Source organism: Pseudorhodoferax sp. Leaf265 (assembly GCF_001422365.1).
Classification (GTDB): domain Bacteria; phylum Pseudomonadota; class Gammaproteobacteria; order Burkholderiales; family Burkholderiaceae_C; genus Pseudorhodoferax.
Map to the genome: position 1 here is coordinate 1 of NZ_LMMT01000009.1, position 113,772 is coordinate 113,772.

At 71.3% G+C, this 113,772-nt stretch carries 94 protein-coding genes and 1 pseudogene (1 of these 95 only partly in view); 47 read left to right on the forward strand and 48 right to left on the reverse strand.

Annotated elements, in window-relative coordinates:
- Positions 1–619 precede the first annotated feature (619 nt).
- Positions 620–934 (forward strand): annotated as a pseudogene (locus ASF45_RS37075) (TraB/GumN family protein); the annotation flags it as partial.
- Here ASF45_RS37075 and ASF45_RS09825 read toward each other — a convergent pair.
- From ASF45_RS09825 to ASF45_RS09835, 3 genes are all read right to left on the reverse strand, one after another.
- Positions 919–1,455 (reverse strand): PIN domain-containing protein, encoded by a 537-nt coding sequence (locus tag ASF45_RS09825; RefSeq protein ID WP_056660766.1) that lies wholly within the window; start codon positions 1,453–1,455, stop codon positions 919–921. The pseudogene ASF45_RS37075 and the gene ASF45_RS09825 sit on opposite strands and share 16 nt — an antisense overlap.
- On the reverse strand, positions 1,445–2,266 hold the full coding sequence (locus tag ASF45_RS09830) for a hypothetical protein (protein ID WP_056660769.1): 822 nt from the start codon (positions 2,264–2,266) through the stop codon (positions 1,445–1,447). The genes ASF45_RS09825 and ASF45_RS09830 overlap by 11 nt, the downstream gene beginning before the upstream one ends.
- A gap of 390 nt (positions 2,267–2,656) precedes the next feature.
- Positions 2,657–4,357: a long-chain fatty acid--CoA ligase gene (locus tag ASF45_RS09835; RefSeq protein ID WP_056660772.1), complete on the reverse strand. Its 1,701-nt coding sequence runs from the start codon at positions 4,355–4,357 to the stop codon at positions 2,657–2,659.
- 124 nt (positions 4,358–4,481) lie between these two features.
- Between ASF45_RS09835 and ASF45_RS09840 the strand changes: the two genes are divergently transcribed.
- Complete coding sequence (locus ASF45_RS09840; RefSeq protein WP_056660774.1) at positions 4,482–5,675, forward strand: patatin-like phospholipase family protein; 1,194 nt, start codon at positions 4,482–4,484, stop codon at positions 5,673–5,675.
- 1 nt (position 5,676) lies between these two features.
- Here ASF45_RS09840 and ggt read toward each other — a convergent pair whose 3' ends face one another.
- From ggt to ASF45_RS09855, 3 genes are all read right to left on the reverse strand, one after another.
- Positions 5,677–7,404 carry a gamma-glutamyltransferase gene (ggt, locus tag ASF45_RS09845; protein ID WP_056660777.1) on the reverse strand — a complete coding sequence of 576 codons (1,728 nt, stop codon included), beginning with the start codon at positions 7,402–7,404 and terminating at the stop codon, positions 5,677–5,679.
- Between the two features lie 103 nt (positions 7,405–7,507).
- On the reverse strand, positions 7,508–8,170 hold the full coding sequence (locus ASF45_RS09850) for a YceH family protein (protein WP_056660780.1): 663 nt from the start codon (positions 8,168–8,170) through the stop codon (positions 7,508–7,510).
- Positions 8,167–9,201: an isocitrate/isopropylmalate dehydrogenase family protein gene (locus ASF45_RS09855; RefSeq protein ID WP_056661085.1), complete on the reverse strand. Its 1,035-nt coding sequence runs from the start codon at positions 9,199–9,201 to the stop codon at positions 8,167–8,169. The genes ASF45_RS09850 and ASF45_RS09855 overlap by 4 nt, the downstream gene beginning before the upstream one ends.
- A 152-nt stretch (positions 9,202–9,353) precedes the next feature.
- Between ASF45_RS09855 and ASF45_RS09860 the strand changes: the two genes are divergently transcribed.
- The 4 genes from ASF45_RS09860 to ASF45_RS09875 all read left to right on the forward strand — a co-directional run bounded on the left by ASF45_RS09860 (position 9,354) and on the right by ASF45_RS09875 (position 13,385).
- Positions 9,354–10,616: a DEAD/DEAH box helicase gene (locus ASF45_RS09860; protein ID WP_056661088.1), complete on the forward strand. Its 1,263-nt coding sequence runs from the start codon at positions 9,354–9,356 to the stop codon at positions 10,614–10,616.
- Between the two features lie 75 nt (positions 10,617–10,691).
- On the forward strand, positions 10,692–11,006 hold the full coding sequence (locus tag ASF45_RS09865; RefSeq protein WP_056660783.1) for a hypothetical protein: 315 nt from the start codon (positions 10,692–10,694) through the stop codon (positions 11,004–11,006).
- Positions 11,007–11,013: 7 nt separating this feature from the next.
- Positions 11,014–13,125: a bifunctional diguanylate cyclase/phosphodiesterase gene (locus ASF45_RS09870; protein WP_056660786.1), complete on the forward strand. Its 2,112-nt coding sequence runs from the start codon at positions 11,014–11,016 to the stop codon at positions 13,123–13,125.
- A gap of 5 nt (positions 13,126–13,130) precedes the next feature.
- Positions 13,131–13,385, forward strand: a complete 255-nt coding sequence (locus ASF45_RS09875) for a hypothetical protein (RefSeq protein ID WP_056660789.1) — start codon at positions 13,131–13,133, stop codon at positions 13,383–13,385.
- A gap of 50 nt (positions 13,386–13,435) precedes the next feature.
- On the opposite strand, the gene ASF45_RS09880 is transcribed toward ASF45_RS09875, so the two are convergent.
- Positions 13,436–13,732 (reverse strand): SDR family NAD(P)-dependent oxidoreductase, encoded by a 297-nt coding sequence (locus ASF45_RS09880; protein WP_056660792.1) that lies wholly within the window; start codon positions 13,730–13,732, stop codon positions 13,436–13,438.
- Positions 13,729–14,982 (reverse strand): MFS transporter, encoded by a 1,254-nt coding sequence (locus ASF45_RS09885; protein WP_056660795.1) that lies wholly within the window; start codon positions 14,980–14,982, stop codon positions 13,729–13,731. Before ASF45_RS09885 ends, ASF45_RS09880 begins: the two co-directional genes overlap by 4 nt.
- Before the next feature lie 139 nt (positions 14,983–15,121).
- On the opposite strand from ASF45_RS09885, the gene ASF45_RS09890 reads away from it, so the two are divergent.
- A complete protein-coding gene (locus ASF45_RS09890) occupies positions 15,122–15,415 on the forward strand; it encodes a DUF2917 domain-containing protein (protein ID WP_063887634.1) in 294 nt (97 codons plus the stop codon).
- Here the strand turns inward: ASF45_RS09890 and ASF45_RS09895 are convergent.
- Positions 15,402–16,322: a LysR substrate-binding domain-containing protein gene (locus tag ASF45_RS09895; RefSeq protein ID WP_056660802.1), complete on the reverse strand. Its 921-nt coding sequence runs from the start codon at positions 16,320–16,322 to the stop codon at positions 15,402–15,404. The genes ASF45_RS09890 and ASF45_RS09895 overlap by 14 nt on opposite strands.
- A gap of 106 nt (positions 16,323–16,428) precedes the next feature.
- On the opposite strand from ASF45_RS09895, the gene ASF45_RS09900 reads away from it, so the two are divergent.
- The 5 genes from ASF45_RS09900 to ASF45_RS09920 are packed head-to-tail and all read left to right on the forward strand — an operon-like array spanning position 16,429 to position 20,536.
- On the forward strand, positions 16,429–17,511 hold the full coding sequence (locus ASF45_RS09900) for an MFS transporter (RefSeq protein ID WP_082550924.1): 1,083 nt from the start codon (positions 16,429–16,431) through the stop codon (positions 17,509–17,511).
- Complete coding sequence (locus ASF45_RS09905; protein ID WP_056660805.1) at positions 17,421–17,663, forward strand: enoyl-CoA hydratase-related protein; 243 nt, start codon at positions 17,421–17,423, stop codon at positions 17,661–17,663. Before ASF45_RS09900 ends, ASF45_RS09905 begins: the two co-directional genes overlap by 91 nt.
- Before the next feature lie 2 nt (positions 17,664–17,665).
- Positions 17,666–18,802, forward strand: a complete 1,137-nt coding sequence (locus tag ASF45_RS09910) for a CaiB/BaiF CoA-transferase family protein (RefSeq protein WP_056660807.1) — start codon at positions 17,666–17,668, stop codon at positions 18,800–18,802.
- Positions 18,803–18,827: 25 nt separating this feature from the next.
- A complete protein-coding gene (locus ASF45_RS09915) occupies positions 18,828–19,787 on the forward strand; it encodes a tripartite tricarboxylate transporter substrate binding protein (RefSeq protein WP_056660810.1) in 960 nt (319 codons plus the stop codon).
- Entirely contained in the window at positions 19,784–20,536 is a 753-nt protein-coding gene (locus tag ASF45_RS09920; protein WP_056660813.1) for an enoyl-CoA hydratase/isomerase family protein, read from the forward strand. The genes ASF45_RS09915 and ASF45_RS09920 overlap by 4 nt, the downstream gene beginning before the upstream one ends.
- 4 nt (positions 20,537–20,540) lie before the next feature.
- Here ASF45_RS09920 and ASF45_RS09925 read toward each other — a convergent pair whose 3' ends face one another.
- The 15 genes from ASF45_RS09925 to ASF45_RS09995 form a co-directional block, all read right to left on the reverse strand.
- A complete protein-coding gene (locus tag ASF45_RS09925) occupies positions 20,541–23,723 on the reverse strand; it encodes an EAL domain-containing protein (RefSeq protein WP_056660816.1) in 3,183 nt (1,060 codons plus the stop codon).
- A gap of 125 nt (positions 23,724–23,848) precedes the next feature.
- Complete coding sequence (locus ASF45_RS09930; RefSeq protein ID WP_056660819.1) at positions 23,849–24,847, reverse strand: tripartite tricarboxylate transporter substrate binding protein; 999 nt, start codon at positions 24,845–24,847, stop codon at positions 23,849–23,851.
- A 30-nt stretch (positions 24,848–24,877) separates the two neighbouring features.
- Positions 24,878–26,182 (reverse strand): aromatic ring-hydroxylating dioxygenase subunit alpha, encoded by a 1,305-nt coding sequence (locus ASF45_RS09935; RefSeq protein ID WP_056660822.1) that lies wholly within the window; start codon positions 26,180–26,182, stop codon positions 24,878–24,880.
- Positions 26,183–26,201: 19 nt separating this feature from the next.
- Positions 26,202–27,197, reverse strand: coding sequence for a hypothetical protein (locus tag ASF45_RS09940; RefSeq protein ID WP_056660825.1), 996 nt, complete (start codon positions 27,195–27,197; stop codon positions 26,202–26,204).
- 3 nt (positions 27,198–27,200) lie between these two features.
- A complete protein-coding gene (locus ASF45_RS09945) occupies positions 27,201–28,190 on the reverse strand; it encodes an amidohydrolase family protein (protein ID WP_056660828.1) in 990 nt (329 codons plus the stop codon).
- A 28-nt stretch (positions 28,191–28,218) separates the two neighbouring features.
- Positions 28,219–29,211, reverse strand: coding sequence for a PDR/VanB family oxidoreductase (locus tag ASF45_RS09950; RefSeq protein ID WP_056660831.1), 993 nt, complete (start codon positions 29,209–29,211; stop codon positions 28,219–28,221).
- Positions 29,211–29,879, reverse strand: coding sequence for a 4-carboxy-4-hydroxy-2-oxoadipate aldolase/oxaloacetate decarboxylase (locus ASF45_RS09955; protein ID WP_369802113.1), 669 nt, complete (start codon positions 29,877–29,879; stop codon positions 29,211–29,213). The genes ASF45_RS09950 and ASF45_RS09955 overlap by 1 nt, the downstream gene beginning before the upstream one ends.
- Positions 29,876–30,532, reverse strand: a complete 657-nt coding sequence (locus ASF45_RS09960; protein WP_056660834.1) for an RraA family protein — start codon at positions 30,530–30,532, stop codon at positions 29,876–29,878. Before ASF45_RS09960 ends, ASF45_RS09955 begins: the two co-directional genes overlap by 4 nt.
- 23 nt (positions 30,533–30,555) lie before the next feature.
- On the reverse strand, positions 30,556–31,218 hold the full coding sequence (locus ASF45_RS09965) for an RraA family protein (RefSeq protein WP_056660836.1): 663 nt from the start codon (positions 31,216–31,218) through the stop codon (positions 30,556–30,558).
- 1 nt (position 31,219) lies between these two features.
- Positions 31,220–31,627 carry a RidA family protein gene (locus tag ASF45_RS09970; RefSeq protein ID WP_056660839.1) on the reverse strand — a complete coding sequence of 136 codons (408 nt, stop codon included), beginning with the start codon at positions 31,625–31,627 and terminating at the stop codon, positions 31,220–31,222.
- 16 nt (positions 31,628–31,643) lie between these two features.
- Positions 31,644–32,342, reverse strand: a complete 699-nt coding sequence (locus ASF45_RS09975) for an ABC transporter ATP-binding protein (protein WP_056660841.1) — start codon at positions 32,340–32,342, stop codon at positions 31,644–31,646.
- 5 nt (positions 32,343–32,347) lie between these two features.
- Positions 32,348–33,091, reverse strand: a complete 744-nt coding sequence (locus ASF45_RS09980; RefSeq protein ID WP_056660844.1) for an ABC transporter ATP-binding protein — start codon at positions 33,089–33,091, stop codon at positions 32,348–32,350.
- Positions 33,088–34,092: a branched-chain amino acid ABC transporter permease gene (locus tag ASF45_RS09985; protein WP_056660847.1), complete on the reverse strand. Its 1,005-nt coding sequence runs from the start codon at positions 34,090–34,092 to the stop codon at positions 33,088–33,090. The genes ASF45_RS09980 and ASF45_RS09985 overlap by 4 nt, the downstream gene beginning before the upstream one ends.
- The gene (locus ASF45_RS09990; protein WP_056660850.1) at positions 34,085–34,954 is read right to left on the reverse strand and encodes a branched-chain amino acid ABC transporter permease; all 870 of its coding nucleotides are present in this window, start codon (positions 34,952–34,954) and stop codon (positions 34,085–34,087) included. Before ASF45_RS09990 ends, ASF45_RS09985 begins: the two co-directional genes overlap by 8 nt.
- Positions 34,955–35,005: 51 nt before the next feature.
- Positions 35,006–36,175: an ABC transporter substrate-binding protein gene (locus ASF45_RS09995; protein WP_063887632.1), complete on the reverse strand. Its 1,170-nt coding sequence runs from the start codon at positions 36,173–36,175 to the stop codon at positions 35,006–35,008.
- A gap of 199 nt (positions 36,176–36,374) precedes the next feature.
- Here ASF45_RS09995 and ASF45_RS10000 point away from each other — a divergent pair, with 199 nt between their 5' ends.
- Positions 36,375–37,094 (forward strand): GntR family transcriptional regulator, encoded by a 720-nt coding sequence (locus tag ASF45_RS10000; protein ID WP_056660856.1) that lies wholly within the window; start codon positions 36,375–36,377, stop codon positions 37,092–37,094.
- Here ASF45_RS10000 and ASF45_RS10005 read toward each other — a convergent pair.
- Positions 37,079–38,638, reverse strand: a complete 1,560-nt coding sequence (locus ASF45_RS10005; protein WP_235580869.1) for an acyl-CoA synthetase — start codon at positions 38,636–38,638, stop codon at positions 37,079–37,081. The genes ASF45_RS10000 and ASF45_RS10005 overlap by 16 nt on opposite strands.
- A 112-nt stretch (positions 38,639–38,750) precedes the next feature.
- Between ASF45_RS10005 and ASF45_RS10010 the strand changes: the two genes are divergently transcribed.
- Entirely contained in the window at positions 38,751–39,683 is a 933-nt protein-coding gene (locus ASF45_RS10010; RefSeq protein ID WP_056660858.1) for a succinylglutamate desuccinylase/aspartoacylase family protein, read from the forward strand.
- 4 nt (positions 39,684–39,687) lie between these two features.
- On the opposite strand, the gene ASF45_RS10015 is transcribed toward ASF45_RS10010, so the two are convergent.
- Positions 39,688–40,401 carry a YebC/PmpR family DNA-binding transcriptional regulator gene (locus ASF45_RS10015; protein WP_056660861.1) on the reverse strand — a complete coding sequence of 238 codons (714 nt, stop codon included), beginning with the start codon at positions 40,399–40,401 and terminating at the stop codon, positions 39,688–39,690.
- 120 nt (positions 40,402–40,521) lie between these two features.
- Between ASF45_RS10015 and ASF45_RS10020 the strand changes: the two genes are divergently transcribed.
- The 3 genes from ASF45_RS10020 to ASF45_RS10030 are packed head-to-tail and all read left to right on the forward strand — an operon-like array spanning position 40,522 to position 43,696.
- Positions 40,522–41,181: a response regulator transcription factor gene (locus ASF45_RS10020; RefSeq protein ID WP_056660864.1), complete on the forward strand. Its 660-nt coding sequence runs from the start codon at positions 40,522–40,524 to the stop codon at positions 41,179–41,181.
- Positions 41,178–42,500 carry an ATP-binding protein gene (locus ASF45_RS10025; protein WP_056660867.1) on the forward strand — a complete coding sequence of 441 codons (1,323 nt, stop codon included), beginning with the start codon at positions 41,178–41,180 and terminating at the stop codon, positions 42,498–42,500. Before ASF45_RS10020 ends, ASF45_RS10025 begins: the two co-directional genes overlap by 4 nt.
- Complete coding sequence (locus ASF45_RS10030) at positions 42,497–43,696, forward strand: CaiB/BaiF CoA-transferase family protein (protein ID WP_056660870.1); 1,200 nt, start codon at positions 42,497–42,499, stop codon at positions 43,694–43,696. The genes ASF45_RS10025 and ASF45_RS10030 overlap by 4 nt, the downstream gene beginning before the upstream one ends.
- On the opposite strand, the gene ASF45_RS10035 is transcribed toward ASF45_RS10030, so the two are convergent.
- The 9 genes from ASF45_RS10035 to ASF45_RS10075 all read right to left on the reverse strand — a co-directional run bounded on the left by ASF45_RS10035 (position 43,683) and on the right by ASF45_RS10075 (position 59,890).
- Complete coding sequence (locus ASF45_RS10035; RefSeq protein ID WP_056660873.1) at positions 43,683–44,792, reverse strand: ABC transporter substrate-binding protein; 1,110 nt, start codon at positions 44,790–44,792, stop codon at positions 43,683–43,685. The genes ASF45_RS10030 and ASF45_RS10035 overlap by 14 nt on opposite strands.
- 119 nt (positions 44,793–44,911) lie before the next feature.
- The gene (locus ASF45_RS10040) at positions 44,912–47,284 is read right to left on the reverse strand and encodes an ATP-binding protein (protein WP_082550926.1); all 2,373 of its coding nucleotides are present in this window, start codon (positions 47,282–47,284) and stop codon (positions 44,912–44,914) included.
- Positions 47,281–48,420, reverse strand: coding sequence for an ABC transporter substrate-binding protein (locus ASF45_RS10045; RefSeq protein ID WP_056660879.1), 1,140 nt, complete (start codon positions 48,418–48,420; stop codon positions 47,281–47,283). The genes ASF45_RS10040 and ASF45_RS10045 overlap by 4 nt, the downstream gene beginning before the upstream one ends.
- Positions 48,417–50,711: an ATP-binding protein gene (locus ASF45_RS10050; RefSeq protein WP_156472937.1), complete on the reverse strand. Its 2,295-nt coding sequence runs from the start codon at positions 50,709–50,711 to the stop codon at positions 48,417–48,419. Before ASF45_RS10050 ends, ASF45_RS10045 begins: the two co-directional genes overlap by 4 nt.
- A 32-nt stretch (positions 50,712–50,743) precedes the next feature.
- A complete protein-coding gene (locus ASF45_RS10055; RefSeq protein ID WP_056660885.1) occupies positions 50,744–51,847 on the reverse strand; it encodes an ABC transporter substrate-binding protein in 1,104 nt (367 codons plus the stop codon).
- Between the two features lie 69 nt (positions 51,848–51,916).
- Complete coding sequence (locus ASF45_RS10060; RefSeq protein ID WP_056660888.1) at positions 51,917–54,241, reverse strand: ATP-binding protein; 2,325 nt, start codon at positions 54,239–54,241, stop codon at positions 51,917–51,919.
- Complete coding sequence (locus ASF45_RS10065; protein WP_056660891.1) at positions 54,238–56,559, reverse strand: ATP-binding protein; 2,322 nt, start codon at positions 56,557–56,559, stop codon at positions 54,238–54,240. Before ASF45_RS10065 ends, ASF45_RS10060 begins: the two co-directional genes overlap by 4 nt.
- Positions 56,559–57,665 carry an ABC transporter substrate-binding protein gene (locus ASF45_RS10070; RefSeq protein WP_156472938.1) on the reverse strand — a complete coding sequence of 369 codons (1,107 nt, stop codon included), beginning with the start codon at positions 57,663–57,665 and terminating at the stop codon, positions 56,559–56,561. The genes ASF45_RS10065 and ASF45_RS10070 overlap by 1 nt, the downstream gene beginning before the upstream one ends.
- Positions 57,662–59,890, reverse strand: a complete 2,229-nt coding sequence (locus ASF45_RS10075) for an EAL domain-containing protein (protein WP_056660897.1) — start codon at positions 59,888–59,890, stop codon at positions 57,662–57,664. The genes ASF45_RS10070 and ASF45_RS10075 overlap by 4 nt, the downstream gene beginning before the upstream one ends.
- A gap of 194 nt (positions 59,891–60,084) precedes the next feature.
- On the opposite strand from ASF45_RS10075, the gene ASF45_RS10080 reads away from it, so the two are divergent.
- From ASF45_RS10080 to ASF45_RS10095, 4 genes are all read left to right on the forward strand, one after another.
- Entirely contained in the window at positions 60,085–61,587 is a 1,503-nt protein-coding gene (locus tag ASF45_RS10080; protein WP_056661098.1) for a DegQ family serine endoprotease, read from the forward strand.
- A 132-nt stretch (positions 61,588–61,719) separates the two neighbouring features.
- On the forward strand, positions 61,720–61,992 hold the full coding sequence (locus ASF45_RS10085; protein ID WP_056660900.1) for a hypothetical protein: 273 nt from the start codon (positions 61,720–61,722) through the stop codon (positions 61,990–61,992).
- 24 nt (positions 61,993–62,016) lie between these two features.
- Complete coding sequence (locus tag ASF45_RS10090; RefSeq protein WP_056660903.1) at positions 62,017–62,346, forward strand: thioredoxin family protein; 330 nt, start codon at positions 62,017–62,019, stop codon at positions 62,344–62,346.
- 51 nt (positions 62,347–62,397) lie between these two features.
- Complete coding sequence (locus ASF45_RS10095; RefSeq protein ID WP_056660906.1) at positions 62,398–63,336, forward strand: YcjF family protein; 939 nt, start codon at positions 62,398–62,400, stop codon at positions 63,334–63,336.
- Between the two features lie 6 nt (positions 63,337–63,342).
- Here the strand turns inward: ASF45_RS10095 and ASF45_RS36925 are convergent, their stop codons facing one another.
- Positions 63,343–64,947, reverse strand: a complete 1,605-nt coding sequence (locus ASF45_RS36925; RefSeq protein WP_056660909.1) for a methyl-accepting chemotaxis protein — start codon at positions 64,945–64,947, stop codon at positions 63,343–63,345.
- 109 nt (positions 64,948–65,056) lie between these two features.
- Between ASF45_RS36925 and ASF45_RS10105 the strand changes: the two genes are divergently transcribed.
- The 4 genes from ASF45_RS10105 (at position 65,057) to ASF45_RS10120 (ending at position 68,962) form a co-directional block, all read left to right on the forward strand.
- Positions 65,057–65,803 carry an AraC family transcriptional regulator gene (locus ASF45_RS10105; protein WP_056660913.1) on the forward strand — a complete coding sequence of 249 codons (747 nt, stop codon included), beginning with the start codon at positions 65,057–65,059 and terminating at the stop codon, positions 65,801–65,803.
- 53 nt (positions 65,804–65,856) lie between these two features.
- Positions 65,857–66,816 (forward strand): DMT family transporter, encoded by a 960-nt coding sequence (locus ASF45_RS10110; protein WP_056660916.1) that lies wholly within the window; start codon positions 65,857–65,859, stop codon positions 66,814–66,816.
- Complete coding sequence (locus tag ASF45_RS10115; protein ID WP_056660920.1) at positions 66,813–68,042, forward strand: tetratricopeptide repeat protein; 1,230 nt, start codon at positions 66,813–66,815, stop codon at positions 68,040–68,042. Before ASF45_RS10110 ends, ASF45_RS10115 begins: the two co-directional genes overlap by 4 nt.
- Before the next feature lie 113 nt (positions 68,043–68,155).
- The gene (locus ASF45_RS10120) at positions 68,156–68,962 is read left to right on the forward strand and encodes a cyclopropane-fatty-acyl-phospholipid synthase family protein (protein ID WP_056660923.1); all 807 of its coding nucleotides are present in this window, start codon (positions 68,156–68,158) and stop codon (positions 68,960–68,962) included.
- A gap of 4 nt (positions 68,963–68,966) precedes the next feature.
- Here ASF45_RS10120 and ASF45_RS10125 read toward each other — a convergent pair whose 3' ends face one another.
- Positions 68,967–70,121 carry a fatty acid desaturase gene (locus ASF45_RS10125; RefSeq protein ID WP_082550929.1) on the reverse strand — a complete coding sequence of 385 codons (1,155 nt, stop codon included), beginning with the start codon at positions 70,119–70,121 and terminating at the stop codon, positions 68,967–68,969.
- Positions 70,122–70,275: 154 nt separating this feature from the next.
- Here ASF45_RS10125 and ASF45_RS10130 point away from each other — a divergent pair, with 154 nt between their 5' ends.
- From ASF45_RS10130 to pbpC, 3 genes are all read left to right on the forward strand, one after another.
- Positions 70,276–71,286 (forward strand): DnaJ C-terminal domain-containing protein, encoded by a 1,011-nt coding sequence (locus ASF45_RS10130; RefSeq protein WP_235580870.1) that lies wholly within the window; start codon positions 70,276–70,278, stop codon positions 71,284–71,286.
- A gap of 35 nt (positions 71,287–71,321) precedes the next feature.
- Positions 71,322–77,159 (forward strand): alpha-2-macroglobulin, encoded by a 5,838-nt coding sequence (locus tag ASF45_RS10135; RefSeq protein WP_200932138.1) that lies wholly within the window; start codon positions 71,322–71,324, stop codon positions 77,157–77,159.
- A 109-nt stretch (positions 77,160–77,268) separates the two neighbouring features.
- Positions 77,269–79,422, forward strand: coding sequence for a penicillin-binding protein 1C (gene pbpC / locus ASF45_RS10140; RefSeq protein ID WP_056660932.1), 2,154 nt, complete (start codon positions 77,269–77,271; stop codon positions 79,420–79,422).
- On the opposite strand, the gene ASF45_RS10145 is transcribed toward pbpC, so the two are convergent.
- The 3 genes from ASF45_RS10145 to ASF45_RS10155 form a co-directional block, all read right to left on the reverse strand.
- Positions 79,376–79,648 (reverse strand): DUF4143 domain-containing protein, encoded by a 273-nt coding sequence (locus tag ASF45_RS10145; RefSeq protein WP_056660935.1) that lies wholly within the window; start codon positions 79,646–79,648, stop codon positions 79,376–79,378. The genes pbpC and ASF45_RS10145 overlap by 47 nt on opposite strands.
- A 76-nt stretch (positions 79,649–79,724) precedes the next feature.
- Positions 79,725–80,528 (reverse strand): IclR family transcriptional regulator, encoded by an 804-nt coding sequence (locus ASF45_RS10150; protein ID WP_056660938.1) that lies wholly within the window; start codon positions 80,526–80,528, stop codon positions 79,725–79,727.
- Entirely contained in the window at positions 80,525–81,145 is a 621-nt protein-coding gene (locus tag ASF45_RS10155) for a flavin reductase family protein (RefSeq protein WP_056660941.1), read from the reverse strand. Before ASF45_RS10155 ends, ASF45_RS10150 begins: the two co-directional genes overlap by 4 nt.
- Positions 81,146–81,350: 205 nt before the next feature.
- Between ASF45_RS10155 and ASF45_RS10160 the strand changes: the two genes are divergently transcribed.
- From ASF45_RS10160 to ASF45_RS10190, 7 genes are all read left to right on the forward strand, one after another.
- On the forward strand, positions 81,351–82,322 hold the full coding sequence (locus ASF45_RS10160; RefSeq protein WP_056660944.1) for a tripartite tricarboxylate transporter substrate binding protein: 972 nt from the start codon (positions 81,351–81,353) through the stop codon (positions 82,320–82,322).
- A gap of 2 nt (positions 82,323–82,324) precedes the next feature.
- Complete coding sequence (locus ASF45_RS10165) at positions 82,325–82,738, forward strand: RidA family protein (protein WP_156472940.1); 414 nt, start codon at positions 82,325–82,327, stop codon at positions 82,736–82,738.
- Positions 82,739–82,927: 189 nt separating this feature from the next.
- Positions 82,928–83,815, forward strand: a complete 888-nt coding sequence (locus tag ASF45_RS10170) for an amidohydrolase (protein WP_056660950.1) — start codon at positions 82,928–82,930, stop codon at positions 83,813–83,815.
- The gene (locus tag ASF45_RS10175; RefSeq protein WP_056660953.1) at positions 83,812–84,690 is read left to right on the forward strand and encodes a fumarylacetoacetate hydrolase family protein; all 879 of its coding nucleotides are present in this window, start codon (positions 83,812–83,814) and stop codon (positions 84,688–84,690) included. Before ASF45_RS10170 ends, ASF45_RS10175 begins: the two co-directional genes overlap by 4 nt.
- On the forward strand, positions 84,687–85,499 hold the full coding sequence (hpaH, locus tag ASF45_RS10180; protein WP_056660956.1) for a 2-oxo-hept-4-ene-1,7-dioate hydratase: 813 nt from the start codon (positions 84,687–84,689) through the stop codon (positions 85,497–85,499). The genes ASF45_RS10175 and hpaH overlap by 4 nt, the downstream gene beginning before the upstream one ends.
- A gap of 8 nt (positions 85,500–85,507) precedes the next feature.
- Positions 85,508–86,302, forward strand: coding sequence for a 4-hydroxy-2-oxoheptanedioate aldolase (gene hpaI, locus ASF45_RS10185; RefSeq protein ID WP_056660959.1), 795 nt, complete (start codon positions 85,508–85,510; stop codon positions 86,300–86,302).
- Between the two features lie 205 nt (positions 86,303–86,507).
- Positions 86,508–88,175, forward strand: a complete 1,668-nt coding sequence (locus ASF45_RS10190; RefSeq protein WP_082550930.1) for a PAS domain-containing hybrid sensor histidine kinase/response regulator — start codon at positions 86,508–86,510, stop codon at positions 88,173–88,175.
- Here ASF45_RS10190 and ASF45_RS10195 read toward each other — a convergent pair.
- Positions 88,172–90,073, reverse strand: coding sequence for an FAD-binding monooxygenase (locus tag ASF45_RS10195; RefSeq protein ID WP_056660964.1), 1,902 nt, complete (start codon positions 90,071–90,073; stop codon positions 88,172–88,174). The genes ASF45_RS10190 and ASF45_RS10195 overlap by 4 nt on opposite strands.
- An 83-nt stretch (positions 90,074–90,156) precedes the next feature.
- Between ASF45_RS10195 and ASF45_RS10200 the strand changes: the two genes are divergently transcribed.
- Positions 90,157–90,642: a MarR family winged helix-turn-helix transcriptional regulator gene (locus tag ASF45_RS10200; RefSeq protein ID WP_056660967.1), complete on the forward strand. Its 486-nt coding sequence runs from the start codon at positions 90,157–90,159 to the stop codon at positions 90,640–90,642.
- A 112-nt stretch (positions 90,643–90,754) separates the two neighbouring features.
- Positions 90,755–91,687 (forward strand): hypothetical protein, encoded by a 933-nt coding sequence (locus ASF45_RS10205; protein ID WP_056660970.1) that lies wholly within the window; start codon positions 90,755–90,757, stop codon positions 91,685–91,687.
- 18 nt (positions 91,688–91,705) lie between these two features.
- Here the strand turns inward: ASF45_RS10205 and ASF45_RS10210 are convergent, their stop codons facing one another.
- The 3 genes from ASF45_RS10210 to ASF45_RS10220 all read right to left on the reverse strand — a co-directional run bounded on the left by ASF45_RS10210 (position 91,706) and on the right by ASF45_RS10220 (position 96,656).
- Positions 91,706–92,644, reverse strand: a complete 939-nt coding sequence (locus ASF45_RS10210; RefSeq protein WP_056660973.1) for an MYG1 family protein — start codon at positions 92,642–92,644, stop codon at positions 91,706–91,708.
- A 72-nt stretch (positions 92,645–92,716) separates the two neighbouring features.
- On the reverse strand, positions 92,717–94,954 hold the full coding sequence (locus ASF45_RS10215; protein ID WP_056660976.1) for an NADP-dependent isocitrate dehydrogenase: 2,238 nt from the start codon (positions 94,952–94,954) through the stop codon (positions 92,717–92,719).
- Positions 94,955–95,000: 46 nt separating this feature from the next.
- Positions 95,001–96,656: an acyl-CoA dehydrogenase family protein gene (locus tag ASF45_RS10220; RefSeq protein ID WP_056660979.1), complete on the reverse strand. Its 1,656-nt coding sequence runs from the start codon at positions 96,654–96,656 to the stop codon at positions 95,001–95,003.
- 100 nt (positions 96,657–96,756) lie between these two features.
- On the opposite strand from ASF45_RS10220, the gene dinB reads away from it, so the two are divergent.
- Both dinB and ASF45_RS10230 read left to right on the forward strand, forming a co-directional pair.
- Positions 96,757–97,977, forward strand: a complete 1,221-nt coding sequence (dinB, locus tag ASF45_RS10225; RefSeq protein WP_056660982.1) for a DNA polymerase IV — start codon at positions 96,757–96,759, stop codon at positions 97,975–97,977.
- Between the two features lie 180 nt (positions 97,978–98,157).
- Positions 98,158–99,594, forward strand: a complete 1,437-nt coding sequence (locus ASF45_RS10230; protein ID WP_063887633.1) for a YncE family protein — start codon at positions 98,158–98,160, stop codon at positions 99,592–99,594.
- A 50-nt stretch (positions 99,595–99,644) separates the two neighbouring features.
- On the opposite strand, the gene ASF45_RS10235 is transcribed toward ASF45_RS10230, so the two are convergent.
- Genes ASF45_RS10235 through ASF45_RS10250 form a run of 4 tightly spaced genes read right to left on the reverse strand, consistent with a single transcriptional unit; the run spans position 99,645 to position 103,499 of the window.
- The gene (locus tag ASF45_RS10235) at positions 99,645–100,544 is read right to left on the reverse strand and encodes an alpha/beta hydrolase (RefSeq protein WP_162243986.1); all 900 of its coding nucleotides are present in this window, start codon (positions 100,542–100,544) and stop codon (positions 99,645–99,647) included.
- On the reverse strand, positions 100,541–101,335 hold the full coding sequence (locus ASF45_RS10240; protein ID WP_056660988.1) for an ABC transporter ATP-binding protein: 795 nt from the start codon (positions 101,333–101,335) through the stop codon (positions 100,541–100,543). Before ASF45_RS10240 ends, ASF45_RS10235 begins: the two co-directional genes overlap by 4 nt.
- Positions 101,332–102,381, reverse strand: a complete 1,050-nt coding sequence (locus ASF45_RS10245; RefSeq protein ID WP_200932144.1) for an iron ABC transporter permease — start codon at positions 102,379–102,381, stop codon at positions 101,332–101,334. Before ASF45_RS10245 ends, ASF45_RS10240 begins: the two co-directional genes overlap by 4 nt.
- 8 nt (positions 102,382–102,389) lie before the next feature.
- Entirely contained in the window at positions 102,390–103,499 is a 1,110-nt protein-coding gene (locus tag ASF45_RS10250; protein ID WP_200932141.1) for an ABC transporter substrate-binding protein, read from the reverse strand.
- Positions 103,500–103,728: 229 nt separating this feature from the next.
- Between ASF45_RS10250 and ASF45_RS10255 the strand changes: the two genes are divergently transcribed.
- The 8 genes in view from ASF45_RS10255 to ASF45_RS10290 are tightly spaced (at most 3 nt apart) and all read left to right on the forward strand, a layout consistent with a single transcriptional unit that may run on beyond the window.
- Positions 103,729–104,643 carry an alpha/beta hydrolase gene (locus ASF45_RS10255; RefSeq protein WP_056660994.1) on the forward strand — a complete coding sequence of 305 codons (915 nt, stop codon included), beginning with the start codon at positions 103,729–103,731 and terminating at the stop codon, positions 104,641–104,643.
- Positions 104,644–104,645: 2 nt separating this feature from the next.
- Entirely contained in the window at positions 104,646–105,860 is a 1,215-nt protein-coding gene (locus ASF45_RS10260) for an MFS transporter (protein ID WP_200932142.1), read from the forward strand.
- Complete coding sequence (locus ASF45_RS10265; RefSeq protein ID WP_082550934.1) at positions 105,857–107,494, forward strand: (2,3-dihydroxybenzoyl)adenylate synthase; 1,638 nt, start codon at positions 105,857–105,859, stop codon at positions 107,492–107,494. Before ASF45_RS10260 ends, ASF45_RS10265 begins: the two co-directional genes overlap by 4 nt.
- A 3-nt stretch (positions 107,495–107,497) precedes the next feature.
- On the forward strand, positions 107,498–107,734 hold the full coding sequence (locus tag ASF45_RS10270; RefSeq protein ID WP_056660997.1) for a phosphopantetheine-binding protein: 237 nt from the start codon (positions 107,498–107,500) through the stop codon (positions 107,732–107,734).
- Complete coding sequence (locus ASF45_RS10275; protein WP_056661000.1) at positions 107,731–111,654, forward strand: non-ribosomal peptide synthetase; 3,924 nt, start codon at positions 107,731–107,733, stop codon at positions 111,652–111,654. The genes ASF45_RS10270 and ASF45_RS10275 overlap by 4 nt, the downstream gene beginning before the upstream one ends.
- Entirely contained in the window at positions 111,651–112,847 is a 1,197-nt protein-coding gene (locus tag ASF45_RS10280) for an isochorismate synthase MenF (protein ID WP_056661003.1), read from the forward strand. Before ASF45_RS10275 ends, ASF45_RS10280 begins: the two co-directional genes overlap by 4 nt.
- Entirely contained in the window at positions 112,844–113,491 is a 648-nt protein-coding gene (locus ASF45_RS10285) for an isochorismatase family protein (RefSeq protein ID WP_056661006.1), read from the forward strand. Before ASF45_RS10280 ends, ASF45_RS10285 begins: the two co-directional genes overlap by 4 nt.
- A protein-coding gene (locus ASF45_RS10290; protein ID WP_156472941.1) for a hypothetical protein crosses the window boundary here: on the forward strand, positions 113,488–113,772 show its 5' portion. 252 nt of this gene lie beyond the right edge of the window; only the first 285 of its 537 coding nucleotides appear in the window; the start codon lies at positions 113,488–113,490; the stop codon falls past the right edge of the window. Before ASF45_RS10285 ends, ASF45_RS10290 begins: the two co-directional genes overlap by 4 nt.

The window sequence follows — 113,772 nt, forward strand, 5'->3', positions numbered from 1 at the left end:
ACGACTACCTCTACTGACTCCGTATGCCTAGTCATATGCACTGTCCTGTTCCTATCTCCAAAGATAAGCGACAGGACGGGGCCGGGGAATCAGGGGGCTATCTCAAGTGATGCTCGCAGCTTGTGCGATCACGAGGCTGGTTGCCAAAAGAAGCTTCTTTATTGCATGGCCTTCAAGGATGATCCGCTGCACCGAGTGGTGCTGCCAGGAACACCTACAGACTAAGAAGCCGAACTCGGCGAAGTTAGGACAGCAAGCAGTTGGCAAGCAAGCCATGGGCAGCGCTTCATGGCAGGGTGTCCACTGCATTCGCTCGCGCTTTGAAAAACTTGAGGTGGACGCCATGTTTACGGCTGGCGCATCAGGTTGGAAGGTGGGATGGCTGGACGCTCACCGCGCACAAGCCCTGGGCTGCATTCATCATCGCTGCGGCATCGTCTTCAAACGGCGTGCCTGGCGTGGAGCCGACATTGATTGCCAAGGCCGTGGCAGACCAAAAGCCTGTCCATTGCCTGGAGACAGCGGCAGGTTTTAGCTTGGGCATGGACTCAATACCGATGGCCACGTTGTCCGCAGCGATTGACCACTATGCGCCTCAACAGCGGCGGCAAAGGACAACTTCATCCTCATGCACCACGCCTGGGCGCGCAACGACTCCGCAGCGCTCTGGGATCTGCTCCTGCAGGGGCCCTTCACGTCCGACCCAATCCTGCACGCCACCATGTTTGCCTCGCGGAACCGCCTGCGGGTGCCGCAGATCATGGCCGCCGGGGCGAGTGCTCGCGAGAACATCCTTGTTGTCGTTGGTGCGGGGCATCTCGACGGCCCGGGGAATCTTGTGGAATTCTTTCGGGCCCACGGTCTGGAGCTTCGACCACTGCAGAACGCCTGGCCAAGCCCTCGTAGCAGCTCGTCTCGCTACGGAGAATCTTGAATGCTCGCTTGGGTATATGTGCTCGGCAGCAACGCTGTAAATGGCGCCGCAATTAGACGCAGTCCGAGCAACCCCATCACAGGACTTGCAGCAATGAACTTTGGCTTCTTCAGGCGCTCGTCCATCGTGACGAACTCCATACATCCCATTTCAAGTGCCGCTGCAAGGTGCATGGCATCAACGGACTTCAGCGAGATGTTGTGCGTCCACCGAAAGTCTTGCATGAGGCGCGCTGTCTTCGGAGTCGGATTGAGGAGCCGAACGTACTGACCAGACGTGAGCAGGGAGCGGAACGCGTCTTTCACATCGTCCGATGCTGCCCCGCCTTCTTGAACCGACAAGCACTCCCCTACGGCAACCATAGACGTGTGCGCCACTAGGTGCCCTGCCCTATGCGCTTCCAAGATCTTCTTAATGAACCACACGTCCTTGGTTCGCCCATCGGGCAGAACACCTACGCGCTCCTTCACCACGTCGATGAAGCAGCAGGAGTCAAGGTAGATCCGCGGCTTACTCACCATCCTCAAGCCCACGCAGCTGATCGATGTACTGGCCACTGCTCAGGTCGCCGGTTGCATTCGGCATGCTCCCAAACAACTGGTCGAACTGCTCGAGCGCGAGCGGGTGCGTCGCCTCAATGTCCATGACTTCTACCTGTTGAATTGTTTGGGTTCCTCGATCCCAGGCTACGTCGCCGTAGACCATCAGAACGGTGTTGGCGACTTTGGTTGCCTCGTGCACCTTCTGGTACTGCTGAGCCGTGCAGATGCATCTGATCAAGTCGCCACCATCGAGCGGCCGCAATTGCATGAATGGTGGGCTTGCTCCGGGAAACCAAGCGTGCAGCAGCCCCTGCACGGCACCGTAGATTACGTGCGGCGTCTCAAGGAACTTCCGTATTTCTGCAACTTTGCGGTACGACACCTCGCGCCATAGCGGTTGCTCTGCGCTGTCGTCCTCGTACATGCCGATGTAGTAGACCTCGTCGGGGTCCATGCCCTTACCGATCTTGGAAAACTCCAGCAGCGTCGTGTAGCTAAACGTCCCCGCACCGCAGGCGCCGTACGGGTCGGGGCCAGTCAGCGCATCCAGCGCTTTGACACCTGCCCGTGTAATCTCGTCCTCAACAGGATGAACGTACAAAGTGTCCCAAGATGTCGACTCATTGCGGAACTCCTTCGCAAGCCATTCACCTTTGCGGACTGAAACGCCAAGGTCCGCAGCAAATGCGCGCAGGAACTTCTCCGCCTGAGTGGCGAAGTCGCCCAGTTTGTCGAGAGGAGTCCCCTCACGACCTGGATTGAAGCGGAGGCGCACCTTGAGATGCGACATGGCTAACGGGGTGTTCGAAGCGTGAAAAGCAATCTTGCGCAGTATGGCATCTGACCGATGCCATCGACGCAGCGAAGTTACACGGAAGCTCGCGGCCTAGGCCATCTGGTGGAAGTTCACCATCGCCTTACCGGCGCGACGGGGGGCGATGTCGGAGAGCCAGCTACCACGCACGGCGCTGGACGTGAAGGGCTGGCCGCGGTGCAGGTGCTGACCGGCATTCCAACGGGCGTTCTGATGCGTCCACTGGGCTACCTAGCCGACGAGAACCGCGAGGACTTGACGGTGCGCGGGTTGATCGCCGGGAGGTAGTCAATTCCGTACGATTTCCGTACGGCGTCCCCCCGGCCAGAAGCGCCGCAACAATGCAGGCGTTTCTTTCTTTACAACTCAACGCCCTTCCGCCTCCTGCAGCAGCCGCCACATCACCTTGCCGCTGCCGCTCTTGGGCAGGGCATCGGCGAACGCCACCTGGCGCGGCACCTTGTAGGCCGCCATGTTGGCGCGGCACCAGGTGATGATGTCCTCGGCCGTGGTGTCCTTGTGGGTGGGTCGCAGCACCACCACGGCCTTGACCGATTCGCCGCGGTAGGCATCCTGCGTGGCGATGATGCAGGCCTCCTGCACCGCCGGATGCCGGTACATCAGCAGTTCGACCTCGGCCGGCCAGACCTTGAAGCCGCTGGCGTTGATCATGCGCTTCAGACGGTCGGTCATGAAGAAGTAGCCGTCCTCGTCCATGCGGCCCATGTCGCCGGTGCGGAAGAAGCGCTTGCCCTCGAACGTGATGAAGGCTGCGGCCGTCGCCTCGGGCTGCTTCCAGTAGCCGTGGAACACCTGCGGGCCGTGCACGATGATCTCGCCGGACTCGCCCGCCGGCAGTTCCTGCAGGCTGTCGGGGTCGACCACGCGGGCGTCGGTGGACAGGATGGGAATGCCCAGGCACTGCTGCTTGGGCCGTTCGAAGGGGTTGGTGTGCGTGGGCGCGGCGGTCTCGGTCAGGCCGTAGCCCTCCTGGTAGCGCAGGCCGTATTGCTCCACCAACCGCTGCGCGATGGCCTGCGGCATGGCGGCACCGCCGCCGCCGATCTGCTGCAGGCTCGTGAGGTCGTAGGCCGGCAGGTTCGGGCTGGCCAGCAGGTCCACCACCATGGTGGGGATGTTGGTCCAGGCCGTCACCTTCCAGCGCGAGATCAGGTGGCCGGCCACGTCGCGGTCCCAGCGCGGCATGAGCACCAGCGTGGCGCCGGAAGCGATGGCCGTGTGCATCATGCTGACGATGCCGGTGATGTGGAACATGGGCACCACGGCCAGCACCACCGCCTCGGAGTTCGAGCAAGACCACAGCATGCTGGACACCACGTTGTGCATCAGGTTGCTGTGGTGGTGCACGCAGCCCTTGGGCAGGCCGGTGGTGCCGCTGGTGTAGGGCAGCAGCGCCATGTCGTTCGCGCCGACCGTGTGCGGCGGCGCGGCCAGGCCCTGCGCCAGCAGCACATCCCAGGCATGCACGGCGCCACCGGCCAGGGCCGGCAGCGGGTGGCGTGCCAGCAACCAGTTGCGCCAGGCCGGCGCCATGGCCGGGCCATCGGCCGCCGCGGCGTCGAAGGCGTCGGTGAACTGCGTGACCACCAGATGCGCCAGCCGCTGCGCAGGTGGCAGGGCATCGCTGGCCTTGGCCAGCTCGCCGGCCAGGTCGCCCGTGGTGATCGCCAGCTTCGCGTCGGCGTCGACCAGGTAGTGCTCCAGCTCCTGTGCCTTGTTCATGGGGTTGACCGGCACCACCACGGCGTTGGCGCGCAGGATCGCGAAATGCGCGACGACCAGCTGCGGGCAGTTCTGCATGAACAGCGCCACGCGGTCGCCGCGCTGCACGCCCAGCGCGGCCAGTGCGCCCGCCAGGGCCTCGACCTGCGCCGCCAGCGCCGCGTAGGGGGTCGCGCGGTCGAAGAACACCAGGGCCGACTTGTCCGGATAGCGCGCCGCACTGGTCGCCAGGTTGTGCCACAGCGAGGTGGCCGGCACCGTCAGTGTGCGCGGCAAGCGCGAGGGCCAGAACTTGTGGTGGGGACGGTCGGCAGTCAGGGACATGGGCGCGGGCCAGGAGTGTACGAAGCCGCCGAGGGTAGGCCACAAGCGCGGCCAGCCGCATCGGGAAGGCCCCTAGAACCTGTCGGCCCCGGGACATGGCCGCTGGCTCCTACACTCGCCGCCCATGGCCCATCCCCTGTCCACCGCCCCGACAGCCCTGGTGCTGACCGGCGGCGGCGCCCGGGCCGCCTACCAGGTCGGCGTGCTGCAGGCGCTGGCGCAGCTGCGCCAGCGCAGCCCGGCCGCCCACGCCGGCAACCCCTTCCCCATCGTCGTCGGCACCTCGGCCGGGGCCATCAACGCCGCGGCACTGGCCTGCGGTACCGACGACTTCGACGCGGCCGTGGCCGCCATCGCCGAGGTCTGGGCCCACTTCCGGCCCGAACAGGTCTACCACGCCGATGCGCTGGACCTGCTGGACACCCCGGGCCGCGCCCGCATGCTCTGGGGCTTGGCCCGGCTGCTGGCGCGCTGGCGCCAGGCCCAGCCGCACAGCCTGCTGGACAACCGGCCGCTGGCCGACCTGCTGCAGCGCCTGGTGCCGTTGGACCGGCTGCCCGCACTGCTGCGGGCCGGCCACCTGCAGGCGCTGGCCATCACCGCATCGAGCTACAGCGCTGGCGACCACTGCACCTTCTACCAGTCGGCCGTGCCCATGGAGCCCTGGCTGCGCTCGCAGCGGCGCGCCGTGCCGGGGCCGATCTCGCATGCCCACCTGCTGGCCTCCTCGGCCATTCCCTTCGTGTTCCCGGCCACGCCCATCGGCCCCCTGGATGACGCCGAGTACTTCGGCGATGGCTCGATGCGCCAGGCTGCGCCGCTCTCGCCGGCCATCCACCTGGGCGCAGCGCGCATCCTGGCCGTCGGCGCGGGCCGGCTGCAGGAGCCGCGCGGCAGCAGTCCCACGCTGCACACCGGCCGGCCCAGCGCCGCGCAGATCGCCGGGCACGCGCTGTCCAGCATCTTCCTGGACGCGCTGGGCGTGGATGTGGAGCGCCTGCACCGCATCAACCAGACGCTGGCCCTGGTGCCGCCCGCCGCGCGCAACGGCACGGCGCTGCGGCCGGTGGAACTGCTGCTGATCGCGCCCTCGCAGCGGCTGGACGCCATCGCCGCGCGCCATGCGCAGGCGCTGCCGGGCGTGGTGCGCCGGCTGTTCGCGGCAGGCGGCCCGGCGGCGCATGCGGCCACGCAGTCCTCCGCGTTCGCGAGCTACTTGCTGTTCGATGCCGGCTTCACGGGCGAGCTGATGGCGCTGGGCCGCGCCGACACGCTGGCCCAGGCCGCCCAGGTGTGCAGCTTCCTGGGCTGGACCTGACTCAGTAGCCGGCGGCCAACCCGGTGTTGCGCCGCGGATCGTTGGCGCCGAAGTAGCGCTTGCCCGGCACGGGCTTGCCGTCCAGCGCCGGCGCGCCGACCAGGATCACGGCCAGGTGGTTGGCCGGCTGCGGCGCGGCGAACTGGTGCCCCCAGCCTTCCAGGATGCGGCGCGTGTCGGGCGAGAGCATGCGCGCCTCCACATTGGTCGGCGCCGGCAGCCACTGCTGGTGGAAGCGCGGCGCGTCCACCGCCTCCTGCACCGTCATGCCGTAGTCCAGCACGTTGAGGATGGTGTGCAGCACGGCCGTGATGATGCGGCTGCCGCCCGGCGTGCCGACCACCATGAGCGGCTGGCCGTCCTTGCCCGTCACGATGGTCGGGCTCATGGACGACAGCGGCCGCTTGCCGGGCGCGATGGCATTGGCCTCGCCCTGCACCAGGCCGTACAGATTGGGCACGCCGACCTTGACCGTGAAGTCGTCCATCTCGTTGTTGAGCAGCACGCCGGTGCCAGCGGCCGTGACCTTGGCGCCGAACCAGTCGTTCAGCGTGTAGGTGACCGAGACCGCGTTGCCCCACTTGTCGGTGATCGAGTAGTGCGTGGTGTTGCTGCCCTCGTGCGGCGCCACGCCGGGCTTGAGCGCGCGGCTGTCGGCCGCCTGGTTGGGCGCGATGGTGGCGCGGATGCGCGCCGCGTAGTCCTTGGACAGCAGCCGCTCCATCGGGTTCTTGACGAAGTCCGGGTCGCCCAGGTAGCTGTTGCGGTCCACGTAGGCGTGGCGCATGGCCTCGATCTGGTAGTGCACGCCCTGCGCCGCGCCCCAGCCCAGGTCCTTGAGCGGGTAGCCCTCCAGGATGTTCAGCACCTCGCAGATCACCACCCCGCCCGAGCTCGGCGGCGGCGCCGAGACGATGCCGTAGCCGCGGTAGCTGCATTCCACGGGCTTGAGTTCGCGCGTCCTGTACTGGTCGAGGTCGGCCTGCGTGATGATGCCCTTGCCCGCCTGGCTGGAGGCCACGATGGCCGCGCCCACGGCGCCCTTGTAGAAGCCGTCCACGCCGCGCTCGCTGATGGCCTGCAGCGTGGCCGCCAGGTCGCGCTGCACCAGTTTCTGGCCACTCTGGAACGGCTCGCCGCGGTTCAGGAAGATCTCGGCCGTCGGCGCGTCGCGGCGGAAGTCGGCCGTGGCCGTGGCCAGCAGGTCGATGTCGCCCTGCTCCAGCACGAAGCCCTCGCGTGCCAGCTTGATGGACGGCGCGATCAGCGTGGCGCGCTGCTGCGTGCCGTACTTCTCGCGCGCGTACTCCAGGCCCGAGACCGAGCCCGGCACGCCCACGGCCAGGTGGCCCAGCGTGCTCGCGCCCTTGATGACGTTGCCGTCCTTGTCCAGGTACATGTTGGCCGTCGCGGCCAGCGGCGCCTTCTCGCGGAAATCGAGGAAGGTGCTGCGGCCGTCGGCCAGGCGGATGGTCATGAAGCCGCCGCCGCCCAGGTTGCCGGCGGCCGGATAGACCACGGCCAGCGCATAGCCCACGGCCACCGCGGCGTCGATGGCGTTGCCGCCGTCCTTGAGCACGTCCACGCCCACGCGTGTGGCCAGGTGCTGCGCCGAGACGACCATGCCGTTCTCGGCCGCGACCGGCGCCGGCGAGGCGGCCAGCGCAGCGCTGGTCCAGACCGCCGCACAGCCGGCGGCACAGACGGTGAGGGAAAGGGTCCAACGCATCGAGAGTCTCCTGTTGTATTGCATACGGTGCGGGACCGTGATTCTGCTGCGCTTTCGGCGTGTGCCGCAGCGCGTTCAACAGGAGTTACATCTGCGCGGCGGGTCAGGCGTCGGGGTCGATCCCCAGTTCCGCGCACAGCCGCGCCACCGTGGCCTTGAGCGCCGCCACCTCGCCGTCGAGCCGCTGCACCTGGGCGCGCAATGCGGGCACTTCGCCCACAGGATCTGCGGCCGACGCGCTCTGGTCCAGCGCCGCCGCGGCCTCGGGTGCCTCGCCCGACAGCAGGTGCATCCAGCGGTTCTCGCGCGCACCCGGCAGCCGGGCCAGCCGCGCCACCAGCGCACCGGCCGGCCGCTCGGCCAGCTCGTCCAGGAAGGCCTCGACCGAGGAGATGTCGGCGAAGTTGTGCATGCGGTCGCTGGCGATGCGCAGCTCGCCCGCCGTCTGCGGCCCGCGCAGCAGCAGCACCGCGAGCAGCGCCTGCGACTGCGAGGGGATGCGCAGCACGCCGTCGGCGTTGTGGGCATAGCGCATCGCGCGGCCACCGCTGGTCTCGTTGACGAAGGCCATGCCGCGCAGCGTGGCCAGCGCGTCCTGCACCTGGGCGTCGCTGAGCTCCATCACCGGATGCCGGCTGGTCTTCTGGTTGCAGCCGGCGACCAGGCTGTTCAGCGTCAGAGGGTAGGTGTCGGGCACGGTGCGCTGCTTCTCGATCAGCACGCCCAGCACACGCGCCTCGGCCAGCGAGAGGATGGGAACGCTCATGCGGTGGCCTTGATCCTGGCGACGAGCGCCTGCGTGAACTGTGCCGTGCCGGCCTTGCCGCCCAGGTCACCGGTGCGCACCTGGTCGATGTTGAGCGTGGCGTCGATGGCCTCGCGCAGCCGGCGCGCCAGGTCGGGCAGTTGCACATGCTCCAGCATCAGCGCTGCCGCCAGCATGATGGCCACCGGGTTGGCGATGCCCTTGCCCGCAATGTCGGGCGCCGAGCCGTGCACGGCCTCGAAGATCGCCGCGTCCTTGCCGATGTTGGCGCCCGGCGCCATGCCCAAGCCGCCGACCAGGCCGGCCACCAGGTCGGACAGGATGTCGCCGAACAGGTTGGTCGTGACCAGCATGTCGAACTGCCAGGGGTTGAGCACCAGCTTCATGGCGCAGGCGTCGACGATCACGGTCTCCAGCTGGAACTTGCCCTGGTAACGCTCGGCATACAGCCGCTCGCCGGTCTCCAGGAAGATGCCGGTCAGCGCCTTCATGATGTTGGCCTTGTGCACCAGCGTGACCTTCTTGCGGCCGGTGGCGATCGCCGTGTCGAACGCGTATTCGAGGATGCGCCGGCTGCCGGCCCGCGTGTTGATGCCGGTGGCCATGGCCACGGCGTGCGGGTCGTCGTCGATCTGCACATAGTGCTCGTGGCCGATGTACAGGCCTTCCAGGTTCTCGCGCACCACCAGCAGGTCGATCTTGTCGAAGCGCCCGCCCGGGATCAGCGTGCGCGCCGGGCGCAGGTTGGCGTAGAGCTGGAACTCCTCGCGCAGCCGCACGTTGGACGAGCGGTAGCCACCACCCGAGGGCGTCTCCAGCGGCCCCTTGAGCGCCAGCCGGGTGCGGCGGATGCTGTCCAGCGTGGCCTGGGGCAGGGGGTCGCCGGCCGCCTGCACGCCGCCCAGGCCGGCGATCTGGCGGTCCCAGGCGAAAGGGGCACCCAGCGCATCGAGCGCGGCCAGCGTGGCGTCGACGATCTCGGGGCCGATGCCGTCTCCGGGGATCAGGGTGGCGGGAATGGGCGTGGTCATGGGGAATCCTGTCGCGTCATGGAACTGCGCGCGCAGCATACCCGCCGCCACGGGCCGGTTCCAAGGCCACAGTCAGCGCGGGGCCCTCCACGTACACTGCCGTGCCGGCCTCTGCCCCGCCCACTCCCCGCATGAACGAATCCGATCCGGCCCTGCCGTTTTCCGCCCTGGGCCTCGCGCCCGTGCTGGCGCACGCCGCGGCCGCCCAAGGCTACGCGCAGCCCACGCCCGTGCAAGCCGCCGCCATCCCATCGGTCCTGCAGGGCCGCGACCTGCGCGCCAGCGCGCCCACGGGCTCGGGCAAGACCGCCGCTTTCGTGCTGCCACTGCTGCAGCGCTGGAGCGCCACGCCGCGCCAGCAGCCGCGCCGCCTGCACACGCTGGTGCTGGTGCCCACGCGCGAACTGGCCACCCAGGTGGCCGAGCAGGTGCAGGCCCTGGCCGCCGACTTGCCCGATGCGCCGCGCCTGGTGCGCGCCATCGGCGGCGTCTCCATCAACCCGCAGATGCTGGCCCTGCGCGGCGGCGCCGACATCGTGGTCGCCACGCCCGGCCGCGCACTGGACCTGGCCGCGCGCAACGCCTTGCGCCTGGACGGCCTGCAGGCCCTGGTGCTGGACGAGGCCGACCGCCTGCTCGACCTGGGCTTCGCCGACGAGCTGCAGCAACTGCTGCGCCGGCTGCCCGCCGCACGCCAGACGCTGCTGTTCTCCGCCACGTTTCCGCCGGCCGTGCAGGCGCTGGCCGACGGGCTGCTGCGCGAACCGGCCCAGGTGGAAGCGCCCGCGCAGCTGGCCGCCCTGCCCGACATCGCCCAGCGCGCCATCGTGGTCGACACCGGCCTGCGCACGCAGCTGCTGCGCCACCTGATCGCCGAGCACGGCTGGCCGCAGGTGCTGGTCTTCGTGGCCACCAAGCTGGCCTGCGAAACCGTGGCCAACAAGCTGCGCAAGGCGGGCCTGTCGGCCGAGCCGCTGCATGGCCAGCTGAGCCAGGGCAAACGCAGCCAGGTGCTGGCCGACTTCAAGGCCGCCCGCGTGCAGGTGATGGTGGCGACCGACCTGGCAGCACGCGGCATCGACATCGTGCAGTTGCCGGCCGTCGTCAACTTCGACCTCGCGCGCTCGCCCACCGAGCACGTGCACCGCATCGGCCGCACCGGCCGCGCCGGCGCCAGCGGCGTGGCGCTGAGCTTCGTGCCGGCCGCGTCCGAAGCGCATTTCCGGCTCATCGAGAAACGCCAGGGCCTGGCCGTGCCGCGCGAGAAGGTGCCGGGCTTCGAGGCCAGGGAAGCGGCGCAGCCCGTGGTGTCCGACCCGCAGGGCGGCATCAAGGGCCGCCGGCCTAGCAAGAAGGACAAGCTGCGCGCGGCAGCGGCAGCGGCAGCGGCAGCGGCTGCAGCGAGCAAGCCATGAGCGCAGCGCCGGGCCGCCCCGAGCAAGCTCGCGCCCGCTGGGGCGGACAACAGGCCGCAGGCCGAAGGTGCACCAGTGAACCTGCAGTTCCTGCTGTTCGACCAGAGCGAGGGCGGTGACGGCACCGGCCTGTTCGAGGCCATGGCCGCGGTGCGGCCCGCGCAGGCGGCCGCCGTGGAGGCCGAGATCGCCACCGTGCTGGACTGGGCGGGTGCGCAGTTCGGCGCGCCGACGCCCGTGGAAGACGGCGGCGACTGGCATGCCGAACTGCAGCAGGGCGAGGAAGCCGACGGCAGCGGCGCGCCGCGCAAGGTGTTCAGCCTGTCGCTGGCCGGATCGGCGGCGTTCTGCGCTGCGTTCGAGAGCCGGTTCGGCGACGCGCTGGCCTGACCCGCCCATGGCATCCGACCTCCTCCCTTCCGACACCCCTGCCGACCACCTGCTGGCCGAGCTGCTCGACCGCATCGACGGCTACCTCTACATCAAGGACCAGGGCGGCCGCTACCTGTTCGCCAATGCCCAGGTGCGCGCGCTGTACGGCGCCACCAGGCAGCAGATCGCCGGCGCGCAGGATGCGCAGTTCATGGACACCGTCCGCTCTGCGCGCGTGCTCATGAACGACCGCGCCGTGCTCAAGCAGGGCGCGGCCATCCACGACGAGGAAGAGCTCTGCCTGCACAGCGGCGTGCGGCGCGGCTTTCGCACCACCAAGCTGCCGATCCTGGACGCCGCGGGCCAGGTGGTGGCGGTGTGCGGCCTGTCCACCGACATCACGCAGCGCAACTGGGCCTCGGGCCACCTGGTCGAGCGCAACCACCTGCTGGGCACCGTGCTGTCCAACATCGACGCGCACATCTATGTCAAGGACCACCGCGGCAACTACCTCTACGCCAACGAGAAGACGCTGCTGCTGTACGGCCGCACCGCGGCCGAGGTCATCGGCCGCAGCGACGCCGACCTGCTGCCCGCCGAAGTGGCGCAGCGGCTGGCCGCCACCGACCGCGAGGTGATCCATGCCTCGGCCCGCCACGCTGGCGAGGAGGTGGTGGTCGGCGCCGACGGCAAGGAGCGCCACTACTGGTCGATCAAGCTGCCGCTGGAGCTGCCGGGCCAGCCGACCGGCATCATCGGCTTCTCCACCGAGATCACGGAGCTGCTGCGCCTGCGCCAGACGCTGGAACGCCAGCGCATCACCGACGCGCTGACCGGCCTGCCCAACCGCCTGCAGCTGGAGCAGGAACTGGCGCTGGAACTGCGCCTGGCCCAACGCGACGGCAGCGCGGTGGCACTCGTGATGCTGGACATCGACCAGTTCAAGCACATCAACACCCATTTCGGCCAGGAGGCCGGCGACCAGTTGCTGCGCGAGGCCGCCCAGCGCCTGCGCCAGGCGCTGCCGGCCAGCTGCTGCCTGGCCCGCCCCGGCGGCGACGAGTTCGCCGTCGTTCTGCCCTGCAGCGATCCGGCCGCATTGCTGCGCCAGGTGGAACACCTGCGCGCAGTCTTGGCCGAGCCCTACATGCTGCTGGGCAAGCTCTGGCGCGCCACGGCCAGTGCGGGCCTGGCCACCTACCCGCAGGATGCCGACAGTGCCGGGCCCCTGCTGGTCCATGCCGAAGCCGCGATGTACCTGGCCAAGGAGCGCGGCCGCGACCAGTTGCGCCGCTACAGCGCCGACCTGGGCGCCGCCGCCTCGCGCCGCGTGGCGCTGGAACACGACCTGCGCGGCGCACTGGCGGCCGGCCAGTTCGAACTGCACTACCAGCCCAAGATCCGCAGCATCGACAGCGCCGTCGCCGGCTTCGAGGCCTTGCTGCGCTGGAACCGCTCGGCCCAGGAACGCGTGTCGCCGCTGGAGTTCATTCCGCTGGCCGAGCAGATGGGCCTGCTGGTGCAGATCGGCCAATGGGTGGTGGAACAGGCCTGCACGCAGATGGCGCACTGGCGCGCCCAGGGCCTGGGCCATGTGTCGGTGGCCGTGAACCTCTCGCCCAGCCAGCTCAAGAGCGACAGCCTGCTGGACAGCGTCTGCGCCAGTGTGGCGCGCCACGGCATCGCGACCGGCGAGCTCGAACTGGAAGTCACCGAATCCATGATGATGGACGAGCCCGAGCAGGCCATCGCCATCCTGCGCGGCCTGCACCAGCACGGCGTGCAGCTGTCGATCGACGACTTCGGCACCGGCTACTCGTCCATGGCCTACCTGAAGCGCCTGCCCGTGGACACGCTCAAGCTCGACCGCGTCTTCGTCAACGAGATTGCCACCGATGTGCGCGATGCCGACCTGTGCGCCGGCGTGATCGCACTGGCCCACAAGCTGGGCCTGCGCGTGGTGGCCGAGGGCGTGGAGACCGAGGCGCAGCGCCAGGCCCTGGCCGCGCGCGACTGCGACCTGTTCCAGGGCTACCTGTTCAGCAAGCCGCTGCCAGCGGCGCAGGTGCCCGCCTATCTCCAACACCAGGCCCGACAGCAGGCCCACGCCGTGGCCATGCAAGGCCGCGGCATCTGAACACCATGCCCGAACTCGCCATCACCACTCCGGTCTACAAGCTCTACCCCTCGCCGCGCAACCGCGACAAGCAGCTGTTTGCGCACGAGGTCTTCGTGCCCCACCCTTACGCGCTGGTGGACCCGCCCAGCTACGACCCGCAGGGCCGCTGGAGCCTGTTCGCTGCGCACCGGCTGGCCGACGGCAAGAACGGCCAGCTCGTGACCTTCGAGTTGCAGGCCGATGCCGCGCGCTTCGAGGCGCGTTTCACACCGGACTGAGCCGCATCATGGCTGCGGCTTCGCCGCGGCCTGCCCCGTGGCGGCCGCGTTCACCTCGCGGATCTGCTGCTGCAGCTTGCGGAACGCGGCCGATTCGCGCAGCAGCTTGCCGGCACCGCGTTGACGCGGATGCCCTCTTCGGCCAGTTCCTTGGCCGGGCCGACGGTGAAGGCCTCGACCGCGGCCTTGGACGCGGCGCGGATCTGCGCGACCAGTGCCTGGGCCGGCGCAGGCTGCGTGGCGTAGGTGATGCAGACGGCATGGCCCGCCGCCGCGGCCAGCCTGGCCGTCGCCGCGCCGATGCCGCGGCTGCCGCCCGTGATGAGCACGGTGCCCGTGTCGTTCATGGCATGGTTCTCCTTGCAGTGGTGGAGGGGTGGCGCAACACCAGCGCGATGGATGCGGCCAGCAGCACGGTGCAGGCCGCCAGCCCCAGGGCCAGCGTGCCCGCCTGACCCAGCCGCTCCAACGCCAGCGCCACGGCCACGGGCGCCGCCGCGGCCAGCACGAAGGCCGGCCGCAGGATGCTGCCGACGATGCGGCCGTAGTGCGCGGTGTCGAACAGCAGCAGCGGCATGGCGCCGCGCGTGATGGTGGCAATGCCGTTGCCCGCGCCGTACAGGAAGGTGAAGGCCGCGGCTCCTGCCAGCGAGGCGCCCGCCAGCAGCGCCACCGCATAGGCGCCGGCCAGGAAGCTGCAGGGCAGCAGGTTGAGGCGGATCGCATCGAAGCGGTGGGCCCAGGCCACGACCCAGGCGCGGCCGCAGAACTGCCCCACGCCCAGCAGCATGGACAGCGTGACGGCCGTCCGCGCATCCCAGCCCAGGCCGCGCAGCAGCGCCAGGAAGTGTGCGGCCACGCCGGTCTGCATGGCCAGCACCAGCACCGCAACCAGGCCGTAGAGCCAGGTGTCGGCCACCGCCGTGCGCCGCGGCGCGGGGCCCGGTGCGGCGGGTGCCGCCGCTTGCCCCAGGATGCGCGGCGCGGCCCGCGGGATCGCCAGGTGCAGCGCCGAGCCCAGCAGCAACAACAGTGCATAGCCCCACAGCGCACCGCGCCAGCCCAGCGCGTCCGCCAGCGCCTGGCCCAGCGGCCAGAACAGCGTGGACGCGAAACCGCCGAACAGGGTGATCTGCGACATCGCGCGCTTGGTCGCCGGCCCGCCCAGGAAGGCCAGCGCCGCGAAGGCCGCGTCGTACAGCGCCAGCCGCATGCCCAGGCCCAGCAGCACCCAGCCCAGGTAGTAGGTGGCCAGGTGCTGGGCCGAGGCCAGCACGGCGCAGCCGAGTGCACCGGCCCAGCAGCCGGCCATCATGGCGCGGCGCCCGCCATGGCTGTCGATCCAGCGGCCCACCGCGCTGGAGCTGGCAGCCATCACGAGCAGCGCCAGCGAGAAGCCGGCCTGCACCCAGGCCGGGCTCCAGCCCAGCTCGGCCGTGATCGGCTGAGCGAACACTGCGATCAGGTAGTGCATGGCGCCCCAGGCCAGCAGCTGCGACAGGCCCAGGCAGCAGACCAGCCGCGCGCCGATGGCCGCCGCCGGTGCTGGCGCGGCCGGGGTCTGAGGCGCGGTCTGAGGCGGAGATGGGGGCGGCATGCGGTGGTCGGTCTCCGGCCGCGACTCTAACCGCTGGGGCCGCACCCAGGCATGCGCAAGCCTCATGGCCGCGCGCCTGTCTTCGCATGCCACGGCGGACACCGGCAGCCCACACTCCAACGGCCAACGGGAGAACACCATGCACCATGAACCGCACCGTGAACTGCATCTGGACCATACCTGCCGCAGCCTGCACCTGCCGGCCGGGGCGGTGCTGCACTGCCACGCGGGCCGGCTCTGGCTCACGCGCGAGACGCACGGGCAGGCCGGCGCCAGCCCCGACATCATGCTGGTGCCGGGGCAGCGGCACCGGGTCGCGTCGGCCGGCATGCACTTCCTCACGCACCTGCGCACGAGCGGCCCGGCCGCGCGCTGCAGCGTGGAGCTGCCCGCGCCACGCGCCACGCTGCGCAGGGTCTTCAGCTGGCGCTGAGGGCGGCCATGCCGGCGGCCTCGGCGCGGATCCACGCGGCCACGCGCTGCACGTCGGCGCGCGGCGCCGGCTCGGCCTGCAGCAGCCAGAACGCGTAGGGGCTGGGCCGCGGGCCCTGCCCGGCCAGCAGCGCCAGCTGGCCGCCCGCCAGCAGCGGCTGCAGCAGTTCCAGCCGGCCCAGGGCCACGCCCTGCCCGGCCAGCGCCGCATGGATCACCTGGTCGTACTGGTTCAGCCGCAGCATGGCCGGGCGGGCACGGCCGCGCGCCGCGCCCTTGGCCAACGGCCAGCCGCGCCACTGCAGCCAGGGCCGCGGATCGTCCAGCTCCAGCAAGGCCATGCGCGCCAGCGCCCCGGGATCGCGCGCGGCCTCCTCCACCAGACGCGGGTGCGCCACCGGCGCCAGCGTCTCGCCGAACAGCCGCACGGCGTCGGCCGGCGCGTCGGCCGCGCTGCAATAGCGCAGCGCCAGGTCGATGCCATCGGCGCGCAGGTCGCTGAGCTGGTTGCTGGCCGATAGCCGCACGTCCAGCTGCGGGTGCAGCTGCTGCAGCGCCGCCAGCCGCGGCAGCAGCCACAGGCCGACCACGCCCACGCTGGCCGTGACGGTGACGGGCCGGCGCTCCTCGCTGCGGCGCAGCTCACCCATCACGTCCTGCAACTGCTGCAGGGCACCGTCGGCGCTGCGGAACAGGCGCTCGCCTTCGGCGGTGAAGGCCACGCCGCGGTGCTGGCGCAGGAACAGCCTGCAGCCCAGCTGTTCCTCCAGTTGGTTCACCTGCCGGCTCACGGCAGATTGCGTGAGGCACAGGTCGTCGGCGGCCTGCGTGATGCTCAGGCGCCGGCCGACCGCGACGAAGCCCTTGAGCAGATCCAGGGAAGACAGGCGTACGAGAGGCATGGACATGGCCCATTGTGTGGCCGCGCGTCCCCGATACCCATGCGCGCAGCGCATGGCTGGCGCACCAAATCATCAATTGTGCGGGTGCCGCCCGGCGCGTCCAATCGTCGCCATGCAATCCATCTCCCCTCCATTCCCCACTTCCCGCGCCTGGTGGACCCGGGCCTGGGTGCTGGTCCTGGCCGGCGGCCTGGTCATGGGCCTGGCCCTGGGCGTGCGCCATGTGCAGGGCCTGTTCATGCTACCCATGACGCAGGACCGCGGCTGGACGCGCGAGACCTTCGCGCTGGCCCTGGCCGTGCAGAACCTGGTCTGGGGCCTGGCCCAGCCCTTCACGGGCATGCTGGCCGACCGCTTCGGCGCCAGCCGCGTGGTGGCCGTGGGGCTGCTGCTCTACGCGCTGGGCCTGGCCGGCATGGCCTGGGCACCCAGCGCCTTGGCGCTGGTGCTGGCCTGCGGCGTGTGCATCGGCATCGCGCTGTCCGGCACGGCCTTCGGCGTGGTCTACGCGGCGCTGAGCCGGCTCGTCCCGCCCGAGCGGCGCGGCTGGGCCCTGGGGCTGGCCGGCGCGGTCGGCGGTCTCGGGCAGTTCGCGCTGGTGCCGGGCGCGCAGGGCCTGATCGCGGGCTGGGGCTGGGCCGCGGCGCTGGGCATCCTGTCGGTCACCGCCGCGCTGCTGCTGCCGCTGGCCTGGCCACTGAACGACCGCAGCGCACCGACAGGCCCGCAGGCCGACGTCTTGCCGCTGGGCCGCGCCGTGCGCGAGGCCTTCGCCCAGCCCGGCTTCTGGCTGCTCAACCTGGGCTTTCTCGCCTGCGGCTTCCAGCTGGCCTTCATTGCCAGCCACCTGCCGGCCTACCTGCTGGACCGTGGCCTGCGCGCGACCGACGGCGTGGCCGCCCTGGCCATCATCGCGCTGACCAACGTGGCGGGCACCTACGCCGCCGGGCTGCTGGGCGCGCGCTGGAGCAGGAAGCGCCTGCTGGCCGGCGTCTACCTCGCGCGCAGCGCGGCCATGGCGCTGTTCCTGCTGGTGCCGCTCTCCAGTGCCAGCCTGTACGCCTTCGCCGCCGCCATGGGCTTGCTGTGGCGGGCCTGGCCCGCATGCTGCCGGCCGAGGGCTTTCTGGATGCCGTGCTGGAGCGCGCCCGGGACCTGGCCAACGCCACCTCGCCGCGCTCGGTGCGCACCATGAAACGCCAGCTGCGCGAGGCGCACACGCAGACGCTGCTGGAGGCCACCGACCTGGCCGACCGCGAGATCGCCGCCTGCCGCGGCACCGAGGACTTCCGCGAGGGCGTGCAGCACTTCATCGAGAAGCGCGCGCCCCGCTTCACGGGGAGATGAGCATGGACCGGTTCGCCGCACAGCCCTTGAAGGGCATCCGCGTGGTCGAGGTCGCGCAGAACATCGCCGGCCCCTACGCCGGCGAGATCCTGTCGGCGCTGGGCGCCGATGTGGTCAAGGTGGAACGGCCCGGCACGGGCGACGACGCGCGCGGCTGGGGTCCGCCGTTCTGGCGTGGCACCGCCACCACGTTCCAGGCCATGAACCATGGCAAGAAGAGCATCACGCTGGACCTCAAGGACCCGGCCGACCTGCAATGGCTGCACGGCTTCGTCGGGGAAGCCGACGTGTTCGTGCAGAACATGCGGCCCGGCGCGCTGGCCGAGCTGCAGCTGGGCCCCGAGGTGCTGTGCGCGGCCCACCCGCGGCTGGTGTATTGCTCCCTCACGGCTTTCGGCCACAAGGGCCCCAAGCAGCTGGCGCCCGGCTACGAGCCCATGGTGCAGGCGTATGCGGGCCTGTTCAGCGTCAACGGCACCGAGGACGGTCCGCCGGCGCGCGTGGGCATGCAGGTGCTGGACCTGGGCAGCGGCATCTGGGCCGCGCTGGGCTGCATCGCGGCCCTGTTCCAGCGCACGGCCACGGGCCGGGGCTGCGTGGTCGACACCTCGCTGTTCGAGACCGCGCTGGGCTGGCTGCAGGTGTCCATGGCGGGTTTCCAGGCCACCGGACAGCAACCGGCGCGCCACCGCAGCGGCAACCCCAACGTGGTGGTGTTCCAGGCCCTGCCCACGGCCGACGGCGAAGTGGTGGTGGCGGCCGCCAACGACCGCCTGTTCGCAAAACTCGCGCGCCTGGTCGGCCATCCGCAATGGGCGGCCGACCCGCGCTATGCCAGCAACGCCCTGCGCGTGCAGCACAAGGCCGAGCTGCTGCCGCAGCTGCAGGCGCTGTTCCGCGAGCGCAGCACCGGCGACTGGATCGCCGCGCTGGAAGACGCCGGCATCCCCTGCGGGCCGATCCAGGACTTCGCCCAGGTCATGGCCGAGCGGCAGACCGAGGCCATCGGCATCTTCCAGAACATCCCCGACGTCGACCTGCGCGTGGTCGGCCTGCCGCTGTCCTTCGACGGCGAACGCCCGCCCGTGCGCGGCCGTGCGCCCGAACTCGGCGAGCACACCCAGGACATCCGGGGCTGAACCCACCCACGAGAAGGAGACAAGCATGGACAGAAGACAGTGGCTACTGCAGAGCCTGGCGGCATGGCCGCTGGCCGCCGCGCTACCCGCACGGGCGCAGGACAAGCCGATCCAGATCATCGTGCCGTTCGGCCCCGGCGGCTCGGGCGACATCTCCGCGCGCATGCTGTCGGAGTTCCTCACCAGGAAGACCGGCCGCGCCGTGGTGGTGGACAACAAGCCCGGCGGCAACGGCATCATCGGCGTGGAGGCCGCCCGCATCGCGCCGGCCGACGGCTCGGTGCTGCTGCTGGCCACCACCTCCACGCACCTGGCCAACCCCGCGCTGTTCCACAAGCTGCCCTACGACCCGGGCAAGGACTTCCGGCTGGTCGGCTCCTTCGGGCCGGGCTCGACCTACCTGCTGGTGCGGCCGGACGCCCCGTACAAGAGCTTGCAGGACTTCGTGCGCGCGGCCAAGGCCGCGCCCGGCCAACTCAACTACGGCCACTTCAATGCCACCTCCAAGGTCACGGCGGCGCTGTTCGCGCACGAGGCCGGCATCGCGCTCACGGCCATTCCGTACAAGCAGGTCGGCCAGGCCATGTCCGAGCTCATGGCGGGCCAGATCCAGGTGGTGTTCACCGACACCGTGCAGGGCGACTCCTTCGTCGCCTCGGGCCAGTTGCGCGCGCTGGCCGTGCACAGCGATGCGCGGCTCAAGCGCTACCCGGAACTGCCGCGCATCGCCGAGAGCATCCCCAACTTCACGATCCGCGGCGGCTTCCTGGGCATCGCGGTGCCGGCCGCCACACCGCTGCCCGTGCAGCAGCAGCTCAACGGCTGGATCAACGAGGCCGTGACGACCGACCCCATCAAGTCGCGGCTGGAGGGCTTCGCGTTCACACCGGCCACCGTGAGCCTGGAGCAGCTCGCGGCCTTCGGGCGCGAGGAGCGCGCCAAGTGGAAGCAGTACGTGGACATCGCGAAGATCGAAGTGCAATGACGGACATCGCCCGTCTGGAATCCGGCCACGACCACGTGGCCCTGCTCGAGATCCGCCGCCCGCCGCACAACCACGCCAGCGTGGAGATGCTGCGCGAACTGGCCGACCATCTCGCGCAGCTCGACGCCGATCCCGCGGTGCGCTGCACGGTGCTGGCGGCCGAGGGCCGCGTGTTCTGCGCCGGCGCCGACTTCAGCGGCGGCGCGCAGGACCCGGGCGCCTTCTACGTGCAGGCCATGCGCCTGTTCCGCACCGCCAAGCCCATGGTGGCCGCGGTGCAGGGCGCGGCCATCGGCGCGGGCCTGGGCCTGGCCCTGGCGGCGGACTTCCGCGTGGGCTGCGCGCACGCACGTTTCTCGGCCAACTTCAACCGGCTGGGCTTCCACCCGGGCTTCGGCCTCAGCGCCACGCTGCCGCGCCTGGTCGGCCCGCAGCAGGCGGCCCTGCTGCTGTACACCGGCCGGCGCATCGGCGGCGAGGAGGCGCTGCGCATCGGCCTCATCGACGAGCTCGTGGCCGAGGACCGGGTGCGCGCCGGCGCGCTGGCGCTGGCGGCCGAGATCGCCGCATCGGCGCCGCTCGCGGTGACCAGCACGCGCGCCACGCTGCGCCGCGGCCTGGCGGACGCCGTCGAAGAGCTCAACCGGCACGAACGCGCCATGCAGCAGATCCACCACGCCACGGCCGACTTCCGCGAAGGCGTGCGCGCGATGGCGGAGCGGCGGCTGCCGCGTTTCGAAGGCCGCTGAACGATCAGACCGGCCCGGCCGTGGGCCCGGCGGCCAGGGACCACAGCGCCTCGGCCTGCAGCGGCGGGGCGAACAGGTAGCCCTGGTACATGCGGCAGCCGGCCGCCAGCAGCACGGCGCGCTGCTCGGCGGTCTCCACGCCTTCGGCCACGACGGCCAGGCCCAGGCTCGCGCCCAGCGCGATCACGGTGCGCACGATGGCCGCATCGTTCGGGTCGGCCAGCAGGTCGCGCACGAACGACTGGTCGATCTTGAGCTGGTCCAGCGGCAGCCGCTTGAGGTAGGAGAGCGAGGAGTAGCCGGTGCCGAAGTCGTCCAGCGAGAAGCGCACGCCCAGCGCCTTGAGGGCGCCCATCTTGTTCACGATGGCGTCCAGGTCGCGCGCGACCACGCTCTCGGTGAGCTCCAGCTTGAGCCGGGCCGGATCGGCATCGCTGCTGTGCAGGGCGTCCAGCACCTGGCCGACGAAGTCCGGGTGGTGGAACTGGCGCGCGCTGACGTTGACTGCCATCACCGCCTCGCCGAGCGGCGTGCCGGGCCGCCAGCGCGCCAGTTCGCGGCAGGCCGTGCGCAGCACCCACTCGCCCAGCGCATAGATGCTGCCGCTGTCCTCGGCCAGCGCGATGAAGACCGCCGGCGACACCGGCCCGCGCTCGGGGTGGGTCCAGCGGCACAGCGCCTCGGCGCCGACCAGCGCGCCGCCGGCATCGATCTGCGGCTGGTACAGCAGGCTCAGCTCGTTGCGTGGCACGGCCTGGCGCAGCGCGGCCTCCAGCAGGGCGCGCTCGGCCACGCGGCTGCGCAGGCCTTCGTCGAACAGGCGGAAGGTGCTGCGCCCGTCGTGCTTGGCCAGCTCCATGGCCGAATCGGCGCGCGCCAGCAATTCCTCCAGCGTCAGCGTCTCGCGGCCGAACACCGCGATGCCCATGCTGGCCGAGCAGTACAGCTCGCGCCCGCCGACATGGGATGGCACGGCCAGCATGCGCAGCACGCTGCGGCAGCGGTCCTGCGCCAGCCGCTGGGCCTCCTCCTCGTCCTGGCCCAGCGCGTCCAGCAGCACGATGAATTCGTCGGCGTGCAGGCGCGCCACCAGGTGCTCGGCGGACATGCAGTCGCGCAGGCGCTGCGCCACCTCGCGCAGCACGGCATCGCCGCTGCGGTGGCCCCAGTTGTCGTTGATGGCCTTGAAGCGGTCCAGGTCCAGCAGGATGGCGGCGCCGACCATGCCGCGGGCCTGGGCCGCCGCCAGCAGCTGCGTGGCCTCCTTCACGAACAGGCTGCGGTTCGGCAGGCCGGTCAGCTGGTCGTAGTAGGCCAGCCGGTGCAGCTGCTCCTGCGAGGTGCGCCGCGAGCTGATGTCCTGCAGCGTGAAGAAGCGCTCGGCCTCGTGCTCGCCCGCGCCGGGCGTGCTCAGCAGCAGCCAGCGCGGCGCGGCGTCGTCGGCCCCGGCCAGGCGGAACTCGTACTCCAGCGCCTGCGGTGCGGCCTCGCCCAGGCACAGCGCCTCGACACGCTGGCGCTGGCGCGCATCGACGCAGGCCAGGAAGCGGTCGAAGTCCAGCCGCTCGGTCGGCGGCAGGCCCAGCAGCCGCGCGCAGGCCAGCGACAGATGGCAGATGCGGGCCGCGCGCTCGACCCGGAAGTGGCCCAGGGCCGCGACGCGCTGCGCCTCCAGCAGCACGCGCTCGCTCTCCTGCAGCGCCTGCAGCGTGCGCATGCGCGAGGTGATGTCGCGCGAGAGCACGATGAAGCGCGCCTGTGCCGGATCGGCATGCTCGGTCTTGCAGGCCACCGAGAGTTCGAACCAGCGCGGCTCGCCCTTGATCTGCACTTCCAGGCGCAGGCCGGCGCTGCGCCCATGCGCGCGCGCCAGCGCCAGCGCCTGCAGCACGGTGGCGGCCGCGGCGGGCGGCAGCAACTCCTGCGCGGTGCGCCCGATGATCTGCGCGGGCGGCGCGATCAGCCCATCCAGGCGGCGCGCGCGCAAGGCCAGATAGCGGCCCTCGCCGTCCATCTCGACCAGCAGGTCCGGAATGGCATTGAGCGTGCCGGCGATCTCGGCCGACAGTGCCCGCGCCTCCTCGCTCATCTGCAGCGCGAGCCGCTGCGCACGGTTGCGCGCGTGCAGCAGCAGGAACACGATGGCGCCCGCCGACAGGCTCAGCAGCAGGCCGGTGAGCGCCAGCCCGCGGTACTCGCCGGCGCGGTGCTGCGCAACGAAGTCTGCCGTCGGCGTGAGCACGTAGGTCCAGTTGCGCCCGCCGAAGCTGGCCACCCGGCGCACCGCATACGCCGTGCCGGCGGTGCCCTCGAACGGGGCCGGCCGGCCGTCGAGCAGGCCGAAGAGGTGGCTGGCTTGCGAGGGCTGCTCGCCATCGAACACCTGCAGGTGCAGGCCGGGCATGAGCTCCGTGGCGACCGGCGCCAGCAGTTCGCGCAGCCGGAAGGGCCCATCGGCCCAGCCCACGGGTGCCATGCGCCGCGGGTCCTGGGCCGGCGCTTGGGCCTGCGGCAGGTAGACCGGCAGGTACATCACGAAACCGGGCTCGGGCGGGCCGCCTGCGTCCTGTGCGAGCTGCAGCTTGCCCGTCAGTGCCAGTTCGCCGGAGGCCACGGACTGCTCGATCGCGGCACGGGCCGTGGGCACGGTCAGCACGTCCAGGCCCAGCGCGCCGCGGTTGCCGGGCGTGGGCGGCTCCATGAACAGGATGGGTGCATAGGCTTCGCGCTGCCCGGGCGGGCGCAGCACCAGGCCGGATGCATCGAAGGAGGCTGCCGCGGCGTTGCGCGGTGCCGCGGCACCGCTCAGGTGGGCGACGAAGCCCACGCCCTGCAGGCCCGGCGCCGTGCGCTGCAGCGCCAACGAGGCCACGAAGGCCTGGAACTCGGCGGCATCGACCCCGTCCGAGCCCTCGAAGAAGCCCTTGACGCCGCGCAGCACGAGCTCAAACGCACGCAGCTGGGTTTGCACATTGGCCACGGCGCTGTCGGCCTCGTGGGACACCAGCGCGCGCAGTGCCAGTTCCGCATCGCTTTGGCGGTCCTGCAGGTACAGCCAGGGAACGAGCGCCAGCACCGCGCTGGTCAGCCCTGCCGCCAGCGCGGGACGCCACCACAAGGCAGTGCCGGCCACCGCGGCCTGCGGCGCGGTCCGGCGGTCGGGCACGGATGGGCTGGGTGTGGTCATGCTGCGTGCGCCCGAGCCCCTTTCCACGCAACGGGTGGGTCTGGCTACCGAGCAATCTGCATCATAAGTGATCGAATCACAGAAAACATACGTGCAAACCACGCGCAGTTTGATGGCAACAACAGTCAGTCCAACGTGACACCGACGCGCCGGATCACCGCGGTCCAGGTCTGCAGGTCGCGGTCCACGATCTGCGCGAACTGCTCGGGTGTGGTGGCGGACGGGTTCACGTACATCTCCTCGACGAAGCGGCGTGCCAACGCCGGGTCGGCCTGCACGGCGTTGATGTCCTCGGAGAGCCTGCGCACGACAGCGTCGGGCGTGCGCGCCGGGGCGAACAGCCCCAGCCAGTTGTAGCCGTCAAAACCGGTCACGCCCGCCTCCTGCAGCGTCTGCACCTGGGGCATGTTGGGCAGGCGCACCGGGCCCGTCACGCCGATCACGCGCAGCTTGCCGGACTTGAAGTGCGCGTCAGGGCTCAGCAGGTCGGCCACCGCCACATCGGCTTCCCCTGACAACAGCGCCTTGATGATGTCCGAGCCACCCTTGTAGGGCACGTGCAGCATGGGCGCGTCGTTGTCCACGCGCATCTTCTCGAGCAGCAGGTGGGCCGTGGAGCCCAGGCCCCAGGTCGCGAAGTTGATCTTGTTGGGTTGGGCGCGCGCCAGTGCGAGCAGCTGCGTGACGTCCTGGACAGGCAGGTCGGCGCGCACGAAAACCGGCAGCTGCTGGCGGTTGAACTGGGTCACGGCGCGCAGGTCGCTGAAGGCGTAGGGCAGCTTCTTGCGCAGCGCGGGGTTCTGCACCACCAGTGTGATGTTGGCCAGCAGCGTGTAGCCGTCCGGCGCGGCCTTGGCCACATGGTCGCTGCCGATGATGGAACTGGCGCCGGGCCGGTTGTCGACCACGATGGGTTGCTTCCAGCGCTTGCCCAGCTCGTCGCCGACCAGGCGCAGCACGGCATCGTTGACCGTGCCGGGCGGGAACGGCAGCACGATGCGCACGGGCCGGTTGGGAAAGTCGCTGGCCTGGGCCAGCGCGCCGCTGCCGTGCAGCGCGGCCAGGCCGGCGCCGGCCGCCAGCAGCCGGCGGCGCGTGAGGTGGGAACGTGGGGTGGTGTGCATGTTTGTCTCCTCTCGTTGTGGGCGGTCGGCTCAGACGCCGGCGCTGGAACCGCGCGAGCCGATCACGCCGTCGAAGTCGCCCACCTCGATGCCCATGGCCTGCGAGAACGCGCGCTGCACGTGCTCGGGCTGGCCGGCCTGGAAGATGTAGGTGGTGTAGAACAGCTTCATGCGCGGGCTGGCCAGGATCTGCTCTGCGGTGTAGCCGTCCAGCGTCTGCGCGCGGTCCATCATGGGCAGTGGCACGCGCACGTTGCGCGCGGGGTCGCGGATCGTGCCCTTGGGCTCCGCGCCCGCGGCCACGGCCTCCATCTCCTCGAAGAAGCGGCGGCGGATCGCCACGATGCCGCGGTCGCTGGCGCCCAGGTGCTCCTGGGTGCGGTCGGCGATCACGCCCTGCCCGACCCAGGCCAGGAAATCCTGGTTCATGACGTGCGTGTCGATCCACCTGCCGTCGGCATCCTTCACGGGGCCGTACCAGGTCGGGATGCTGTCCTGCACATAGGGTTCGCGGCCGCGCGGCACGCGCGTGTACTTCCAGGTCACCGACAGCGTGTTCTCGTCGTCGATGGGCACGCGCCACTCGAAGTGCTCGCCCAGGAAGAAGCCGTTGGGCCACAGGCAGACGCGGCCGATGGTCCAGGCGTCGTCGTTCTCGTCGGTGTCTTCCTTGACGCGGCGGTAGACGAAGCCGTGCTCGAACTCGTCGAAATCGAGCTTGAGGTGCGTCGGTCCCAGCGCGGTGTCGCCCGTGCGCAGGCGCTTGCCCCAGTTCTCGTGCATCCACTCGAAGTGCACGGGGTCGATCGAGTTCTCCTGGCACTGGAACCAGTTGCACGGCACCTCGGAGATCACCACCTGGGCGAAACCGTTCGGCCAGGAGAAGGCCTCCCAGTCGGGCAGCAGCGGCGCAGGCTGCGGGCCCAGGTAGGCCCACAGCATGCCGCCCTTGGCTTCGACCGGATAGGCCTTGATGCGCACGCGCTCCTTGGCGTTGCGCTCGGGGAAGCAGGTGTCCTCGAAGGGCTGGCTCACGCATTGCCCGGTCTGGTTGAAGCACCAGCCGTGGTAGTTGCAGCGCAGGCCATGCTGCTCGACCATGCCGTAGGCCAGGTCGGCGCGGCGGTGCGCACAGCGCCGGTCCACCAGGCCATAGGCGCCGCTGAGGTCCTTGTAGAGCACCAGGTCTTCGCCGAGCAGGCGCACGGCCTTGGTGCTGCGCTGCTCGAACTCCGAGACGCCGGCGATCGGCATCCAGTAGCGGCGCAGCAGGTCGCCCATCGGGGTGCCCGGGCCGACCCGGGTCAGCAGGCGGTTCTTCTCTTCGCTCAACATCGTGGTCTCCTTTCCTCGTTCAAGCGCCCCAGACCGCGAAGGCCGCGCCCACGCCGGTGCCGGCGGGCGTGCGGTACAGGGGCTGGTAGTCGTGCCAGCGCAGCGGCAGGCCGCCGGCCGCACCGGCCGTGACGATCCAGTTCAGGATCTCGGACGATCCGGAGTTCAGCGCGCCGCGCGGGATGGCGGACAGCGCGGCCGCGTCGCCGCGCGCCATGGCGTCGAGCACGCCGCGGTCCAGCGCCTCGTCGACGACGAAGTGGCTGAGGCCGCCCGAGGCCACCACGGCCACACGCAGGTCCGCCGCGCTCGTCTCGATGACCTGGCGCAGGGCCCGGCCCAGCTTCCAGCAGCGCGCCGGGCTGGGCACGTTGGGGCCGTAGTAGGTGTTCAGCAGCACCGGCACGACCGGGATCACGCGGCCCTGGAACAAGCGCTTGACGATGAAGCCGTAGGCATGGCCGAAGCCTGCTGTCTTGGGATCGTCCACGCGCGCGCAGGCGGCCACGTCGAATTCCGCATCGATCAGCCCGCGGATCAGCTCCAGCGCAAACGCGCTGGCACCGGGCACCACATGCGTGTCGTCCATCAGGTAACCGCGCCCCATGGCCTTGACCCAGTCGGCCCCCTCCTCGTCGCCGAACTTGTCGCTCGTGACGATCTCCGCGCCGTGGAAGATCGCGATCGCCGGCTGGTTCGCCGGGCCGAACAGCTCGCGCTGGTCATCGCCGACGATGACCACCACGTCCGGGCTGGCCTCGGCCAGCGCAGCGGCCAGCCGGTCCAGCGCGGCGTGGCAGGCGCGCTCCTTGGCGGCCAGCATCTCGGGCGCGATCAGGTCCGCGCAACGCGCGCCGAGTTCAGACAGCACCTGCTCGTAGCGCAGCAGCCGGCCGTCGCTCATGTTGAGCTGGGTGTTGGCGTAATCCACCGCCGCGCGGTGCTGCCATTGCTCGGCCGTGAGCGTCAGCAGCGGTGTGTGCGAGGCCCCGAGGCCCAGGACGATCTGCGCCATGCTTCAGGCGTCCTGGCGGAAGCGGCTGTACAGCTTGGTGCAGTTGCACTCGAAGACGTTGCGCCGGTCCTGCTCCGTCAGGAAGGGGATCGCCTCGATCACGGGCTTGAGGTCGTCGTAGGCGCGGCCGGTCCGGGGGTCGATCGCGCTGCCGGTGCCCGGGTTCTCGGTGGCGAACAGCACGCGGTCGGCGCCGACCACCTTGAACAGCAGCTCCAGCGCATCCTGGTCGTAGGTGGTGGTGTCGAAGTGCAGGCGCTTCAACTGGTCGTCGAAGAAGGCGCCGCCCTTGCGCACGCTCCAGGCGCGGAAGCGCCCCATGTGGTAAGGGATCGCACCGCCGCCGTGCGGCACGATGAGCTTGAGCGTGGGGAACTTCTCGAACACCGTCGACTGCATGAGCGAGACGATGGCGATGCTCTCCTCGTTGATGAACTTGAGCGTGTAGCTCTCGCGCGGCTGGCAGCTGCCGGCCGAGTGGATGAGAGCCGGGATGTCGAGCGCGCAGAGCTTCTCGTACAGCGGGTACCAGAACGGATCGCCCAGGCCGGGCGGCGGTGCGCCGTCGCCCTCGGTCGGGTCGGGGTTCAGCAGGCAGCCGATGAAGCCCTGTTCCTTGACGCGGAACTCCAGCTCGGCGAGGCAGTTCTCCGGGCTCTCGTCGCGGTACTGCGGCAGGCCGGCCACGCCGCGAAAGCGCGTGGGAAACATCTGCACCGTGCGGTGGACCAGGTCGTTCATGTGCTGGGTCCACAGCGCGGTGACCTTGGCCGGCTTGACCGAGTGCATCTGCATGTAGGGGCGCGGCGACAGGAACTGGATGTCCGTGCCGACCTTGTCCATGATGTCCACGATGCTCTGGCCGGCCGTGCGCACGGCCTCGTCGGTCAGCTTGGGCGCGGCCGCCGGGTTGGCCCGGCTGGCCACGAGCTCGGCCATGTACTTGTAGCTCTCGGGCGGAACGACCACGTGGGCGTGGGAGTCGATGATCATGCGGAGGGTCTCCTTGGGTGGATGGGGGTCAGAGGTCGAGCACCAGCGCGGGGCCGGTGCAGCGGGATACACAGACGAGCATGCGGTCCTGCGGCGGGTTCGTGCGGCCTGCGAGCACGGGGTCGCGGTGGTCCGGGATGCCGGCCAGCACGCGCGTCTCGCAGGTGCCGCACAGGCCTTCGCGGCAGGAGTGGTCCACATCGATGCCGCCGTCCAGCAGCACCTCGAGGATGGTCTTGTCGGCCGGGATGTCGAAGCGGCGGTTCCTGCGTTTCAGCTGCACGCTGAAGCTGCCGGCCGGCGCCTCGGCTGCGGCGGCCGGTGCGGGGGCGCTGAACCACTCGACGTGCACGCGCGCGTCCGGCAAGCCCTGCGTGGCGCGGCCGAAGGCCTCCAGCATGGGCACGGGGCCGCAGCAGTAGAAGTGGGCGCCCTGCGGCGCCTCGCGCACGAGCGCCGCGAGATCCAGCCGGGCCGCGCCGGGCAGGCCGTCCACGACCGTCACCACGCGGCCCTGGCCGCCGGGCGGCGCGAGCGCCTGGAGTTCCTCGGCGAAGGCGGCGCGGCACGGCGAGCGCACGCAGTGGTAAAGCGTCCACGGCCGGCCCAGCCGCGCGAGCCGGCGCGCCATGGCCAGCATGGGCGTGATGCCGATGCCGCCGGCCACCAGCACGCTCAGCGGCGCGGCCTCGTCGAGTGCGAAGTTGTTGCGCGGCATGCCGATGCGCAGCAAGGCACCGGCACGCACCCCGTCGTGCAGCGCCACCGACCCGCCGCGGCTGGCCACGTCGCGGCCCACGCCGATGACGTAGCGCTGCCGCTCCTCGGGGTCGTTGCAGAGCGAGTACTGGCGCAGCAGCGGCCCGGCGGCCGTGGCAATCGCCACGTCGATGTGGCTTCCGGCCGTGAAGGCCGGCAGCAGGCCGCCGCCTTCGGCGCACAACTCGAAGGACAGCACGTCCAGCGCCTCGGCGCGCACGGCCTGCACGCGCACCGACAGAGGGAGGGGTTCGGCGGCCATCAGAACTTGTAGACCTCGAGCGTGCGCTCGCCGGCCCGGATGCGTTGCACGATGCCGGCTTCCTTGGCCTCGCGCGCCTGCGCCGCCTGCACCACCTCGGCCGCACGCGCGCGCGGCAGCGCGACCACGCCGTCGGTGTCGCCGACGACGAGGTCGCCCGGTTGCACCACGAGGTCATCGAACAGCACGGGATGGTTGATCCAGCCCCGCGCGCCGAAGTCCTTGCCTGTGCCGCGGATGCTGAGGCCGCGCGCGAACACGGGGAAGCCGAAGTCGGCCAGCACTGCGCCGTCGCGCACGCAGCCGTCGATGACGAGCCCGCCGAGCTGGCGCACCTGGGCCGCGGCCGACATGATCTCGCCCCAGTAGCCGAAGTCGTGCGCGCCGCTGACATGCACGACCAGCACGTCGCCGCGCCCGGCCACGTACAGCGCGCGGTGCAGCCAGAGGTTGTCGCCGCCCGGCGATTGCACGGTGACGGCCGGCCCGCAGACGCGGAAGGCGGGCGCCACCGGCTTGATGGAAGAAGGCAGCACGCCGATGCGGCCGCCGGCCTCGTGCAACGTGGCGGCCGGCAGCGCGCGCGCGGCGGCCACGGTGGCGGCGTCCACGCGTTCGATGCTGTCGCGGATGGTCGGGCCGCTCGGGCGCGGCAGCGCGGCGCTCACTTCGCCTCCCGCGTCTGCAGTTGGTGGTAGCCGTGCTGTACGCGTGCCTCGCGCAGGCCCATGCCGGCGCGCACGGATGCGCGGATCGCGTCTTCGGCATGCTGGATCGCCTCTGCCGTCGCGAGCACCTGGTCTTCGTGGGCCTTCGGGATGACGACCACGCCATCGGCGTCGCCGCGCACCAGATCGCCCGGACACACGCGCACGTCGCCGATGTTCACCGGCACGCCGGTGGCTTCGACCTGCACACGGTCCTTGCCCGTGCGCATCCAGTGGCCACGGCTGTAGATCGGGTAGCCGAGCTGCAGGCTCAGCGCCACGTCGCGGTTGATGCCGTCGATCACCGTGCCGGCGATGCCCTTGGCGTGCGCCACCTCGGTCAGGATGTCGCCCCAAACGGTGGCGTTGTCGCGCCCGCCGTTGTCCAGCACGATGACGCTGCCGGGCGCCACGTCGTCGATGTAGTCGCCCACGGTGCCGGCCGGCACACCGGCCGGGCCGTACAGCAGCGTCCAAGCACGGCCGGTCATGCGCGAATCGGTGCTGCGCGGCTGGATGCGGTAGCACTGGCCGTTCAGTCCGTGCTTGTCCAGCGCATCGCTGAGGGTGGCGGTGTCCAGTCGCGCGGCACGCGCGACATTCGGGTCTGTCATGGTGTTCCTCGGGTAGAGCGCGTTCAGCGCAGCATGTGTTCGTAGTCGGCGCCCATGACCTGGCTCACGGGCAGGCCGGCCATCAGCGCGCGGGCCATGGCGGCTTCGCGGCCGGCGATGGCTTCGGCGGCGTCCAGCACGCGGGCGATGTCCTGCGCACGCACGAAGACCACGCCGCTCGCGTCGGCGATGGCGTAGTCGCCGGGGTGGACGGCGATCTCGCCTACCGTGACGGGCCCGTTGGTGAAGGCCTCGGCCACGCGCCCGCGGGCGGTGCGGGCCGTGAGGCTGCGGCAATAGACGGGGAAGTCGTAGCTGCGCGCCTCGTCGATGTCGCGCACCGGGCCGTCGGCGATCACACCCGCCACGCCGCGCACCTTGGCAGCGAGCGACAGGATGCCGCCCCAGGAGCCGGCGTCCAAGCCGGTGCGTTGCTCCACGACGACGATGTCGCCGGCCTGCGCGGCCTCGATGGCCGTGGTGCCGAGGTGGCGCGGCGGGCCGGACACGGTCGGCGCCTGGTCCTTGGGCACGAGCTTGTAGGTCACGACGCGCCCGGCGATGCGGCGCGTGCTGGCGCGCTGATCCAGTCCGCTGACACCGCCGACGAGGCCAAGCTTGTCCATGGCGTCGGAGACGGCGCAGCAGTCCAGGCGGGCGAGGCGTTTGACGAAGTCGTCTGCCATGTCAACGTTCCTGGACGACGGCCATGGCTTCGAGCTGCACGAGCATGGTGCCGGGCAGGTCGACAACCTGGGTGTGGCGCGCGGGCCGGTCGTGCGGATCGGGGAAACACTGGAGCCATTCGGCGTTGATGGCCTCGCGCTGGCTGTTGTCCTTCACGAACACGGTGATCCGCACCACGTCGTCCAGCGTGGCGCCGCCGTTGGCCAGCACGGTGCGCAGGTTCTGGAACAGGAAGCGGGCCTGGGAGGGGCCGTCGGCCGGCAGCTGGTCGGTGGCCGGGTCCTTGCCCAGCACACCGGAAGTCATGAGGATGTTGCCGACGCGCGCCGCCATGGGGATGGGGGCGGCGCCGTGGGTCACGCCTTCGACCTCGATCGAGCGTGGGCGGCGGAGGGTGGGATGGGTCATGGGTTCTCCTTGAGGGTCAATGGGCCAGGCCCAGGTGGCGTTCGATCAGCGCGGGGTCGGCCAGCAGCGCGGCGCTGGGGCCGGTGTGGACCACGGCGCCGTGGTCGATCACGATGCAGCGCTCGGAATGCGCGAGCGCGAGTTCGTACTTCTGCTCGACGAGCACGATGCCCATGCCGCCCGTGGCACGCATGCGGTCGATGGCGGCCAGCATCTCCTCGACCACGATGGGCGCCAGGCCTTCGACCGGCTCGTCCAGCAGCAGCACGCGCGGGTTGGTCATGAGCGCGCGGCCCAGCGCCAGCATCTGCTGCTCGCCGCCCGAGAGCTGGTCGCCGTGGTGCCGGTGGCGCTCGGCCAGGCGCGGAAAGAGTCCGTAGACGCGCGCCAGCGTCCATTCGCCGGGCCGTGCGACCACGCGCAGGTTGTCCTCGACCGTGAGCGATGGAAACACCTCGCGCTGCTGCGGCACCCAGGCGATGCCGGCGCGGTTGCGCCGGTGCGGCGCGAGGCCGTGCACGGGCGCGCCGTCCAGCAGGATTTCGCCGCCGTGGTGGTCGGTCAGGCCCATGATGGTTTCCACGAGCGTGGTCTTGCCCACGCCGTTGCGGCCGACGACGACCAGCGTTTCGCCGGCGCGCAGGCGCAGGTCCAGGCCGTGCAGTACGCGCGAGGGGCCGTAGCCTGCCTGCAGTTGGCGCAGTTCGAGCAACACCGTGGCTACCCTCCAAGATAGGCTTTGCGCACGCCGGCATCGGCGCGGATCTGGTCGGGCGTGCCCTGGGCCAGCAGGCTGCCGCCAGCCAGCACGCTCACGCGCTGCGCGTAGCGGAAGACGATGTTCATGTCGTGCTCGATGAACAGCAGCGTCGTGCCTTCGGTCAGGCTGGCCAGGCGCTCGAACAGCGCATGGCCCTGCGTGGTCGACAGGCCGGCCGCCGGCTCGTCGAGCAGCAGCACGCGCGGCCGCAGCGCATAGGCCAGCAGCACCTCGAGCAGGCGCTGCTGGCCGTAGGCCAACTCCTGGGTGGGCAGCAGCGCGTCGTCGGCCAGGCCGAAGCGCTCCAGCAGCGCCGCAGCCTCGTCGATCTGCGCTGCGCAATGCCGCAGCGCGCGCAGCGAGGGCCGCGCCCGCCGGTCGCGCTGGCACAGCGCCAGCACCACGGACTCCAGCGGCGTCAGCGAGGGGAACAGCTGGTTGATCTGGAAGGTGCGCACGATGCCGGCGGCCACGCGCTCACCGGCGCTGGACCGCGTCACGTCGCGGCCGTCCAGCAGCACTTGTCCCTGGGTCGGCCGCAGCAGCCCGGTGAGCACGGCCACGAAGGTGCTCTTGCCGGCGCCGTTGGGGCCGATCACGGCATGGCGCTCGCCGCGCGCGAGCGCGAAGTCCAGCCCCGAGAACACGCGCAGCCCGCCGAAGGCCATGCCCAGGCCGCGCGTGGCCAGCACCACGTCGTTCATCGCACCACCTCCGGCGCTGGCAGCGCCCTGCCCTTGCCATGCCGCCGCCAGGCCGCGCGCAGGCTGGGCAGGATGCCCTTGCGGAAGAAGGCCACGATCAGCACGAGCACGAGGCCGATCCAGAAGTACCAGTAGACCGGGTTCAGCGCCGCGAGCAGGTCGCGCAGCACCAGGAACACCAGGGCGCCCGCAAAGCCGCCGTAGAGCATGGCCGCGCCGCCGATCACGAGCACGACGAGCAGGTCGGCCGAGCGCTGGAACGACAGCACCTCGGGCGCGACGAACTGCGTGGTCTGCGTGAGCAGCGCGCCAGCCACGCCGGCCAGCGCGGCCGAGATGCCGAATGCCCAGGTCAGGTCGCCGGCCACGGGCGCGCCCAGCATGGCCATGCGGCGCGCGTTGTCGCGTGCGCCCAGCAGGGCCAGGCCCCAGGCCGACTGCAGCAGCGCGCGCACCAGCAGGAACAGCACGAACACCACGGCCAGCACATAGACATAGCCGGTGCGGCCGAACATGTCGAAACGGAACAGGCCCAGCACCGGTGCGATGGCGATGCCCTGCAAGCCGTCGTCGCCGCCCGTGAGTTCGGTGGACCGGTGCACGAAGTCGTACAGCAGCAGGTTCAGCCCCAGCGTGACCATGAGCAGGCCCACGCCGTGCAGCCCGCGCACGATGCGGCCCGTGGCCAGGCCCACGAGGCCGGCCATGAGGGCGGCCAGCAGCAGGCCCGAGATCGGTTCGGTCCAGCCGAACTTGCCGAGGTAGCCCGCGGTGTAGGCACCGATGCCGAAGAAGGCGGCATGGCCCAGCGAGGGAATGCCGCGGTAGCCCAGCAGCAAGTCCAGCGACAGCGCGAACAGGCCCCAGATGAGCACCTGGGTCAGCAGCGCGAGGTTGGCGCCCGGCACGAAGAAGGCGACGGCCCAGCAGAGCCAGAAGGCGGTTTCCCAGCCGCTCCAGCGCGCGCGGGCGCGAAAGAAGTGCGGCGCGGCCTCACGCATGGCGCACCTTGCGGCCCAGCAGGCCCTCGGGCCGCCAGAGCATGACGGCCACCGTCACGAGGTAGATGACCGAGCCGCCCGCAGCCGGCAGGTAGTACTTGCTGGCCACGTCGGCCACGCCCAGACCCAGCGCGGCCGCGAGCGACCCCAGCACGGTGCCCATGCCGCCGACCGAGACCACGATCAGCATGTACACGAGGTAGCGGAACGGGAAGTTCGGGTCCAGCCCGAGCAGGCTGGCCGACAGCGCGCCGCCCAGGCCGGCGAGGCCGCCGCCGATGGCGAAGGTCAGTGCGAAGACGCGCTGCGTGTCCAGCCCGCAGGCCGAAGCGGCGCGCCGGTTGTCCACGCAGGCACGCACCATGGCGCCAAAGCGCGTGCGCTCCAGGCCCAGGAAGATCGCCAGCGTCAGCAGCGCACCCACGGCCAGGAGGAACAGCCGGTAGCGCTCGAGTTCCAGGCCCAGCACTGCGGCGCGGCCGCCGAGCCAGGCCGGCACCTCGACCGGCTTGAAGGCCGGGCCCCAGACATAGGCCGCGGCCGAGACCGACATGAAGACCAGTCCGATGGTCAGCAGCACCTGCGTGAGGTCGTCGCTGCCGTAGAAGTGGCGCAGCACCAGCCGTTCGAGCACGACCGAGAACAGCGCGGTGGCCGCGAAGGCCAGCGGCAGCGTGGCCAGGAAGGGCCAGTGCAGCGCCTCCATCGCACTGGCGGCCACGTAGCCGCCCAGCATGCACAGGCTCACATGCGCCAGATTGACGAAGCGCATCATGCCCATGGTGACGGACAGGCCCACGGCCATGACGAACAGCAAGATGCCGTACGCCAGCCCGTTGAACAGGGTGGTGAGAAGAATCATCGGAGGCTGCCGCGCGCGGGCGCGGCGGGGGATTGGTGGCTTGGAACCGGCTTACCTGGCCGGCACGTTGGGGACCACGTCGAACTCGACGTTCTGCAACACCCCGTTGACGCGCTCGACGCGACGGATGTAGGTGTTCTGCACGATGTCGCCGGTCGCCTTGTCGATGGAGACCGGGCCGCGCGGGCTCTCGAAGGCCATGCCGCGCGCGTGGGCCATGAACTTGTCGGGGTCGAACTTCGCGCCGCGCTGCGCTTCCAGCGCGCTGTACAGGATGTGCATGGCGTCCCACATCACCGGGTGGTAGAGCGAGAGCCGCGGCGTCTTGCCCACGGCCTTGTCGTAGGCGGCGGCAAACTGGCGGTTCAACGCCGAATCGTGCAGCGGCGAGTAGTTGCCGGCCGTGATGGCGCCCAGCGCAGCGTCGCCAGCGGCGTCGAGCGTGGTCTCGTCGGTCACGTCCGAGGTGCCCAGCAGCTTCATCCTGCCGTCCTTGAGGCCGGCGTCGGCATAGGCCTTGAGGAACTGCAGCGAGAGCTCGCCGATGGGCATGAAGACGAAGACCGCATCGGCGTTGGCGTCCTTCAGGCGCTGCATGTAGCCCGAGAACTCGGGGTTGCGCACCGGCACCTTGATGGTGGCGGCGATGCTGCCGCCGGCGTCCGTGAAGGCCTTGGAGAACGTTGCCTCGGCATCCTGGCCGGGGCCGTAGTCGGCGACCATGACGGCCACCTTCTTGATGCCGTTCTTCGCGGCCCACTGCGCCATGGGCCGCACCACCTGCGGCACGGAGAAGAAGGTGCGCAGGTAGTACGGCGACTTCTCGCCGACGATGCCCTGCGTGGCCGCGCCCGTGATGAGGGCCGGCACCCTGGCCTCGGTCACCAGCGGCGCCACGGCCAGCACGTTGGGCGTGAAGTCCGGGCCGATCAGGATCTGCACCTTCTCGCGCACGATGAGTTCCTGCGCCAGCCGGCGCGCGACCTCGGGGTTGGGGCCGGTGCTGTCGCGCCGCACGAACTCCAGCTTGCGCCCGCCGGCCTCGCTGCCGTGCCGGGCCTGGTAGAGCTTGATGATGTTGTCGGTGGACTGGCCGGCCAGGGCGCTGACGCCCGAATAGCTCATCAGCACGCCGATCCTGAGCGTCTCCTGCGCCTGGGCCGTGGCGGCCAGCGCCCCGGCCAGCAGCAGGCCCGCCACGCGGGTCCATGGTCTACGCATCCTTGTCTCCTTCCGCCTCTGCGAGGTCTGTCGTGGGATGGATTCGAACGCCAGCGGCCACCCGCAATCGCATTCAATTGCGTTAGATCATATTGAATTCAATTTTGAATGGGATTGGGGTTCCCCCTAGTGTCCAGGGGCGCTAGCATCGGCCCTGACCACCCGGCCATCCGGCACAGGGACGCCTTGCCACCCCGCCATGAACGACACCGCGACGACCCCGAAGACCACCCCCGAGAAGGCCCGCGGAGCCATGGCGCGCACGCTGCAGCAGCTCAAGGCCATGATCGTCAACGGCGAACTGAGCCCGGGCGAGCAGATCCGCCAGGAGGAAATGGCCGAGCAGCTGGAGGTGAGCCGCGTGCCGCTGCGCGAGGCCATGAACGTGCTGGCCGACCAGGGCCTGCTGGTGCACCGGCGCAACCAGGGCTACTTCGTGACCAAGCGCGCGCCGGGCGAGCACGCGCAGATCCGCCGCATGCTGCACCTGCTGGAAAACGAGCTCATGAGCACGATCCGCTGGCCCGACGAGGACCAGCTGGCCATGCTGCGCCAGCTCAACGAGGGCATGCGCAGGAGCGCTGCGGCCGGCGACGTGCGCAGCCTGATCGAGCTGAACCGGCAGTTCCACTTCCGCATGTTCAGCCTGTCGCCGAACAACCTGATCCTGGAAGAGGTGCGGCGGCTGTGGGCCATGGCCGAGCCGCTGATGTGGAACAAGTACGAACGCGCCGACGACCGCGCGCGCACGCTGGACGAGCACGCCCGGCTGCTCGACGCGCTGGCCGCGCGCGACCGCGCACGCGCCGTCGCCGAGATGGAGAAGCACCGCTACAGCGCCGAGGCCGGCGTGCCGATCGAGCTGCCCGGTGCCGGGCCGGACCTGCCGTCCCGCGCGCGGGTTCAGCCAGCCTCGTAAAACCGGCGCAGTTCGCGCTTGAGCAGCTTGCCGCTGGGGTTCTTGGGCAGCGCGTCGACGAAGTGCACGCGCTTGGGCACCTTGAAGTGCGCCAGCCGCGCGGAGGCCGCCGCGATCAGGCCCGCTTCGTCCAGGGCGCTGCCCGGGCGGCGCACGACCACGGCCGTCACGGCCTCGATCCACTTCGGGTCGGGCAGGCCGATCACGGCGACCTCGGACACGCCTTCGATGGTGTAGAGCACCTCCTCCACCTCGCGGCTGGCCACGTTCTCGCCGCCGGTCTTGATCATGTCCTTCTTGCGGTCCACCACGGTGAGGTAGCCCTCTTCGTCGAGCACGCCGAGGTCGCCGCTGTGGAACCAGCCGCCCTCGAAGGCGGCGGCCGTGCGCTCGGGGTCGCGGTAGTAGCCGCTGAGCAGCTGCGGCGAGCGGTGCACGATCTCGCCGACCTGGCCGACCGCCACGTCCTGCATGGCGTCGTCGACCACGCGCGTCTCCACGTTCAGCGTGGCGCGGCCGGCCGAGCCGGCCTTGCGCAGCTGGTCCTCGGGCGGCAGCACCGTGGCCACGGGCGCGATCTCGGTCTGGCCGTACAGGTTCCACAGCCGCGTGCCGGGCAGGCGGCGCAGGATTTCCTTGAGCACCTCCACCGGCATGATGGAGGCGCCGTAGTAGCCCTTGGCCAGCGCCGACAGGTCGGTGGCATCGAACTGCGGCGCGCGCAGCAGGCCGATCCAGACCGTGGGCGGCGCGAAGAACGAGGTGATGCGCTCGCGCGCCATCAGCGCGAGCAGGTTGTCGGGCGTGGGCTTGCCCGTGATCACGTTGGTCGCGCCCACGTAGATGCAGGGGCCCAGGAACACGTCGAGCTGGGCGCAGTGGTACAGCGGCAGCGCATGCAGCACGCGGTCGCCCTGGGCGATCTCGGCGTCCACCAGGCAGCTCACGTATTCGGCGATCACGGCCGCGTGCGTGAGCATCGCGCCCTTGGGCCGCGACTCGGTGCCGCTGGTGTAGATGATCTGGGCCAGCGCATCGGGCTCCAGCGCCGGCTCCACCAGGGCCGCGGCGTCGGCCAGCAGCGCATCGAACGGCAGCAGGCCCGGCACGGCGTCGGACGCGTCCTCTGCCGGCAGCCAGACCCGGTGGCGCACGGCCGTGCCTTCGGCGGCCTGCAGCGCGACCGCGGCCGAGGCCGTGTCCACGCACAGCACGCTGGCGCCGGCATGGTCGAGGATGTAGCGCACCTCCTCGGCGTTCAGCATGAAGTTGACGGGCACCAGCACCGCGCCCAGCCGCGCCACCGCGTAGCGCAGCGCGGCGAAGGCGTGCGAGTTGCGCGAGACCACCGCGATGCGGTCGCCCGTGGCCACGCCCAGGCCGGCCAGGCCGGCGGCCAGGCGGCTGCAGACGTCGTCGAACTGCGCATAGGTCCACGCCACCGTGCCGCAGCGGATGGCGGTGCGCTCGGGATAGCGCCGGCGCGTGCGCCGCAGCAGGTCGGCGATCGTGTGGCGGCGGGGGGAAATGGCGGGCATCGGCATGGGTCTCCTCGGAATGTGGGCGCCTGGGGCGCCCGGTTTGAAAATCGGATGCTATTTTGAATTCAATTTCGCACGGCGGGCGAGCTCGACGGGTCCCCCGTAAGATCTTCCGATGAGCACCACCCCTCTCGAGGTCCTGCCGCGCGACCTCTCAGCCTACCGCCAGGGCAACACCGGCGTCGACTACGTGCACCGCTTCGACTCGGGCAAGCCCGGCCCGCACGTGCTCATCAACGCGCTCACGCACGGCAACGAGATCTGCGGCATGGTGGCCGCCACGCACCTGCTGGACACCGGCGTGCGGCCGAAGATCGGCACGCTGACGGTGAGCTTTGCCAACGTGGCAGCCTACGAGAGCTTCGACATCGAGCGCCCCTTCGACAGCCGCCAGCTCGTGCACAACATGAACCGCATCTGGTCCACCGATTGGCTGGACGGCGCCGAAGACAGCCCCGAGCTGCAGCGGGCCCGCGCGCTGCGCGGCGTGGTCGAGGCGGCCGACCACATCCTGGACATCCACTCCACGAGCCAGGCGGTGCCGCCGTTCTGGGTCTATCCATCCTTCGCGCGCAATGCGGATGTGGCGCTGGCCATCGGCCGGCCGGCGCTGCACCTGGTCATGCCACGCGGCCTGGGCTCGGGCACGCCGCTGATCCAGTACGGGCCGCACGGCAGCGACGGCCCGGGACCCGGTGTGGCGCTGGTGGCCGAGTGCGGCCAGCATTTCCAGCAGGCCTCGTCCGAGCTCGCGACCGCGGTGACGCTGGACTTCCTCGCGCATTTCGGCCTTGTCGATGCGGTTGCCAAGGCACCGGCCCGCCCGCAGCTGCGCTTCGAGCTGCTGGAGACGCATCTGGTGCGCACCACGGACTTCCACTTCACGCGGCCGCTGATCGGGCTGGAGAGCTTCGCGCAAGGCGAACTCATCGCCACCGATGGGCCGCACGCCATCGTCGCGCCCTGCACCGACTGCACGGTCTTCATGCCCACGCGCGAGCCCATCGTGGGGCGCGAGGCCGTGTACCTGACCCGGCCGCTGGACTGAGGCGCTAGCCGCCAAGGCCCACGAACAGGTTCTGCACGTCGTCGTTGGCGTCGATGGCGGCCAGGAAGGCCTCGACCTCCTCGAGCTCGGCGGCCGACAGGCTGGCCGGATCGACCGGGTTCTTGGCCTTGTAGCCGAGCTTGGCTGACAGCACCGTGAAGCCCTGGGCCGGCAACGCGCGGCTGACCAGGTCCAGGTCGCCCGGGTCGGTCAGGAACAGCGTGCTGCCTTCCTCGTGGCCCGGCTCGAAATCCTGCGCGCCGGCCTCGATGGCGGCCAGCTCGGGGTCGGCGCCGGGGGTGGCCGGTTCGGCCTCGACCATGCCCACATGGTCGAAGTCCCAGGACACCGAGCCCGAGGTGCCGAGCTGGCCCTTGCGGAACAGCACGCGCATCTCGGGCGCGGTGCGGTTCACGTTGTCGGTCAGGCACTCGACCATCACCGGCACGCGGTGCGGCGCGAAGCCCTCGTAGATCACATGGTCGAAGTGCACGGCCTCGCCGGTCAGGCCCGCGCCCTTCTTGATGGCGCGGTCCAGCGTGTCCTTGGGCATGGAGGCCTTGCGCGCCTGCTCCACCACCAGGCGCAGCTTGGCATTGCTGGCCGGGTCGGCGCCGGCGCGCGCGGCCAGCATGATGTCCTTGGCGAGTTTGCTGAACAGCCTGCCCTTGGCATTGGCCACGAGCTCCTTGCCCTTCGATTTCCACTGTGCGCCCATGTCGCCTCTCCTTGAAGAAACCCGGTATTAGGCCATGGCCGGGGCCGCGGCCGGCTTTCAGCCCCGCTTCAGCTTCGCGCCGCCGGCCTCTGGATAATCCCCCGCAACGAGGACACACCCATGCGACTGCTTCTGGTCGAGGACGACACCATGATCGGCGAGACCGTGCTCGACCTGCTGCGGGCCGAGCACTTCGCCGTGGACTGGGTGCGCGACGGCGAGATGGCCGACACCGCGCTCAAGGCCGAACGCTACGACCTCGTGCTGCTGGACCTGGGCCTGCCCAAGCGCGACGGCCTGGAGGTGCTGCGTGCGCTGCGCGCGCGCCAGGAGACGGTGCCGGTGCTGATCGTGACGGCGCGCGACGCCGTGGCCGAGCGCGTGGCCGGCCTGAACGCCGGTGCGGACGACTACGTGCTCAAGCCCTACGACCTGGACGAACTGCTGGCCCGCATCCACGCGCTGATCCGCCGCGCCCATGGCCGCGCCGACCCCGTGGTGCGCTACCAGGACGTGGCACTCAACCCGGTCACGCGCGAAGCCAGCAAGGCCGGCGAGCCCATCGTGCTGTCGGCACGCGAATGGGCCGTGCTGGAGACGCTGATGGCCCGGCCCGGCGTCGTCTTCTCGCGCGCCCAGCTGGAGGAAAAGCTCTACGGCTGGAAGGACGACATCAGCTCCAACGCGGTGGAGGTCTACGTCCACGGCCTGCGCAAGAAACTCGGGCCCGGCCTGATCCAGAACGTGCGCGGGCTGGGCTACCTGATGCCCAAGGAATGAGCACTGCACGCCATTCGCTCCAACGCCGGCTGCTGGCCACGGTCATGACCATCATCGTGCTGGCCGCCGCCGTGCTGGCCGGCACGGCCTGGCGCAGCGCGCTGCGCCAGGCCGACGAGATGTTCGACTACCACCTGCAGCAGATGGCGCACGCGCTGCGCGGCGGCCTGCCGCTCGCGCCGCCCGCGCAGGACGTGGACGGCAGCGACGAATACCTGGTGCAGATCTGGGGTCCGGACGGCGTGCAGCTGTTCCGCTCCGTGCCCACGCCGCTGCCGCCACGCGCCGTGCTGGGATTCTCGGACGCGCGGCTCGATGGCGTGCACTACCGCGTCTACAGCGTGCAGAGCCCCTACCAGACCGTCCAGATCGCGCAGAACCTGGACGCGCGCCAGGCCCGCGCGCGTGCGCTGGCCCTGCGCGCCACGCTGCCCATGGCGCTGATCGCGCCGCTGCTCATGCTGCTGGCCTGGTGGGGCATCCGCCGTTCGCTGGCGCCACTGGCGCGCACGCGCGCCGAGGTCGCGGTGCGCGCGGCCGACGACCTTTCGCCACTGCAGGGCGCCGGCCTGCCCGACGAGGTGTTGCCGCTGGTGGACGAGATCAACGCGCTGTTCAGCCGGCTCGACCAGGCCTTCGCGGCGCAGCGCGCCTTCGTGGCCAATGCCGCGCACGAGCTGCGCTCGCCGCTGGCCGCGCTCAAGCTGCAGGCCCAGGCCGTGGAACGCGCCGCCGACGACAGTGCCCGCGCCACCGCGCTGGCGCGGCTGCAGCAGGGCATCGACCGCGCGATCCGGCTCATGCAGCAGTTGTTGCTGCTGGCGCGCCAGGAAGCCGCCGTGCAGGACGGCGCCCTGCTGCCGCCGCTGGCCCTGGCGCCGCTGGCGCGCCAGGCCGTGGCCGAGGCCCTGCCGCAGGCCCAGGCGCGCGGCATCGACCTGGGCCTGGAGACCGAGGGCGAAGAGACGGCACTGCCCGCCGTGCGCGGCGACGCCGACGCGCTGGCCATCCTGCTGCGCAACCTGCTGGACAACGCCATCAAGTACACCCCCGAAGGCGGCCGCATCGACCTGGTGCTGGGCCCGCGCAGCGTGGCCGTGCACGACAGCGGCCCGGGCATCGCGCCGGCCGAGCGCGCCCGCGTGTTCGAGCGCTTCTACCGCAGCCCCGATGCGGCGGCCGGCGGCAGCGGCCTGGGCCTGACCATCGCCCAGGCCATCGCCGAGCGCCACGGTGCGACACTGCAGTTGGACTCCTCCCCGCGCCTGGGCGGCCTGGCCGCCACGCTGCGCTTCGCGCCCGACCCCACCCCCGCATGACCGATACCGATACCGCTGCCGCGCCCCTGCCCTACGCCAACATCCGCATCGTCGAGTTCACCCACATGGTCATGGGGCCGACCTGCGGCATGCTGCTGGGCGACCTGGGCGCCGAGGTCATCAAGGTCGAGCCGCTGGAGGGCGACAACACGCGCCGGCTGCTCGGCGCGGGCGCGGGCTTCTTTCCGGCCTTCAACCGCAACAAGAAGAGCATCGCGCTGGACTTGAAGCAGCCCGAGGGCCGCGCAGCTGCGCTGCGCCTGGTGGCCACGGCCGACATCGTGAGCGAGAACTTCAAGCCCGGCACCATGGCCAAGCTCGGACTGGACTACGCCAGCGTGAAGAAGCTGAACCCCGGCGTGGTCTACGTGAGCCACAAGGGCTTCCTGCCCGGCCCCTACGAGAAGCGCACGGCGCTGGACGAGGTGGTGCAGATGATGGGTGGCCTGGCCTACATGACCGGCCGCAGCGGCGACCCGCTGCGCGCGGGCAGCAGCGTCAACGACATCATGGGCGGCATGTTCGGCGCCATCGGCGCCATGGCCGCGCTGCGCCAGCGTGAGCAGACCGGCCAGGGCTGCGAGGTGCAGTCCGCGCTGTTCGAGAACAACGTGTTCCTGGTCATGCAGCACATGATGCAGTTCGCTGCCACCGGCCGCGCGGCCGACCCCATGCCCAGCCGCATCTCGGCCTGGGCCGTGTACGACGTGTTCACGGTCAAGGACGGCGCGCAGATCTTCCTGGCCGCGGTCAGCGACAAGCAGTGGGCGGTGTTCTGCCAGGCCTTCGGCCTGTCCGAGCTGCTGGCCGATCCGCGCCTGGCGAGCAACAACGACCGCGTGCTGGCGCGCGACTGGCTGATGCCCATCCTGCGCACGCACCTGGCCGGGTACAGCGCCGCCGAACTGGCGGCCGTGTTCGAGGCCCACGAGTTGCCGTTCGCACCGATCGTGAAGCCGCAGGAGCTGTTCGACGATCCGCACCTCAACGCCAGCGGTGGCTTCGGCGAACTGCGCATGAACGACGGCCAGATGGCCAAGGTGCCGCTGCTGCCGCTCACGCTGGACGGGCAGCGGCCCGGCATCCGGCTGCAGCCGCCGGCCACCGGCGAGCACGGCGAGGCGCTGCTGCGCGAATTGGGCTACGGCGCAGCCGAGATCGCGGACCTGCGCGCGCGCCGCATCACGGCAGGTTGACGAACGCGCCCTGGCGCACCACGACGAAGTGCAGCGGCCGCTTGCTGTCGCCGAAGCGGTCGATGGCGATGGCGTGCTGCAGGCCCTGGTAAGGGCCGTGGCGCAGCACGGCGTCCTTGGGCGATTCGCCCTTCTCGGCGCGTGCCATGGCCTCGGCCAGCACGGTCACGGCGTCGTAGGCGCCGAGCGCACCGAAACCGGGCGCGCGGCCGTGGCGCGCCTGGTAGTCGCGGTGGAACGCCTGGTAGCGCGCCGAGCGGTCGGACGGATCGTAGGGCTGGGCCGTCAGCAGGCCCTCGACCGCCTGGCCGCCCAGCTCGGTCAGCGACTCGGTGGCAGCCCACTCGGCCGCGGCCATCGGCAGGCTGGAGCCCTGCAGGCGCACTTGCTGCGCCAGCCGCGCGGCGTCCGCGCCGCGGCCGATGAACAGCAGCGCATCGGCGGGGCGCCGCAGCAGGCTGCCGACCACGGCGGCGTACGAGAGCTCCGGGCCGGAAACGAAGCCGGTCTCGCCCACCACCTGGCCGCCGCGGGCTTGCAGGCTGGTCCGCAAGGCACCCAGCCAGGGGCTGGAGTAGGCCAGGTTGGTCTCGTCGAAGGCCACGGCCACGCGCCGCTGGCCACGGCCGACCAGCACCTCGGCATAGGCGGCGGCCGAATCGGACAGCGCGCTGTTGAGCCGGACGAAGTGGTCGTCGCGCCCACCGAGTTCGGGCGCGTTGGCCGTGGGACTCACCAGCAGTGTGCCGGCCGCGTCGGCCTGCGCCAGCACGGCCAGCGCCTGGGTGCTCGTGAACGGGCCGACCATGGCCTCGGCCCGGACCGCGCGCAGCGCCTCGGCCATGGCCTGCGACTGCGCCTTCTCGTACGGAAGCTCGCGCACTACGAGCTCCAGCATGCGCCCGCGCAGGCCGCCGGCGCGGTTGATGGCCTCGACGGCCAGCTGCGCGCCATTGCGCCCGTCCTCGCTGACGTTGAAGCCCTGGGCCGCCACGCCGCCGAGAAAGCCGATGCGGACCGGTGGCTGGGGGCCGCAGCCCGCCAGGGCCGCACAGGCCAGCGCCAGGGCGGCGCCCGCCCGGCGCAATGGGTTCATGCCGGTTGCCATGGCGTGGGAGTGTCGTCGCAAGCGCCGTCCGGCAGGCGCCAGGCGCAGCGCCCTGTTCGACGGGGCGAGCGCCTCGCTGCGCAGCGCCGTCCCCTGGCCCGGCGTCCTCATGCGGCAGCACCCGCATGGCCGCCGCCCGGCCGCGGTTCCGGCATGTCTGCGCGCGGCGCCACCTCGGGCAGGCGCAGCTCGAAACAGGCGCCGAGGCCCTCGGTGCTCCGCACCGTGAGCGTGCCGCCCAGCAGCTCGACCACGGCGTTCTGGCTGATGTGCAGGCCCAGGCCGGTGCCACCGCGTCCCATGCGGGTGGTCATGAAGGGCTCGAAGATGCGGCCGATGTGCTCGGCCGCGATGCCGCGCCCGTCGTCGGCCACGCGCAGCCAGATCCGCCCGTCCTGGCCGCGTCCCGCCGTGATGCGCACCGTGCCGTGCGCGCGGCCTTCGAAGCCGTGCAGGACGGCGTTGTGGATCAGGTTGCCCAGCACCTGGCCCAGCGCGCCGGGATAGCTGTCCAGCCGCAGCCCGCTGGCCGCAACGTCGGTCTCGATCTGCCAGGCCTGGCCCGCGAAACTGGGCTTGAGGGTCACCACCATCTCGTGCACCACCTCGCCGAGCTCGAAGCTGCGCCGTTGCGCGCTGGTCTGGTCGACCGCCACCTGCTTGAAGCTGTGCACGAGTTCGGCCGCGCGGCGCAGGTTGCGTTCGGCCAGGTCCGTGCCCTGCGCCAGGCCGTCCACCAGTTGCTGCAGGTCGCCGCGGCGCACGCCGGACTGCGTCGCGGCCTGGAAGCTGCGCACGGCATCGGCCATGGCGTCGACCGCCGCCAGGCCGTGGCCCAGCGGTGCGTTGAGTTCGGACGCCACGCCGGCCACCAGGCCGCCGAGCGCGGCCATCTTGTCGGCGCGCACGAGTTCGCCCTGGGCCATGCGCAACTGCTGCACCGTCTGCGACAGCTCGGCGTTGGCCTGCGCCAGGTCCGCCGTGCGGCGCTGCACGCGTTCTTCGAGCTGCTGGTTGAGCTCGCGCAGCTCCTGCTCGGCGCGCCGCAGCGGCCCCACGTCCACCGAAGCCCAGATGCTGCGCAGGCCACTGGGCAGCTGCGCCAGCTTCGCATGCAGATGCACCTGCGTGGTCGTGCCGTCGCTGCGCCGCAGCCAGGCTTCGCCGATGCTCTCGCCCCGCTCCGCACTGCGGCGCAGCGCAGCCTCGTCCTTGTGGTCGACCAACAGACCGAGCTCCGCGCCGGTGCGTCCGAGCACGTCCTCCCGCCGGAAACCGAACTCCTCGCACCAGGCCTGGTTGACATCGAGGATGCGGAAGTCGTCGGCCACATCGGTCACCCCCATCGGCACCGGCGAGGCATGGAAGATCGCCTGCGACTTGCGCTCGCGGGCGTGCACGGCGGCGGTCAGCGAACCCAGTTCATCGGCCAGCCGGTTGAACTCGGCCACGGAGCTGCGCGGCCAGGGCAGCGCGGCGTCGTCGCCGCTGGCGCTGCGGTCGGCCCGCGCGATGATGCGGTCCAATGGCCGCGCAATGCGGCGCGCCCACAGAGGCGCGACCAGCAGCGCCACGGCCAGCGCACCGGCCGCGCCCACGGAGGCCGACAGCACGGTGTCGCGCACCTCGGGGTTGGCCCAGCCCGAAGGCACCCGGCCGATGAAAAACCAGCCGAGTGCCGGCGAGTACGACACCGTGGCATGGAACCAGGTGCCCTCCAGGCGCATGCGCTCGGCTGGCGCCTGCCCCTGCAGCAGGGCCTGCATCAGCGGCAGGTCGTAGATGTTCAGCCTGCCGATGTCCGCGCCGCCGCGGCTGTCGGCGACCAGCACACCGGCGCGGTCCACCACCCAGATCGTGGACGAACGCGCCTCGGCCACGACCCGGATGGCATCGAGCAGCGCGGCCAGCGGCAACTCGGCGACCAGCACGTCGCCGTGCGCATCGCGCTGGGCCACCGCCGCCGAGGGTTCGCCATTGAGCAAGGAGGGGTAGAGCACGCTCCAGGACGCGTCCACCGGCCCGTTCAATGCCTGCAGCAACGGGTTGCCGGACATGTCGTTGCCCAGCAGGTCCTCGCGCTGTGGCCGCAGCGGCGGCGGCAAGCCCACGGCCGTGATGCGGCCCTGGGCCGAGACGCGGTAGAGCGCGCGCAGCACGCCGCTGTCGCCACTGGAGCCGATGCTGCCGTCCAGCACGGCGTTGGCATCCGCCTGCGGCGCTGCGTCGATCACCTGTTCCAGCAGCGTCAGCCTGCCGCGGTGGCGCTGCAGCAGCGATTCCAGGCGCTTGCGCATGGCTTCGACCGCGTGGGCCTGGGCAAGCCGGGTTTCGGCCTCGATGCCCGGTATGCGGTAAGCCAGCAATGCCACCGCGACGAGAGCGAAGCTCAGCAGCGTGGCGGTCACCAGCATCGCAGCCAGGTGGCTGCGCAGGCGCAGGATGGGGCGGCGCCACGGTCCGGGCATGCGGCTTGTCATGGTGTCGTCTCGAAGCGCCCGTTGCGCACGATGCGGTGGAAGGCCTGGCGGTTGGCATCGCCGTAGCGGTCGAAGACGATGCTCTGCTGCACCCCCTGGTAGGGGCCACAGCGCAGCATCGCGTCGCGCAGGGGTTCGTCGGGCGCGGCGCGCTGCAGCGCCTGCACCAGCACCGACACCGCGTCGTGCGCAGCGATGCTGCGGTAACTCGGCAGCGTGCCGAAGCGCTTGCCATAGGCTCGGTGGAAGGCGAGGTAGCGCTCCGAGGTGTCGCCCACATCGGAGGCCGAGGCGACCAGCATGCCTTCCACCGCGCGCCCGCCGACCTCGAACAGGGCCGGGGTGTCGGCCCAGTCGGGTGCCGCCATCGGCAGGCCCGCGCCGAGCTTGAGCGCCTGCTGGGCCAGGCGCGCGGCGTCCACACCACTGCAGGCGAACACCAGCCCGTCCGGCTGCGCCGCCAGCAGTTGGCGCACCAGCGCATGCGCCGTCGGCTGCGCGGACGCGCCGAACTCGGCATCGGCCACCACCTTCCCGCCGAGCCGGGCAAACGCGCCGCGCAGCAGCCCGCGCCAGGCGTCGCCGGCCCGGCTGCGCGTGTCGGTGGCCAGGGCCAGGCGGCGCAGGCCGCGCCCATGCAGCCACTGGGCATAGTCGACCGCGCTGTCCCGCGTGCTGCGGTTCAGCCGCAGCAGGTGGTCGTCGCGCCCGGTGAGCGCCATGTCGGTGGAAATGGGGCACAACAGCACCACCCGTGCCGCATCGAACAGCGGCACGATGCGGCCCGCCACGATGCTGGAGAAGGGCCCAATCACCAGGTCCACGCCCTCGGCCAGCAGGGCAGCGGCAGCCGCGTCGGCCTGCGCGGCGACGCCACGGGTGTCGCGCACCAGCATGTCCAGCCGGCGCCCCTGCACGCCACCGGCCTGGTTGACCTGCTCGACGCCCAGCAGCACGCCGTTGGCGCCGTCCTCGTTCAACCTGCCGAAGCGCCCGCTCAGGTCGAGCAGCACGCCGACGCGCACCGCGCGCCGGGGGCCGCAGCCGGCCAGCAACCACGGCGCGGTCGCGGCCGCGGCGAGCCAGGCACGGCGGCTTGTGCCAGCCGGGGGGGCGGTGGGCCTGCGCTGGCTCATGGGAGTTCCACCGCATCGGATCCTGTCGGGCGCGGCGCCTGGACAGGCAGCCGCATCGCGAAGCAGGCCCCCTGGCCCAGCACGCTGTCCACCGTGAGGGTGCCGCCCAGCAGGTTGACGATCGCGTTGTAGCTGATGTGCAGGCCCAGGCCCGTGCCACCGCGCCCCATCCTGGTCGTCATGAAGGGGTCGAAGATGCGGTTCAGGTGCTCGGCCGCGATGCCGCGCCCGTTGTCGACCACGTGCAGCCAGATGCGCCGGTCGGACAGGGCCCCGGCCGTGATCCGCACCGTGCCGTGGCTGCGGCCGTCGAAACCGTGCAGCACCGCGTTCTGGATCAGGTTGCCCAGAGCCTGGCCCAGCGCACCGGGATAGCTGTCCATGCGCAGGCCGGTGGCGGGCACGTCGACCTCGATGCGCCAGGGCTGGCGAGCGAACGTGGGCTGCAGGCTCACCACCATCTCGTGCACCACCTCGGCGAGTTCGAAGCTGCGCCGCTGCGCGCCGGCCTGGTCCGCCGCAGCCTGCCTGAAGCTGTGCACGAGTTCTGCGGCACGGCGCAGGTTGCGCCTGGCGATGTCGGTGCCCTGCGCGATGCTGTCGACCAACTGGCGCAGGTCGTCGCGGCGCACCCCGGACTGGATCGCGGCCTGGAAGCTCCGCGTGGCATCGCCCATGGCGCTGACGGCCATCACGCCATTGCCCAGCGGCGTGTTGAGCTCGTGCGCCACACCCGCCACCAGGCTGCCGAGCGCAGCCATCTTCTCCGCCCGCACCAGCTCGCTGCGGGCCGAGCGCAGCTGCTCCACGGTCTGCGACAGCTCGGCGTTGGCGCGCGCCAGCGCCGTGGTGCGGCGTTGCACGCGTTCTTCGAGCTGCTGGTTCAGTGCGCGCAACTGCTGCGCCACACGCCGGATCGGCCCGGTGTCGATCAAGGCCCAGATCAGCCAGCGCTCGCCCGCCACTTCGAAGCGCTGGCCGAAGAACTGGGTCTGCATGCGCTCGCCGTTGGCACGCCGCACCGTGCCTTCGCTGACCGTGCGGCTGCCCTGGCTTTGCCGGCCCAGCGCGTCACGCTCCGCAGCGGTGAACAGCCGCAACTCGACGCCAGAGCGACCGATGGCATCCTCGCGGCGGAACTGCAGGGCCTGGCACCAGGCGTCGTTGACGTGCAGCACGCGGTAGCCCCGGTCGGCGTCGGTCACCACCATCGGCACGGGCGAGGCGTTGAAGATCGCCAGGAACTCCAGCTCGCGCTCGCGCATGGCGGCGGCCATGCGGACCAGGTGGTGCGAAAGACGGTTGATCTCGGCCACCGATCCCTGCGGCCAGACCGTGTGGGCGGACTCGCCGCGCAGCGCGCCGGCAGCGCGCGCGACGATGTCCCGCAGCGGCCGGCCCAGGTAGCCGGCCCAGAACGGGGTCATCAGCAGCCCGATGCCCAGGGCGGCCAGGAAGGCCGCGCCCACCGCCAGCACCAAGCCGTGGATCTGCGGGTCCGCCAGCCCGGTGGGTGCATGGCCGACGAAGTACCAGCCCAGCGACGGCGAATGCGCGAACGCGACGCGCATCTGGCCGTCCGGGAACGCGAAGTTGCGCCCGCCGGCCTGGCCCTGGACCACCGCCTGCATGAGCGGGCTGTTGCGGATGTTGACCTTGCCGACCTCCCGGCCACCGCCTGTGGCGGCGATCACCTCGCCCGTCTGGTCGACGATCCAGATCGCCGACGCACCCGCGCCCGCGGCGGTCTCCACGGTGTCCAGCAGCATGCGCAAGGGCACCTCGGCGACCAGCAGCTCACCGCCCTCCGTGCGCAATGCGAGGCCGGCCGTGAGCTGGCCGCTCAGCACCGAGAGGTGGCGGCCGCTCCAGGCCACGCCGGCGCGGTGGGCGAGCGCGCGGTACAGGCTGCTGGACGACAGATCGCTGCCCAGCAGGTCGGCGCGCCGCGGCCGCAGCGCGGGCGGCAGGCCAGCCGCCACCACCCGCCCCTCCTGCGACAACCGGTAGGCCACGCTCAACACATCGCCCGCGCCCACACCCTGGTCCAGCAGCGCATCGGGAGGCAGCGTCATGCCCCCTTCCAGCAGCGCGGCCAGCGCCTGCAGCCTGGCCTGCCGGTTGCCCAGCAGCACCTCCATGCGTGCCGCCATCTCGCCCACCTCGTGCTGCAGCGCCTGCCGACCGGCGCTGTCGATGCGCGGGATGCGCCAGAGCAGCACGGCGCTGCCGGCCAGGACCAGCGTCAGCAGCATGCTCAGCATCAGCAGCACCGACAGATGGCTGCGCAAGGACCAGACTCCCCAACGGCCGCGGACCAGCATCACAGGGGCTCGAAGCGGCCGTTGCGCACAACGCTGAAGAAGGCAGGCCGCGTGCCGTCGCCGAAGCCGTCGAAGCGGATCGCGCCCTGCACGCCCTGGTAGGGCTGGTGGCGCAGCACGGCGTCGCGCAGCGATTCGCCGCGTCCGACCTGGGCCATGGCCTGCGTCAGCACCAGCACCGCGTCGTAGGAGACGATGGCGCTGTAGCTGGGCTGGCGGCCGAAGCGCGCCTGGTAGGCGTCGACGAAGCTGCGAAAACGCGGCGAGCTGTCGGCCCGGTCGTAGGCCTGCGCCACCAGCATGCCCTCGACGGCGCCGCCACCGAGTTCGAGCAGCGCCTCGCTGGCAGCAATGGCCGCCATGGGCACGGGCCGTGGCTGCTTGGCCACCTGCTGTGCGATGAGCGCGGCGTCCACGCTGCTGGAGACGGCCAGCAGGCCGTCGGGTGCCGCCGCGAGCGCCGTGCGCACCACGTCGTCGAGCGAGGCATGGGATGCCGGGCTGAACTCGGCATCGGCCACGACGCGGCCACCCAGCGCCGTGAATGCGGTGCGGAAGTCGTCGCGCCAGGCCACGTAGTAGGAGCGGCTGCCGGTGTCGGTGGCCAGCGCCAGGCGCCGGTGGCCGCGCAGGTGGAGCATGGTCGCGAGCGCCTGCGCGTTCTCGCGCGTGGTGCGGCTCAGGCGCACGAGGTCGTCGTCGCGCCCGGCCAGCGCGACCGAGGTGGCGACCGGGCTCAGCACCAGCACGTGCGCGGCATCGATGGCCGGCAGCAGCGCCACAGCGGCCTCGCTCGAATAGGGGCCGATCACGGCGTCCACCCGCGTGCCCACGAGCGCCTGGAAGGCCTGCGTGGCCTGCTCGGCGCTGCTGCCATGGTCCTGCACGACGAGCTCGAGCGGGCGACCGCCGACGCCGCCGGCCTGGTTGCGCTGTTCGATGGCCAGCATGGCACCGTTGCGCCCCTCCTCGCTGAAGCTGACGGGACGGCTTGTCAGCCCGCCCAGGAAGCCGACACGGATGGCCGGCTTGGGCCCGCAGCCGGCCACACACAGCGCGGTCAGCAGCGCTGCGAGCCGGTGGCAGATCGTGCCGCCGCCCATCAGTGGCCTCCCCGTGCCAGCCGCCAGACGCCGAATGGATCGAAAGTCTTCATCGCGCCCACCACTTGGTCATGCCGCCCACGGTTGCTCCTCCTGCACGCGCGGTGCCCGCGCCGGCAGGCGCAGCTCGAAGCAGGCACCCTCGCCCGGCACGCTCTGCACGGTCAGCGTGCCGCCGAGCAGCGTCGTCACGGCGTTGTGGCTGATGTGCAGGCCCAGGCCGGTGCCGCCGCGGCCCATGCGGGTGGTCATGAAGGGGTCGAACACGCGCGCGATGTGCTCGGGCGCGATGCCCTTGCCATCGTCCGCCACGCGCAGCCAGACCGACTGGTCCTCGCCACACCCGGCCGTGATGCGCACCGTGCCGGCGTCGCGGCCCTCGAAGCCATGCACCACCGCGTTCTGGATCAGGTTGCCCAGCACCTGGCCCAGCGCGCCGGGGTAGCTGTCCAGCCGCAGGCCTTCGGCCGGCACGTCCACCTCGATGCGCCAGGGTTTGCGCGAGAAGCTGGGTTTCAGGCTCACCACCATCTCGTGCACCACCTCGCCGAGTTCGAAGCTGCGCCGCTGCGCGCTGGTGCGGTCCACCGCGACCTGCTTGAAGCTGTGCACCAGGTCGGCGGCCCGGTGCAGGTTGCGCTGGGCGATGTCGGTGCCCTGCTCCACGCTGTCCAGCAGCTGCAGCAGCTCGCTGCGCCGGATGCCGTCGGCCATGCCGGCCTGAAAGCGGTGCACCGCATCGGCCACGGCGCTGACCGCCATGACGCCGTTGCCCAGCGGGGTGTTGAGCTCGTGGGCCACGCCGGCCACCAGGCCGCCCAGCGCGGCCATCTTCTCGGTGCGCACCAGCTCTTCCTGCGCCGCGCGCAGCTGCGCCACGGTGGCCGCCAGTTCGGAGTTGGACGCGGCCAGCGCCTCGGTGCGCTGCGCCACGCGCGCGCCGAGCTGCTGGTTGAGTTCGCGCAGCTGCTGCTCGACCTGGCGCAGCGGCCCGGTGTCGACCGTGGCCCAGAGCATCAGCTCCTGCGTCGCCAGCACCAGGCGCTGTGCGAACACCTTCACCTGGATCGGTGTGCCATCGCCGCGCCGCAGCACCGTCTCGTCCTGCAGGCGCGGCCGCTGCAGGCGCACCTGCAGGGCGTCGCTCTGCGCCGTCGACACCATGCCGATGTCCATGCCCGTGCGGCCCAGCACCTGCTCGCGCTGGTAGCGGAACTCGCGACACCAGGCCTCGTTCACATCCAGCAGGATGTAGCCGCGGCGTGCGTCGGTCACGCTCATCGGCACCGGCGCCGCGTTGAAGATCGCCAGGAACTTGTGCTCGCGCTCCATCAAGGCATTGGCCATCAATTCCAGATCGCCGGACAGCTGGTTGAACTCCGCCACCTGGCCACGCGGCCAGGCGGCCTCGCCAGCCTCGCCGCGGGTCGCCTGCGCGGTGCGCTGCAGGATGCGCCGCAAGGGCCGTGTCAGCCGCTCGGACCAGAATGGCGCGACCAGCAGGCCCACCAACATGCAGCCGGCGAAGGACAGGCCGAGGTAGGAAACCAGCTGCTGCACCCGCGGATTGGCCCAGCCCTGCGGCGCGTGGCCGACGAAGTACCAGTCCAGCGCGCCGGAGTGGGCGATGGCCGCATGGTGCGTGTGGCCGCGGTGCGTGAATGCGACCGTCCCCGCGCCGCCCGTCGGCTGCGCCTGCATGAGCGGCCAGTCGCGGATGTTCAGCCGGCCCTGTTCGCGTCCACCGTCGGTGTCGACCAGCACATCGCCGTGGCGGTCGACGATCCAGGTCGAGGAGGCCCTGCGTCCGGCCGCGACCTGCACTGCACGCAGCAGCGCCTGCGGGGACACTTCGGCGATCAGCACCTCGTCTCCTTCGCCGCGCACCGCCAGCCCCAAGGCGCGCCGGCCGGTCAGCACCGAGCGGTAGCGCCCGCTCCAGACCGTACCGGAGCGTTGCGAAACCTCCTGGAACAGGCTGTTGGACGACAGGTCGCTGCCGACCAGGTCGGACCGGCGGGACTGCCATTCGTCCAACAGGCCGGCGGCCTGCACCACCCCGGCGGGCGAGAGTTGGTAGATTGCCTCGAAGCGCAGGCCCGCGCGCAAGCCTTCGTCCAGCAGTGCATTGGCGGGGCCGGTCTCGACGCCGTGCACCAGCGCGTCCAGCAGCTCGAGCCGGCTTTGCGCGGTGCCCAGCAGCAGCTCCAGGCGCGCGGCGAGCTGCTCCACCTCGGCCTGCAGGTCGGCCTGGCTGTCGCGCTCGATGACGGGCAGCCGCGTGACCAGGATCGCCGAGCCGACAACGGCCACCGTCAGCAGCATGGTGGCGACCAGCAGCGCCGACAGCTGGGTGCGCATGCGCCAGGTGCGCGGGAGCGAGGCGGTCGTCACAGGGCAGCCTCGGATTCGGTGGTCGTCGCGGTGCGCGGCGCCACCGATGCCAGCCGCATCTCGAACACGGTGCCTTGCCCCGGTGCGCTGTCCACCGTCAGCGTGCCGCCGAGCAGTTGGACGACGGCGTTGTAGCTGATGTGCAGGCCGAGCCCGGTGCCGCCCCGGCCCTTCTTGGTGGTCATGAAGGGATCGAAGATGCGGCCGATGAGCTCGGGCGGGATGCCGACGCCGTCGTCGGCCACGCGCAGCCGGATCGTCTGGCCCTCGCCACGCTCGGCGCTGATGTGCACCGTGCCGTGGTCGCGGCCGTCGAAGCCGTGGCGCACGGCGTTCTGGATCAGGTTGGCAAGGGCCTGGCCCAGGGGGCCGGGGTAGCTGTCCAGCCGCAGGCCGTGCTCGGGCACGTCCACGACGATGCGGTAGGGGGTGCGCGAGAAGGTCGGCCGCAGGCTCACCACCAGCTCGTGCACGACCTCGCCGAGCTCGAAGCTGCGCCGCTGCGAACTGGTCTGGTCCACCGCCACCTGCTTGAAGTTGTGCACCAGGTCGGCCGCGCGGCGCAGGTTGCGCCCGGCGATGTCGCAGCCCTGCTCCAGGCCGTCGATCCAGTCCTGCAGCTGGACCCGGCGCAGGCCGGCCTGCATCGCTGCGCGGAAGCGGCGCGTCTCGTCGGCCACCGCGCTGACCGCCATGACGCCGTTGCCCAGCGGGGTGTTCAGCTCGTGCGCCACACCGGCCACCAGCCCCCCCAGCGCAGCCATCTTCTCGGTCTGCACCAGTTCGGTCTGGGCCGAGCGCAGCTGCGCCAGCGTGTCGGACAGTTCCTCGTTGGCCGTGGCCAGCGCATCGGCACGCTGGGCCACACGCGCCTCCAGGTCGTGGTTGAGCGCGCGCAACTCCTGTTCGACCGCGCGCAACGGCCCGATGTTGATGCTGCCCCACACGACCAGGTTCTGGTCCTTGAAGCGCACCACGCGCCCGAAGGACTGGTAGAGCTTGACCTCGCCGTTCTTGCAGATGACCTCGGCCTCGCCGACGAAGCTGCCGTCCTCCAGCGTGCGCAGCAGCGCCTCGTGCCGCTGCGTCGAACTCCACATGCCCAGCTCCGTCGAGTTGAGCCCGACCGCCTCGGCGCGGCTGTAACCCATCTCCTCGCACCACACGTTGTTGACGTCCAGGAAGCTGTGGGCGTCGTCCATGTCCGTCAGCACCATCGGCACCGGCGCCACGTTGAACAGGGCCTGCAACTTGCGTTCGCGCTCCTGCACGGCATGGCACATGGCTTCCAGGTCGCCGGACAGCCGGTTGAACTCGGCCACCGGCCCGCGCGGCCAGGGGCTGCCGCCCGCGCGGCCGGCCGTGTTCAGCGCGGCCCGCGTCACGATGGCGCGCAAGGGCCGCACCAGCCGACCGGCCCAGAACGGCGCGACCGACAGGCCGACCAGCAGGCAGCCCAGGAAGCCGGCGCCGGCATACAGCGCCGTGCTGCGCACCTCGGGATGGCCCCAGCCGCGCTGCATGCTGGCGATCACGTACCAGCCCAGCGTCGGTGCCGGTGCCAGCGCCGCCTGCATGGGGCGCTGCTCGAACTCGAAGTCGGCAGGCACTGGCCGGCCCTGCAACGCGGCCTGCAGCAGCGGCCAGTTGTGCAGGTTGAGCCGGCCCATGTAGCGGCCCTCGGTGTCGGCGAGCACCTCGCCGCTGCCATCGACCACCCAGACCATCGCAGCGTCCTCGCCGGCGACCGAACGCAGGTCGTCCAGCAGCACCGCCGTGGGCACCTCGCCGATCAGCACGCGGCCGTTCGCGTCGCGGTGCGCCACCCCGACGACCAAGGCGCCGGACAGCGCCGACAGCAGGCGCCCGCTCCAGGCCGTGGGCTGCCCCGCGCCGACGGCCTTGAACAAGGCGTTGGACGACAGGTCGCTGCCCAGGAAGTCCTGCGCGCGGCCACCGGCCTGCGGCGCCAGGCCGACGGCCTCGACCCGTCCCCGCGGCGACACCAGGTAGACGGCGCGGAACAGCCGGTCGCCGCGCAGGTTGGCCGCCAGCAGGCTGCCCGCCTGCTCCGGCGTGCGGCCCCGCAGCCGGCTGGCCATCAATTCCAGCCTGGCCTGGCGCGCCCCCAGCAGCAGCTCCAGCCTTTCGGCCACGTCGTGCACCTCGTTGGTCAGGGCCTGCAGGCTGGCGCGCTCGATCTGCGGCACGCGCCAGAACACCATCACGGCGCTGACCACGGCGAAGGTCAGCACCATGGTCGTCAGCAGCAGCGCGAACAGGTGGTAGCGCAGGCTCCAGACCCGCCCGGAACGCATCACAGCGGCTCGAAACGGCCGCCGCGCACGACGACGAAGTACGGACGGCGCACCATGTCGCCGAACCGGTCGAGCACGATGGGCTGCTGCAACCCGTCGTAAGGCCCGTGGTGCAGCACGGCCTGCTTGAGCGGCTCGCCCCTGCTGCGGCGCGCCTGCGCCTGCACCAGCACGGTGACGGCATCGTGCGAGAGCACGGCGTGGTAGCCCGGCAGGCGGCCGAAGCGGGCCTGGTAGGCATCGACGAAGCCGAGGTAGCGCGGCGCACGGCTGCTGCGGTCGTGCAGCTGGCCGACCACGATGCCCTCCACCGCCTGGCCGCCCAACGCGATGAGGGCCTCGCCTCCAGCCCCTTCGGCCACGGCGACCGGCAGTTCAGCGTCCTGCTTGCGCGCCTGCACGGCCAGGCGCACGGCGTCGACGCTGCCGCAGGCGAAGACCATGCCGTCGGGTTGGCTGTTCAGCAGCGCACGCACGACGTCGCCGTAGGCGGTCGACGCGTCGGAGGCGAAACCCTGTTGCGCCGTCAGCACGCCGCCCAGGGCCAGGAAGGCGGCGCTGAAGCCGTCGCGCCAGGCCATGGCGTACAGCCCGTTGCGTGTATCCGTGGCGGTGGCGATGGCCAGCCGGCGCTGGCCGCGCTGCCACAGCAGTTCGGCGTAAGCGCGCGTGAGTTCGCGCGTGGATGGGCTGAGCATCACGAAGGCATCGTCCTGGCGCGTCAGCACCGCGGCGGTGGCGGTAGGACTGAGCATCAGCACGCCGGCCTTCTCGGCCAGCGGCAGCAGTTCCTGCACGACCTGGCTGGAGAACGGCCCGATGGTGGCCTGCACCCCGGCCGCCACCAGCGCCTGCAGGGCACTGCGGGCGGTTTGCGCATCGTCGCCGTTGTCCTGCACCAGCAGTTCCAGCGGCTGGCCGTCGATGCCACCGGCCAGGTTGGCCTGCTCCACGGCCAGCATGGTGCCGTTGCGCCCGTCCTCGCTGGTGACCGCGGCGCGCCCCGACAGGCCGGCCAGGAAGCCGAGCTTGATCGGCACCGGGCGGCTGCAGCCGCCCAGCGTGGCCAGCGCGCCCATGCCGGCGAGCAGGGTGCGGCGCCTCACGCTCCGCCTTGGCGTTCGCCCAGCCAGGCGGTGAAGGCGTCCAGCGGCATGGGCTTGCCGTACAGGTAGCCCTGCACCTCGTCGCAGCCGAGCTGGAGCAGGGCCTGGGCCTGCGATGCGGTCTCCACGCCCTCGGCCAGCACCTGCATGCCCAGGCGGTGGCCCAGCGGCACGATCATCTCGGCGATGCGGGCGGTGGCGTCGCCCGAATCCAGCGCGGTGATGAAGGCCCGATCGATCTTGAGCCGGTCGGCCGGCAGCCGGTCCAGATAAGACAGCGACGAGAAGCCCGTGCCGAAGTCGTCGATCGCCACCGCGATGCCGCGCGCCTTGATCTGCTCCAGCAGGGCCGAGACACGCTCGATGCCCATCACGGCGACCGATTCGGTGATCTCCAACTCCAGGCTGTCGGCGGGCAGCGCAGCCTCGCGCAGCGCGGCGTCGACCCCGGCCAGAAACTGTGGCTGCGCGAACTGCAGCGGCGAGACATTGACCGCCATGCGCAGATCGGCCTGGTCCTGGCGCAGGCGCGCCAGCGCGCGCAGCGCCGTGCGCAGCACCCAGTGGCCGATCGGCACGATCAGGCCGGACTGCTCGGCCACCGGAATGAACTCGGCCGGCGAGATGAAGCGCCCCTCCTCGGTGCGCCAGCGCATCAGCGCCTCGGCACCGATCACGCGGCCGCTGGCCAGCGCCAGCTGCGGCTGGTAGACGACGAACAGGTTCTCGCGGTCGAAGGCCTGCTGCAGACCGTGCAGCAGCCGCGTGCGCTCGCGCGTGGCCACGCCGACCTCGGCGGTGTAGGTGTGGATGTGGCCCTGGCCGGCGCTCTTGGACTGCTTGAGCGCGATCAGGGCGTTCTTGAACATGTCCTGGCCGCTGCCGGTGTCGGCATCGCTCGGCGCCAGGCCGATGGAGAAGGACACTGGCCGCGCCACGCCTTCGATCACGTACGCCGGCTCCAGCAGCGCAGCCAGCCGGGCCGGCTCCAGTGCCGCGCGCGCGCCCCAGATGCCGAACGTGTCGCCGGCCACGCGCGCCAGCAGGCATTGCTGCGGCAGGCCCTGCGCGAGCCGCCGCGCGATGGCCTGCAGCAGCAGATCGCCGTAGGCGTAGCCGAACATGTCGTTGGTCTCGGCGAAGCGGTCGATGTCCAGCAAGGCCAGCACCTGGCCGGGGCCGTGGCCCGCGCGGATCTCCCGGTCGATGTGCTGCAGCAGCGCCAGCCGGTTGGGCATGTCCAGCAGCCGGTCCTTGAAGGCGTACTCGCGCAGGCGCGCCAACAGATCGATGTTCGAAGCCGACAGCGCGATGTTGGCGCAGAACACCTGGAGCAGCCGCGCATCCACGTCGCGCAGCGGCGTGCCGGCGCGCACGAAGGCAGCGAAGTCGTTGCCGTCGCGGCCCGCGAAGAACAGCGTCAGGTGGTGCGGCTCCAGCACGTTGCTGCGCTCGGCCAGCGCACGGGCCAGGCTCTCGGCGACCACGCGGTCGCCGATGTCGGCGATGTCCCGGTCCATCAGTTCGGCGAAGGCACCGGCGGCCGCGATCACGGTGTGGCGCGTTGCCGCGTCGCCTTCGGCCGTGCGGCGCGAAGCACAGACCAGGCCCTCGGGCTGCACGCCGATCAGGCTCGCGATCTGCGTGATCACGCCCTCGGCGAAGGTGCGCAGGCCCTGCTCGGCCAGGAACTGGTTGCTGGCCTCGATGATCTTCTCCAGCCCGCGGCGGCTGGCGTCCAGCCGCTGCAACTGGTCGTAGGAGCGGATCGCTGCCGTCAGCGCCGTGTAGAGCTTGACGCGCGTGAGTTCGCTTTTGGTCTTGTAGTCGTTGATGTCGTAGCGCCGGATGGTGTCGATCTCGGGCGCATGGCCGGGCTGGCCGGTGCGCAACACGATGCGCACATGGGCCAGGCCGAGCTCACCCCGGATGCGGCCCACTGTCGCCAGGCCCGCCTCCTCGCTTTCCATGACCACGTCGAGCAGGATCACCGCGATGTCGTGCTCACGCGCGAGCAGTGCAACCGACTCCGCCCCGGAGTAGGCATGCAGCAGTTGCAGCGGCCGGCCCTCGATCTCCATGCCACGCAGGCCGAAGGCCGTACTCTCGTGCACATCGGCATCGTCGTCGACGACGAGGATGCGCCAGGGTGTGGCGTCCTGTGGTGTCTCCGGCGCGGACGGGGCACCGTCCTCCACGAATTCCAGTAGTTCTTGATCGTTCATGTCAGGCCTTGCGCGGGGTACACAGGCGTACTGCTTTGCAACAAAGTGCACGATTGCATCAAGACTCCTCAGCACACGTCAGCTGCTACTTCTGACAGTAAGGATTTGAAACGGTATACAAGACGTTTAAGTCTGGTCTAAGGCTGCCTCCTCATCATTTCGGACATCCGCAACCCACCTGAAGGATGGACACCATGGACCCGAGATTCAGCCAGTTTTCCGTGAAAAATTCCCGCCTTGTGCTGGCCCTGTTGGCCGCCGGAGCCATCGGTGGCGCCGGTGTGGGTCTGGTGCGCACCGAAACGGCGCATGCAGCCGCAACACCAATAGTTACAACTGCAACACCTGTATCTGTTGCGCTGCCGGACTTCGCACAAATTACGCGCCAGTACGGCCCCGCCGTCGTCAACATCAGCGTGACCGGCACCGCCGACCCGGCCGATGCCGACGAGCGCGCCGCGCAGCGCGACGACCCGTTCGGCAACGACCCGTTCTTCGAGTTCTTCCGCCGCTTCCAGCAGCCCGGCCAGGGCCCGCGCCAGGGACGTGCGCCGCGCGAGGAGGCCCCGCTCGTGCGCGGCCAGGGCTCGGGCTTCATCGTCAGTGCCGACGGCACCATCCTGACCAACGCCCATGTGGTGAAGGGCGCCAAGGAGGTCACGGTCAAGCTGACGGACCGGCGCGAGTACCAGGCCAAGGTGCTGGGTGCCGACCCGCGCACCGACATCGCCGTCCTCAAGATCGACGCGAAGAACCTGCCCGTGGTGAAGATCGGTTCGCCGGCCGACCTGCAAAGCGGCGAATGGGTGCTGGCCATCGGCTCGCCGTTCGGCTTCGAGAACACCGTGACGGCCGGCGTGGTCAGCGCCAAGGGCCGCTCGCTGCCCAGCGACAGCGCGGTGTCCTTCATCCAGACCGACGTGGCCGTGAACCCCGGCAACTCCGGTGGCCCGCTGTTCAACACGCGCGGCGAGGTGGTGGGCATCAACTCGCAGATCTACAGCCGCACGGGCGGCTACCAGGGCGTGTCGTTCGCGATCCCGATCGACCTGGCCGGCCGCATCCAGCAGCAGATCGTGCAGCACGGCAAGGTCGAGCACGCGCGCCTGGGCGTGGCCATCCAGGAGGTGAACCAGACGCTGGCCGACTCGTTCAAGCTGGACAAGCCCGAGGGCGCGCTGGTAGCCAGCGTCGAGAAGGGCGGCCCGGCCGAGAAGGCCGGCCTGCAGCCCGGCGACGTGATCCGCGCGATCGATGGCAAGACCATCGTGGCCTCGGGCGACCTGCCGGCCGCGATCGGCCTGTCCGCCCCGGGCGAGACGGTCAGGCTGGACGTCTGGCGCAAGGGCGGCGCGCAGGAGATCCGCGCCAGGCTCGGCGGCGCCAAGGACCAGGCCGTGGCCGCGGCCACGCCCGATGCCGCGGCGCAGGGCCGGCTGGGCCTGGCACTGCGCGCGCTGCAGCCGCAGGAGCGCCAGGCCGCCGGCCTGGCCGATGGCGGCCTGGTGGTCGAGCAGGTCGGCGGCGCGGCAGCCCGGGCGGGCGTCGAGGCGGGCGACGTGCTGCTGGCCATCAACGGCACACCGGTCAGCAGCACCGAGCAGGCCCGCGCCGCCGTGGCCAAGGCCGACAAGTCGGTGGCGCTGCTGATCCAGCGCGGCGAGGACAAGATCTTCGTGCCTGTACGTCTGGGTTGACGCCTGACCCATGCTGTAGGCGGGCGACTACGTCCACCAGCGCCCCGCCGCCGCGCGCGTGCGGGGCACCGGCCGGCAGCATCCCCAGCGCCTTGGACCGAGCATGCAGGCACAGCACAACAGGAGAGCGCCATGACCTTGCCCGACCGCCCCGCCGAGCCCACGCCGTCCCGCCCTGCGCACACCGACAGCGCGCTCGAATCGCTGGGCAAGGCCATCACCGACCCGGTGCGCGAATCGGCCGGCGATACCGACGAAGCGACCCGCCAGGCACGCGCGCGCGCCCAGGTCAGGGCCGATGCCGAAGCCGCACGCGAAGCCGAAGCCGAGGCCAGGGAGCGCGCCGAAAAAGAGCGTGCCCGGGTGCACAAGCAGCCACCGCCTTCGCCCGTGCAGGGCCGCTGAGTCTGTCGCCTCTACCATCGCGCCATGTCCACACCCTACACCTCCGACGAACCCGGTCGCGCCGAGGTCGATGCCATGCGCGGCTCCGTGCTGCTGGAATTCGGCGACAACTTCTGCGGCTTCTGCCGCGCCGCCCAGCCCGCCATCGCGCGCGCGCTCGAAGACAGGCCCGGTGTGCGCCACATCAAGATCGCCGATGGCCGGGGCCGCCCGCTGGGCCGCTCGTTCGGCGTGAAGCTCTGGCCCACGCTGGTGTTCCTGCAGGACGGCCGCGAGGTCGAGCGGCTGGTGCGCCCCGTCGATCACCATCCGGTGGCCAAGGCCTTGCGGGCCCTGGCCGACAGCCCAGCTTAAGCTCCGGGCCGCCCTGCTGCCGGGGCATGTCGAAGCTGCCGAGAACTTTCCATGACCGCTGAAGAAACCCGGGCCATCTTGTCGCTGGCCCTGATGGCCGCCTTTGTCGATGGCGACAAGCACGCGCGTGAACGCGCCGAGATCCGCCGCATCGCCGACAACCTGACCCAGGCCGACGGCGTGCACCTGCCCTCGCTGGTGCAGGACGTGCTCATGAAGCGCGTGCAGCTGGCCAGCATCGCCGCTGCCCTGCCCGGCGCCGACGTGCGCCAGCTGGCCTACGAGATGGCCGTCTGCGTCTGCGATGCCGATGGCCTGCACTCGCCGGCCGAGTTGCGCTTCCTCGAAGAGGCCAAGGCCGCCCTCGCGCTCGCGCCCGGCGCGGCCGATGGCTTCCTGCAGCAGGCCGATGCCGTGGCGGCCGCGCCGCTGGTGACCGCCGATGCAACCCCCGCGCCTGCGCGGCCCACGGTGGACGAAGCCGCGCTCGACAAGAGCATCCTGAACGCCGCCATCCTCAACGGCGCGTTGGAATTGCTGCCCGAGAGCCTGTCGACCATGGCCATCATCCCGCTGCAGATGCGCCTGGTGTTCAACATCGGCAAGTCGCATGGCTACCAGCTGGACAGCGGCCACATCAAGGACTTCCTCGCCACCGTGGGCGTGGGCCTGACCTCGCAGTACCTCGAGCAGGCCGGCCGCAAGCTGCTGGGCGGCCTGCTCGGCAAGCTGGGCGGCGGGCTGCTGGGCGGCGTCGGCAAACAAGCCGTCAGCTCGGGCATGAGCTTCGCCACCACCTACGCGCTGGGCCATGTGGCCAAGCGCTACTACGCGGGCGGCCGCGTGCTGTCCAACCAGTTGCTCAAGGACAGCTACGCCAGCCTAACCCAGCAGGCCCAGGGCCTGCACCAGCAGTACCTGCCGCAGATGCGCGAGCAGGCGCGCACGCTGGACGCCGCCAAGGTCATGGCCCTCGTCCGCGGAAAGTGAACCGGCTCAGGCCAAAAGGCGCGGCGCGCGTGCCGCGTCGGCCTCGGCAATCCGGAACGCCGCCACCATCTCGATGAGCCGGCCGGCCTGCTGGCGCAGGCTTTGCGCGGCGGCCGTGGACTCTTCCACCAGCGCCGCGTTCTGCTGCGTCATCTGGTCCAGCTCGCCGACCGCGCCGTTGACCTGCGCGATGCCCTGGCTCTGCTCGCGCGCGGCGGCGGAGATCTGCGCCATGGTGTCGGACACGCGCTGCACGCCGGCCACGATCTCCTGCATCGACCCGCCGGCGGCCTGCACCTGGCGCGTGCCGGCATCGACGCGCTCCACGCTCGCGCCGATCAGGTCCTTGATCTCGCGCGCGGCCGCCGCGCTGCGCTGCGCGAGGTGACGCACCTCGCCCGCCACCACCGCGAAGCCGCGCCCCTGCTCACCGGCACGTGCGGCCTCCACCGCCGCATTGAGGGCGAGGATGTTGGTCTGGAACGCGATGCCGTCGATGGTGCCGATGATGTCCACGATGCGGTGGCTGCTGGCATTGATCTCGCCCATGGTCGCCACCACCTCGGCCACCACCGCGCCGCCACGCCGCGCCGCGTCCGCGGCGGTCGTCGCGAGTTGGTTGGCCTGCACCGCGGCGTCGGCGCTCTGCCGCACCGTGGCGGTCAGCTGGTCCATGGAGCTGGCGGTCTGCTGCAGGTTGGACGCGGTCTGCTCGGTGCGGCCCGACAGGTCGGCATTGCCCGCCGCCACCTCGCCCGAACTCACGCCGATGGCGTCCGAAGTCTGGCGCACTTCGCCGACGATGGCCGCCAGCGACTGGCGCATCTGCTCCAGCGCGCCCAGCAGTTCGGCCAGCTCGTCGGTGCCGTCCTGGCCGGCGATGCGCTGCGTGAGATCACCGGCCGCGATCGCCTGGGCCAGGTCGCGCGCCTGCACGATGGGCGCGGTGATCGAATGCGAGTTGGCCAGCGTGGCCGGCACCACGGCCACCACGACCACGGCCAGCACGGCGCCGAAGAGCCACTGCACGCGCTGCGCCGTGGCTTCGAAGGCCGCGCGCGTCTGCTCGGTGCCGCGCTCGATCGCCTGCTCCATCGCATCGACCTGGGCCATCGCGGCCTCCATGCGCTGCTTGGCCGGTTCGAGCAGCCGGTCGGGCGTGGCCAAGCCGTCGTGCGCGCCGGCCTGCACCGCATCCAGCACAGGCCCGGCCGCGGCTGTGTAGGCATCCAGGCCCTCGCGTGCGCCGCGTGCCGCCTGCTGCACGCTGCCGGCCGCGCTGGCGGCCAGCACGTCCAGCGCGGTGCGGGCCTGGCGCAGCGCCTCGAGCCATTGGTCGCGCTGCCGGGCCGCGCGCGCGGCGTCGGCGAAAGCGGCCAGCACATCCTTCTCCTGCCGGCGCGCCAGGTGCATGGCAGCGCGCAGGTCGCCCAGCGCTGCGAGTTCCTGCGCGCCCTCGGTCATGAAGCGCAGGCTCTGCGTCTGCAGCTGCCGCTGGCCGACCAGGGCGGCGGCGGCGATCAGCGCGAACAGGCCGAGCACCACGACGATGGCGGCACGCATGCGCAGGCGGATGGAAAAGCGGCGCATGAGCTGGATGGGCGAAAGCACGCAAGAACTCCTTTGGAAGCAATGAACTGTGAGGGGATGGCTGGCCTGCGATGGGGCGCGGCAAGCATAGGTGCGCAGCCCGCGCCGGCCTGTGCTATACGTGCCATCCATGCCGCCGAAACCACCGTTCACGCTGAATCTGCGCAGCTACGGCCTGGCCGCGGACGAACACCGCCACAAGCACGCCCAGCTGGTGCTGCCGCTGGCCGGCCGCCTGCTGCTGGACATCGGCGGCCGCGAACGCCTGCTCGGCCAGGGCCAGGCCGCTTTCGTCGAGACCGGCATGCGGCACACCCAGGTGTCCCGCGAGCGTAACCAGGCGCTGATCCTGGACCTTGACGCAGATCAAGTGCCGCCGCCATTGCTGGAGCGGCTGGCCGCCCAGCCCTACCAGTCCGTCGCGCCGGCGGCCTGGCGGCTCATCGACTACATGGGCCTGGTGCTGCAGGGCGGGCCAGCCACCACGGGCCAGCTGCAGCACTGGGTGCCGCTGCTGCTGGACCAGCTCGGCCAGCGGGCGCCGCGCGCGGTGTCGCGGCTGGGCGCGCTGCTGGCCAGGGTGCAGGCCGAGCCCGGTGCGCCGTGGACGGCCGAGCGCATGGCGCAGGAAGTCCACCTGAGCGCGAGCCGGCTGCACGCGCTGTTCCGCAGCGAGCTCGGCAGCACGCCCGCGGCCTGGCTGCAGCAGCAGCGGCTGGAGCGGGTGCGCGCATGGCTGGTCGGCACCGACCGGCCCATCGCCGAACTGGCACTGGCGGCCGGCTACGCCGACCAGAACGCGCTGACGCGCGCCATGCGGCGCGCCACCGGCAGCACGCCGGCCGCGATCCGGCGCGCGGCGCGAGACGCGGCCTAAAAGACAGCAGCCACGGCCGAGACCGCCGCGGCCTGGCGCGCCACAGTGCGGGCATGGTTTCTTCCCATTCGTCCACTGCGGCCCAGGGCATCTGGACCGGCATCCTGTGCGGCATGGCCGCAGGCGCCCTCTGGGGCCTGGTGTTCCTCGCGCCGGAGCTGGCGCACGGCTTCACGCCGCTGCAGCTGACGGCCGGCCGCTTCCTGGCCTATGGCCTCTTCGCCGGCGTGCTGCTGCTGCCGCGCCGGCGCCGGCTGGCCGCGCAGCTGGGCCGGGCCGATTGGGGCCTGCTGGCACGCCTGGCGCTGCTAGGCAACACGCTGTACTACGTGCTGCTGGCCAGCGCCGTGCAGCAGGGCGGCATCGCCATGACCTCGCTCGTGATCGGCTTCCTGCCCGTGGCGGTCACCGTGATCGGCAGCCGCGCGCAGGGCGCTGTGCCGCTGCGCCGGCTCATCCCCTCGCTGCTGTGCGGGCTGGCCGGCATCGTGTGCATCGGCTGGCAATCGCTGGGCGGTGGCGCCGCGGCCTCACCGGTGGGCTTGCTCTGCGCGGTGGGCGCGTTGGCCTCGTGGACCGCCTATGCGGTCGGCAACGCGCGCGCGCTGGCGCAGCGGCCGCAGGTCTCGGTGCAGGACTGGAACCTGGCCACGGGCGTGGTCACCGGCGCGCAGGCCTTGCTGCTGCTGCCGGTCGCGCTGCTGCTGGATGCGCGCACGCATGCCAGCGCCGACTGGCTGCGCCTGGCGGGCGTGGTGGTGGGCGTGGCGCTGGCCGCGTCCATGGTCGGCAACGCGCTGTGGAACCGCATGAGCCGGCTGCTGCCGCTGACCATGGTGGGCCAGATGATCCTGTTCGAAACCCTGTTCGCATTGCTCTACGGCTTCCTGTGGGAATGGCGCACGCCGCGCACGGCGGAATGGCTGGCCATGGCCTGCGTGGCGGCCTCCGTGCTGAGCTGCGTGCATGCGCACCGCCAGCCCGCGCCCAGCCGCTATGCTGCGGCCGCATGAACGCACCGACCGACCACGCCTTCGCGCAAGCCAAGACCCTGTTCCTCGATGCCGTGGGCCTGACCGAGGCGGGCCGGCACGCCGAGGCCGAAACGCGCCTCGAAGCCGCAGCGGCCCTGGTGCCGGACCGCCCCTCCACCCTGCTGAACCTGGGCGTGGTGCGGCTGCGCCTGGGCCGCCCCGGCGACGCGCTGCGCGCGCTCGATGCCCTGGCCGCACTGGACCCCGCCAACCCGGCCGGCCGCTTCCAGCGCGCCCTGGCCTTGAACCAGCTCGGCCGCCACGCCGAAGCGCTGGCACTGCTGGACGCGCTGCTGGCCGACCACCCAGCCACCGCCGCCGCCCACCAGCTGCGCGGGCAGACGCTGCAGGCGCTGGAGCGCCATGCCGACGCCCTGCCCGCCTACGAGCGTGCGCTCGCACTCGACCCCGGCCTCGCCGAAGCCGGCCTGCTGCTGGGCCAGCTGCTGCGTGACATGCAACGCCCGGCCGCCGCGCGCGCCGCCTTCGAGCAGGCCCTGGCCAGCGGTGCCGATGCCGCGCTGTGCCGCTACTTCCTGGCCGGCCTGGGCGCTGGCGCAACGCCCACCAGCGCCCCGCAGGCCTATGTGCGCGGCCTGTTCGACAGCTACGCCGACGACTTCGAGCCGCACCTGCTGGATGTGCTGCGCTACCGCGCCCACGAGGCCGTGGCGCAGGCGGCGGCCGCCGTCCTGGCCGGCACACCGGTGGACACCGCACTCGACCTGGGCTGCGGCACCGGCCTGTGCGGCCCCCTGCTGCGCCCGCTGGCGCGCCGCCTGCACGGCCTGGACCTCTCGCCCACCATGCTGGCGCAGGCCCGCGCGCGCGGCTGCTACGACCAGCTGGTGCAGGCCGACCTCGCCGCCCACCTGCAGGAGACACCCGAACGCTACGGCCTCGTGGCCGCCGCCGACGTGTTCATCTATGTCGGCGCGCTCGAGGCGGTGTTCGCGGGCCTGCGGCGCGTGCTGCAGCCCGGCGGTGTGGTCGCGTTCTCCGTGGAGTTGTCAGACGGCGAAGCGCTGCAGCTGCGGCCCAGCCTGCGCTATGCCCACGGCGTGGCCCATCTGCGCACGCTGGCCGCACAGCACGGCCTGGACATCGTGCGGGAGCAGACCCTCGTGTTGCGCGAGGACCAGCGCCTGCCCATCCAGGGCCTGGTGCTGTGCCTGCGCGCACCCGGCGTGGCCGGGGCAGGCTGAGCGGGAACATCCTGGCACGGCCGGACTCCATCGCCAGTCCCGCCCGCGCCGCATCGGCCGTGTGCGGGTGCGTCCGCCCCCCTTCATCCGCCACTTTGCGCAGGAGAGCCTCGATGACCATTGCACGCAGATCCTTCCTCGGTGCCGCACTCGGCGCAGCCAACCTCGGCCCGCACGTCTGGGCGCAGCCCGCCAGCGCCCCCTACCAGCCGCAGGTCGGCCAGGGCGGCAAGGACGTGGTGTGGGTGCCGACCTCGCAGACCCTGGTCGACCGCATGCTGGACATGGCTGGCCTCACGCCGCAGGACCGGCTGGTCGACCTGGGCTCGGGCGATGGCCGGCTCGTGATCACGGCGGCCAAGCGCGGAGCGCGGGCGCGCGGCATCGAATACAACCCCGACATGGTGGCGCTGTCCAGGCGTGCCGCCGAGGCCGAGGGCGTGGCGGCGCGCGCCACGTTCGAGCAGGCGGACATCTTCGCGTCCAACTTCTCCGAGGCGACGGTGGTCACGCTGTTCCTGCTGCCCAACCTGAACATGCGGCTGCGGCCCACGCTGCTGGACATGGCGCCCGGCACGCGCGTGCTGTCCAACTCCTTCACGATGGAGGACTGGGAGCCCGACGACGCGTTCAATGTGGTCGAGGGCTGTTCGGGCTACTGCAATGCGCTCAAGTGGGTGGTGCCGGCCAAGGTCGGCGGCAACTGGCAGCTGGGCGGCGAGCGGCTGCAGCTCACGCAGAGCTTCCAGAAGCTGGAAGGCCGCCTGGGCGCGAATTCGCCGCTGGCCGCGGCGCGGCTGGACGGGGTGAACATCCGCTTCACGGCCGGAGGACGGAACTACACCGGCCAGGTGGCCGGCAACAGCATGCGCGGCACCGTGGACGGCGCTGCCTGGACCGCCACGCGCGTGGCGGGCTGAAGCTTCAGGCCGTTGCGGGCTGCTGCTGCGGCTGGCGCTGCGGCGCCACCGCCTTTTCCGCCACCGCGTTGCGCGCCGACAGGTTGATCGGCGCGGCCGTCGGCAGGCCGTCGAAATCGGTCCACTGGTGGCGCTCGAAGTCGTAGAGCTTGCAGGTGCGCAGCGTGCGCAGCATCGAGAACAGCGACAGCGGCTCCACCACCAGCCGGTTGCCCAGCAGCGCGTTCATGCGCTTTTGCGCCGGCAGCAGCAGGTAGCTCGGAATGCCGTGGTGCGCATGGTGGGCGGCATGGCAATAGACGTTGTTGACCATCTTGCTGAACCAGTCGGGCGTGGTCAGCACGGTGGAGCACAGCTCGGGCGCGTAATCGCCGGAGCGCGCGATGTCGCCCTTGAACCAGGGAATGTTGGGGTGCGTGTGCATCAGGTAGAGCGTCGCGCTGCTGATCCAGAAGTGCAGCATCAGCGGGCCGAGCCAGCCCAGCAGCACGGCAGTGCCGGCGTCGATGGGGGCGATGCGCGGCGCCACCAGCGCCAGAAAGGCCACCATGCCGCCGTGGAACAGCAGCAGCGGCACGGCATAGGCCATGGACACGCCGCGTTGCTCCTGCGGCGTGCGCACGTTGGGCCACACGCGCGTGGGGATCCAGCGCACCAGCCAGTAGACGAACAGGCCGAACACATTGGGCGCGCGGCACAGGCGCTCGGCCAGTTGCTGCAGCGGGCTCAGCGCGTCGTACTCGGCCTTGGAGAACGGCCGGTAGAAGTCGAAGTGGTCGCCGTTCGTGCGCGGGTGGTGCACATGGTTGTGGTCGTGCGTCCACATGCGGTAGTTCTGCACCGAGGGCACGCCCAGCGCCAGGGCCGCGATCCAGTTCCAGCGGCGGCTGGCGAACAAGGTGCGGTGCGAGGCGTCGTGTGCCAGCGTGTACATGGAGGTCAGGCGGATGCCCAGCAGCACGCTGGCCAGGATCTTCCAGCCGATGGCGGGCGCGAACAGCACGGCGGCCCACAGGCCCCAGTACAGCGCGCCGTCGCGCAGCAGCAGCAGCGCGCCGCTCTTGTTGCGCGGCGTGGCAAAGACGGACAGCTCGCGGATCAGCTGGCCCCGCGAGATCGCAGGTGGCGTGGCGGACAACGGCGCGGCGGTGGATCGCATCGGAACTCCCTGTAACTTGTTGTGACACGAGCCTTGGATTTGAGCCTGCCCCGCCCCCTACCGAAGCGCCGATAAACCGGGGAAAAGCCGCCCGTCTCGAAAAATGCTGCAGCGCAACAAATTCGGCTACCATCGCTGCTGGAGAGAACAAGCCGTGGGCAACGACCAAGCCTTTGCCGAGTTGGGCCTGCCCAACGACGCCAGCGAATCAGAGATCAAGGCCGCCTGGCGCCGGCTGGCGTCGCGCTGGCATCCTGACCGCAATGCCAGTGCCCAGGCCGTGGCCCGCATGCAGCGCATCAACCAGGCCTTCGAAGCGATCCAACGCGCGCGCCAGGGCGGCGACGGTGCCGCGGAACCTGCTGCCGCGCCTGAGCCTCCGCCGCCGGCCGAGCCGGCGCGGCCGGCCCATCCTCCGATCCACCGCAAGCTCAAGCTCACGCTGGAAGAGGCTGCGGCCGGCTGCATCAAGGCGCTGCGCGGCAAGTTCACGCCCACCTGCAGTCACTGCGAGGGCCTGGGCCACCGCGTGCTGGGCAGCCGCTGCAGGCGCTGCCGCGGCAGCGGCACCTTCGTGCGCCCGTCTGCCTGGTTCGGCTGGCCCGGCCAGCCCGAGGCGTGCGAGGACTGCGCCGCCACGGGCATCGCGCGCGAGCACTGCAAGCCGTGCGAAGGCCGCGGCACGCTGGCCGAACAGGACTACGAGGTCCAGGTGCGCATCCCGCCCGGTGTGCGCGAGGGCGACCTGCTGCATGTGGCGGCGCGCCGCGCCCCGGCCGACCTGGAGGTGCAGGTGGGCGTGGCACCGCACCCGCTGTTCACGCTGCAGGACGACGGCAGCGTGCATTGCAAGCTGCCGGTCGACGGCTTCGCCTGGATGGCCAACCGCGCTGTGACCGTGCCCACGCTGGACGGTGTGCAGACGCTGGCTTTGCAGCGCGACCGCCAGCGCTACGAGTTGCCCGGCATGGGGTTTCCGCTGCGGCACCGCGGACCGCGCGGCCCGCAGCTGGTGGAGATCGAGCCCGTGTTCCCCGAGAAATCCAGCACCGACCAGGACATCCTGCTCGACCAGCTGATCGCCAGCCACGCCAGCGCCGATCCACGCTTGGCCGAGTGGCAGCGCACGCTGCGCGCACGCGCGCGCAAGCGATCACGCGGCTGAGCTAACCTCGGCGGCCAAAAAGAAGGACCGCCAGCGTGACGCTCACCCCCCTGCTCTCCACCCTCCTCTTCGCCGCCCTGGCCGCGCCTGCCGCCCAGGCCCTGCAGATCACCGCCGTCACGCCGCAGGGCGAAGTGGCCCAGGCGCGCCAGGTCGTGGTGCGCTTCGACCAGGACGCCACGCGCTTTGGCGACGCGCGTGCCGCCGCGCCGGCCACTGTGCGCTGTGCCGACGAGGCCGTGGGACGCGGCACCGGCCGCTGGAACAACGCGCGCGAATGGGTCTGGCAGTTCGAGAACGACCTGCCACCCGGCCAGCGCTGCGAGGTGGCGGCCGCATCCAGCCTGGAACTCACGGGCCGCACGCGCTTCACCTTCCAGACCGGCGGGCCCGTGGTGCGCAGCACCTGGCCCTACGGCGGCCAGGTCGACGAGCAGCAGTTCTTCGTGCTGCGGCTCAATGGCCCGGCCACGCTGGACAGCGTGCGCGCCAACGTCTGGTGCGCGGTCGAGGGCATCGGCGAGCGCGTTCCCGTGCAACTGGTCGAGGGCGCCGAGCGTGCCGCGCTGCTCAAGGCGCGCCGGCTGGAGCAGGAGGCTGCCAAGTCGCCGCTGGCCGTGCAGACGTTGGCCTGCAACCGGCGCCTGCCGCCCTCGGCCGACCTGCAGATCGTCTACGGGCCCGGCGTGGCCACGCCCAGCGGCGTGGCCAACCGCGTGGAAAAGCGCTTCGACTTCACGGTGCGCGCGCCCTTCACGGCCGGCTTCAGCTGCGAGCGCGAGAACGCCGAGGCCGACTGCCTGCCCATCCGCCCGCTGCGCCTGCAGTTCACGGCGCCGCTGCCGCGCGAGCAGGCGGCCGCGATCCGGCTGCAGGGCGGTGGACGCAGCATCGCGCCGCAGATCGACGACAACACCGACGCGCTGGTCGACGGCCTGCGCTTTGACCCGCCGTTCACGGAAAGCACGGCCTACACCCTCACTTTGCCGGCCAAGCTGCGTGACGCCTCCGACCGGCCGCTGGACAACGCCGACAGTTTCCCGCTGGCCGTGCGCACGGGCGCCATGCCGCCGCTGGCCAAGTTCGCATCGAGCCCCTTCGGCATCGTCGAGCGCCTCGCAGAGCCTGGCGGCCCGCCGCTGCTGCCTGTGACCGTGCGCCGCATCGAAGCCGCGCCCGGCGTGGGCGCGCTGCGCATCGCCGACGGCGAGGTCGCCACGCTGCGTCCACAGAGCGACGCCGAGATCCTGGCCTGGTGGCGCAAGGTGCAGCGCTATGACCGCTTCCAGATCGAACGCAAGCAGGCAGCAAGCGATCTCAAGCAGCCGCTGCCGCGCGTGGTCGACCCCGACCAGAAGGGCTGGGTGCAGTCGCGCATGCTGTCGCTGCTGGCCGGCCAGAACGGCGTGCAGCAGCTCAAGCTGCCGGCCGCGGACAACAACGACCAACGGCCCTTCGAGGTGGTCGGCATCCCGATGGCGCCGGGCTTCCACGTGGTCGAGATCGCCTCGCGCCAGCTCGGCGCGGCCCTGCTCGACGAGCGCTACGGCCCCGAGCGGACCATGGTGGTGCGCACGGCCGCGCTGGTCACCAACCTGGGTGTGCACTTCAAGCTCGGCCGCGAGAACGCGCTGGCCTGGGTCACGGCGCTGGACAGCGGCAAGCCCGTGGCCGGCGCGCGCGTGGCCGTCAGCGACTGCCGCGGACGCGCCGTCGCCAGCGGCCAGACCGACGCCCAGGGCGTGGTACAGCTCCAGGGCCTGTCGCCCGAGCCACCGTCCTGCGCGCAGGACGAAGGCGCCGCCGCCTGGTTCGTCACGGCCCGTGCGCGCGGCGCCGACGGCGTGGAGGACCTGGCCTTCACCTTCAGCGACTGGAACCGCGGCATCGAGCCCTGGCGCTTCGACCTGCCGACCAGCCAGGAAGTGGCGCCCGACCTGCGCGCCCACACCATCCTGGACCGCACGCTGCTGCGCGCCGGAGAGACCGTGGGCATGAAGCACCTGCTGCGCACCGAGACCAGCGCCGGCCTGGCACCGGCCGCCTGGCGCCCGGGCACCTTGCGCATCACCCACGTGGGCAGCGGCCAGCAGTTCGCGCAGCCGCTGGCCTGGCGCGACACGGCCACGGGCGGGCGCAGCGCCGAGAGCAGCTTCAAGCTGCCGCCTGCGGCCAAGCTCGGCGAGTACCAGATCGAACTGGTGGGCATCGCGCAGGAGGCCGAGCGCAGCATGGTGTCGGGTCGGTTCCGCGTGGAGGAGTTCCGCTTGCCCGTCATGGAGGGCCGCGTCACGCCCGCCACCAGCGGACCGCTGGTGCAGCCCGGCGCGCTGGCCGCCAACGTGCAGGTCAACTACGTGGCCGGCGGCGGCGCGGCCAGGCTGCCCGTGGAGGTCTCGGCGCTGCTGCGCGAGCGCTGGCTGCAGTTCGACGGCTATGACGCCTTCAGCTTCGCGCCGCCGCGCGATCGGCGCCAGGGCAACTCCGACGAGGGCGAGGAAGAGTCCGAGGCCGCCAACGGCCCGCGCGTGATTGCCAACAAGCTGCCGGTGACGCTGGACGCCCAGGGCGCAGGGCGCGTGGCGCTGCCCGAGATCCCGGCCGCCCCGCGCGCGCAGGAGCTGCTGCTCGAGGCCCGCTACGCCGACCCGAACGGCGAGATCCAGACCCTGCGCGGCACGCACACGGTCTGGCCAGCCGGCGTGGTCGCCGGCCTCAAGACCGAGGGCTGGGTCTCGGCGCGCGGCAAGGTGCAGCTGCAGGCGCTGGCGCTGGACCTGGCCGGCAAGCCCAAGGCCGGCGTGGCGCTGGACGTGCGCGCCCAGGCCCATGTGGCCACCACCAGCCGCAAGCGCATGGTGGGCGGCTTCTACACCTACGACACCCAGCGCGAGACCAAGGATCTGGGCAGCGTCTGCAGCGGCAAGAGCGACGCGCGCGGCCTGCTGCTGTGCGAGGCCCAGCTGGGCCAGGCCGGCGAGGTCGAACTGGTCGTGACGGCCAAGGACGAGGCCGGCCGCAGCGTGCAGGCCGCCAGCTCGGTCTGGGTCACGCGCCAGGGCGAGCTGTGGTTCGGCGGCGAGAACCACGACCGCATCGACCTGCTGCCCGAGCAGCGCGAGGTGCAGCCCGGCGACACCGTGGCGCTGCAGGTGCGCATGCCGTTCCGCCAGGCCACGGCCCTGGTCACGGTGGAGCGCGAAGGCGTGCTCTGGCACGAGGTCGTGGAGCTCAGCGGGCAGGATCCGACGCTGCGCCTGAAGGTGCAGGAAGGCTGGGGCCCGAACGTCTACGTCAGCGCGCTGGTGCTGCGCGGCCGGCTGCGCGAGGTGCCCTGGTACTCGTTCTTCACCTGGGGCTACAAGGCCCCGCGCAGCTGGTGGAGCGCGTTCTGGAACGGCCGCAACGAGGTGGTGGCGCCGAGCGCGATGGTGGACCTGTCCAAGCCGGCCTTCCGGCTCGGCGTGGCCGAACTCAAGGTCGGCACGCGCGCACACCGCATCGACGTGCAGGTGCAGCCCGACCGCACGAGCTACCAGGTGCGCGAGCGCGTGCAGGTGCGCATCACGGCCAGGCTGCCCGATGGCAAGCCGGCGGCCAACGCCGAGGTGGCGCTGGCCGCCGTCGACCAGGCCTTGCTGGAACTGGCGCCCAACGACAGCTGGGATCTGCTGGACGCCATGTTCCAGCGCCGCGCCTGGGGCGTGCAGACCGCCACCGCGCAGATGGAAATCATCGGCCGGCGCCACTACGGCCGCAAGGCCGTGCCGGCCGGCGGCGGGGGCGGCCGCAACCCCACGCGCGAGCTGCTGGACACGCTGCTGCTCTGGAACCCGCGCGTGGTGCTGGACGCGCAGGGCCAGGCCACGGTGGAGGTGCCGCTCAACGACGCCTTGACGACCTTCCGCATCGTCGCCGTGGCCGACAGCGGCCAGGCCTTGTTCGGCACCGGCCAGGCCAGCGTGCGCACCACGCAGGACCTGCAGATCATCAGCGGCCTGCCGCCGCTGGTGCGCGAGGACGACCGCTTCCGCGCCCAGTTCACGCTGCGCAACACCACGGCCAAGGCCATGCGTGTGGAGTTCAAACCGCGGGCCACGCTGCTGGAGCTCACACCCCAGACCATCGAGATCCCGCCGAACGAGGCGCGCGAAGCGACCTGGGACGTGGTGGCGCCGACCCAGCTCGCGCACACGCGCACAGAGGCTATCCTGTGGGAGGTCGAGGCGCGCGACCTGTCGGGCAACGCGCGCGACGCGCTCAAGGCCAGCCAGCGCATCGTGCCGGCCGTGCCGATCGCCGTGCAGCAGGCCACGCTGGTGCAGCTGGACGGGCCGTTCACCCAACAGGTGCAGCCGCCCGCCCAGGCCCTGGCCTTGAACGGCAAGCCACGCGGCGGCCTCTCGCTCGCGCTGCAGCCACGCCTGGCCGACGGACTCCCGGGTGTGCGCGACTGGTTCCAGCGCTACCCCTACAGCTGCCTGGAGCAAAGCGCCAGCCGCGCGCTGGGGCTGGAGGACGAAGCCCTGTGGAAGGGCGTGGTGGCGCAGTTGCCCACCTACCTGGACAGCGATGGCCTGGCGAACTACTTCCCGCCGCGCGACGGTGAAGCCGCGCGCGGCAGCGACACGCTGACGGCCTACCTGCTGGCCGTGAGCCACGAAGCCGCTGCGCTCGACCCGCGCTTCGCACTGCCCGAGCCGCAACGCCGCCAGATGGAGGACGGCCTGCTAGCCTTCGTCGAAGGCCGCCTGCAGCGCAGCTTCTGGAGCCCGCGCGCCGACCTGGACGTGCGCAAGCTTGCCGCGCTGGAAGCCTTGTCACGCACGGGCCGCGCGCAAGGCCGCATGCTGTCCAGCCTCACGCTCGCGCCCGAGCAATGGCCCACGCATGCGCTGCTGGACTGGGTGCAGATCCTGCAGCGCGTGCAGGATGTGCCGCAGCGCGCCCAGCGGTTGGAGCAGGCGCAGCAGCTGCTGCGCACGCGGCTCGCCTACGCCGGCACGCGCGTGGGCTTCTCCACCGAGACCGGTGATGCCTGGTGGTGGCTGATGGCCAACACCGACGCCAACGCCGCGCGCCTGCTGCTGGCGGTGCAAAGCGAGGCCGGCTGGCAGACCGACATGGGCCGGCTGGCCAGCGGCCTCATCGCGCGCCAGCAGCGCGGCGCCTGGCAGACCACCACGGCCAACCTCTGGGGCAGCCTGGCACTGCGCAGGTTCTCGGCCAAATACGAGGCCGATCCCGTGAGCGGCAGCACGCGCGCCCAACTCGGCAGCGAGAGCGTGCGCGCCGACTGGCCAGGCAAGGGCGCACCGCCGGCCCAGTTCCTGCCCTGGCCCGGCACGTCGGCTGCCACGCTGCAGGCCACGCACGAAGGCAGCGGCAAGCCCTGGCTCACGCTGCAGTCGCTGGCCGCGGTGGAACTCAAGGCGCCGTTCGACGGCGGCTACCGCATCGCACGCGAGATCGTGCCCGTCGAGCAGGCGAGGCCCGGTCGCTTCACGCGCGGCGACATCCTGCGCATCAACCTCACGGTGACGGCCGCGCAGGACATGAGCTGGGTCGTGCTGTCCGACCCCGTGCCGGGGGGCGCCACCATCCTGGGCAGCGGCCTGGGCCGTGACTCGGCCATCGCCACCCAGGGCGAGCGCCGCGGCGGCAACGCCTGGCCGGCGTTCGAGGAACGCGGCTTCGAGGCCTTCCGCAGCTACTACGGCTTCCTGCCCAAGGGCGAGGTCAAGACCAGCTACACGGTGCGGCTCAACAACGTGGGCGAGTTCGCGCTGCCACCCACGCGCGTGGAGGCCATGTACGCGCCCGAGATGTTCGGCGAGCTGCCGAATGCGCGGGTGAAGGTGGAGGCGCCGTGAGCGGACGCGGCGAGGGCCCCCGCGCAGCGGGGATCGACGCCAGCGCGAGCGGCGCCGGACAGCGAAGGGACCGGCGTGCGATCTCGCGTGACCGCCAGGAGGTGGCGCCGTGAAGAAGGCCTGGCTGGGTGTGGTGCTGGCGTGCGCAAGCACGCTGGCCTGCGCCCTGCCTTCGTACGACGAAGTGCGCAGCGCGCACCGGCCGTCGGAGACCCTGGTGCTCGCGCGCGACGGCCAACTGCTGCAGCGCGTGCGTACCGACGCCAGCGTGCGGCGTGGTCCCTGGACCACACTGGCCGAGGTCTCTCCCGCACTGCGCACAGCCCTGGTCCTGAGCGAAGACCAGTTCTTCTGGCAGCACAGCGGCGTGGACTGGCGCGCCGTCTCTGCGGCGGCCTGGGCCAACCTCTGGAACACGCGCACGCGCGGCGCCTCCACGCTGACCATGCAGCTGGCCGGCCTCTTGGACGAGGACTGGCGCGCCGGCCCGGGCGGGCGCAGCATCGGCCAGAAGCTGGGCCAGGCCGTGGCCGCGCAGCGGCTGGAGCGCAGCTGGCGCAAGGACCAGATCCTCGAGGCGTACCTCAACCTGGTGCCGCTGCGCGGCGAGATCGTCGGCATCGACGCGCTCGCGCGCAGCCTGTTCGGCAAGGCACCGCACGGACTGGACGCGCGCGAAGCCGCCATCGCCGCGGCCCTGGTGCGCGGCCCGAATGCGGCGCCGGTGGTGGTGGCGCGCCGCGCCTGCAGCGTGCTCAAGGACAGCACGGGCGCAGCCGATTGCGCCGGCCTGGAGCTGCTCACGCTGGGCGCGCTGCAGCGCCGCGGCTGGGCCGCGAGCGAAGGCATCGCGCCGCACTTCGCGCGCCGGCTGCTGCACGAGGACAGCACGGGCGCGCCCAGCCTGCGCAGCAGCCTGGACGCCGGCCTGCAGCGCTTCGCCCAGCAACAGCTGGCCCAGCACTTGCGCGAGCTGCGCGGGCGCAACGTGGAGGACGGCGCCCTCGTGGTGCTGGACAACGCCAGCGGCGAGGTGCTGGCCTGGGTCGGCTCCTCGGGCGCGCTCTCCCGCGCGGCCGAGGTCGACGGCGTGCTCGCGCACCGCCAGCCCGGCTCCACGCTCAAGCCCTTTCTGTACGCCCAGGCCATCGCCGAGCGCCGGCTCACGGCCGCCTCGCTGCTGGAGGACGCGCCCACCCACATCGCCACGCCGGCCGGCCTGTACATCCCGCAGAACTACGACCGCCGCTTCAAGGGATGGGTCTCGGTGCGCACCGCCCTGGCCTCCTCGCTCAACGTGCCGGCCGTGCGCACGCTGGTCATGGTCTCGCCCGATGCCTTTGCACGGCAGCTGCAGGCCCTGGGCCTGGCGCTCGCGCACGGCGGCGACCACTACGGCACCAGCCTGGCGCTGGGCAGCGCCGAGGTCTCGCTGCTGGCGCTGACCAACGGCTACCGCGCGCTGGCCAACGGCGGCCACGCCGGCCCCGTGCGCCTGCAGCCCGGGCCGCGGCCTGCGCCCGGCCCGCCCGTGCTCGATGCGCGCGCGGCCTTCATCGTCGGCGACATCCTGGCCGACCCGCTGGCGCGCGCCATGACCTTCGGCACCGACAGCGTGCTGGCCACGCGCGGTTGGGCGGCCGTGAAGACCGGCACCAGCAAGGACATGCGCGACAACTGGGCCATCGGCTGGTCCGAGCGCTACACCGTGGGCGTCTGGGTCGGCAATGCCGGCGGCGCCGCGATGTGGGATGTCAGCGGCACCAGCGGCGCGGCGCCGATCTGGGCCGCGCTCATGCAGCAGTTGCACCGGCAGGCGCCCAGCCGCGCGCCGCGCGCGCCGGCCGGCGTCGAGCAGACCGCTGTGCGCTTCGGCGATGCGCTGGAAGCGCCGCGCCGGGAATGGTTCCTGCCCGGCACGGCGCAGCCCGAGTTCGCGCTGGCCAGAACGCCCGACGACCGCGCCGCCTCGCCGCGCATCCTCGCGCCCGTGGACGGCAGCATCGTCGCGCTGGACCCCGACATTCCGCCCGCCCACCAGCGCCTGTGGCTGCGCGCCCAGGGCGTGGATGCGCGCTGGCGCATGGACGGCAAGCCGCTGGGCCGCGGCCGCGAACTGGCCTGGCTGCCCTGGCCGGGCCGGCACCAGCTGCAGCTGGTCGACGGCGCCGGTGCCGTGCTCGACGAAGTGCGCATCGAGGTGCGTGGTGCGGCGGTCAAGCCGCGTGGAAAGCGGCCCGCGCTTCCAGGCCAAGAGCAATAGACGAAGACAGACCGTGGAAGTACAGCTTGGGGCTCTTGACCAAGCGCTTGGACGTGTTGGTGAACCAGGGCGGCAGCACGTGCACGATGTGGCTGGTCTGCAGCAGATTGCGCCATGCCCGGGCCGTGGCGTGCGAGACCCCGACATCGTTGCCCAGCGCGGTGAGGTTGACGAGCTGGCCGACGCGTCCGGCGCACAGCCGCACGAAGCGCTGCAGGTCGCGCACCGCCGTCAGTGGGTGCTCGCAGGCGCCGTGCCGGAGCAGGAAGGACGCCTGCTGCCTGCATGGCCTGCACCCATGCTCAGCCGGGCCGCCGCGGCCGCGCCTGCCCGGCCAGCTTCGCCGTGATCGCCGCCGCCTCGGCCGCCATGGCCTGCACCACGTCGGGCACGCGGCTGGCCGGCATGCGCGCCGTAACCGTGGCCACGGCGATGCCGGCGATGGTGCGGCCCTCCGGGTCGCGCACCGGCACGGCCACGGCGCGCGAGCCCGGCACCACGCCCACGGCCGCGAAGGCATGGTCCTGCCGGCGCACGCGGGCGGCGCGGCGCAGCAGCTCGTCGGGGTCGACCTGCATGGACAGCAGGCGCTGGCGGTTGCGCTGGACCACCTCGCGCATCTCGTCCTCGGGCAGCGAGGCCAGCAGCACCAGACCGCTGACGCCCACGCCCAGCGGCCGGCGCGCACCGACCTCGATCGACAACACCTTGACCGGGTAGCTGCCCACGCAGCGCGCCAAGCAGACCGAGTCGTCACCGTTGCGGATGGTCAGGAAGGTGGTGTCGCCCAGCGATTCGCCGAGCGCACGCAGGTGCGGCTCGGCCAGGCCGCGCAGCGGGAAGCGCGCACGCCGCGCCAGGCCCAGCAGCGCGACCTCGCCGCCGATCAGGTAGCGCCGCGTGGCCAGGTCCTGCTCGCAGGCACCCTCCTCGACCAGCACGCGCAGGATGCGGTGCGCGGTCGGCCGGTTCAAACCGCAGGCGCGCACCACGTCGACCAGACGCACGCCCAATTCCTGGCCCGCCGCCACGATGCGCAGCACGGCCAGCGCGCGGCGGATGCTTTGCGCGCCGTCGGTGCTGCGGGCGGGGGCCTCTGCGCTCACGGCATCTCGGCCTTGGCCGTCTGCGGCACGGTGCGCAAGGTGACGATCTCGCCCAGCGTCGCGTAGTTCGGCCCGCCGATGCGGCACACCGGATCGAGCTCCTTGGTCTGCACCTTGCCGTCGCGGTACAGGCCGTCGCGGATGTGGAACATGGTGATCTCGCCAACGATGAATTCGGCGCCAGTGGTGCCGAATTCGATCACGCGGTCGAGCCGGCATTCCATGGCCACGGGCGCGTCCCGCAGCCGCGGCGTGCGCACCGTCACGCAAGGGGCCGTGGCCAGGCCCAGCAGTTCTGCCTCGCTGACATCGGGCGCATGCTCCACGCTGCTCTCGTGGATGGCGTGCAGCTGGCCGCTGTGGCCGATGTTGACGACGAACTCGCGCATGGCGTGGATGTTGGCACCCGTGTCCTTGCGCACGCCGCGCTTGCGACCGATGTTCACGCCCAGCATGGGCGGCTTGTTCGAGACGAAGGTGAAGCACGAGAACGGCGCGAGGTTGACCACGCCATCCTCGGCCAGCGTGGTGATCCAGGCGATGGGCCGCGGCACGACCACACCGGACAGGAGCCGGTAGGTTGCTTCGGGCGTCAGGGCGTCGGCGGTGATCTGCATGCGTGCTTGTCTCGGGGGTTGGATGGCCGCATTGTCCGGACGGTGCCGGGCCGCAGGCGAGCCCACATCGCCCAAACGTCCATAGTGTGGAACAAACTCGAGTTATTGCGTTGCAGCAACTCCGACCCGCTCCGTAGAGTCCAGGCCATGCGGCGCCACCTCCGGCGCCGTCACCGCTTCGCACCTATACGAGGAGAGACATCGGATGAAAGCCCTGACCCTGCTGGCCGCCACGGCCATCGCCTTCGGCCAGTTCGCCACCCCGGCCCTGGGACAGAGCTGGCCCGACAAACCCGTGCGCCTGGTGCTGCCCTACCCGCCCGGCGGCAACGTCGACAGCGCCGCGCGCGTGATCAGCGAGCAGTTGCAGCAGGTCTTCAAGCAGCCCTTCATCGTCGACAACAAGCCCGGCGCGGGCGGCCTGATCGCAGGCGAGCACGTGGCCAGGTCGGCACCCGACGGCTACACCTTCTTCATGGGCGCCAATGGCCCCATCCTGTTCTCGCCGATCATCTTCCGCCGCGCGGCCTACGACTGGAAGAAGGACTTCACGCCCGTCGGCTCGGTCTCGTTCACGCCGCTGCTGCTGCAGGTCAACCCCAAGGTTCCGCACAAGACCTTCGCCGAGTTCATGGCCGCGGCCAAGAGCACGCCGGGGCGCATCACCATGGCCTCGCCCGGTGCGGGCACGACGAACCACCTCGTCAGCGAATACCTGCAGAGGGCCACGGGCGCCAAGTGGACCACCGCCCACTACAAGGGCAATGCGCCGGCAACCACCGACCTGCTGGGCGGCCAGGTGGACTTCAACTTCGACCAGCTGTCCGTGGCCCAGCCCTTCATCGCGCAGGGCCGCACACGCGCGCTGGTGGTGACCTCGGCCAGGCGATTGCCCAGCCTGCCCGACGTGCCCACGCTGGCCGAGTCCGGCTTTCCGGGCTTCAGCGCCGAGACCTTCACGGGCGTGATGGCACCGGCCGCCACGCCCACGGACATCGTCGTGAAGTTCTCGGCCGCGCTGCAGAAGATCCTGGCGGACAAGACGGTGCAGGAGAAGTTCGTGAACCTGGGCGCCGAAGCGCGCGCCATGACGCCCGAGCAGTTCGGCCAGTTCCTCGCCAAGGAGGACGCGCAATGGACCAAGGTCATCAAGGATTCCAACATCTCCGCGGAATGAACATGGACAACACCCGCCTCACGCGTGCCGCCCCTGCGGGCCGCACCAGCATCTACGTCGAGGGTTTCAGCCACAAGAATCCCATCCCCGCGGGCTGCCGCATCGGCCCACTGCTCATGAGCGGCAGCATCCAGGGCAACGACCCGGCCACGGGCAAGCCCGCCGCCACGATCGAGGCGCAATGCCGGTTCATGCTGGACAACGTGCGCCGCATCGTCGAGGCCGCCGGTGGCAGCACGGACGACATCGTCAAGCTCACGGTCTGGATGAAGGACCGCACGCAGCGGCCCGCGCTCAACGCGCCCTGGCTGGAGATGTTCCCCAACCCGGGAACCCGCCCGGCCCGCCACACCATGCAATCGGATCTCGACATGGGCAAGCTCATCGAGTGCGACTTCACCGCTTACATCCTTTGAACCCCCCAGTCTCCGCGCTGCGCGCTCCGCCAACTCCCCTCCGCTGCGCGAGGGGGGCGCACCCGGCGTCCTGGCAAAGCCAGTTCCGCGGGTGCACTGGCGTGGCCTGCTCCGCGGCCATTCGCACCGCGCCACGCGCGCCGTTGCCGAGTCTTGCGACCGTGGCGCCTTGCGCGCACAGAGAAAGTCATGCCTGATTACCTGCCCTTCGACCCCCACCCGCGCGCGCCCAGTCCGCTGCCACCGGCCCTGGCCTGCGACAGCCAGTTCCATGTGTTCGGCCCGCCCGCGCAGTACCCCGTGCGCCCCGGCGCGGCCTACACCATGCCGACCGCGACCTGGCAGGTCGCACAGGCCCTGCACCGCACCCTGGGCATCCAGCGCGGCGTGATCGTGCAGGCCACGACCTACGGCGCCGACCACACCGTGGTGCTGGACGCGCTGGCCGGACTGAACGGCGATGGTCCTCGCCATTACGTGGCCTGCGCCAACGCCGCGGTGCTCAGCGAGCGCGACGACGCCTACCTGCACAAGCTGCACGATGCCGGCGTGCGCGGCGCACGCTTCACGCGCGCCGGCCTGGGCATCAGCCTCACGCCTGCCGAGCAGCAGCGCGCATTCGACCGCTGCCGCGAGATGGGCTGGTACGTGAAGGTGCAGCCCGAGGCCAGCGGGATTGCCGAGCAGATCGCGGCCTTCGAGCACCTGGAAATCCCGGTGCTGATCGACCACATGGGCCGGCCCGACCTGGCCCGGGGCGAGGCCGATCCGGGCCTGGCCAAGCTCGTCGAACTGCTGGGCCGCGGCAACTTCTGGGTCATGCTGTCGCTCTCGGAGAAGACATCCAAGGCCGGCTTCCCGTGGGACGACGTGGTACCGCTTGCGCGCCGGCTGATCCGCGCCGCGCCCGAGCGCTGCGTCTGGGGCAGCGACTGGCCGCACCCCGTCTCGATCAAGCAGCCGCCCAACGAGGGCGACCTGGTGGAGCTGGTCTACCGCTTCGCGCCCGACGCCGCCACGCTGCACAAGCTGCTGGTCAGCAACCCCGCCACCTTCTTCGGCTTCGACACCCCATGAAACTCCTCACCTACCGTTCCCAGGGCGCCGTGCGCTGGGGCGCCGCCATCGACGGCGGCATCGTCGACCTGTCGCGCCGCCTGCCCGGCATCGCCTCGGTCAAGGCCCTGCTCGAAGGCGGCGAGGCCGCGCTGCAGCAGGCGCGTGCCGCGCTGGCCGGCACGCAGCCGGATGTGCAACTGTCCGACGTGCAACTGCTCGTGCCCGTGCAGCAGCCCGAGAAGATCCTGTGCATCGGCGTGAACTACGCGCACCGCAATGCCGAGTACAAGGACGGCAGTGCGCTGCCCCAGCACCCCAGCATCTTCGTGCGCTTCCCGGACTCCTTCGTCGGCCATGGCGAGCCGCTGCTGGCGCCGCCCGAGTCGCAGCAGCTGGACTACGAGGGCGAGATCGTCATCGCCATCGGCCGCAGCGTGCGCCGCGCCGCCTCGCGCGAGGAGGCGCTGGCCGCCATCGGCGGGCTGACCATCATGAACGAGGGCACCATCCGCGACTGGGTGCACCACGCCAAGTTCAACGTCACGCAGGGCAAGAACTGGCAGGGCTCGGGCGCCATCGGCCCCTGGATCGTCACGGCCGACGAACTCACCGCCGGCTACGACAGCCTGCACCTCACGACCCACGTGAACGGCGAGCTGCGCCAGGACGACACCACGGCCAACCTGATGTTCGACTTCGCGCACCTGGTCACCTACCTGTCGACCTTCATCACGCTCAAGCCCGGCGACCTGATCGCCACCGGCACGCCGATCGGCGCCGGCGTGCGCTTCGATCCGCCGCGTTTCCTCCAGGCCGGCGACCGCGTGGAAGTCACGGTGGACGGCATCGGCACGCTCTCCAACCCCGTGCGCGACGAGGAGGTGACGCGATGAGCCTGGACACCGCCACCATCGAGGCCATCGCCGCCCAGCTGCAGCAGGCCGAGGAGACCCGCCAGCCCTGCCCCATCGTCTCGCTGCAGCACCCGGGCATGCAGATCGAGGACGCCTACGCAGTCCAGGCCGCCTGGATGGCGCTCAAGCAGCGCGCGGGCCGCCGCGTGAAAGGACACAAGATCGGTCTCACCTCCAAGGCCATGCAGCGCGCGGTGGGCATCGGTGAGCCCGACTTCGGCGTCCTGCTGGACGACATGTTCTTCCGCGATGGCGCGGTGATCCCCACGGACCGCTACCTCGCGCTGCGCATCGAGGCCGAGCTGGCCTTCGTACTCGACAAGCCGCTCTCGGGCCCGGACTGCACGCTGTTCGACGTGCTCGATGCCACGGCCTATGTCACGCCGGCGCTCGAGATCCTGGACGCGCGCATGCACCGCGTGGACCCGGTCACGAAAAAGCTGCGGACCGTGCTCGACACCATCTCCGACAACGCCGCCAATTGCGCGCTGGTGCTGGGCGGGCGGCCGTTCAAGCCGCAGCTCGTCAATGCCGACATGCGCCGCATCGGTGCCATCGTCAGCAAGAACGGCGAGGTCGAGGAGACGGGCCTGGCGGCCGGCGTGCTGAACCACCCCGGCTACGGCGTCGCCTGGCTGGCCAACCGGCTGCACCGCCACGGCGTGACGCTGCAGGCCGGCGAGGTGGTGCTGGCGGGTTCGTTCATCCGCCCGATCGAGGTTGCCAAGGGCGATACCATCGTCGCGGACTATGGTGACTTCGGCACGGTGTCGTGCCATTTCGGATGAACAGAAGCATGGGCAATCCCTTCAAGGCCGCACTGGCCGCTGGCCAACCCCAGATCGGCCTGTGGCTCTCGCTGGCCGAGGCCTACACGGCCGAGATCTGCGCCACGGCCGGGTTCGACTGGCTGCTGGTCGATGGCGAGCACGCGCCCAACGACCTGCGCGGCATCCTCGCGCAGCTGCAAGCCGTGGCGCCCTACCGCGCCCAGCCCGTGGTGCGCGCGGTGGAAGGCAGCACGGCGCTGGTCAAGCAACTGCTGGACATCGGCGCGTGCAACCTGCTCGTGCCCATGGTCGACACGGCCGAGCAGGCACGTGCCATGGTGGCCGCCACGCGCTACCCGCCCGAGGGCGTGCGCGGCGTGGGCTCGGCCATCGCGCGCGCCTCGCGCTGGAACACGCGCGCCCGCTACCTGGACGAAGCCAACGCCGAGGTCTGCCTGCTGGTGCAGGCCGAGACCGCCACGGCGCTGCGCAACCTGGAGGCGATCTGCGCCGTCGATGGCGTCGATGGTGTCTTCATCGGCCCGGCGGACCTGGCCGCCTCCATGGGCCACCGCGGCAACCCAGGCCACCCCGAGGTGCAGGCCGCCATCGAGAACGGCATCGCCACCATCGTCGCCAGCGGCAAGGCCGCCGGCATCCTGACGGGCGATGCGGCGCTTGCACGCCGCTATCTGGCGCTGGGCGCGCGCTTCGTGGCGGTCGGTGTGGATGTGAGCCTGCTGGCCCAGGCCACGCGCCAGCTGGCGACCGACTTCGGTCTCGGACGGAACGGCACGCCAGGCGACCGCTCCGGCTACTGAGTCGCGGCTGAACCCGGCCCAGCGGCGTCCGGTTCACGCAACCGGCGACACCTGTATGCAGTCCAGAAAGTCTGGCGAACTGTGCAAAAGTCATCAGATCAGGCGGATTGACCACCGCATATGTGTGAAATAAGAGCGAGTTGCTTCCTATAGTGGCGCAGCCGCTGCGCCAGCGCAGCCCCTCCATCCAGCCAGGCCCCAGGGGATGCCGACCTCTCCGCTTTCGCCGCCACCCAGCCCGCCGTTCGGCATGGTCACGCTCGAGCTCGTGTGCCTGGCACTGGTGTTTCTGCTGACCCTGGCGGTGGTGGTCGCATGGCGGCAGTGGCGTGCGCTGCGCGCTGCTCGCCACGTGTCGCCGCAGCCGGGCGAGGCGGCCGAGGTGCTGCGGCAACGGCAGGCCGCCGATGACGCCACCGCAAGCACCGTGGAGAGCTTGCGGACCGCTGCACTCCAGGCCCGGCAGCGCGAGACCCTGTATGCCTCGCTGATCAACAGCATGCCAGGCGCGGCCTACCGCTGCACCGCCGATGAGAACTGGACCGTGCTGTTCATCAGCGAGGCCGTGCAGTCGCTGTCGGGCTGGTCGCCGGCCGACTACCTGGCCGCCCCCGAGCTGCTGCGCGAGCTGGTGCACCCGGACGACCATGCGCGCGTGACCGCGGAAGTGCAGGCCGCCCTCGATGCCGACCGCAGCTACACGCTCGAGTACCGCGCCGTGCACCGCGCCGGCCACAGCTTCTGGGCCTGGGAGCGCGGCAAGGCCGTGCGCGATGCCACGGGCCGCGTGCTCTGGCTGGACGGGGTGGTGGTGGACATCAGCGAGCGCAAGGCCATGGAGCAGGCGCTGCGCGACGCCAAGGACCGCGCCGAGCAGGCCGTGGCGGCCAAGACCACCTTCCTCGCCAACATGGGCCACGAGGTGCGCACGCCGCTGAACGCCATCATCGGCTTCTCCGAGATCGTGCTGCGCAACGAGCTCGACACGCTGCAGCGCCAGTACGTCTTCAAGGTGCGCCAGGCCGCCACCGCGCTGCTGCGGCTCATGAACGACATCCTGGACATGGCCAAGCTCGAACGCAGCCAGCTGCAGTGCGAAACGGCCGACTTCTCGTTGCGCGCCCTCGCGCAGGAGGCCCTGGCCCTCCAGCACGCGGCGGCCGAGCGCAAGGGCCTGGCGCTGCGGCTGGACACCGAGCCCGGCATGGCCGACGCCTTCCGGGGCGATGGCGCGCGGCTGCGCCAGGTGCTGGACAAGCTGCTGGACAACGCCGTCAAGTTCACCGAACAGGGCACCGTGCGGCTGCAGCTGGCGCGCCAGCAGGGCCAGGTGCTGCTGGCCGTGCACGACACCGGCATCGGCATCGCAGCGCAGGACCAGGCCCGCATCTTCGAAGCCTTTTCCCAGGCCGATGGTTCAGCCAGCCGGCGCTTCGGCGGCACGGGCCTGGGCGTCACGCTGGCGCGGCAACTGGTCGAACGCATGGGCGGCACGCTGACGCTGCAGAGCACGCCCGGCCAGGGCAGCGTGTTCCGCGTGCTGGTGCCGCTGCAGGACGGCACCGTGCCGCGGACCACGCAGGCCGGCGACGGCGCGCCTTCCGCCCCCCTGCACGAGGCACCCTTGCCCGCCGGCCTGCAGGCGCTGTTCGATGCGCCCGATCCCGACGCGCAGCCCTGGCACGACTCGCTGCGTGCCACGGCGGCGGCCCTGCGCAACGGCGAGCAGGGCGAGGCAGACCTGCCCGTCCTGCTGCAACGCCTGCGCGGCCAGGGGCTCGCGCAGCACGCGGCCCAGGTGGAACAGGCGCTGGCCCGGTTCGACCTGGACCGTGCGGCCGAGCTGCTGGAAGCGCTGCCGGCGCGGCGTTAAGCCGCCTGCATGAAGCCAGCGAAGAAGCTGGCCAGCGCCTGGTGCGCATCCAGCGGCAGAACCTGCGCCACGTACTGGTCCGGCCGTACCACCACCAGCGCCCCGCTTGCGCGGGCGATGCCGCGCAACGCGTAGATGTCCTGCCCCGGCCTGTCGTCGGCCGCGAAGACCTTCTCGTAGTCGATGAGGCCATGCCGGCCCTTGCGCGGCAGCAGCAGCGGCGGCATGGTTTCCAGAGCCACTTCGTCGTACCGCTGCGGGAACACGGCGCGCAGGTCGAACACGGCGTCCGGGTCCTGGCCAGCCGGCGTGTAGCGGCGCACCGGCGAGTCCGGCGCCTCGGCCAGGAAGCGGCACAGGGCACGCAGGCCGGTGGTGGCATTCCGGTGGTCGCCAGCCGCGGCGAAGGCGTACAGCCGCCAGCGGCCGTCGGCGCGCGCCACGTGGCCCAGTTGCAGCGGCCTGGCATCGGCCACGCGCACCACGGGCGCGGAGTGAAAGCGCGTGCCGACCTCAAAGCCGCTGGCCAGCGCCTGGTGCGCGGCGTCGCCGCAGACCAGCGAGGGCCGGTACTGCGTACCCACGCCGGCCGTGAAGCGGCCATGCTGCTCGAAGTAGCGCTGGAAGGCCTTGGGGTCCACGCCACCGGCGCCGCCCTCGGCGGGCCGGTCGCTGAACATGCGCGCCCAGTCGCGGTCGAAGTCGATGAGCTGCTGGGCCACGGCCTGGCGCTCTTCGGTGTAGCTGCTCAGCAGTGCCGGGGTGCACTGGCCGCGCAGCACGGCCGCCAGCTTCCAGCCCAGGTTGAAGCTGTCCTGCATGGAGACGTTCATGCCCTGCCCGGCTTTGGGGCTGTGGGTGTGGCAGGCGTCGCCGGCGATGAACACGCGCGGCAGTTGCTGGGCCGCCCGCTCGGCCGGCACGTCGTCGTAGCGGTCGCAGATGCGCTGGCCGATCTCGTAGACCGACCACCAGGGCACGTCCTTCACCTCCAGGCTGTAAGGATGCAGGATGCGCTGCGCCGCGGCGATCAGTTGCTCCAGCGTGATGCCACGCTGGGCGGCGCGCTCGTCCTCGCCCAGCTTGTCCATCTCCACGTACAGGCGCACGAGGTAGCCGCCCTCGCGCGGGATCACGAGCAGGTTGCCGTGTTCGGACTGCACGGCCACCTTGCTGCGGATGTCGGGAAAGTCGGTCACGGCGAGCAGGTCCATCACGCCCCAGGCCTGGTTGGCCGAGTCGCCCACGAGTTGCCGACCGATGGCCTTGCGCACGGCGCTGCGCGCGCCGTCGCAGCCAACCACGTAGCGGGCGCGCACGGTCTCGGTCTGGTCCGACCCGTCACGCGCGAGCCGCACCGTCACGGGATGGTCGGCGGCCTGCGCATCCACCGCCACATCGACCACGCTGCGGCCGTAGTAAGGCGCCATGCGGCCGGGCGCGTTGCGCATCTGCTCCAGGTAGGAGTCGTGCACGCGCGCCTGGTTCAGCACGACGTGCGGGAATTCGGAAAGCCCGTCCGGCGTGTCCTGCACGCGGCCGTGGCGCACGATGCCGCCGCCCTGGGCGCCGGGCTTCCAGAAGGTCACCTCGTTGATCCAGCAGGCCTCCTGCAGCACGCGCTCGCTGAAGCCGAAGGCCTCGAACATCTCCATCGTGCGGCAGGCGATGCCGTCGGCCTGGCCCAGCTGCAGCGGGCCGCCCTTGGCTTCCACGATGCAGCTACGGATGTCGGGGAAGGCGGCCAGCTGTGCCGCCAGCGTGAGGCCGGCCGGGCCGCAGCCCACGATCAGCACGTCCACCTCGGCCGGCGGCCGGTCCTGAGGCTGTTGCGAAGCGGCCGAAGCGGGCCGGACGCGGGGATCGCCGGGCTGAAAGCCGTCCAGATGGAATTGCATGACGTGTCTCCTGTTGAGGCCAATTTCCGTATGCATCAATATTATCAGCATACATATTATTTGTGCAATGGGAGAATGCAGCCATGAAGAAGACCAGTGCCAGCCCGCCGACAGCCGAGATCGACCTGCGCTCGCAGCCAGGCCACAGCATCCGGCGCCTGCAGCAGATCGCATTCGCCGTGTTCATGCAGGAAGCGGCCAGCGCGGGCACCACGCCGGTGCAGTACGCGGTGCTGCAGACGCTGGCGGACCAGCCCGGCATCGACCAGCGCACGCTGGCGCGCGCGGTGAGCCTGGACACCTCGACCATCGGCGGCGTGGTCGACCGGCTGGAAGCGCGCGCCCTGCTCCTGCGCAGCCTGTCACCGCAGGACCGGCGCGTGCGGCTGCTGCACCTGACCGACGCAGGCGAGGCGCTGCGCCGGGAACTGCTGCCCACCATGCTGCAGGCGCAGCAGCGCATGCTCGATCCGTTGACGGCGGCCGAACGCGGGGTCTTCATGGACATGGTGCAGCGCGTCATCGCCCACCATGCCGGCGTGGACGACACCGCCACGCCCGAGGGCTGACGCCGCTCGGCAGCACCGCCGCGCCTTCCGTCAGCGCAAGCCCTGCGCGCCGTGGCCGCTCGCGCGCAGCGCCACCACAATTGCGCGTTTACTTTCCGGAAAGAGAGCGCGCATGCCCACGCCCAAGTACCGCCTCGTCACCCGCAGCGATTTCGACGGCCTGGTCTGCGCTGTGCTGCTGAACGAGCTGGACATGATCGACGACATCCTGTTCGTCCATCCCAAGGACATGCAGGACGGCAAGATCGCCATCACCCAGCGCGACATCACGACCAACCTTCCCTATGTGCCGGGCGCCCATCTGGCCTTCGACCACCACCTGTCGGAGACCATCCGCAACCAGGACGCGGGCAGCAACCACATCATCGACGCCAATGCGCCCTCGGCCGCGCGCGTGGTGTACGACCACTACGGCGGCAAGCAGCGCTTCCCGAGGATCTCCGACGAGATGATGGAGGCCGTGGACAAGGCCGACTCGGCCCAGTACGAACGCGACGAGATCCTTGCGCCCACCGGCTGGGTGCTCCTGAACTACCTGATGGACGCGCGCACCGGCCTGGGCCGCTTCCGCGAGTTCCGCATCAGCAACTACGCGCTGATGATGGACCTCATCAAGCACTGCCGCGATCTCACCATCGACCAGATCCTCGAGCTGCCCGACGTGAAGGAGCGCGTGGACCTGTACGACGAGCATGCCGGCAAGGCGCGCGAGCAGATCCTGCGTTGCGGCAAGCTGCACGGCCGTGTCGTGGTGCTGGACCTGCGCAACGAGGAAACCATCTGGGCCGTCAACCGCTTCATGGTCTACGCGCTGTTCCCGCGGGCCACGGTGTCGATCCACGTGATGTGGGGCGTGCAGAAGCAGAACACCGTGCTGGCCACCGGCAAGTCCATCCTGGACCGCAGCAGCAAGGCCAACGTCGGCGAGCTCATGCTGCAATACGGCGGCGGCGGCCACCAGGCCGCCGGCACCTGCCAGGTGGACAACGCGCAGGCCGACGCCACGCTGCGCGAGGTGGTCGAGAAGATCAACGCGGCCGGCTGACGCCACCGCGCCGCGGCCTCACTTCGGATCGAAGGGGGCCGCCACGGCCAGTTCGGCCAGGCGCAGCGCGCCGTCCAGCGAGCGCGCACCGGCGATGAAGCGGCCGTTGTGGCAGAACACGGCATCGGCCACGCCGCTGGCTGCCGCCAGTTCGGCATCGCGCAGACCGGCCCAGGCGCGCGGCAGATCCTTGCGTGCCGTGAACGACTGCGGCTCCACCGTCACCACATGCACCTGGTGCTGCTGGTCGCTGGCATCGGGGTAGACCACGAACCACAGGTCCGGCATCTCGGCGCTGGCCACGTCGCGCCATGGCAGGCCGCCGCGCGGCAACAGCAGCACGCGGCCGTCCAGCAGCGTTTGCGCCTCGCGCACCTGCTGCGCCCCCTGGTGGCGGGCCCGCTGCTGGTCCAGCGCGGCCAGCAGAAGCTGCGTGACCACGCCCATCGCCTGCTCGAAGCGCGCCAGCGACGCGGCATCGTCTTGGGCGGCGCTGCCGCGCCCGTCCCAGGGCAGGTTGAACTGCGCCAGCAGTGCCGACAGGCCGAACAGGCCCGGCGCGGCGTTGGCGGTGCCGGTGTCGGCCCGGTCCAGGTGCTGGACCAGTTCGCGGTCCAGGCTGTCGGCGATCGCCTGGGCCTGCGCGGCATCGGCCACGCCACACTGCTGCGCAACCAGGGCCGGGCCATGTGCGGCCCAGACCAGGCCGGCGCTGGCATAGACCACGCCGCTGGCGCGCGCGCCTTCGAAGCCGCGCTGGTGGTGGTCGAAGCGGCCACGCGCGGCGTCCCATTCGCCGCCCACGTCGACAGCGAAGTCGGCGCCGGCAATCAGGGCTGCATCGCGCGTGCGCAGCAGGGTGGCGCCGGGATACAGCAAGCGCAGCACGGCCACGCCGAACACGTCGTCCGCGTGAAAGGAGCCGTTGTGCGTGGCGATGGTGGTCGGGGTATTCATCGTGTTCTGATCCCTATGAAAAAAAGGGCCGGGAGCATCCCTCCCAGCCCTTCGTGCCCAACGTCCTGAGGATCAGGCCGTCAGCGCCGCCAGCGCGTCGTTCAGCGTCTTGCTCGGGCGCATCACGGCCGCCACCTTGGCGTCGTCGAGCTTGTAGTAGCCGCCGATGTCCACGGGCTTGCCCTGCACTTCGAGCAGTTCCTTGGCGATGGTGGCCTCCTGCTCGGTCAGCGTCTTGGCCAGCGGCGCGAACTTGGCCGCCAGGTCCTTGTCCTCGGTCTGCGCGGCCAGTTCCTGCGCCCAGTACAGCGCGATGTAGAAGTGGCTGCCGCGGTTGTCGATCTGGCCGGTCTTGGGGCTCGGGCCCTTGTTGTTGTCCAGCAGCTTGCCGGTGGCCGCATCCAGCGCCTTGGCCACGATCTTGGCCTTGGCATTGTTGTTCTTGATGCCCAGCTCTTCCAGGCTCACGGCCAGCGCCAGGAACTCACCCAGCGAATCCCAGCGCAGGTGGTTTTCTTCGACCAGCTGCTGCACGTGCTTGGGCGCCGAACCACCGGCCCCCGTCTCGTACATGCCGCCACCGGCCATCAGCGGCACGATGGACAGCATCTTGGCCGAAGTGCCCAGTTCCATGATGGGGAACAGGTCGGTCAGGTAGTCGCGCAGGATGTTGCCCGTGGCACTGATGGTGTCCAGGCCGCGGATCACGCGCTCCAGCGTGTAACGCATCGCGCGCACCTGGCTCATGATCTGGATGTCCAGTCCGGCCGTGTTGTGCTCGTGCAGGTACATCTTGACCTTGGTGATCATCTGCGCCTCGTGCGGACGGTACTGGTCGAGCCAGAACACCACCGGCATGCCCGAATTGCGCGCGCGCGTGACGGCCAGCTTGACCCAGTCGCGGATGGCGGCGTCCTTGACCTGGCACATGCGCCAGATGTCGCCCTGCTCCACGTTCTGCGAGAGCAGCACTTCGCCGGTGTTCAGGTCGGTGATGTTGGCCACGCCGTCTTCGGGCACCTCGAAGGTCTTGTCGTGCGAGCCGTATTCCTCGGCCTGCTGGGCCATCAGGCCGACGTTGGGCACCGTGCCCATGGTCTTGGGGTCGAAGGCGCCGTGCCACTTGCAGAAGTTGATGATCTCCTGGTAGATGCGGGCGAAGGTCGACTCGGGCATCACGGCCTTCACGTCTTTCAGGCGGCCATCGGCGCCCCACATCTTGCCGCCGTTGCGGATCATGGCCGGCATCGAAGCGTCGACGATGATGTCGTTGGGCGAGTGGAAGTTGGTGATGCCCTTGGCAGAGTCGACCATGGCCAGCTCGGGGCGGCCTTCGTGGCAGGCGTGCAGGTCGCGCTTGATCTCGTCCTGCTTGCTCTGCGGCAGCGCGGCGATCTTGGTGTACAGATCGACCATGCCATTGTTGACGTTGACGCCCAGTTCCTCGAACAGCTTGGCGTGCTTCTCGAACGCGTCCTTGTAGAAGATCTTCACGCAGTGGCCGAACACGATGGGGTGCGAGACCTTCATCATGGTGGCCTTCACGTGCAGCGAGAACATCACGCCGGTCTTGTGTGCGTCCTCGATCTCCTTCTCGTAGAAGGCCACGAGCGCCTTCTTGCTCATGAACATGGAGTCGATGATCTCGCGGTCCAGCAGCGAGACCTTGGGCTTGAGCACGATGGCCTTGCCGCTCTTGGTGATGAGCTCCATCTTCACGTCGCGCGCCTTGTCCAGCGTCATCGACTTTTCGCCGTGGTAGAAGTCGCCGGCATGCATGTGCGAGACATGCGAGCGCGAGGCCTGGCTCCACTCGGCCATGCTGTGCGGGTTCTTGCGCGCGTATTCCTTGACGGCCTTGGGCGCGCGGCGGTCGGAGTTGCCTTCGCGCAGCACGGGGTTCACGGCCGAGCCCGTGCACTTGTTGTAGCGCGCGCGGATGTCCTTCTCTTCGTCGGTCTTGGCGACTTCCGGGTAGTCGGGGATCTTGTAGCCCTTGTCCTGCAGTTCCTTGATGGCGGCCTTGAGCTGGGCTACCGAGGCGCTGATGTTGGGCAGCTTGATGATGTTGGCCGAGGGCTTGAGCGTGAGCTTGCCCAGTTCGGCCAGGTTGTCGGCCACGCGCTGCTCCGGTGTCAGCGCTTCCGGGAACTGGCCCAGGATGCGGCCGGCGACCGAGATGTCGCTGGTTTCCACGTCGATGCCGGCCGGCGCGGCGAAGGCCTGCACGATGGGCAGGAAGGAATGCGTCGCCAGCAGCGGCGCCTCGTCGGTGAGGGTGTAGATGATCTTGGGTTTGGTCTCTGCCATGACGATTCCTAGGCGGTGGTGAAACTGTGGAAAAAAAGGGGGGCGGTCAGGCCAGGGCCTTCTCGAAGAGGCCGCGGGCGATGACCTTGAGCGCCAGAGTTTCCTCGGCGCCCTCGAAGATGGACAGCACGCGGGCGTCCACGAAGTAGCGGCTCACGGGCGTCTCCTCGGCGTAGCCCATGCCGCCGTGCAACTGCAGGGCCTCGCGCGTGAGCAGCTCGGCCGAGCGGCAGGCCAGCAGCTTGATCTGCGCCGCCTCGATGCGACCGTCGGCAGCCTCCAGCCGGTTGCCGACGGCATACGCGGTCTGGCGGCAGGCCGCCAGGCGCGCGGCCATGTGGGCCAGCTTGGACTGGGTGAGCGGGAACGTGATGAGCGGCTGGCCGAAGACCTTGCGGTCCTGCGTGTAGCGCAGTGCCTCGCGCAACGCGGCGCGCATGACGCCGGTGGCGCGCGCCGAGGTCTGCATGCGCCCGCCGACCATGCCGGCCATGTTGAAGTAGAAGCCCCGGCCCAGGCCGGCCTCGCCGCCCAGCACATGGCTGTCGGGCACGAAGAAATCCTCGAACGCGAGTTCGTAGGAATGCATGCCGCGGTAGCCGATGGTCGGGATGGCCTTGCCGCGCAGGCGGCCTCCACCTTCGGGCTGGAAGTCGAAGGCGTGGTCCTCGGTCGAGGGCTTCTCGACCAGCAGGATGGACAGGCCCTTGTAGCCGGCCGCCTTGTCGGGATCGGTGCGCGCCACCACCATGAGCAACCCGGCCTTGCCGGCGAAGGTGCACCAGGTCTTGGCACCGTCCAGCCGCCAGCCGCCCGCCACGCGCGTGGCCTTGAGCGCCAGGCTGGCCACGTCCGAGCCGTGGTCGGGTTCTGTCATCGCGATCGCGCAGAGCGGTTCGCCGGCCGCGATCCTGGGCAGGAAGGCCTGTTTCTGTGCCGCGGTGCCGCCCGCGAGCAGCGCACGCGACAGGATCTCGGGCCGCGTGATCAGGCTGCCGGCCGCGCCCAACGAGGCTTCGGACAGCGCCTCGGTCACGGCGATCATCATGGCCGTGTCGTCGTGCTGGCCGGGCGCGCTGCCGCCGTATTCCTGCGGGATCGACAGGCCGAACACGCCCATTTCGCGCAGCGGGCCGAGGATGGTCTCGGGAATCGTCAGGTCCTGCGCATGGATCTCGGCGGCCAGCGGCGCGACCACCTCGGCGCCGAAGCGGCGGAACGCATCGCGCGCCATGGCCACCTCCTCACTGACCGTGACGGGGCCGATCTCGGACTCGGCCGCGGCCAGCGCGCGCGCGGCGGCCGTCAGGGCGGCGGGGCCGGCCGCGGCGCGGCGCAGCGCCGGCCATTGCGGATCGGCGGCCCAGGCGCGCAGCGGGGCACCGTCCAGGTCGGCATCGATGGCCACGGATTCGAGACGTCCCTGCACCGTCCGCATGGCCTCGGTCGCGAACAGCAGCGCCAGCGCGCGGTCCAGGCCGGCGGCGGCGGGGGCCTGCAGCACGGTCTGCGCGGCCAGCAACTCGGCGCTGGCCCAGGCCAGCTCGTACGACACGCCCTGGGCCGCGTCCAGCGCGGCCGGATCGAGCCGGCCGGCGTTGCCGCAGCGCTGCGCCACGGCCTGCACGGCGGTGTCGAACAGGGCCTGCAGGCCATCGCACAGGCGGCGGGCAGCGTCGACGAGGTCCGGGTCGGACGTCATGGAAAAGGGCTCCGAGGGGTGGGGTCGGGGGCGATGATAGCGACAGGGCCGACGCCCCCTGTGCCAATCGGCCCAAAACCCGCAACTGTATACCGCCAGGATGGCCCCGGCGCCAGCACGTATGCTCGCGGGCTTGACCCCGCCTGCGCCCCTGCCCCGCCGCATTGCCCACCTCGACATGGATGCGTTCTACGCCTCCGTCGAACTGCTGCGCTACCCGCAGTTGAAGGGCCTGCCCGTGGTGATCGGCGGCGGCCGGCGCCGGGCCGACAGCGTGCTGGCGCAGCGCGAGAACCTGCCGGTGGAGGCGTTCCCGCTGCTGGGCGACTACGTGGGCCGCGGCGTGATCACCACCGCCACCTACGCCGCGCGCGCCTTCGGCGTGGGTTCGGCCATGGGCATGATGAAGGCCGCCAAGCTGTGCCCGCAGGCCATCCTGCTGCCGGTGGACTTCGACGAATACCGGCGCTTCTCGCGCATCTTCAAGAGCACCATCCTGGAGATCGCCCCGCGCATGGAAGACCGGGGGGTCGACGAGGTCTACGCGGACTTCACCGAGGTGCCAGGCGGCCAGCGCGAGGGCGGCCGCGTGCTGGCCCGCTTGATCCAGCGCACCATCTTCGAACGCACGGGCCTGACCTGCTCCATCGGCGTGGCGCCGAACAAGCTCATCGCCAAGATGGCCAGCGAGTTCGACAAGCCCAACGGCATCTCCGTCGTGCACGAGGCGGACCTGCAGAGCCGCATCTGGCCGCTGCCCGCGCGCAAGATCAACGGCATCGGCCCCAAGGCCGACGCCAGGCTGCAGGCGCTGGGCATCACCACCATCGGCGAACTCGCGGCCAAGGACCGCGCCTGGCTGGTCGAGCGCTTCGGCCGCGCCTACGGCGCCTGGATGCACGAGGCGGCCTGGGGCCGCGACAACCGGCCCGTGGTGACCGAGAGCGAGCCCGTGTCCATGAGCCGCGAGACCACCTTCGACCGCGACCTGCACGCCGTGCGCGACCGCGCCGAGCTCTCGGCCATCTTCACGCAGCTGTGCGAGAAGCTGGCCGAGGATCTGCAGCGCAAGGGCTACGTGGGCAAGACCATCGGCGTCAAGCTGCGCTTCGACGACTTCAAGATCGTCACGCGCGACCAGACCATCGCCCAGCACACGGCCGATGCACGGCAGATCCGCCAGACGGCGGGCCAGTGCCTCAAGCGCGTGCCGCTGGAGCGCCGGCTGCGGCTGCTCGGCGTGCGCGTGGGGGCGCTGGCCAGGCCCGGCGAACTCGCCGAGCGCGTGGAGATGGTGGACACCACCGGCCAGCTGTTCTGAGCCCTGACGCTCTGCAAAGAATTGCGAAGTAGGGGCATTCGCCCCGGTGACGGTCGAGGTCACATTTAGAATTCTCAGTCAATACAAATCATTCTCATCTCTTTTCGCTCGACAGGTCTAGCCCGCCTGCAGTGCCGCGCACGCGCGGCCCATCCCTTTCTCAACCACAAGGAACATTGCATGAACAACCGACGTCCTGTCGCCCGCTGGGCGCGCCCTGTGCAGACCCTGCTGGCCGTGTCGATGGCGCTGGGCCTGGCGGCCTGCGCCTCGGGCCCGCGGTTCGATGCGCAGGACGCTGCCGCGTTCAAAGGGCGTGTCAGCCTGGCGGACACGCCCGTGGTGCTGGCCGGCCAACCCGTCACGCTGGCGGGCAGCGACTTCAAGCCGGGCCAGAAGGTCACCGTCAGCTACGGCGGCGCCGAACTCGGCCAGACGGCCACGGCCGACAAGGATGGCAAGTTCCGCACGCAGTTCGTGCTGCCCGCAGGCGCCGAGCCGGGCCGCTATGCGCTGGTGGCCAGCGCGACCAACCCGCCGGCCTCGCTGCTGGTGCCACTCAAGATCTCGCCCAACGTGCCGCTGTCGGGCCAGGAGCGCTTCAGCGTGCAGTCGCAGACGCTGGTGCCAGGCCTGTACCAGGCCGGCTACTCGGCCAAGACCGACCGCGTGTTCGTGACCTCGGCCGTCGGCCGCCCGCCGGTCACGCGCAGCGAACTCGTCAAGGTCAACGCCCAGACGCTGGCCATCGAGCAGCGTGTGACGGCCCCCGTGGCCCCCGCAGCACCGGCCCGCCCCGGCGCGCCGGCCCCCGCCGCCAACGCCCTGCCCGGCCTGTACGCGGTCTACGGCGTGGGCGTGGACGATGCCAACGGCAACGTCTGGGTCACCAACACGCGCCAGGACACCGTGGCCGTGTACCGCCAGTCGGACCTGGCCATCGTCAAGCAGTTCGAGCCCGGCGTGGTGCCGCATGCGCGCGACGTGCTGGTCGACGGCGTGCAGGGCAAGGCCTATGCCACGCCGGTCGGCGAGCCGCAGGTCGCCGTGTTCAGCACCAAGGCCCCCGCCTTCCTGAAGAACATCCCGATCCAGACCACGCAGCGCGGCTTCAATGCCAAGCCGTTCTCGCCCATGAGCCTGGCGCTGGACACCGCCAGCAGCCGCCTGTTCGTCGTCAGCGGCGGCGGCGAGGTCGCCGTCATCGACACCCGGGCCGACAAGGTGGAGAAGGTGTTCGCGGTCGAGACCGCCGTGTCGGCCTCGGGCATTGCCTACGACGCCCAGACCGACCGCATCTTCGTGGCCGCGCAGGGTTCGGACAACGTGGTCATCGTCGACGCCAAGACCGGCAAGACGCTGAAGGACGTGAAGGTCGGCGCCGGCACGCTGAACGTGAGCTTCGACCCGACCAAGCGCCTGGTCTACGCGGCCAACCGCGCCAGCGACACCGTGACCATCCTGGACGTGGACGGCAAGATCCTCGGCAACCTGGACGTGGGCAGCTTCCCCAACCACATCGCGCTGGACGGCAAGGGCACGGCCTTCACCGTGAACAAGGCGCGTGGCTCGGAAGACGGCGAAGGCGACCGCATCGGCCGCATCACGGTGCGCTGAGCGGCACCCGCCCAGGAAAGAACGCCCCGGTCTCCGGGGCGTTCTCGTTTTCAGGTGGAACACAAGCGCAGCACGCGCTGCGCCGCGACCATGACCACCGAGGCATGGTCTTCGTCGGGGAAGACGCGGAACGCGAGCCGCTCCGCCCCCAGCCAACCCGTCATCTGTTCCGCCAGCGCCTGGGCGCTGCCGACCATGCGGCGCTGTGCGCGGCGCGCGACCAGCTGCTCGTAGCCGGGATGCTGGCGCTGCCAGGGCGGCACCTCGTCCTCCCAGGCACCGACGGCCATGAACACGCGCAGGCCTGGCTGGCACGGCAAGGCCGCGGCGAGCGCCGCACGCAGGCCGGCTTCGTCCCACCAGACCGACGGGCTGACGGCGGCCCAGGTGCGGAAGACCTGCGGCCGCGCGGCCAGGGCCTGCAGCACGAAGTGGCCGGCGAGCGAATGGCCGAACAGGGTCTGGCGTGCGGCGTCCAGCGGCAGTTCGGCGCGCAGCGCAGGCATGAGTTCGTCGGCGATGAAGGACTGGAAACTGGATGCGCCACCGACCCCGCTCACCACCGATCCATCGGCGGACGGCCCCGCAGTGAAGTCGCGCCGGCGCTGGGCCTCGGCGAACAGCTCGTCGCCATCGTGCGCGATGCCGACCACGGCGGCCGGCACGATGCCGGTCGCGTCGGGCCGGCGGCTGGAGCGGCGCACGAGTTCCACGAAGGTGCCGAACAGCGCATTGGCGTCGAGCACATAGACCGCAGGGAAGCCGCCGGGCGGCGGCGTGCCGGGCGGCACCCAGACACTGATGCGGTAGGTCTGGCCATTGGTCTGCGCCGGCCAGCGGCGCGTCCGCGCACCGGCCACTTCGACAGCCGACCAGTCGGCGAACTCCGAAGAAGCTCCGCGCTCCGTGCTGCGGCGCCGAGCGCCTTCGGGCGGTCGGGCGGCGCTCACAGCACGTCGTCCACCATGATCTGCAGCCCGCCGCGCGAGCAATGCTCCACGCGCGCCTGCACACCGTAGACCTGGGCAAGAGATGCCGGCGTGATGGCCTGCGCCGGCGTGCCCGTGGCCACCACCGCGCCCTGCGCCAGCATCACGATGCCGTCGGACCAGCGCGCGGCGATCTGCAGGTCGTGCAGGACCATGATGGCGATCATGCCGCGCTCTCGCGCCAGTTCCTGCACCAGCCGCATCACGCGCAGCTGGTGCTGCAGGTCGAGCGCGCTGATGGGCTCGTCGAGCAGCAGCACGCGCGGCTCGCGCACCAGCGCCTGGGCCAGCGAGACCAGCTGGCGCTGGCCGCCGGACAGGTGGTCCAGCCCCTCCATCGCCAGCCGCAGGATGCCCACGCGCTCGAGGATGGCCACGGCGCGCCGCTGCGCGGCCTCGTGGCTGTCGCCGCCGGGGTGGCCGGTGGCCGAGGCCTGCAAGGCGCCCAGCACGCTTTCGAGCACCGACAGCGCCACGCCCTGCGGCAGTGTCTGCGGCATGTAGGTGACGCGGCGCGCATGCTCGGCCAGCGGCAGGCCGACCAGTTCTTCGCCGCCCAGCCGGACCGAGCCCCGTGCCGGCTGCAGGCCGGCCAGCGCGCGCATCAGCGTGCTCTTGCCGGCCGCGTTGGGGCCGACCAGCGAATGCACCTCGCCGGCGCGCAAATCCGGCAGATCCAGGCCCTGGATGATCTGGCGCTCGCGGTAGCCCGTGGCCAGGCCGCGCACCTGCAATGCGTGGTTCTGCGTCATGCGCGGTCTTTCCCGCGGAAGATCAGGAACAGGAACACCGGCACGCCGACGATGGCCGTCACGATGCCCACCGGCATGATCGCACCCGGCACCAGCGTCTTGCTGGCCACCGAGGCCAGCGACATGACCAGCGCGCCGCACAGCACGCTGGCCGGCAGCAGAAAGCGGTGGTCCTCGCCGAGCAGCAGCCGCGCCATGTGCGGACCCACCAGGCCGATGAAGCCGATGGTGCCCGCGAAAGCCACCGAGGTCGCGGCCAGCAGGCTCACGCGCAGCAGCGCCAGGAAGCGCAGCCGGCCCACGTCCACGCCAAAGCTGCGCGCACGGTCTTCGCCCAGTCGCAGCGAGGTCAGCCGTCCCGCCGCCAGCAGCGAGAACGGCACGACCAGCGCCAGCACCGCGGCCAGCACGCCGACATGGCTCCATGTCGCACGCGACAGCGAGCCCATGCTCCAGAACACCAGTTGCTGCAGCGCCTCCTGCGAGGACAGGAACTGCACCAGCGCCACCAGCGCGTTGAAGGCGAACACCAGCGCGATGCCCAGCAGCACCACGGTCTCCACGCCCGCGCTGCGGCGCCGCGCCATGAGTTGCAGCAGCAGCACCGAGCCGAACGCGAACAAAAAGGCATTGAGCGGCACCATCCACTGCAGTGGCACGAAGGGCAGGCTGATGCCCAGCACGATGGCCAGCGCCGCGCCGAACGAAGCCGCCGACGACACGCCCAGCGTGAACGGACTGGCCAGCGGGTTGTTCAGGATGGTCTGCATCTCCGCGCCGGCCAGCGACAGCGCAGCGCCGACCAGCACGGCCATCAGCGCGTAGGGCAGGCGCACCTGCCAGACGATGGCCTGCTGCGGCAGGCTCAGGGTCTCGGGCGAGACGATGCCACCCAGCACCTGGGCGGCCGTCAGCGACGAGGGGCCGGTCACGAGGTCCAGCGCGAAGGCCGCCACGCACAGCACCGCCAGGCCGGCCACGGTCAGCATGCGGCGCACGACCAGGCGCCGGTAGGCCGCGAGCACGTCGCTCGCGCGCACGGGCAGCGTGGCGCTCATTTCAAGCTCGTCCAGCCCGCGCCCTGGTAAGGCACGGCGAGGAACTTGCTGTTGATCTCGGCCAGCGTCTTGCCCGGGTCCACGTCCTTGAACAGCTCGGGATGGATCCAGGTCGCGAAGGCCTCGATCGCCACGATGTCGATCGGCGAGTTGATGAGCTGGTGCGCCAGGCCAAAGCTCCGCCCGCTCTTGACGGCCGACAGCTGGGCGATGCCCTGGCGCTGCGTCACGGCCGCCAGCGAAGCGCGTGCGCGCGCAGCGTCATAGCCTGCACCCAGCACCAGCCCACCCGCCTTTTCCAGGTGCGCGCCGCCCGTGGCGATGTAGACCTTGGGATCGCGCGACACCACGTACTCGATGTTGAGCTTGCCGGTCGGCGCCTTGAGCACGTCGGCGCCGATGTTGTGGCCGCCCACGAAGTCGATGTACTCGCCCATGTTGCCCTTGCCGGGCGAGTTGCAGCAGTCGCCCGTCATGCCCGCATGGGCCTCCAGGAACACCGTGGGCCGGGCCGTGGGCGCGAGCCTGGCCACGCGCTGGGCGATCTTCTCGATGTGCGCGCGGCGCAGCGCGATGAAGGCCTCGGCCTTGGCCTGCCCGCCCGTCAGCTGGCCCAGGATGCGCAGGCTGGGCTCCTGGTTCCTGAACGGGTTGTCGAAGAAGTCGATGAACACCACCGGGATGCCCGCGGCCTGGAGCTGCGCGGCCTGCGCCTCGGAGGGGCCGGAGCCGACCGAGACCACGGCCACGTCGGGCGCGGCGGCCAGCACGGCCTCCAGGTTGAAGCTGCCGGCCGAGGACGCCACCTGCGGCACGCTGCGCAGGGCCGGGAACTTGGCGATGTACTGCGCGTAAGTCGCCTCGCCGATGCGGTGCACGTCGCGCGGCCAGGCAGCCAGCCATTGCACGGGGTCGGGCTGGATCAAGGACAGCGCGACCAGGAAGCGGCCATCGTCGATGGAAATCTTGCGCACCTGGTCGGGCACGCGCACCTTGCGGCCGTTCAGGTCGGTGAGTTCGGCCGCTGCGGCGACACCGACGGACGTGACCAGGGCCGCCAGCACCAGGCCGCAGGCCACGACGGTGCGGTACAGGCTAGTTTTCAAGAACGATTCCTATCTACAAGGCAAATCGCGGATGTTGCCACAGGGGCCACGCCCACCGCCGGCACCAGCCCCACGCCAATGCAAAGTATTGCGAAGCAAAGGCCTGATCCATCCGATGGGCATCGACGGCGCCTAGAATCAGTCAGTACAAATCATTCTCATCTAGAAACCGGGTCGATCCTGCGGTCGGCCTCAGTGGACGGCAGGCGCCCTGGCTGTTCTTCGATCCGTGGTCCTTTCCCGCCCTTCGCCCTCGTTCCTCGCACCCCGCCGCAGCCTGCTGCTGACGCTGGCCGGCATCGGCCTGCAGGCCTGCACGGCGGCCCCGGCGGCCGGCACGCCCTACCACAGCGAACGCTTCGGCCTGGCTTCGGCCGACGGCCAGCGCCGCTACCGCGTGCAACTGCTGCTGCCCACCGCCAGGCCGCCGGCCAGCGGCTATCCGCTGCTCGTCATGCTGGACGGCAATGCCGCCTTCAACGCGCTCGACGACGGACTGCTGGCCCACCAGGCGCAGAACGGCCCGCTGGCCATCGCCACGCTGGGCTACGAGACCGCCCAGGACCTGGACGTCGCGGCCCGCGCCTTCGACTACACCCCGCCCGTGCCCGGCGAAAGGCCGACCTGGGACGACGCCCAGCGCCGACGCCCGGGCGGTGGCGCCGACCTGTTCCTGGACCTCGTGGAGCAGCAGGTGCTGCCCGACATCCATCGCCGTGCGCCTTGCGACCCCGACCGCACGACGCTCTGGGGCCATTCCTACGGCGGCCTGCTCGCGCTGTACGCGCTGTTCACGCGGCCGCAGCTGTTCACGCGCTATGCCGCGGCCGATCCCTCGCTCTGGTGGCACGACGGCTACCTGCTGTCGGTCGAGCAACGGGCCCGCCCGCTGCCCATGGGCCGGCCCATGCAGCTGCTGCTGATGGCCGGCGGCGCCGGCATGGCCACGCGCTCGCAGCGACCCGGCGTGGACGAACAGGCCCGCAACCGCCGCGCCATGCTCAGCGACGCCACGCCCAAGCTGGCCGAGCGCCAGGCCCGGCGCGCCGGCCTGGCCACCACCTACCAGCCCTTCCCGGGGGTTGGCCACGGGCCGATGCGCTCGGCCTCCATCCCACCCACGCTGGCCTTGGCCGCCGCCTGAACATGAACGCCCCCTCCACCGCCATGCCCGCCACGCCGCCGCCCATGGGCCCGCTGGTGTTCGCCGCGCTGACGGGCACCATGGCCATGATGGCCTTCGTCGCCGTGGTCGGGCCCATCGTGCGCCGGCTCGCGCTGCCCGAGTGGGTGGCCGGCCTGTCGGTCACGGCCGGCGGCTTGCTCTGGATGCTGCTGGCGCGCTGGTGGGGGGGCGTGGGCGACCGGCGCGGCCGCAAGCCCGTGCTGCTGGTCGGCTTCGCGGCCTTCGCCCTCGCCTACTGGGTGCTGGCCGCGGGCATCGACCTCGCGCTGCACCAGAAGATCGGCGGCCTGGCCGCGCTGGCCCTGCTGGTCGGCACGCGCGCCGCCATCGGCGCCTTCTACGCCGCCGTGCCGCCGACCGCCGCCGCCCTGGTGGCCGACCACACGCAGCCGGGCGAGCGCCCCGCCGCCATGGCCAAGCTGGGTTCGGCCAATGCCATGGGCCTGGTGCTGGGGCCGGCCGCGGCCGGCTGGCTGGCCGGGCGCGACCTCGCGCTCGCGCTGTACGCCGCAGCGGCGCTGCCCGTGATCGCGCTGGCGGTCGTCTGGCTGGCGCTGCCGGGCGGCACGCCTGCAGCGCAGCGCCCGCGCGGCGGCAGGCCCATGGGCTTGTTCGACGCGCGGCTGCGCGTGGCCGCGCTGACCGGCTTCGCGGCCATGGGTTCGGTGGCCATCGCCCAGGTGCTGGTCGGCTTCTTCGCGATCGACCGGCTGGCCCTGCCCGTGGACCAGGGCGCGCGCGTGGCCGGCCTCGCGCTGACCTGCGTGGGCTGCGCACTGATCGTCTCGCAGCAGTGCGTGATGCGCTTGCCGACCGTGCCGCTCGCGCGCTGGATCGTGCTGGGCGCCCTGGTCGCCGGCAGCGGCTTCGCCAGCGTGGCGGCCGTCCGGTCGCAGGGCATGCTGCTGGCCAGCTACGGCGTGGCCGCGTTCGGCATGGGCCTGATCTTCCCCAACTTCCAGGCCATGGCGGCCAATGCCGTGCAGCCGCACGAACAGGGTGCGGCCGCCGGCACGCTGTCGGCCGCCCAAGGCCTGGGCATGGTGCTGGGGCCCATCGCCGGCACCTTGCTGTACCGCGTCTCGCCCGCCCTGCCCTACCTGCTCGTCGGTGCCGGCTTGTGGGCACTGGCCCTGTTCTCCTTCGTGCGCCTGCAGCGCGCGACCACCGCATGACCGACTCCCTGATCCCTCTGCGCCAGACCTGGCCCGCCGATCTGGTCGCGCGCTACCGCGCGGCCGGCCATTGGCGCGGCGAGACCTTCCCCGCCATGCTGCGCGAACGCGCGCAGCGCTTTGCCGAGCGCACCGCCATCGTCGGCGGCGACGAACGCTGGACCTATGCCGAACTGCAGCGCCGCGCCGAGGCCATCGCCACCGGCCTGCTGGCGCGCGGCCTGCAACCGGGCGAGCGCGTGGTCGTGCAGCTGGGCAACATCGCGGCCTTCTATGCCGTGGTGTTCGGCCTGTTCCGCGCCGGCCTGGTGCCGGTCTATGCGCTGCCCGCGCACCGCAGCACCGAGATCGCCCACTTCGTGAAGAAGGCCCAGGCCAGCGCCTATGTGGTGGCCGACCGGTACGACGGCTTCGACTACCGCACGCTGGCACGCGAGATCCTCGCGTTGGATCTGGGCCTGCGCGAGGTCGTGGTGGTCGGCGATGCTGCCGAATTCACGGCCCTGGACAGCCTGGCCGGTGACCCGACCCTGCTGCCCGAGCACGACCCGGACCCGCAGTCCGTCGCCTTCCTGCAGATCTCGGGCGGCTCCACGGGTCTCTCGAAGCTGATCCCGCGCACGCACGACGACTACATCTACAGCTTCCGCGCCTCCAACGCCATCTGCGGCATCACGCAGGATTCGGTCTACCTGGTCGCGCTGCCGGCCGCGCACAACTTCCCGATGAGCTCGCCGGGCGCGCTGGGCGTGCTCCATGCCGGCGGCACCGTGGTGCTGTCGCCCTCGCCCGCGCCCGAGACCGCCTTCGCGCTGATCGCACGCGAGCGCGTGACCGACACTGGCCTGGTGCCGCCGCTCGCGCTGCTGTGGGCCCAGGCCGCGGCGACCACCCCGCACGACCTCACGAGCCTGCGCGTGCTGCAGGTCGGCGGCGCCAAGCTCACGCCCGAGGCGGCGCGCCGCGTCGTGGCCGGCCTGCCCGTGACGCTGCAGCAGGTGTTCGGCATGGCCGAAGGCCTGGTCAACTACACGCGGCTGGACGACGACGAAGACACCATCCTCACGACCCAGGGCCGCCCGATCAGTCCCGACGACGAGGTGCTCATCGTGGACGACGCCGGCCACCCCGTGCCCGAGGGCACCGTCGGCTACCTGCTCACGCGCGGCCCCTACACCATCCGCGGCTACCACAACGACGCGGCCGCCAATGCGCGCAGCTTCACCGCCGACGGCTTCTACCGCACCGGCGACATGGTGCTGCGCCGGCCTGGCGGCCACCTCGTGGTGCAGGGCCGCGCGCACGACCACATCAACCGCGCTGGCGAGAAGATCTCGGCCGAGGAGGTGGAAGACCATCTGCTCGCGCATCCACAGATCTTCGACGTGGCCGTGGTCTCCATCCCCGACGACTACCTGGGCGAGCGCATCTGCGCCTTCGTGATCCCGCAGGGCGAGAAGCCACGCCCGCCCGAGGTCAAGGCCTGGATGCGCGGCCGCGGTGTGGCGGCCTTCAAGATCCCGGACCAGATCGTGTTCGTGCCGGCCTTCGACCAGACCGCCGTCGGCAAGACCAGCCGCAAGGAACTGCGCGCCCGTTTGCGCGCCGACTTCCTGGCCAACGAAACCAAGTGACCCATGCCTGAAGCTCTGACCTTGGAACGCATGCGCGCCGACGTGGCCCGCATGCTGCGCGAAGACCCCGCCGACATCGGCCTGGACGACAACCTCATGGACTGGGGCCTGGACTCCATGCGCCTGCTCAACCTGGTGCTGGCCTGGAACGAGGCGGGCCTGCAGCTGGACCTGTCGGAGATCGGGGCACAGACCACGCTCAACGGCTGGTGGAAACTGGTCCAGCAGCGCCAGGCATGACGGAAGACGGCGCCGCGCACTGGCCGCTGACCGAGGCACAGAGCGGCCTGTGGTATGCCCAGCAACTCGATCCGGCCAACCCCGCCTTTAACTGCGGCCATGCGCTGTGGATCGACGGCCCGCTCGATGTGGCCGCGTTCGCCGCCGCAGCCGAGCAGGCCGCGGCCGAGTGCGAGTCGCTCGCGCTCGCGCTGCGCGACACGCCCGAGGGCCCACGGCAGTGGCTGGACCCGGCGCGCCGCCCGGCCCTGCAGCAGATCGACCTCTCGGGCCATGACGACGCGGCCGAGCGCGCACTGGCCGCCATGGGCGCCGACATGCAGACGCCGCTGGACCCCACGCGCGACGCGCTGGCCGTGCAGCGCCTGTACCGCCTCGGGGCCGACCGCCACTGCTGGTACCAGCGCGCCCACCACCTGGCCAGCGACGGCTACGGCATGGCGCTGTGGAGCCAGCGCCTGGCCGAGCTCTACACCGAACGCCTGGGCCAGAGCCCCGCGCGCACGCCGCTGGCGCCGTTCGCGCAGCTGGTCGCCGAGGATGCGGCCTACCGCGCCTCACCCAAGCGCGCCCAGGACGCCGCCTACTGGCGCGATGCCTTCACGCCCATGCCCGAGGTTGCCGGCCTTGCCACGGGCCGGGCCCACGCCGCCCACCGCTGCCATCGCGCAAGCGTGCCGCTGGACACGGACCTGCGCACGGCCCTGCTGGCCCGGGCCCAGCGTCTCGACACCAGTTGGCCCGACCTGCTGACGGCCTGGACCGCGCTGTACTGCCTGCGCATGGCCACGGCCGACGCGACCGTGCTGGGCATCCCCTTCATGGGCCGGCTCGGCAGCGCGGCCTCGCGCGCCAGCGCCACCACGATGAACGTGTTGCCGCTGGCGGTGCGTGCCACGCCGGGCCAGCCGCTTGCTGATTTCACCGAACAGCTGGTGCGCGCGCAGACGCGTGCGCGCCGGCATGGCCGCTACCGCAGCGAGCAGCTGCGCCGCGACCTGAATCTGCTGGGCGGCCAGCGCCGGCTGCATGCCGCGCTGGTCAACGTCCAGCCCTTCTACAAGCCGCTGGTGCTGGCTGGCCTGGCGACGCGGCTCGACATCCTGGGCACCGGCCCGATCGACGACCTGACCATCGGCTTGCGCGGCGACGGCGTGCAGCAGCTGGAACTCGAGATCGAGGCCAACCCCACGCTCTACAGCGCGACCAGCGTGGCGGGCCACCTGGCGCGGCTGCCCGCGTTCCTGCGCAGCGCGCTGACGGCACAGGCCGTGGACGACATGCCGCTGGCCAGCCCCGCGGAAAGCCAGCGCCACCTGTTCACGCTCAACGCCACCGACCACCCCGTGCCCGCGACCACGCTGGCCGCGCTGATCGAAGCGCAGATGGCGGCGCGGCCCGAGGCCACTGCGCTGGAGTTCGAAGGCCGGGCGCTGACCTATGCGCAGCTGGAGCAGCGCTCGCGCGCGCTGGCACGCACGCTGCGCGCACGCGGCGTGGGCCGCGACCGCCTGGTGGCCGTGGCGCTGCCGCGCTCGCTGGAACTGCTGGTGGGACTCGTGGCCGTGCTGCGCGCGGGCGGCGCCTACCTGCCGCTGGACCTGGCCCACCCGCCCGAGCGGATCGCGCGCGTGGTCGCGCTATCGCAGCCGGTCTGCGCGCTCGTGCGCGCCGAGGACGCAGCCCGACTGCCGCCCACACTCGCACGCCTGCGCACAGCCGACTGGCCGCAGCAGGCAGACGCTGCGCTCGACCACTCGCCAGCCCCCGGCGATGCCGCCTATGTGATCTACACCTCGGGCTCCACGGGCGAGCCCAAGGGCGTGCTCGTCGAACACCGGGCCATCGTCAACCGGCTTGCGTGGATGCGCCAGCACTACGGTTTCACGCCCGAGGAGCGCATCCTGCAGAAGACCCCCGCGACCTTCGACGTCTCGGTCTGGGAGTTCTTCCTGCCACTCATCACGGGCTGCACGCTGGTCATCGCGCCGCCCGAGGCGCACCGCGACCCGGCCGCGCTCGCGCAGATCATCCGCGACCAAGGCATCACGACCTGCCACTTCGTGCCGTCCATGCTGGCCGCTTTTCTTGCGCACCCGGCCGCGCGCGGCCTCAGCATGCAGCGCATCTTCTGCAGCGGCGAGGAGCTGCCCGCACCGCTGCGCGACCGGCTGCACGCCACGCTCACGAGCGCGCTGCACAACCTCTACGGCCCGACCGAGGCTGCGGTGGACGTGAGTCACTGGTCGGCCTCGGCCGACGACCACAGCCGCCCCGTGCCGATCGGCCTGCCCGTCTGGAACACGCGGCTGTACGTGCTGGACGCGCGCATGCGCGCGCTGCCGCCCGGCGTGGCCGGCGACCTCTACCTGGGCGGCGTGCAGCTCGCGCGCGGCTACCTGGGGCGCGACGACCTCACGGCCGAGCGCTTCCTGCCCGACCCGTACCGCCCCGGCGAACGCATCTACAAGACCGGCGATCTCGCGCGCTGGCGGGACGAGGACGGCGCCGTGGTCTTCCTGGGCCGCAGCGACCACCAGGTCAAGCTGCGCGGCCTGCGCATCGAGCTCGGCGAGATCGAGGCCGCGCTGCACGCCACCGGTCTGGTGACGCGTGCCGAGGTCCTGCTGCGCGAGGACCACTTGGGCGACAAGCGCCTGGTGGCCTACGTGCAACTCAGCGCCGACGGCGCCGCCGCCTCGGCCGACGAACTGCGCCAGCGCCTGGCCGCCCGCGTGCCCGACTACATGCTGCCCGCGGCCACCGTGCCGCTGTCGGACTGGCCCGTCACCACCAACGGCAAGCTGGACCGCCAGGCCCTGCCCGCGCCGCGCTTCGCCGATGGCGCGGCCGCCGGCCGCGCGCCGCAGACCGCCACCGAGGAAGCCATCGCCGCGCTGTTCGCAGAACTTCTGCACCTGCCCGCCGGCACGACCGTGGGCGCCGAGGCGGATTTCTTCGGCTTGGGCGGCGACTCGCTGTCGGCCGTGCAACTGCTGCTGCAGATCGAGGAGCGCTGGCACCGCAACCCGGGCCTGGGTGCGCTGTTCGAGACCCCCACGGTGGCAGCGCTGGCCGCCGCCATCGACGGCGAGGCCGTGCGCTTCGACAGCGGGCTCAGGCCGCTGATCCGGCTGGCCGCGGGCGATGCCGCGCAGGCGCCGCTGTTCGTCATCCACCCGGCCGGCGGCATCGCCTGGGGCTACCGGCTGCTGGCGCGCACGATCAGCCAGATGGCACCCACGCGCAGCGTCTGGGGCCTGCAGTCGCCCGCGCTCGCGCCCGAGCATCCGCTGCCCGACGGCATCGCCGCGCTGGCGCAGGACTACGCCGCGCGCGTGGCGGCCCTGCAGCCCACCGGCCCCATCCACCTGGCCGGCTGGTCGGTCGGCGGCACCATCGCCCAGGCCATGGCCGTGGCCCTGCAGCAGATGGGCCGCAGCGTCGGCCTGGTCGCGCTGCTGGACGCCTACCCGGCCGACTGCTGGCGCGACGAGCCCGAGCCGACACCGCTGCAGGCGCTGCGCGCGCTGCTGGCCATCGCCGGCCACGACCCCGAAGGCCACCCCGAACTGGACACGCGCGACAAGGTGGTGGACTTCCTGCGCGCGGGCGACACCGCGCTCGGCAAGCTGCCGCCTGCCGCGCTCGAAGGCGTGGTGCGCGTGGTGACGGACACCAACCGGCTGATCCGCCAGCACCGCCACAGCCGCATGGCCGGCACGCTGACCCATGTGCGTGCCGCGCGCGACCATGCCGGCAAGCCGCAGCTGCAGGCCGCGCGGTGGCTGGACCACGCCGAACGCGTCGACATGCTGGAGGTACCGCTCATGCACGCGCAGATGACGGGCGCCGAGGCCACGGCGCTGATCGCGCCGCTGCTGGCGGCCAGGATGGCGCTGACGGAGATCACGGCATGATGCGCGAGGATCTTTCCAGGCTTGCGCAAGAGGCCAGCGACGGCCGCACGCGCATGCTGCTGCTGTCGCACGGGGACGGTCTGCTCAGCGAGGGCGTGCAGGCGCAGCTGGCCGTGCCGGCCGCGCAGCTGGGCAGCGCAGTGGCGCGGCACTTCGCTGGCGCCGCACCCGATGCCAGGCTGGTCGGCGCCCTGCCCTTCGACCGCCACGCGCCAGCGCACCTGCTCGCACCGCAGCGCGTGCACGATGCCGACACGGCCAGCGCCTGGCTGCATGGCATGGCTCGGCAGGCCCAGGCACCGCACGGCTGGGCGCTGCAGGCCGAACCCACGCGCGCCGGCTACGCGGCCGCCGTCGCCCAGGCCGTGCAGCGCCTGCAAGACGGCACTGGCCTGCACAAGGTCGTGCTGGCCCGCACGCTGCGCGCGCACAGCGCCACGCCCATCAACCCCTGGTGGCTGGCCCGCCGCCTGGCCGGCGACCCCGGCGTGCTGCGCTACGTGCTGCCCCTGCCGGCCCCAGCCGACGCCGCACCGGCCTGGCTGGTCGGCGCCACGCCCGAGCTGCTGCTCTCGCGCCGCGGCGCAGCCATCGCCAGCGAACCGCTGGCCGGCTCGGCTGCCCGCGGCCCCGACCTGGCAGCCAGCGAAGCCCGTGCCGCGGCCCTGCGCGACTCGGCCAAGGACCTGGGCGAGCACCGCTACGTGGTGCAGGCCATTGCCGACCTGCTCGCGCCGCTGTGCCGCCAGCTGCGCGTGCCGGCCACGCCGGCGCTGCACGCCACGGCCAGCATGTGGCACCTGGGCACGCGCATCGAGGGCGCGCTCAAGGACGCGTCGCCCGACGGACTGCCGCTGACCTCCAGCGCCGCGCTGGCCGCCCTGCTGCACCCCACGCCGGCCGTCTGCGGCACGCCGCGCGCCGCGGCCGCCGAAGCCATCGCCCAGCTGGAACCCGTGCCGCGCGGCTTCTACGCCGGCGCGGTCGGCTGGTGCGATGCGGCCGGCGACGGCGCCTGGCACGTGGCGTTGCGCTGCGCCCATGTGCAGGGCCGCGAGGCCCGGCTGTTCGCCGGTGCGGGCATCGTGGCCGACTCGGCGCCCGAGCTGGAGGCCACCGAAACGCGCGCAAAATTCAATGCCATGCTCCATGCGCTGGGCATCCCGCCCGCGCTGTTCCCCCCAGACCGATGACCGACACCCCACGCCGCCTGCCCAGCATTCCCGCCTACGCGCTGCCGTGCGCCGACGAACTGCCAACCGCGCGCGCGCCCTGGCGCCTGGACACCGCGCGTGCCGCACTGCTCGTGCACGACATGCAGGACTACTTCCTCGCGGCCTTCCCGCCCGCGGCCGAGCCCCTGCAGAGCGCCGTGGCCCATCTCGCGCAGCTGCTGGCCTGGGCCCGCTCGATGAGCGTGCCGGTGTTCTACACGGCCCAGCACGGCAACCAGGACCGGCGCGACCGCGGCCTGCAGGCCGAGCTCTGGGGCCCGGGCATGCGCGCCACACCCGAACACGAGCAGATCGTGGCGGCGCTGGCGCCGCAGCCCGGCGACCAGGTGCTGACCAAGCACCGCTACAGCGCCTTCCAGCGCAGCAACCTGGAGACGCTGATGCGCGTGCGCGGCCGCGACCAGCTCGTCATCACGGGCGTCTACGCCCACATCGGCTGCCTGTGCACGGCTGCGGAAGCCTTCCAGCGCGACATCGAGCCCTTCTTCGTGGCCGATGCGCTGGCCGATTTCTCGCGTGAGAAGCACGACATGGCGCTGCAATGGGTGGCGGCCACCTGCGGCCAGGTGCTGACCACCGCACAACTGCTCGCAGCGGCATGAAGATGCGCGCACGCCACCGCACCGCCCTGCTGGCCTGCACCGCGGCCTTCGCGCTGCAGGCCCAGGCCCAGAGCCTCCACCCGCTGCTGACGCCGCCCGCCGCCCAGCGCTACCCCGAGGAGTTGAGCAGGGAGATGCAGCGCATCGCCGGCGGCACCACCGCGCAGGAACGCGCCAGGCAGCTGGTCGCCGCGCTGGCGAAGAGCCTGGCGCAGCCGCGCGAGGGCATCCGCACCCTCGTCGTCCCCGAACGGCCCATCGCCGGCCAGCTCTCGGCCGTG

Coding starts and splice junctions, on each gene's coding strand:
- ASF45_RS10055 (WP_056660885.1), bottom strand. CDS start 51,847: ATGGGCGGCGGCACGATCTGCCACCGGCTCGCAGCGCTGCTGACCGCG.
- ASF45_RS10075 (WP_056660897.1), bottom strand. CDS start 59,890: ATGAACGATCAAGAACTACTGGAATTCGTGGAGGACGGTGCCCCGTCC.
- ASF45_RS09880 (WP_056660792.1), bottom strand. CDS start 13,732: ATGAACGACACGGGCACCGTGCTCATCACGGGCGGCAGCCGCGGCATC.
- ASF45_RS09835 (WP_056660772.1), bottom strand. CDS start 4,357: ATGTCCCTGACTGCCGACCGTCCCCACCACAAGTTCTGGCCCTCGCGC.
- ASF45_RS09890 (WP_063887634.1), top strand. CDS start 15,122: ATGCACCATGAACCGCACCGTGAACTGCATCTGGACCATACCTGCCGC.
- dinB (WP_056660982.1), top strand. CDS start 96,757: ATGGCCCCGGCGCCAGCACGTATGCTCGCGGGCTTGACCCCGCCTGCG.
- ASF45_RS09925 (WP_056660816.1), bottom strand. CDS start 23,723: ATGACCACACCCAGCCCATCCGTGCCCGACCGCCGGACCGCGCCGCAG.
- ASF45_RS10205 (WP_056660970.1), top strand. CDS start 90,755: ATGCCCACGCCCAAGTACCGCCTCGTCACCCGCAGCGATTTCGACGGC.
- ASF45_RS09885 (WP_056660795.1), bottom strand. CDS start 14,982: ATGCCGCCCCCATCTCCGCCTCAGACCGCGCCTCAGACCCCGGCCGCG.
- ASF45_RS10265 (WP_082550934.1), top strand. CDS start 105,857: ATGACCGACTCCCTGATCCCTCTGCGCCAGACCTGGCCCGCCGATCTG.
- ASF45_RS10160 (WP_056660944.1), top strand. CDS start 81,351: ATGAAAGCCCTGACCCTGCTGGCCGCCACGGCCATCGCCTTCGGCCAG.
- ASF45_RS10030 (WP_056660870.1), top strand. CDS start 42,497: ATGACCGATACCGATACCGCTGCCGCGCCCCTGCCCTACGCCAACATC.
- ASF45_RS10260 (WP_200932142.1), top strand. CDS start 104,646: ATGAACGCCCCCTCCACCGCCATGCCCGCCACGCCGCCGCCCATGGGC.
- ASF45_RS09905 (WP_056660805.1), top strand. CDS start 17,421: ATGCTGCCGGCCGAGGGCTTTCTGGATGCCGTGCTGGAGCGCGCCCGG.
- ASF45_RS09900 (WP_082550924.1), top strand. CDS start 16,429: ATGCAATCCATCTCCCCTCCATTCCCCACTTCCCGCGCCTGGTGGACC.
- ASF45_RS10015 (WP_056660861.1), bottom strand. CDS start 40,401: ATGGGCGCACAGTGGAAATCGAAGGGCAAGGAGCTCGTGGCCAATGCC.
- ASF45_RS10010 (WP_056660858.1), top strand. CDS start 38,751: ATGAGCACCACCCCTCTCGAGGTCCTGCCGCGCGACCTCTCAGCCTAC.
- ggt (WP_056660777.1), bottom strand. CDS start 7,404: ATGCGTTGGACCCTTTCCCTCACCGTCTGTGCCGCCGGCTGTGCGGCG.
- ASF45_RS10280 (WP_056661003.1), top strand. CDS start 111,651: ATGATGCGCGAGGATCTTTCCAGGCTTGCGCAAGAGGCCAGCGACGGC.
- ASF45_RS09985 (WP_056660847.1), bottom strand. CDS start 34,092: ATGCGTGAGGCCGCGCCGCACTTCTTTCGCGCCCGCGCGCGCTGGAGC.
- ASF45_RS10230 (WP_063887633.1), top strand. CDS start 98,158: ATGAACAACCGACGTCCTGTCGCCCGCTGGGCGCGCCCTGTGCAGACC.
- ASF45_RS10120 (WP_056660923.1), top strand. CDS start 68,156: ATGACCATTGCACGCAGATCCTTCCTCGGTGCCGCACTCGGCGCAGCC.
- ASF45_RS09840 (WP_056660774.1), top strand. CDS start 4,482: ATGGCCCATCCCCTGTCCACCGCCCCGACAGCCCTGGTGCTGACCGGC.
- ASF45_RS10285 (WP_056661006.1), top strand. CDS start 112,844: ATGACCGACACCCCACGCCGCCTGCCCAGCATTCCCGCCTACGCGCTG.
- hpaH (WP_056660956.1), top strand. CDS start 84,687: ATGAGCCTGGACACCGCCACCATCGAGGCCATCGCCGCCCAGCTGCAG.
- ASF45_RS10090 (WP_056660903.1), top strand. CDS start 62,017: ATGTCCACACCCTACACCTCCGACGAACCCGGTCGCGCCGAGGTCGAT.
- ASF45_RS10275 (WP_056661000.1), top strand. CDS start 107,731: ATGACGGAAGACGGCGCCGCGCACTGGCCGCTGACCGAGGCACAGAGC.
- ASF45_RS09895 (WP_056660802.1), bottom strand. CDS start 16,322: ATGTCCATGCCTCTCGTACGCCTGTCTTCCCTGGATCTGCTCAAGGGC.
- ASF45_RS10000 (WP_056660856.1), top strand. CDS start 36,375: ATGAACGACACCGCGACGACCCCGAAGACCACCCCCGAGAAGGCCCGC.
- ASF45_RS09855 (WP_056661085.1), bottom strand. CDS start 9,201: ATGACCACGCCCATTCCCGCCACCCTGATCCCCGGAGACGGCATCGGC.
- ASF45_RS09960 (WP_056660834.1), bottom strand. CDS start 30,532: ATGACAGACCCGAATGTCGCGCGTGCCGCGCGACTGGACACCGCCACC.
- ASF45_RS09945 (WP_056660828.1), bottom strand. CDS start 28,190: ATGATCATCGACTCCCACGCCCACGTGGTCGTTCCGCCCGAGAGCTAC.
- ASF45_RS10190 (WP_082550930.1), top strand. CDS start 86,508: ATGCCGACCTCTCCGCTTTCGCCGCCACCCAGCCCGCCGTTCGGCATG.
- ASF45_RS10080 (WP_056661098.1), top strand. CDS start 60,085: ATGGACCCGAGATTCAGCCAGTTTTCCGTGAAAAATTCCCGCCTTGTG.
- ASF45_RS10220 (WP_056660979.1), bottom strand. CDS start 96,656: ATGACGTCCGACCCGGACCTCGTCGACGCTGCCCGCCGCCTGTGCGAT.
- ASF45_RS09930 (WP_056660819.1), bottom strand. CDS start 24,847: ATGCACACCACCCCACGTTCCCACCTCACGCGCCGCCGGCTGCTGGCG.
- ASF45_RS10165 (WP_156472940.1), top strand. CDS start 82,325: ATGGACAACACCCGCCTCACGCGTGCCGCCCCTGCGGGCCGCACCAGC.
- ASF45_RS10270 (WP_056660997.1), top strand. CDS start 107,498: ATGCCTGAAGCTCTGACCTTGGAACGCATGCGCGCCGACGTGGCCCGC.
- ASF45_RS10240 (WP_056660988.1), bottom strand. CDS start 101,335: ATGACGCAGAACCACGCATTGCAGGTGCGCGGCCTGGCCACGGGCTAC.
- ASF45_RS10170 (WP_056660950.1), top strand. CDS start 82,928: ATGCCTGATTACCTGCCCTTCGACCCCCACCCGCGCGCGCCCAGTCCG.
- ASF45_RS10125 (WP_082550929.1), bottom strand. CDS start 70,121: ATGCGATCCACCGCCGCGCCGTTGTCCGCCACGCCACCTGCGATCTCG.
- ASF45_RS09875 (WP_056660789.1), top strand. CDS start 13,131: ATGCCCGAACTCGCCATCACCACTCCGGTCTACAAGCTCTACCCCTCG.
- ASF45_RS10045 (WP_056660879.1), bottom strand. CDS start 48,420: ATGAGCCAGCGCAGGCCCACCGCCCCCCCGGCTGGCACAAGCCGCCGT.
- ASF45_RS10040 (WP_082550926.1), bottom strand. CDS start 47,284: ATGACAAGCCGCATGCCCGGACCGTGGCGCCGCCCCATCCTGCGCCTG.
- ASF45_RS10105 (WP_056660913.1), top strand. CDS start 65,057: ATGCCGCCGAAACCACCGTTCACGCTGAATCTGCGCAGCTACGGCCTG.
- ASF45_RS09990 (WP_056660850.1), bottom strand. CDS start 34,954: ATGATTCTTCTCACCACCCTGTTCAACGGGCTGGCGTACGGCATCTTG.
- ASF45_RS10210 (WP_056660973.1), bottom strand. CDS start 92,644: ATGAATACCCCGACCACCATCGCCACGCACAACGGCTCCTTTCACGCG.
- ASF45_RS10035 (WP_056660873.1), bottom strand. CDS start 44,792: ATGAACCCATTGCGCCGGGCGGGCGCCGCCCTGGCGCTGGCCTGTGCG.
- ASF45_RS09910 (WP_056660807.1), top strand. CDS start 17,666: ATGGACCGGTTCGCCGCACAGCCCTTGAAGGGCATCCGCGTGGTCGAG.
- ASF45_RS10115 (WP_056660920.1), top strand. CDS start 66,813: ATGAACGCACCGACCGACCACGCCTTCGCGCAAGCCAAGACCCTGTTC.
- ASF45_RS10200 (WP_056660967.1), top strand. CDS start 90,157: ATGAAGAAGACCAGTGCCAGCCCGCCGACAGCCGAGATCGACCTGCGC.
- ASF45_RS09915 (WP_056660810.1), top strand. CDS start 18,828: ATGGACAGAAGACAGTGGCTACTGCAGAGCCTGGCGGCATGGCCGCTG.
- hpaI (WP_056660959.1), top strand. CDS start 85,508: ATGGGCAATCCCTTCAAGGCCGCACTGGCCGCTGGCCAACCCCAGATC.
- ASF45_RS09950 (WP_056660831.1), bottom strand. CDS start 29,211: ATGGCCGCCGAACCCCTCCCTCTGTCGGTGCGCGTGCAGGCCGTGCGC.
- ASF45_RS10095 (WP_056660906.1), top strand. CDS start 62,398: ATGACCGCTGAAGAAACCCGGGCCATCTTGTCGCTGGCCCTGATGGCC.
- ASF45_RS09825 (WP_056660766.1), bottom strand. CDS start 1,455: ATGGTGAGTAAGCCGCGGATCTACCTTGACTCCTGCTGCTTCATCGAC.
- ASF45_RS09940 (WP_056660825.1), bottom strand. CDS start 27,197: ATGGCGCAGATCGTCCTGGGCCTCGGGGCCTCGCACACACCGCTGCTG.
- ASF45_RS09965 (WP_056660836.1), bottom strand. CDS start 31,218: ATGGCAGACGACTTCGTCAAACGCCTCGCCCGCCTGGACTGCTGCGCC.
- ASF45_RS10020 (WP_056660864.1), top strand. CDS start 40,522: ATGCGACTGCTTCTGGTCGAGGACGACACCATGATCGGCGAGACCGTG.
- ASF45_RS09970 (WP_056660839.1), bottom strand. CDS start 31,627: ATGACCCATCCCACCCTCCGCCGCCCACGCTCGATCGAGGTCGAAGGC.
- ASF45_RS10175 (WP_056660953.1), top strand. CDS start 83,812: ATGAAACTCCTCACCTACCGTTCCCAGGGCGCCGTGCGCTGGGGCGCC.
- ASF45_RS10215 (WP_056660976.1), bottom strand. CDS start 94,954: ATGGCAGAGACCAAACCCAAGATCATCTACACCCTCACCGACGAGGCG.
- ASF45_RS10155 (WP_056660941.1), bottom strand. CDS start 81,145: ATGCAGATCACCGCCGACGCCCTGACGCCCGAAGCAACCTACCGGCTC.
- ASF45_RS10005 (WP_235580869.1), bottom strand. CDS start 38,638: ATGCCGATGCCCGCCATTTCCCCCCGCCGCCACACGATCGCCGACCTG.
- ASF45_RS10195 (WP_056660964.1), bottom strand. CDS start 90,073: ATGCAATTCCATCTGGACGGCTTTCAGCCCGGCGATCCCCGCGTCCGG.
- ASF45_RS09920 (WP_056660813.1), top strand. CDS start 19,784: ATGACGGACATCGCCCGTCTGGAATCCGGCCACGACCACGTGGCCCTG.
- ASF45_RS10065 (WP_056660891.1), bottom strand. CDS start 56,559: ATGCGTTCCGGGCGGGTCTGGAGCCTGCGCTACCACCTGTTCGCGCTG.
- ASF45_RS10085 (WP_056660900.1), top strand. CDS start 61,720: ATGACCTTGCCCGACCGCCCCGCCGAGCCCACGCCGTCCCGCCCTGCG.
- ASF45_RS09995 (WP_063887632.1), bottom strand. CDS start 36,175: ATGCGTAGACCATGGACCCGCGTGGCGGGCCTGCTGCTGGCCGGGGCG.
- ASF45_RS09935 (WP_056660822.1), bottom strand. CDS start 26,182: ATGTTGAGCGAAGAGAAGAACCGCCTGCTGACCCGGGTCGGCCCGGGC.
- ASF45_RS09870 (WP_056660786.1), top strand. CDS start 11,014: ATGGCATCCGACCTCCTCCCTTCCGACACCCCTGCCGACCACCTGCTG.
- ASF45_RS09830 (WP_056660769.1), bottom strand. CDS start 2,266: ATGTCGCATCTCAAGGTGCGCCTCCGCTTCAATCCAGGTCGTGAGGGG.
- ASF45_RS09980 (WP_056660844.1), bottom strand. CDS start 33,091: ATGAACGACGTGGTGCTGGCCACGCGCGGCCTGGGCATGGCCTTCGGC.
- ASF45_RS09850 (WP_056660780.1), bottom strand. CDS start 8,170: ATGAGCGTTCCCATCCTCTCGCTGGCCGAGGCGCGTGTGCTGGGCGTG.
- ASF45_RS10110 (WP_056660916.1), top strand. CDS start 65,857: ATGGTTTCTTCCCATTCGTCCACTGCGGCCCAGGGCATCTGGACCGGC.
- ASF45_RS10025 (WP_056660867.1), top strand. CDS start 41,178: ATGAGCACTGCACGCCATTCGCTCCAACGCCGGCTGCTGGCCACGGTC.